The organism is Kaistia dalseonensis, assembly GCF_030814715.1.
Classification (GTDB): domain Bacteria; phylum Pseudomonadota; class Alphaproteobacteria; order Rhizobiales; family Kaistiaceae; genus Kaistia; species Kaistia dalseonensis.
In genome coordinates this window covers 503044-618386 of record NZ_JAUSVO010000003.1, presented here as the reverse complement: position 1 = coordinate 618386, position 115343 = coordinate 503044, and the positions used below count along the sequence as shown (strand labels likewise).

Here is a 115343-nt window from a genome sequence, read left to right as displayed (position 1 = left end):
GGTCACGGGGAGGCGGCGGTGATTCATCTCATGTCCCATTTATGTAATGTTATAACATAACATATTAGTCCTTATGGGACCGGGACGGTGCCGCCGTCAAGCCGGGTTTTGCGCGGTGATTGCGGGGCTGCATTCCGCGCTGGACAATCCATGTTGGTTCCGGCACAAATCGTACACGAAATTGAATGGATCACGTGCGGTACTCTGAAGTTCGGGTATTGCGGCACGGTCAGGTTACGCAGAAGCCCGCGATGAGCATTGCTCCCAGCCTGGATTTCTCTGCTTTTCAGTCGCCTGACCGCGAAGCCTCGGTCTATGAGGCGATCCGCGAGGACATTATTTCGGGTCGCCTGCCGGCCAATGCGCGCCTGATCGTCGCCGATCTCGCCGAGCAGCATGGAACTTCGACCAATCCTGTCCGCGAAGCCTTGCAGCAGCTCCGCGGCGAGGGATTCGTCACGATGGCGCAGAACCGCGGCGCTCGGGTACGCCCGATCGACGAGGATTTCATCCGCGACATCTACGAGATTGAGGTTCTGATCGAGCCGGCCCTGACGCGCTGGTTCGTCGGTATTGCCACCGACGCCGATATCGAGACGCTCGAGGCGCTCCATGCCGAGATGCTGCGGCTCAACTACTCCGACCCGCTGCGCCACACCGTGCTCGACACCCAGTTTCACCACACCATGTATGAGCGCCATTACAATCGCCACGCGGTCGATCTCTGGTGGAAGCACCGCGAGATCCTGCGCGCCATCAGTCGCCGCCACCGCACCTCGCTCGGGCGCCAGGCCGCGGTGATGCGCGAGCATGGCGAGGTGATCGAGGCGATCAAGGCCCATGACGAACAGGCGGCCGCCGCGATCATCGCGCGGCACGTCGAAGGATCGGGCCGTCACATCATCGAGCAGATGCGCGCTGCCCGCCGCACGCTGCCCAAAGACAAGGTGGATTAACCACCATGCACAAAATGACAATCCGGAGGAAACCAAGTGTCCGTTGTTGCCGAGCCGTTGGAGTTGACTGAAAGCGTCGAGAACGCGATCCGCATTGCATCAGAGCCGTCAAAACTCAGAATAACCGATGTCCGCGTCGCGACGATCGTCGGGCATGGCTACTATCCGATCCTCAGGATCGACACCAATCAGGGCATCTATGGCCTGGGAGAGGTGCGCGACGGCGCCCATCCCGACACGGCACTCCGGCTGAAGCACCTGCTGGTCGGCCAGAATCCCTGCAACGTCGATTATCTGTTCAAGTCGATCAAGCGCTATGGCGGCGACAGCCGCGAGGCGGGCGGCGTCTGCGGCATCGAGATCGCGCTGATGGACCTGGTCGGCAAGGTCTATGGCATTCCCTGCTACCAGCTCCTCGGCGGCAAATATCGCGACAAGGTGCGCCTCTATGGCGATACGCCGGCGCCGCGCAACCAGACGCCCGAGGGCTATGTCGAGGTCGTGATGCGGCGTCGCGCGCTCGGCCTCACCTTCATCAAGTTCGACCTGCCGGCGCGGCTCTTCGAGAAGACCCCCGGCGCGCTGGTCGGCAGCGCGACGAAGCACGAATATCATCAGTATAATCAATGGTATGTCCCCGGGCGCGGCGCTGGCCCGCGTATCAGCGAGAAGGGCGTCGAGCTCGCGGCCTCGATCTGTGCCGCGGTGCGCGAGGCGGTCGGCGACGAGGTCTCTCTCTGCACCGATCATTTTGGCGAGGGTTATGTCACGGCCGATGAAGCCATCCGCATCGGCAAGGCGATCGAGCCCTATAATCTCGCCTGGATCGAGGATGTCATGCCCTGGCGCGACATTGCCGGGCACAAGAAGGTCGCCGATGCGCTGCTGACGCCGGTTGCCGCCGGCGAGGACCTCTATCTCTGGGAAGGGTTCCGCGAGGCGATCGAAACGCGCGCCTTCGATATCATCCATCCCGATATGCTCTCCTCCGGTGGGCTGATGGAGACCAAGCGCATCGCCGACCATGCCGAGCGCTTCGGCATTCCGACGGCGCTGCATGCCTGCTGTTCGCCGGTCGGTTTCATGGCGAATGTGCATCTCGGTGCCTCGATCGCGAGCCTCGTCGCGGTCGAGCATCACGGTCTCGACCTGCCATTCTTCCGCGATCTGGTGCGCGGGATGGATGCCGACTACATGGCCGACGGCTATGTCAGCGTGCCGGATGCGCCGGGCCTCGGAATCGATCTCAACGAGGACGTCATCCGCGAGAACCTGCGCAAGAACGCCAGCTATTTCGCCGCTACCAACGAATGGAACGATCTGCGCGTGGGCGCCGATTTCCGCGGGCATGAGGACGACTGAACGTCGCCCTCTCTCGTTTGAAGCGGAAACTCCAGCGCGGATATTGCCAATGAAGATCAAGGATTTGAAGTGCGCGGTGATCGGGCGTCATCCGATTGTGCGCATCACCACCGATGAGGGCCTTTACGGGCTGGGTGAGGTCGAATTCACCAAGACCTATCTGAAGCCCTTCGTGCTGCAGTTCCGCGAGGCGCTGATCGGCGAAGACCCGACCGACGTCGAGCGCTGCATGCTGAAGATCCGCCAGCGGGGCAGTTTCAAGCCCTATGGCGCGGCGATCAGCGCGATCGAGCATGCGCTCTGGGATATTGCCGGCAAGGCGGCGAATGTACCGGTCTATAAGCTCCTCGGCGGCAAGGTGCGTGACAAGGTCCGCGTCTATAACGGCTCGCGCAGGCGGCCGATGACGGGGACGAGGCCTGAAGACTACGCCGCCGAATGCAAGTGGATGATGGATCTGCCCGAGCAGTTCTTCATGGTGAAGCAGGGCATCAGCTTCCACTCGTCGATGAAGCGCGATTTTCCCGATTTCCATTACGGCATTCCGCAGGACAGTCATTTCCACGGTGCGATGGATACCGGGCTGATCAGCGAGCGTGGCTTCAACCACATGCTCGACTGCGTCGCGGCGATGAAGGAGGTGCTCGGCGACAAGGTGAGCCTGGCGCTCGATTGCGGCCCCGGCTGGATGCTGCCGGATGCGATCCGCTTCGCCCGCGCCGTCGAAAAATACAATCTGATGTGGCTCGAGGACATGCTGACCGGCGACTACACGCCCTGGGTCAACCCGCAGGCCTATCGCGAGCTGACGACCTCGACCACCGTGCCGATCCACACTGGCGAGCAGATCTATCTCCGCAACAATTTCAAGGAACTGATCGAGACCCAGGCGATCAACGTCGTCGGCCCGGACCCGGCCGATGTCGGCGGCATCGCCGAGCTGAAATGGATTGCGGAGCATGCGCACATGCACTCGATCCTGATGGCGCCGCACGGCACCGCCAATGGCCTGCTCGGCCTCGGCGCGCTGATCAATGTGTGCGCGACTTTGCCGGCGAACTATATCGCCTTCGAGTATCCGAGCGCCTCCGATCCCTGGTGGTACGACATCGTGGAAGGGCTTCCCCAGCAGATCGTCAAGGACAGCATGGTCGATCTGCTCGAGGCGCCGGGTCTCGGCCTCGACATCAATGCCGAGGCCGCGAAACAATATTTGCGAGAAGACGATGCCGGCTTCTTCGATCGCTAGCGGCAGCGCCTCAGGCCGCGCGTTCGGCCATGCGCAGCAAGCCTTGCATGTAGCCGATCGCATGGGCGCGCCCGCGATGGTTCCAGTCGGTGTCGTCGTCCATGTGCGGAACGTGGTCGTCGAGCAGGAAGCCGGAGAAGCCGTTCGCCTTCAGCAGCGTCATGACCTCCGCCGGGTCGAAATTGCCTTCGCCGATGAAGCATTCGATGAAGTCGGGAACCGTGCCCTGCACGTCGCGGAAATGGATGTAGAAGATCCGGCCCTTCGGCGCGAAGAAGGTGATCAGGTCTCGCACATTGTCGGCGCCGCCCGGCATTTCCGAGCAGCAGCCAAGGCAGAGGTCGAGACCCCAGGACGGGCTGTTCGCATAGCGCGCATAGGCACGCTTGAAATCGGTCGGCTCCTTGAAGATGCGGGCGACGCCGCCCAGCATCGGCACGGGCGGATCATCGGGATGGAGGGCGATCTTCACGCCGGCTTCCTCCGCGACCGGCAGCACGGCGTCCATGAAGTAAGTGTAGTTCGACCACATCATGTCGGCGGTGATGATGTCGTCCTCTTCGTCGAAGACCGGCATGGAATCAGGGCGGCCGAGCGTGGTCGGCATGAAGCGGCGCCAGTCATCCTTCGTCGTGCCCTCGACCTTGGCCATCTCGAAGCGTGTATTGCCGGCGCCGCCGCGGCCAGGCGCGCGGCGCTCGGTGCGCCAGACCGAATTCGGCATGAAATGCAGGCCGAGGATCGGCACGCCCGCCCGTCCAATGTTGCGCACGGTCCGGCAGTAATTCTCGATCTGCTCGTCGCGGCCCGGCAGGCCCAGCATGGCCTTGTTGTAGAAATGGGTGGGGACGTTTTCGATTGCCTCGAAGATGAGGCCGGCCGCCTCGATCTTGTCGACCAGCTTGCGGATATCGGCCTCTTCCCAATGGGTATCGCCGGGCAGGCTCGGATTGTTCATCTGGATCCCCGTGACGCCGATCTGCGCGGCGAAACGGAGCTTCTCGTCCGTCAGGTCGTGAAACTGGCCCACGGCGACCCGCATGGCGGCTTCGGACATGGCTTCTTCCTCCTCTTGATTGCGATTGGTTGGGCCTATGACCCGACACGTGTTGAGCGGTCGGGCGAGGGCCTGGAAACGATGATTCTGTCTGGCTTTCGCCACGCCGGCGCTCGCCGAAACGAACCCGCCGGAAAAGTGATCTGGCACACGAAATTCGGCCCGAAAATGGAGGGTTCGCGGTTGACCAAGTCGTTAAACTGACTTAACGCTAAGGTTATAATATATAATAGCGGGTTGCTTGAGAAATTTGCAATACCGCAACGGGAGGATGCAGATGAAATTCGATCTATTATGGTCGATTCATCGGAAAATCGCTATCATGGTAATTATCAACGTTAGTGTTGATTGATTTGTCGTGTCTGTTGCTTGGGCTTGGAGGTGGCGACGGCATGGGACGCGTTCATCGTCGACCGAGGAATCGGCGATGGCGCGTCGGGTCTGCTTAGGGGGGGCTTGGGCTCTGGTTTGGGCGGTTTCGCGACGCATCGGAAATATAGATAAACAAGGCCGGTGATTTCGTGCGATTAACCGTTATCTGGTTGAGCTTTCGAAGAAGGAGCAGGAAGAGCTAATTCGAAGTCAGAATAAGACTTTGTTCCATTCGACAGTAAAGGGAGGAGATCTGTCATATGGTCAATCTAAAGAGTATTGCAGGCGCGATGCTGGTCGCTGCGACCATGCTGACGCCGGTGGCTTCGTTCGCGCAAAGTGGCGGGGCTGGCCTGCCGGCCGCGCAGGAAATCGCGCCGAAGGGCGCTCTGCCGGTCGTCCCGCGCAACGAGACACTCGTTCTCGGATGGGGCGTTGCCGGTGGCACGTCCATGGGCACGACCAATCCATGGGTTTTGCCGGGTTATACGCACCAGGAGGGCAACAACCTCCTGTTCGAGCCATTGATGTATTTCGCCATCTTCAAGGGCGAGTACATTCCCTGGCTCGCCGACAGCATGGAATATACGAGCCCGGATTTCACCTCGCTCGAGATCAAGCTGAACAAGGACGCGAAGTGGAGCGACGGCAAGCCGGTCACCTCCAAGGACGTCGTCTATACGTTCGAAGGGCAGATGCAGCGCGAGACGCTGCCCTATCACGCCCATTTCCAGCAGTTCGTCGAGAGCGTCACCGCGAAGGACGACCTGACGGTCGAAGTGAAGTTCAAGCAGCCCGCGCCGCGCTTCAAGTTCGAGGTGCTGACGGAGAAGTTCGATACCGGCCTGCCGATCGTGCCGGAGCATTGGGAAGCGGCCCAGGCCGATCCGACCAAGGCCGTCGGCCTCGACCAGATGCCGCATTCCGGCCCCTATGACATCGTCGCCTGGAACGCCAACCAGAAGATCATGGATCTGCGCCCCGACTGGTGGGGCGTGAAGGCTGGACGCTCGCCCGAGCCCGCGGTCAAGCGGGTCGTGGTGGTCAATGTCCTCAACCAGCCGATGGACACGGTTGCCCAGCGGCTCGTGAACAACGAGTTCGACTCGTCGGTCGACATGCGCGCCCAGATCATTGGCAACATCCTTGAGCAGAACAAGGATATCCAGTCCTGGACCGGTACCGAGTCGCCCTATGGCTATCTCGACTGGTGGCCGAACTCGCTCTGGATGAACGATCAGCTCCCGCCCTATAACGACGTGCGCGTGCGCAAGGCGATCAGCCTCGCCATCGACCGGGACAAGATCGACGAAGTCCTCTACGACGGCGCCAAGATCGCCACCATCTATCCTTTCCCGCTCTATCCGAACCTGCAGAAGTTCGCGGATTCGGACGCGGTGAAGGCTGAGGCGGCGAAGTACGAGCCGGGCAAGTTCGACCTCGAAGAGAGCGCCAAGCTCATGACCGAGGCCGGCTTCACCAAGAACAGCGACGGCCTGTGGGAGAAGGACGGCAAGACGTTCGATGCCACGATCCAGGCCTTCGAGAACATCCATGGCGATATCGCCCCGGTGCTCGCTGAAATGCTGCGCCAGGCTGGCTTCGATGCCAATGTGAACTTCGGCACCGATGCCTATCAGAACATGGTGGACGGCAAGGCCGGCCTCTACATGTTCGGCCATGGCGCCAGCCTGTACGACCCGTTCGAGGCGCTGAACCTCTTCCACGGCAAGTACAGCAATTCGATCGGCTCCGCCGCCGGCAACAACCGCTTCTCGCGCTACAAGAACGAGGAGTTCGACAAGATCCTGGACGAGATCTCGCCGCTTGGTTCGGACGATCCCAAGTTCCAGGAAGGGGCCGCCAAGGCCATGGGCATCTACTGGCGCGACGTCATCGACGTTCCGGTGATCCAGTGGCTGCACCGCATCCCCTACAACAACCACTACTGGAAGAACTGGCCGAGCTCCACGAACGTCGCTTCGGGCACGAACGGCGCGTTCTGGGCTCATACCGGCCTGCCGGTGATTGTCTCGCTGCAGCCGACGGGCGCTCAATAGTCCGTCCGCGAAAGCAAGCAATCCGCTTGCGAGAGAGGGTGCGCGCTCCATCGGCGCGCACCATCCCCGACGGCAAGACGCGCCCATGCGGCGGGACTTGCCGAAACAGCAAGAGACGTCAGGAACATCGCCGTGACTTTCAAGCTCGTCATCCGACGCCTTGTCTTCCTTGTCCTCGTCATCTGGGCCGCGTCGACAATCGTCTTCTTCATTCCACGCCTGTCCAGCCGCAACGCACTGCGCGAGCGGTTCGGTGAACTGGCGCGCACGGGCGGTTTCTCGCCCGAAGATCTGGAGAAGATCATTGCCAACATGAACCAGCAGTTCGGCCTCGATCAGCCGCTGTTGACGCAATACTGGCACTATCTCGGCAATATCGTGCGCCTGGACTTCGGCTATTCGCTCTATCGCTATCCGTCGACCGTGTCGGACCTGATCGCGCAATCTTTGCCCTGGACGATCGGCCTGCTGCTCGTCACGACGATCCTGAGCTTCGTCATCGGCAATCTGCTCGGCGCCATTTCCGCCTGGCCGCGCGCGCCGGGATGGCTGCGCGGGTTTGCGACGCCGTTCATCCTGCTGACGGGCGTCCCCCCCGTGATCATGGGCATCCTGCTGCTCTTCTTCATCGGCTTCCGCCTCAAATGGCTGCCGCTTGGTGGCGCCTATTCGGTCGGCGTCGTGCCGACCTGGACCTGGGTCTTCTTCTTCGACCTGATGCGGCATCAGATCCTGCCGGCGCTGGCGCTCATCTTCGGCTCGGTCGGCGGCTGGGTGCTCTCGATGCGCGGCATGGGCATCACGATCCAGGGCGAGGACTATGTGAACTTCGCCGAGCACAAGGGCCTGACCGCTGGCCGTATCTTCCGCGACTATTACGTTCGCAACGCGATGCTGCCGCAGGTCACGGGCTTTGCCCTGGCGCTTGGCACAGTCGTGACCTCGGCGATCATCGTCGAAGGGCTGTTCGGCCTGCCGGGCATCGGCACGATGCTCAATCTCGCGATCCGCTCGAACGACTTCCCGACCATCTACGGGATCGTGCTGTTCATCACCATCGCGGTCGCCGTGCTGATGACCGTCGTCGAATTCATCCTGCCGCTGCTCGACCCTCGAATCCGGCATTCATAGGAGCGCACCATGTCCACTGTCGCGCTGTCACCCCCCGTGGAGAAGTCGATCGAACGGCCGGGCAGCCTGGTCCTCTTTCTCCGCTACCTGCGCCGCAACAAGGGCCTCGCGCTCGGCGTCATCATCCTTCTCGCGCTGGTCGCCTTCACGGTCATCGGCCTGCTCACGGTCAACACCAAGAACGCCTATCCGCTCTCCGTGGCGCTCAAGAAGCCGCCGAGCTGGAAATACCCGTTCGGCACGGATTTCTTCGGCCGCGACCTGTTGGCCGCCATGGTGGTGGGCATGTGGCAGACGGCCTTTATCGGCGTGCTCGCCGGTGGGCTCGGGACACTGATCGGCGTCTTCCTCGGCTTCATCTCGGCCTATTTCGGCCGGTGGATCGACGGTTCCATCCGCACGATCTGCCAGATCCTGACGCCGATCCCGGTCTTGCTGATCCAGGTCGTGATTGCGGGCTCGCTCGACAAGCGCGACGTCACCATCGTCACCATGGCGCTGATCGTCGTGCTGCTGGCCTGGATGGGCCCGACCCTGGTGATCCGCGCGCAGGTCCTGACGATGAAGGAGAGGCAGTTCGTCGCCGTGGCGAAGCTCTCCGGCGTGAGCGACCTCGGCATCATCTTCAAGGAAATCCTGCCCTGCCTGTTGCCGTTCATCGCGGCCGCCTTCGTGGCCCAGGTGTTCGTCGCCGTGTTCGCCTCGTTCTATCTCGCCGTGCTCGGCCTCGGCCCCCTGCGCGAGCCGCTGCTCGGCAACATCATCTGGGCTGCCCAGAGCCAGGGCGCCTTCTTTAATGGCTGGTGGTGGTGGCCGATCATCCCGTCGATCGCGATGATCCTGATCCTCGGCTCGCTCGCCCTCATCAATATGGGGCTCGACGAACTGGCCAATCCCCGCGTGCGCAGGTCGGAGTGACGGCAATGAACGTAACGCTCATGCAAAGCGCGATGGAGTCCAGCACCCCTATGCACGCTCTCAGGGCCGCAACGGCCGATCCGGTTCTTCGCGTCCGCAACCTCGAGGTGACCTACTACACCGACTCGGGGCGCGCCAAGGCGCTCGACAATGTGAGCTTCACGCTGAATTCCGGCGAGAAGCTCGGCATGGTCGGCGAATCCGGCTCGGGCAAGAGCACCATGGCGCTCGCCATGATGCGCATGATCAAGCCGCCGGGCCGGATCGAAGGCGGGCAGGTGATCGTCGGCGATACGGATCTGATGTCGCTCGACCAGGAGGGCATGCGCAAGGCCCGGCTGAGCAAGATCGCCTATATCCCGCAAGGGGCGATGAACTCGCTCAACCCGGTGATGCGGATCGGCGCGCAGATGGTGGACGCGGTGAAATCGCACCTGCCGGGCGAGCCCAAGGCGGCGATCGAGGCGCGGTGCCGGCGGGCGCTCCAGTCCGTCGATCTCGATGCGAGCGTCTTCCGCATGTATGCCCACGAGCTCTCGGGCGGCATGAAACAGCGCGTCTGCATCGCGATCGGCATCCTGCTCGATCCGCATGTGATCATCGCCGACGAGCCGACCAGCGCGCTCGACGTCGTTACCCAGCGCCAGGTGATGGAGACGATCGACAATGTGCAGAAGCAGATCAACGCGGCTGTCATCCTGATCGGCCACGACATGGGGCTGATGGCGCAGTTCGTCGACAAGGTTGCGGTCATGTATGCCGGCCGGCTCGTCGAGATGAGCACGGTGCGCGAGATGTTCACCGATCCGAAGCATCCCTATGCGCGGGCGCTGATCTCGAGCCTTCCCAGCCTCGAAAATAAGGGCGTCTTCCAGGGCATTCCGGGATTGGCACCATCACTGCTGCGGCTGCCGAGCGGCTGCGCCTTCCATCCCCGCTGTTCCAGCGCCATGGCGATGTGCGGCACGACGCGCCCCGAACCGCGCATCCTGCCGGGCGGCCGGAGCGTCACCTGCCACCTCTATGATGGAGAAGCTTCGCATGGCTGATCTCTTGCAGCTGGAGAATGTCTCCAAGGCCTATACGCGCGGCCTCATCAACACCCATGCCACGATCGCGCTTCGGAACATCTCGCTGACGCTCAAGGAGGACGAGCCGACCATCCTGACCGTCGCGGGCGAGAGCGGCAGCGGCAAGACCACGCTCGCCATGCTGCTGCTCGGCTTCATCCTGCCCACGACCGGCCGCATCATCTATCGCGGCCGCAACATCTCGACGCTCTATGGCGAGGACAAGCTCGCCTATCGCCGCGAGGTGCAGGCGGTGTTCCAGGATCCGTTCGCCGTCTTCAACCCGTTCTATACGGTCGACCATCTTCTGACGGTGCCGATCAAGCACTTCAAGCTGGCGAAATCCAGGGCGGATGCCCGCAACAAGATGGAGGAGGCGCTGACCGCCGTCGGTCTGCGGCCGGAGGATATTCTGGGTCGGTTTCCCCATCAGCTCTCCGGCGGGCAGCGCCAGCGCATCAATGTCGCGCGCGCGCTGTTGCTGAAGCCGCGCCTGCTGATCGCCGACGAGCCGGTGTCGATGGTGGATGCCTCGCTTCGGGCGACGATCCTCGAAACGCTGCGCAACCTGCAGCGCGATCATGGCGTCTCGATCATCTACATCACGCACGACCTGACCACGGCCTATCACATCGCGAAATCGATCATCGTGCTCTATCGGGGCGGTGTGATGGAGGCGGGCGATGTCGATGCGGTGATCAAGGATCCGCGCCATCCCTATACGCAGTTGCTCGTGGATTCGATCCCCTGGCCGAACCTCGATCAGCGCTGGGGCGCGCAGCCGATCAAGGCGCGCGAGGCGAGCGGTGGCAGCGGAGAAGGATGTCGCTTCCGCTCCCGTTGTCCGATGGCGATGGACCAGTGCGCCAGCGAGCCGCCGCTCTATGAGATCAGCCGGCGCCACACCGCATCGTGCTTTCTCTACGACCAGCAGCCAGAGGTCGTGAAGGAGCGTCTCTCCGAAATGCTTCCTGCCTGAGGCCTTTCGAAGCTTCGTCCGGATCTTCCCGAATTCTCACGTCGATCAATGCCGGTCCCAAGGCCGGATTGGATACGGAACCTGCCCATCATGCTCGAAATTGCCGAATTCATCAGCCCGACGCCGTCGCCGGTGTGGAAGCTCGCCAGGCAGGCGGGCGTCGACCTCGCGGTCGGCGGCCTGCCGCCGGAGGACCTGCTGCAAGGCGAGGCACCGTGGGACTATGCCCCTCTCAAGCGCATGAAGGATCGCTACGAGGAGAACGGCTTCAAGCTCGTCGTGATCGAGGCGCGGCCGCCGCTCAACAAAGCGAAGCGTGGTCTGCCCGGTCGCGATGAGGAGATCGCGACGGTCTGCACGCTCATTGAGAATATGGGCAAGCTGGGGGTTCCTGTCTGGTGCTACGAGTGGATGACCGATTTCAACTGGGTCCGCACCAATCTCGCGACGCCGTCGCGCGGCGGCTCGGTGGTGACCAGCTTCAAGCTGGAGGACGTCCCGGCCGACATCACCGCCAATCCGCCGATCGATGAAGAGGCGCTCTGGACCAATCTCGAATACTTCCTGAAGAAGGTGCTGCCGGTGGCCGAGAAAGCCAGCGTCAAGATTTCGATGCACCCCGATGATCCGCCCTTGTCGCCGATCCGCGGCGTCGGCCGCATCATGCGCTCGATCGAAAATTACCAGCGCCTCATCGAGACGGTGCCGAGCCCGATGAGCACGATCACGCTCTGCCAGGGCAATTTCACGCTGATGACCGACGATCTGCCGGCCGCGATCCGCAAATTCGGCAAGAAGATCTCCTTCGTTCATTTCCGCGATGTGCGCGGCACGCCGAAAGCCTTCGAGGAGACATGGCACGACGCCGGCAAGACCGACATGCTGGCCTGCATGCGGGCCTATCGCGACATCGGCTTTGAGGGCGTGCTGCGTCCCGACCATGTGCCGACCGTCGAGGGCGACAGCAACGATCAGGCCGGCTATTCGGCCTTCGGGCGGCTCTACGCCATCGGCTACATTCGCGGCCTGCACCAGGCCGTCTACGCCTCATAGGAAGCCGGCCATGAAAATCGCCATTACCGGAGCCACCGGCAGGATCGGCGGCGCCATCACGACCGAAGCGCTGCGCCAGGGCCATAGTGTCATCGCCATCGACCGTGTTGCGCCGGCGGAGCCTGAGACGCGCGAGAACCTCCGTTTCGTGCAGGCCGACATGGGGGACTATGAAGGCCTCGTCGAAGCTTTTCGCGGCGCCGATGCCTTGATCCACATGGCGGCGATCCCGTCGCCCATGCGCGATCCCGACCACATCGTTCACAACAACAATGTGGTCGGCAGCTACAACGCGCTCCGCGCGGCCGTCGAGGTCGGCATCATGCGGATCGTGCAGGCGTCGAGCGTCAACGCGATCGGGCTATCCTTCAGCCGGGCGGCGCATTTCGACTATCTGCCGCTCGACGAGGCGCACCCCAATTACAGCGAGGAGCCCTACGGGCTGTCGAAATGGATCTGCGAGCAGCAGGCGGACATGTTCGCCCGCCGCTATGAGGGCATACGCATATCCAGCATGCGCTTTCATCTGGTGACCGACGAGCGCGCCAAGGCCGTCGAGATCTATGGCCGCGCCAGCGAGGATCTCGCCAAGCATCTCTGGGCCTACACGCTTTATGACGCCGCCTCGCGCGCCTGCCTGCTGGCGCTGGAGGCTCCCTTCACTGGGCATGAGGTGTTCTACATCGTGGCGCCCGACACGGTGATGGACGTTCCGAGCCGCGAGCTCGCAGCCCGCTTCTTTCCCGATGTTCCCATTCGCGGCGATCTCGACGGCAATCGGAGTTTCTTCTCCTCGGCGAAGGCCGAGCGAATGCTCGGCTGGCGTCACGATCCAAGCTGAGGCCAACGCCCGCCGCCGCCATTCGCATCATTCAAGGCAAGATCCATGAAAATCACGGACGTCAAAGTCATCGTCTGCTCGCCCGGACGCAATTTCGTCACCGTCAAGATCATCACCGACGAGGGCCTCTATGGCATCGGCGACGGCACGGTGAATGGACGCGAGCTCGCTGTCGTCAGCTATCTCAAGGACCATGTCGCGCCGCTCTTGATCGGGCGTGACCCGAGCCGGATCGAGGATATCTGGCAATATCTCTATCGCGGTGCCTATTGGCGGCGCGGGCCGATCACCATGGCCGCGATCTCGGCCGTCGACATGGCGCTCTGGGACATCAAGGGCAAGGCGGCCAACATGCCGCTCTACCAGCTTCTCGGCGGCGCTTCGCGCGAGAAGGTGATGGTCTATTCGCACGCGCAGGGCATGAGCATCGAAGAAGCCGTGGACGCGGTCGGCGCCAAGCGCGAGGAGGGCTATGTCGCGATCCGTGCCCAGGTCGGCATTCCCGGCCTGCCGGCGATCTACGGCACGGGCAAGAACTCCGACCAGGGCAAGGGCGGCATGGTCGACGCGCTGCCGAATGAAGAGGTGTGGTCGACCTCGAAATACATGGTCCATATTCCGAAGCTCTTCGCGCGGCTCCGCGACACTTACGGCGATGAGCTGCACCTGCTGCACGACACCCATCATCGCCTGACGCCGATCGAGGCGGCCCGTCTCGGCAAGGATCTGGAGCCGTTCCGCCTGTTCTGGCTCGAGGATCCCGTTCCGGCCGAGTTGCAGGAGGGCTACCGCCTCATCCGCCAACACACGACGCAGCCGATCGCGCTCGGCGAGGTGTTCAACACGATCTGGGACGCGAAGCTGCTGATCGAGGAACAACTGATCGACTATATCCGCGCCACGACGGTCCATGCCGGCGGCGTGACGGGCCTCCGGCGGATCTTCGACTTCGCCTCGATCTATCACGTGCGCACGGCCTGCCACGGCCCGATGGACGTCTCGCCGGTGGCGATGGGGGCCAATGTCCATATCGACCTCTGGGTGCCCAATTTCGGCATCCAGGAATTCTCCGGCTACACGCCGCTGATGCACGAGGTCTTCCCGCATTCATGGCGGCAGGATGGCGGCTATCTCCATCCCGGCGAAGCGCCCGGCCACGGGGTCGATATCGATGAGGCGCTGGCAGCCCAGTACCCCTATGAGCGCGCCTATCTGCCGGTCAACCGGCTCGAGGACGGTACGATCTGGCACTGGTGAGCCAGCGTGTCGGGAGGAGAAGAGACATGATCGAGACCAAGGATATCGTCCGGCCGCCAGCCGATCTGGTGGCGGCACTTCAGGCGCTCGGATGCGCCACGGCCTGCGCCACGCTGCACCATATGGGCGTGCGCGACACCTTCATGGAAGGACCCGTCGCCTGGACCAAGGGCCGCGCCATCGCCGGGCCGGCGCTGACGCTGCAATTCATGCCGAAGCGCGAGGACCTCTATGGCGAGGGCGAATATAACGAGCCGGAAAAGCAGCTCCACCGCCACGTCCTCTACCACACCCAACCCGGCGACATCGTCGTCGTCGATGCGCGCGGCGACATGCGGAGCGGCATCTTCGGCGAGATGATGCTGACCTATTTCAAGGGGCGCGGTGGCGCCGGTGTCGTGATCGATGGCTGCATCCGCGACTACCCGCATGCGCAGCAGATCGATCTTGGATATTGGCTGCGCGGCGTCACGCCGAACTTCCACACCCAGACCTCGCTGATGCCCTTTGCCGTGAACACGCCGATCGCCTGCGGCGGCGTCACGGTGATGCCGGGCGACATCATCGTCGCGGACGATGACGGCGCCTGCGTGGTCCCGGCCGCGCTCGGCTATCAGGTGCTCGAACATGCCGGCACTCATCACGACTGGGAGGATTTCTCGCGCGAGATGCTGCTGAAGGGCGGTTCTCTCCAGCGCTACTACCCGCTCTCCGACGCTGCGCGCCCCGAATATGAAGAATGGCGGAAGACCCATCCGCTCAAGCCTGTCTGAACGCCGCTCTTCTTCGCCCGCCCCGAAATCCGGATATCAGCCCATGAAAATCTCCGCCATCGTCGCCTATCCGGTCTGGGTCGGCACGCGCAACCAGCTGATCGTGAAGGTCGAAACCGACGAGGGCATTTTCGGATGGGGCGAAAGCGGCCTCTCGGGCCGCGAGAAGGCCGTCGTGGGTGCGATCGATCATTACCGCGAATTCCTGATCGGTCGCGACCCGCGGCGGATCGGCGCGCTGTGGCAGGAGATGTATCGCAGCCAGTATTTCGAGGGCGGCCGCGTCCTGCAGGCCGCCATCTCCGCCATCGACATCGCGCTCTACGACATCCTCGGCAAGGCGCTCGGCGTGCCGGTCTACCAGCTTCTCGGCGGCAAGCAGCGTGACCGGATCCCGACTTTTGCCACCACCTCGGCGCCGCCCGGGCCAGAGATGATCGAGCAAGCCAAGGAACTGATCGCGGCAGGCTGGACGGCGATGCGACTATCGCCGTCGGGCCATGGTCATCCGACAAACTATGAGCCGCGCGAGCATATAGCGAGTTCGGCGAAATGGTGTGTGAAGGCGCGAGAGGAACTGGGTGAGGATGTCGTGCTCGGCATCGACTATCATCACCGCCTCTCCGTCGCGGAGGCCGCCAGCTTCTGTCAGAAGATGCCGTCGGGCACGCTCGACTTCATCGAGGAGCCGATCCGCGACGAGACGCCGGAAGCCTATGAGGCGCTCCGCCGGATGGTCGATGTTCCCTTTGCGATCGGCGAGGAATTCGCCTCGAAATGGCAGTTCCTGCCCTATATCGAGCGGGATATTCACCAGTTCAATCGCATCGACGTCTGCAATGTCGGCGGCCTGACCGAGTCCATGAAGGTCGCCGGCTGGAGCGAGGCGCATTATGTCGACATGATGCCGCATAATCCGCTCGGGCCCATTTGCACGGCCGCAACGGTTCATTTTGCGGCTGCCGTCGCGAACTTCTCCTGGCTCGAGACGCGCACGTCGACGGCTGAACAACTCGGCTTCGACAATTCCGAATTCTTCCCCGTCCAGCCCCGGATCGAGAACGCCCATTATCCGGTGCCGGATTCGCCCGGCCTCGGCGTTGAAGTGAACGAGGACCTGATCAAGAAGCAGAGCTTCAAGTTCTGGGAAGCCCCGCATCTGAAGCGCAATGATGGCTCGGTGACGAACTGGTAGGGCGGCAGCGACGAACGGCGGCGATCGCTACTGCCGCCGTTCGAGCGTGAAGAGGCCGACATCGATGGAGCCGGCGCGGAAGCCGCCTTCGCAATAGGCGAGATAGTAATCCCACATCCGGCGGAATCGGGCGTCGAAGCCGAGATGCTCGATCTCGTGCCATGCCGCATGGAAGCGCACGCGCCAATCCGCCAGCGTCCGCGCGTAGCTGGCGCCGAAGCTCTCTGCATGGCCAAGCGACAGGCCCGCCGCCTCGGCCTCGCGCCGCATGATGTCGACGGTCGGCAGCATGCCGCCCGGGAAGATGTGCCGCTGTATGAAGTCGGGATTGCTGCGATAACGCTCGAAGCGCGCTGGCGCGATGGTGATGGCCTGGATCACGGCATGGCCACCCGGAGCGAGGCGCGCGCGCAGCACGTCGAAATATTGCCGCCAGTATTTTTCGCCGACAGCCTCGATCATCTCGATCGAGACGATCCGGTCGAACTGGCCGTCGCAGTCGCGATAGTCCTGCAGGCGGAGATCGGCATTCAGGCCCGCGGCGGCCAGCCGATCATTGGCATATTCGAGCTGTCGTTCGGAGAGCGACAGTCCGGTCACGGCGCAGCCATGGCGCGCGGCCAGCCGTTCGGCGACGGCGCCCCAGCCAAAGCCGATCTCGAGCACGCTCTCGCCGCCCTGGATCGCCATCAGTTCGACGATGCGGTCGAGCTTGCGAAGCTGTGCGCTTTCGAGATCGTCGCCATCGGCATAGATCGCCGAGGAATACTGCATGCTGCGGTCGAGCCAGGCTTCGTAGAAAGCATTGCCGAGATCATAGTGGAAACTGATGTTGCGCCGGCTTCCGCGGCGGCTGTTTTCGTTTGCCCCGTGCCAGAGGCGCGCCATGAAGCGTGACAGCCCGACGCCGGACCGCGCCGGCTGCAGATTGTCGAGGTTCACTGCGAGCAGTTCGATCAACGTCGGCAGGTCGGGACTGGACCATTCGCCGGCCATATGGCCCTCGGCAAACCCCATCGCGCCGCCGGTCACCACACGGCGAACGGCGCGCCAGTCGTGGAGCACGAGAATGGCTTCCGGGCCGGGGAGGGCGGTCCGCCCCTCGATGCGCTGGCCGGCGGGCGTCTCGATGATCAGTCGGCCATGACGCAGCCGGTCCAGCAGCCTGGCGATGAAGCGGCCCGATAGATCAAACAAGGGTCGACTGGTGCTGACGCCCTTGAAAATCGAATTCTGTTCGCGAACTGACATGGGCGATCACACGGCCTTTCTGTCGACAATCGTGACCGGCCAGTCCGGCGCGGCAGGACGCTTCGTGAGCTTCACGCCCTTCAGCCAGAGCTTCAGCGCCTCCCAATGGATGCCGCCGATCACCTTGAGCGTCAGGAGCGGGTGGGTCAGCGTCGCCCGAATGATGGCCCCATCGGTCAGTTCCGAGCGGCGGGCGGTCATTGCGGTCGCAATCAGTATGCCCTCGGCGTCGGAGCCGGTTATGGCGAGCGCGACGCGGTCCGTCGGCGCCGTGACGCGGAAATCATAGGTGATGTCCATGTCGATGAAGGGCGAAACATAGAGCGCCTTGCGACAGCTCTGCCGGATCGATGCACCGGGCGACGCCTGGTCCGGATCGACCGGGATCAGGTAGGAATGGCGCTGTCCGAAGGTGTTGGTCACTTCGTAGAGCATCGCCGACAGGGCGCCGGATCGATGGTGGCAGAAATAGACGCTGATCGGATTGAAGACATAGCCGAGCATGCGCGGCATGCAGAGAATGCGGATGGGACCGCCCTCTATATCGATCCCGGCCCGCTCCAGCTGGCGCTCGACCTGGGCGCGCAGCGGCTCGTCGGTTCCGGCGCCGTGATCGCGATCATGAAAGGAGATCAGGCCGAAGCGGTTATGCGCGAAGAGGCGCAGTGAAGCGTCGAGCGCGGCGATTTCGTCGAGATCCAACACCGTCCAGAAGACGCGATAGCGAAGCTTGTGCGGGCGAGGTCGCATCCGCCGATGAATGACACTGCCACTATAGAGCGCCGACGCCGTGCTCATTGCGTAGCCTCCACCCTGTCCGCATCGAGCGGCTGGACGTGGATGCGGCCGCTCTCATTGGCCACCCGCCAAGGCCGCGTGACGCCGCCGAGCTGTTCGGCGACGGCAAGGCCCGACTGCAGCCCGTCCTCGTGGAACCCCGCGCCGAAATGGGCACCGCAGAACCATGTCCGCCGCACGCCCTGGAGCGACCAGAGCGAACGCTGGGCTTCTACGGCAGCCGTATCGAGCACGGGGTGCTCGTAGAGTTCGCTATAGAGCAGCGTGCCGGCGCGTGGCGCGCGGGGCGGATTGAGCGTCACGAAGAGATTGCGGCCCTGCAGGCCCTGCAGGCGGTTCATCCAGTAGGAGACGCAGAGCGCGCCCTCCGTCTCGATATAGTTCCAGCTCGACCAGACGGATCTGCGCTTCGGCATCAGCGTCTCGTCGGAGTGGAGCACCGCGTGGTTGCGGCTATAGCGGAAGGCGCCGAGCAGGCGTCTCTCCTCCGGGTCGGGCTCGACCAGCATGGCGAGGGCCTGGTCGGCATGGGTCGCGATGACGACATGGTCGAACTGTTCGATGGCGCCGGCCCTGTCCTGAACCAGAACGCGATCAGGTAATCGCAACACTTCGGCAACGCCGTTGCCGATCCGCGCGGTGCCACCCATGAGTGCGGCGAAGCGCTCGACATAGCTCCGGCTGCCACCCTCGACTGTTCGCCAGACAGGACGGTCGCGCACCTGCAGCAGCCCATGATTGGCGCAGAAGCGGATGAAGCTCGCGGCCGGATAGTCGAGCAGATCGCGTGTTGGTGACGACCAGATCGCCGCCGCCATCGGCAGGAGGTGATCGTCCCTCAGTGCCGCGCCATAACCGTTCCGTTCCAGATAACTGCCCAGCGTCAGGCTCGGATCATCCGCCTGCGTTATCGCCGACGGCGCTTCGCGGTAGAAGCGCATCAGATCGCTGAGCATTGACCAGAAGCGCGGGCGAAGCAGGTTGCGCCACTGCGCGAAGAGGCCGGCAAGACCGGTGCCGGAATATTCCGTCGTCCCGCCCCGCAGGGAAACGGCGAACGACATGTCCGAAGCCTTGGTCGCAACACCAAGCGTCGCGAAAAGGGCGGTCAGGTTGGGATATGCGCTCTCATTATAGACGATGAAGCCGGTATCGACGGGCACGGCGCCCTCGTCCGTGCGCGCCGTCACCGTGTTGGAGTGGCCGCCGAGACGGTCATTGCGCTCATAGAGCGTGACGTCATGGCGCTGGCCGAGCAGCCAGGCGCAGGAGAGACCCGAAATACCCGATCCGATGACAGCGATCCGAAGACGCTTGCCGTTATGATTGTCGCCCTCGACCATGCCGTTCGCTTCCTGCCCGGTTCGGCGCGACCATCCTGTGGTGGACGCGGTTGCGCTCATCTAGACTGGATACGTGCCGCAGGCAGATTTGGATGACGTCTCGTGATCCAAATTCGCGACGGTGCCGTAGAAAGTTCCATGAATGGCCGGATCCAATCCTCCTCTCCTGACGCCGATGGTGCCCTGATGCTGGCGCAGCCGAGCGGCCGTCCGGATTTCGGACGCCTGATCGAGGCGGTTGCGCAGCATCGCGACCGCCAGGCCTTTGCCGAACTGTTCGCCTATTTCGCCCCGCGGCTGAAAAGCTACCTGATCCGGACTGGGGCTGCGGCCGGCACGGCGGAGGACTTTGCGCAGGAAGCCATGATGACGGTTTGGCGCAAGGCCGCCTTATTCGATCGCGAGCGGGCCGGAGCATCGACCTGGGTCTTCACCATCGCCCGAAATCTGCGCATCGATGCGGCGCGCCGCGATGGCAAGGCGCTGCGCGAACTCGATCTGAGCGAGTTGCCGAACGATCCGGCCCAGCCTGATCAGATCCTGAGCGGGATCGATGATGAAGCGCGGATCCGCGCTGCGCTCGAGGCCCTTTCGGCCGATCAGGCGCGTGTCGTCCGGCTTTCCTTTTTCCACGACAAAGCCCATGCCGAGATCGCACAAGAGCTCGGCCTGCCGCTTGGTACCGTTAAATCCCGTCTGCGGCTGGCCATGATCAAGCTGCGCGACCTGTTGAGCGAACGCTGATGACCATCCGCCACAAACCCAGCGAAGAGACGCTTCTCGCTTATGCAGCCGGCACCTTGCGGGCGCCGGAAGCGGCTGTCGTCGCGACCCATCTCGCCTTCAGCAGGAGCGGGCGGGACTGGGTGCGGACACTGCAGCGCGTCGGGGGGCAGCTGCTCGACGAATTGCCGACATCGGCGATGAGCCCGGATGCCCTGCAACGCGTCATGGCGCGCATCGACGCCGATGGTGGTGAGGCCGTGATGCCGGCGCCCCTCAATGACATGCTGGAATTGCCCGAGCCGCTGCGGCGCTACCCGCTCGGCCCCTGGCGCTGGCTCGGTCGCGGCACACGCGTGCGCTCGGTCGGCGTGCCGCGGGACGGGGATTGTCGCGTGATCCTGTTCAAGATCGATCCCGGCCGCAAGATGCCGCAGCACAGCCATGCCGGTGTCGAGCTGACCTGCGTTGTCAGCGGGTCCTATTCGGACGAGGCCGGACGCTTCGGTCCCGGCGATTTCGAGGAGGCCGATGAAGAGACCAATCATCGTCCGATCGTCGACTCGGACGTGCCGTGCATCTGTGTCGTGGCGCTCGACGGCCAGATCCGCCTGCAAGGCGTGCTCGGCCGCCTGCTGCAGCCCCTAGCCCGCCTTTGATCCCCGCGCTGCCGCTTGCCATCTTTGGCCTTCTCGGGCTCGGAGCCTTTGTCGGCGGCGCCTATGTCTTCCGGGATTCGCTTCTCCGCGCTGTGACGCCGGATGGCGGGGCGAGCCTCTCGCGGGCGATCGCTTATGGCGATGGGCCGCGCCGCACGCTCGACGTCTATGTCCCCAGGAACGCCGAGGGCGCGCCGGTCGTCGTCTTCTTTTATGGCGGCAGCTGGCAGATGGGGCGCAAGGAGCTCTATGGTTTTGTCGGCAATGCGCTCGCCGCGCGCGGGATCGTCGCCGTCCTGCCGGACTACAGGGTCTATCCTGACGTTGGATTTCCCGAATTCCTGCGCGATGGCGCTGGCGCGACGCGCTGGGCCAAGGACAATATCGCCCGCTTTGGCGGCGACCCGTCGCGAATCGTGCTGATGGGGCATTCGGCCGGAGCCTATATCGCGGCCATGCTCGCCCTCGACGGGACGTGGCTTCGAGCCGAAGGGCTGGACCCGGCCGAGGATATAGCGGCGCTGGTGGGACTGTCCGGCCCCTATGACTTCCTGCCGCTGACCGGGCCAACCTATATCGAAATATTCGGCGGGGCCGAGCGCCCCGAGACGCAGCCGGTTCATTTTGCGAATGCCGGGGCGGCGCCGGCGCTGCTGGCGACGGGCGACGAAGACACCATCGTCTCGCCGCGCAATACGGCTAGCCTCGCAAGGCGCCTGCGCGGTCACGGGCGGCCGGCGACCGAGGTCGTCTATGCGGGACGCGGCCATTTCGGCCTGATCCTGCCCTTCATTGGGCCGCTTCGTTCCCTGGCTCCGGTCGTCGACGACGTCGCCGTCTTCATTCATGCCCAGCCGATGCAGGGAGGCCAGCGATGACTGTGCCGGTGATTGGATTTGTCCTTGCGGCCATCTTTCTCACCCTTGTGATGACGGGCGCCTGGGTCGCGCAGCGCTTCACGGGCAATGCGGGCTGGTCGGACGCGTTCTGGTCATTTGGGGTCGGCGCGGCCGGTGTTGCGCTGGCGCTTCTTCCGATCGCGGATGCCGCCGAGCCGACCACGCGGCAACTCGTAGTCGCGGCGCTGATCGGGCTCTGGGCGATCCGGCTCGGCGTCCACATTGCTGCTCGCGTCGCGGACGGGCCGGAGGATGCCCGCTATGCCCGGTTCCGACAGGACTGGGGTGCGGATTACGAGCGCCGCCTGTTTCTCTTCCTGATGATACAGGCCGCAGCCGGCACGTTCCTGGTGCTCTCGGTCCTGCTCGCCGCACAAAATCCCGTTCCAGCCTTCCGCCTGCAGGACTGGCTGGCAGCGATCGTGCTCGCAATATCCGTTATCGGCGAAGGCGTGGCGGATCGGCAATTGCAGGCCTTCAAGCGCGATCCGGCCAATCATGGTCGCGTCTGCGACGTCGGCCTCTGGGGCTGGTCGCGGCATCCAAACTATTTCTTCGAATGGCTCGGCTGGTGCGCCTATCCGCTGTTCACGATCGATCTGACGGGCGGCCATGGCTTCGGCCTGCTGTCGCTGAGCGGACCGCTCTTCATGTACTGGCTCTTGGTCCACGTCTCCGGCATCCCGCCGCTGGAGGCGCATATGCTGCGCTCGCGGCCGCAAGCCTTCCGTGCCTATCAGGCCCGCGTCAGCGCCTTTTTCCCGCGCCCGTCCCGGGAGCGGGGCCAGCGCTAGGTCGTGAGCCCGATAAGGCGTGCAAGCCATGTCGTCACGAGGAAGGACAGGGCCGCCGCAGTGCCGCTGAGGAAGGTGCCCCAGGCCATGTCGATCATGGTGATCGTCGCACCCCAGTTACGCAGTGTGGCGTAATTGGTGAGATCATAGGTGCCATAGGCAAAGAGGCCGAACAGCGCGCCCCAGAGCAATGCCGTCCCGACGCTGCCACCTTTCAGCGCCGGCAGCACCGCGAAGATCAGCAGGCCCACGGCATAGAAGAGATAGAACACCACCGCCGGGGCGGCGCGAAAGCCGGTAAGCAGGATATCGCCGAGGAGCGGTCGATAGATGCGCGCGGCCATTGTCCCGAGCCAGACCGTATCGATGGCAGCGAACAGGACGAGCGTCACGACATAGGCGAGGGCATTGATCATGGCAGGGCTCCGCAACAGTTATTCGTGAAACGAACGGGCGGTGCCGTTGGATCAGGTCGAGTAACGAAACGGAGAAATGGGAAGGACGATGTCGGATCGGCTTCTCGCCATTCGTCCTTCGGCCGTTGAACAGAGGGAGCTCTCAATGTCCAAGCTGGTTTTCATCAATCTGCCGGTTGCCGATCTGACACGGGCGACGGCCTTCTATGAGGCGGTCGGCGCGCAGAAGAACCCGCAATTCAGCGATGCGACCGCATCCTGCATGGTCCTCTCCGAGACGATCTACGTCATGCTGCTCACGCATGAGAAGTTCAGCCAGTTCACGCCAAAGGCCATCGCCGATGCGAAGGCGACGAGCGAAGTGCTGATCTGCATTTCGGCCGATAGTCGCGCCGATGTCGACCTGACGTTGGACAAGGCCGGCTCGGCAGGCGGTCGCGCGGATCCGGGGCCGAAGCAGGATTTCGGCTTCATGTATGGCCGCAGCTTCGAGGACCTGGATGGCCATATCTGGGAGGTGATGTGGATGGATGTCGCCGCCGCGACGGCATCGCAGCCCGAAAAGGCCGAGGCCTGAACCATCGGCCGGCGCAAGCTTGAAGCACGCCGCGCCATTCTCGTCGATACGGAGGAAACGACATGCCCAGCATCAAGTCCAAGATCTCGCCCTGCCTCTGGTTCGCCACCGAGGCCGAGGAGGCGGCCAGCTTCTATGTTTCGCTGCTTCCCGGTTCCCACATCGATCACGTCCAGAAGAATGTCGGCGATACGCCGGCCGGCAAGGACGGCACGGTCCTCGTGGTCGATTTCACGCTTGGCGGCCAGACCTTCCTGGCGCTGAACGCCGGTACGCGGATCGCGTTCAACCAGGCGATCTCGTTCTCGATCGACTGTGCCGATCAGGCCGAGGTCGATCAGGTCTGGGACAGGATACTGGCCGGCGGCGGTTCCGAGGTTCAATGCGGCTGGATCACCGACCGCTTCGGCGTTTCCTGGCAGGTCGTCCCGTCCGCGCTGCCTCGCTTGCTCGGTGACCCCGACAAGGTCAAGGCCGAGCGCGTCATGAAGGCGATGATGGAAATGATCAAGCTCGACGTGGCGGGCCTGCAGGCGGCCTATGACGGCGAGGTCGTCGCCTGATTGGCCCATCGTGCCGGCGATCCCGAACCGCACTCCGGTGCGGGGTCGAGGCGCTGGCATGCGCCACGGTTGGTTGCCTCATGCGGCCCGCGCGGGGCGGGCCGTTCTATTTCGCCTGATTTCAGCCGATCTTTGTGCTATGAGCCGACCAACATGTCTGGTCGGTTCTGATCGCGCCTTTGCGCGTCGCCGCTCTGTTGGATTTCAAGAATGGCAGCACCCCTTGCCGTGGCTCCGGCCGCGACCAAAGAAAAGCCTTCGCTCGTCGGTCTCTCGCGCGAAGGCATTGGCGAGCAACTCGCCGGCATCGGCATCGATCGCAAGCATATTCGCATGCGCACGGCGCAGATCTGGAACTGGATCTATGCCCGCGGCGTGACCGATTTTTCGGACATGCTCAATGTCTCGAAGGATATGCGCACCACGCTTTCCGATGCGTTCACGCTGAAGCGGCCGGAGATTGTGACCGAACAGGTCTCCGAGGACGGTACGCGCAAATGGCTATTGCGCTTTCCCGCGCGGGGCGCGGGTCGTCCGGTCGAAATCGAGACCGTCTATATTCCGGAAGTCGGCCGCGGCACGCTCTGCGTATCGAGCCAGGTCGGCTGCACGCTGACATGCTCCTTCTGTCATACCGGCACGCAGAAGATGGTGCGCAACCTGACGGCGGAAGAGATCGTCGGCCAGGTCCTGCTCGCGCGCGATCGGCTGGGCGATTTCCCCGACAAGTCGACCCCGGTCGGGGCTGCCGTTCCGTCCGAGGGCCGGCTCGTCTCCAATGTCGTCATGATGGGCATGGGCGAGCCGCTCTATAATTTCGAGAACGTGAAGGATGCGCTGCTCATTGCTTCGGATGGCGAAGGTCTCTCGCTCTCCAAGCGCCGCATCACGCTCTCGACGTCGGGCGTGGTTCCTATGATTCCGCGCGCCGGCGCCGAGATCGGCTCCATGCTGGCGATCTCGCTGCATGCTGTTCGCGATGATCTGCGCGACATGCTGGTGCCGCTCAACAAGAAGCACCCGATCGCCGAACTGCTCGAGGCCTGCCGCAATTATCCGGGGCTCTCGAATGCGCGCCGCATCACCTTCGAATATGTGATGCTGAAAGACGTCAATGACAGCCCCGCCGATGCGCGCGAACTGGTTCGCCTGCTGCGCGGCATTCCGGCCAAGATCAACCTGATCCCGTTCAATCCCTGGCCCGGCACCAACTATCAGTGCTCGGACTGGGAGACGATCGAGACCTTCGCCGACATCGTCAACCGCGCCGGCTATGCCTCGCCGATCCGTACGCCGCGCGGCCGCGATATCCTCGCCGCCTGCGGCCAGCTGAAGAGCGAGAGCGAGCGGATGCGCGTACGCGAGCGCATGGCGCTCACCTCCATGTTCCCGGACACGGCGGACTGAGTCGCATGGCCGCTTTTCTGCGGATCGTGTTCCTGATCCCGATCGGGCTTATCGCCGCGATCGTGACGGCAGTGGTCGTCTATCTTGCCGCCTTCGGGTTCGGTGGTACCGACCTCTGGGGCGGGCCGGAGAATGCCGTGCCGGTCATCATGGGGCCGGTGGTGATCCTGCTCGCCAATATCGCGCGCTACGCGCCGCTGCCGTTTCTGGCCGCGATCTTTCTTTCGGAAGTGTTGGCGATCCGTTCGCTGATCCTCTGGATGCTCTTCGGTGGCGCCCTCGGGCTCGGCCTGCACCTCTTCGGATTTCCCGGCAACTATGCGCTGCTTCCGCCGCTGGCGGCAGGCTTTGCCGCCGGTTTCGCTTATTGGCTGATCGCCGGTCGTGGCGCCGGATCGCTCCGGGGCGCTATTTCCCGTGTGCCAGAATAAGGCGCACGGCGAATGCGCCCATCACGCTGGCGAAGAGCCAGTCGACCGCGCGGGTCGCTCGCGGCGAGCCTTTCAGGAAATGCGCGATCGAGCCCGCGAACCAGATCATGACGAGGCTGATCGGGGTCGCCACGATCACGAAGAAGACGCCGAGGAACATGAGCTTTCCGGCAGCATGCGGATCGGCCGGCGAGACGAATTGCGGCAGGAACGTCAGGAAGAAGATGATCACCTTCGGGTTCAGCAGGTTGATCGCAAGCCCCTTCAGATAGACCTTGCCGATCGGATCGGCCGCCTGCTTGCCGCCGACCGAGAGCGCGGATCCGTGGCGAAGCGCCTGGGCCGCGAGATAGACCAGATAGAAGGCGCCGACGATCTTCAGGATCAGGAATGCGGTGGCCGATGCTGCCAGCAGCGCCGAGAGGCCCACCGCCACCAGCACCGTGTGGATGATCAGCCCGGTCGAGGTGCCACAGAACGCGGCCAGGCCCGCAAGCCGCGATTGCCCGATCGCCTTGCCGACGAACAGCGTCATATCTGGCCCCGGCGTCAAGGTCAGCGCGATGACCGCCGCCATATAGGCCAGCAATATGGACGTCTCGGGCACAAAGGCGAGCATGAGGGTCGGCTCCGGTTCAGCGTCCGGGGCTATAGCATGACGCCCTGACACGGAGACAGCAAAAGCGTTCCAAGGGTTCACCTGCTGGCCGCACGTTGCAAGCGCGCTCGTTTGGCTGCCGTCCTTCCTGCTATCCTGAAGTCGACGTTGTTTCTGGCCTTCTGTCATGCTGCTGCCATCTGGTCCCGCCATGTCGCGGGCACGGCGTCCTTGGCAAGGCCGTGATCCGACATGCCCTTTCTGGACCTCGAGGCGATGCATCTGCCGTCTTTCCGTTCGTTCAATGTCGGGCTGATGTCGCCTGCCGGACAATGGCCGCTGCTGATCGGGCTGTCGCTCGCGCTCGGCGCCATTCTGCTTACGAGCGGCGTGCCGGCTGCCCTGCTGCTCGGCCCGATGATCGCCGCGATCGCACTCGGCGTCAGTGGGGCGACCATCCGCGTTCCACGAGGACTTGCCTTCGGTGCCCAGGCGGTCGTCTCCATGCTGATTGCGCAGTCGATCACGCCGCGTACCGTCGCGGCCTTTCTGTCGGACTGGCCGCTCTTCCTCGGCATCGTGATCGCAACGATCGTTGCCAGCAGCGCGCTGGGCTGGGCGATGAGCCGCCGCCGCCTCCTGCCCGGCACGACGGCTGTCTGGGGCACCTCGCCCGGCGCCGCCTCGGCCATGGTGTTGATGGCGGAGGCGTTCGGCGCGGATGCGCGGCTCGTGGCGCTGATGCAATATATGCGCGTCGTCATGGTTGCGACGGCGGCCTCGCTGATCGCCAGCATCTGGGTCGATACGAGCGGCGTGCCGCGTCCGGTGGTGATCTGGTTTCCCCCGCTCGATTGGCTGCCGCTGATCGAGACGATGGCCGTGGCCGGAATCGGGACGGTCGTCGGCTATTATTCGCGCATTCCCTCCGGCGCGATGCTGGTGCCGATGGTGGCAGGGGCGGTGTTGAATTCAGGCGGCTGGATCACCATCACCCTGCCGGAATGGGTGCTCTCGGCAAGCTATGCGCTGATCGGCTGGCGCATCGGGCTCGGCTTCACGAGCGCCGTCCTGCATCATGCGGCACGTGTCCTGCCGCACATTGTCGCCTCGATCCTGCTTCTGATCGCCTTTTGCGGCTGCATGGCGTTCGTGCTCGTCCGCCTGCTCGGCGTCGATCCGCTGACAGCCTATCTCGCAACGAGCCCCGGCGGCATGGATTCGGTCGCCATCATCGCGGCGGCAACGCCGGTCGATATCGGCTTCGTCATGGCCCTCCAGACGGTCCGATTCTTCGTGATCGTCCTCGTCGGCCCCTCTGTCGCCCACTTCGTCGCCCGGCGGATGCAGGGGATGGTGCGCTGACCAACAGGTCCTGACGGAGTCCATTTTTCCGTCGACAGTTGCGCGCGTGTCCGCATTGTTCTGCCGCATCAATCGCTGCTCGTTGACGCCTTCCGAGCCTGATATCCTTGTGCTCAACAATTCGACTGGTATCGCACAGGCCCGTCACCACAAACTGGCGGCGGATTCGTCTGGTACATCTGCCGCTATCGGGTTGCAGATCCGGCGTGCAGATGATTGACGGCTGCACCCATTTGAGACCTTACTGCTCGGCTTGTTGCGACGCGCCCATCCACATCGTGATGGCCAGAGCCAGCACGATGTGGAACTAAGTCTATGGAACGATAATCGTGTCTATTTCTTTGAATGAGCCGTTTATACTCGGTTCCGAGCGCGATCTGATCGCAGAGGCTTTGGCCGGCGGGACCAGTGGCAATGGCGTTTTTACCAATCGTTGCCAAGATCATCTTCAGAAATCACTCGGCGTTCCGCGCGTTTTGCTGACGACGTCATGCACGTCGGCGCTCGAAATGGCTACGATACTGACGGGCGTGGGTCCGGGTGACGAAGTTATTTTGCCGTCATTCACGTTCTCCAGCACGGCCAACGCAGTCGTTCTTCGCAATGCCGTGCCGGTCTTTGTCGATATCCGACCTGACACGTTGAATATCGACGAGCGGCTCATCGAGGCTGCGATTACGCCGAAGACCAAGGCGATTATTGTTGTTCATTATGCGGGTGTTGCCTGCAATATGGATTCGATCTTGTCGCTTGCCGACAGGTATTCTCTGCCCGTCATCGAGGATGCCGCGCAAGCCTTTGGATCCAGCTACAAGGGCAGGCCACTCGGCACATTTGGTACCCTTGGCTGTCTCAGCTTTCATGAGACAAAGAACGTGATCTCTGGGGAAGGTGGCGCACTCATAGTCAATGACGAGTCATTGATCGATCGAGCGGAGATCATATGGGAAAAGGGTACCGATCGCCTTAAATTCAAGCGCGGTGTAGTCAGCAAATATGAGTGGGTTGACGTTGGATCATCATTCTTGCCCAACGAGATTACAGCCGCTTTTCTCTATGCGCAGCTGGAAGGGGCGCCAGCAATAACGTCACGCCGGCGGGCGATTTGGGATCGCTATCACGCCGGGCTAGCTGCGTTGGAACGCCAGGGCTTGCTGATGCGGCCGAGCGTGCCAATAGACTGCGAAGGGAATGGGCACATATACTTCATTCTGGCGCCCGACAGACAGACCAAGGAACGTTGGCTGAAGGTGTTCAGCGTTGCAGATGTTGGTGCTGTCAGTCACTACGTTCCGCTGCACAGTGCACCTGCAGGCCGTCGCTTTGGTATCACGCGGGGCAGCATGTCGATCACAGACGACACGTTCGATCGGCTTATTCGGCTGCCAATGCACGCGCGTCTGAGCGACGAGGAGGTTGATATCGTGCTCAGGATGATCGAGGAACTGGTTGGTCAGTCGGCGATCGCACTGCCCTAGTTCCCAATCATCACGGTGCTGCATTGGTGGCCACTTCGGCGCCCATAATAGCCGGGTGGTTTACCTCCGGGTCTAGTGTCGCCCTAGCTCCGCGAGCACGACGCCTCCGATGATCAATAGTGCTCCGACTATTTGCTGTATCGACACATGTTCCTTCAGGAAGAGCCACGAGAATAGCGGTATCAACACGTAGATCAGAGCCGTGAACGCAAACGCCCGGGAAAGCTCGACGCGCTCCAGCGCGTAGATCCATGCGATCATGGCCAATGCTGCCGATGCAAGGGAAAGAATGACCCAGGGATCAAGTAGCATGGATACAAGATAGGCGAGGCGCCCATGTTCTGTCGCCGTCGCCGAATGGGAAGTCGCTCGCCACTTCATGGCTAGGGTTCCCAAGAGCGAAAAGAACAGGTTGGCGGCGAGATAGATGTATCCAGTGGTGTTTGTCATCCAGCATCCAGATAAGCGGTAGCGTTATAGAGGTGCGTTCAGCTGAGCGAATGGCGACTATGAGTCCTGTCGGAGCGATAGTCGCCTGCGGCGGATTGGGATATCATAGGCGGGGCATCGTCAAGAACGGGATCTGAATGACGAAAAGAATTTGTATCAACCAATCCAACTACATTCCTTGGCGGGGCTTTTTCGATCTTATAAGTCGTTGCGACGAATATGTAATAGGTGATGGCGTACAATACACCCATAAGGACTGGCGGAACCGTAATCAGATCAAGACACGTGAGGGTCTCGCTTGGCTGATCATCCCCGTCCATAGTTCGGGGCGGTTGGCGGAGGCGCTGCGGATCGACAGGGTTAACGTGGTGGATGGCCGGTGGGCAGGAGCGCATTTGAAGAGTTTCCGCCATGCATATCGAAAGGCTCCGCATTTCGAGTCAATCATGCAATGGCTCGAGCCCCTCTATGAGGAAGTCGGCCGGGAAGAACGGCTGACCGTCATTAACGAACGGCTGCTTCGCGAGTTTTGCTCCTTCCTGCAAATCGGGACGTCATTTTCGCGAACGTCTCGCTATATCGACGACGAAGAGTGGGGCAACTCAGACCGCACCGACCGTATCATCGCTATCTGCAAGGCAGCAGGCGCAACCCACTACCTCTCCGGGCCGGCGGCTCGTGTCTATCTCGATGAGGCCGCCATGGCGAAGGCGGGTATCGCAGTCGAGTGGATGGACTATTCAGGATATAGCGCCTACCCGCAACTCTGGGGCGAATTTTTGCCTAACGTCTCGACGATCGACCTTCTGTTCTCTGTGGGCGCGGAAGCAACTGATTACATCGGGCCAAAGCCCCATCGATGAACAATGCCTGGGTAGATCCCTTCGTCAACAAGATCGCCATGCCGCCGTCGGGAGCTTAGTTTGAGGTGTAGACTCTTCTGACAGATTGATCTGAGTGCCCTTCGCCTCAGCATCAGGACTGAGTCCGCAAGAGGATTTGTTACCTCAAGCCGTCTGGGTTTCCAGCGCGATTGTTGTTGAACCGCGACGGGTTTGTCAGAGGCCCAGATCCAGAGAGGTCGGGGCTGTTACGAGCAAGACGACGAACACGTTCTCGCCGGTGGTGCGGGGGGCGCGGATGGTGCTGGACCAGGAGGCCGAGCATCCGTCGCGCCGGCAGGGATTGTCTCGATTGCGGCGAAGATCGGCTGTTCGACGCGCGCGCCGAACGAGTGGTCAAGAAGGCCGAGGTCAATGTCGGCAAGCGGGCCGGCGTGACGACGGATGTGTCCGACAACGCCCTGGCCGAGACGATCAATGGCCTCTACGAGGCCGAACTCATCCATCGCCGAGGCCCTTGGAGATTCTTCGAGGCTGTAGAGTTCGCGACACTCATTTGGGTCGACTGGTTCAACCATCGCCGGCTGCTGGAGCCTATCGGCAACATCCCACCAGCCGAAGCCGAGGAACACGATTGCCCTCTGCTCGATGAGGCGCGAATGGCGGCGTGACATAAACCAAATGGCCAAACCCAGCGCGGCTCGCTTCCCCGACGATTTGGGAATTCCGAGTCAACCAGACCGCGTCATGCTCTAGTCGGAGAAGAACGGAAGGCCAGGTTGGATCTGATCATCAAGCCGTATGGTAAGGAGGAACTCAAACGGCATATATGTATGATCGAGCTTGACCCTGTTGCTATGCTGCAACCCGATTTGGATCGCTTTGCCTGCGTCCATAAAATACAGATCATCGCGTCGGCGATTTGAGGTGGCGCTCAGGAAATCGACGAAGATCGATTGTCGTACAAGTGACGCGGCATGCCCGATAAGTGCCTCGATGAAGGAGATCGTTCCGGCGCCCCGCTGATGATTGCAGAGGCCTAACGAAATACATACGTCGAACGATTTCGGAGGGAGTTCAATCAGCGTTGCGTCGCCAACCAGAAAATCGGCAGCCGGGTCTTCTTCGAAGCGTTGACGGGCGATATCGACGAATTCAGTCATGAAGTCCACGCCCGTATAATGGCCTTTCCAGCCAACCCCCCGCAAATGCGACAGGAGATCACCGAAGCCACAGCCGAGATCCACTATCGTGTCCGGCCATTGGGAGCCAAGTGCCGCCGTAACCGCTTGGAACCGCACCGGCTGCGACGTCGCCCGCACGCCAAGCGACGCGGGATCGTCGCCGTGTTGGGAATAGAGAGATTGATAGGTTTGCAGTACACCTTCATTCACAGACGTCGCGGACATTCTTCTGGCTTCCCTGGATCCCAACTCTAGCTGACCCTATTGCGGGGTGTCAGCTTCGACTTCAACCGGAATTTGCATGTCCGCATGTCTCGTCACAGGCAATTCCGGTGTGGCGATGTCCGATCCATTCGAATCGACGACGGTGCGCACGATCGAAACAGGCCGCTTCTTCACCTCTTCGAATATGAACGCCAGATAGGCTGCGCACACCCCGATACTTATGAGAAGCAGCCCATTGAAGAAAGTAGTCAGCAGCGCCAGAGATGTCCATCCTGGCGTTTCCGTATCTACGACAATATATCCGATAATAACATATATAGAATATATTAGTGCCAAGCCGGCAGTTGCGAGGCCAGTCAACGTGATGAGAAGGGCCGGCTTTGATCCAAATATTATCAAGTATCTTATGAATATTTTGGCTCTTTGAATTGCGGAGTACCCAGAATAACCCTTATACTTTTTGTGTATTACGATCGGAACCTGCCGAAATCCGGTCAATGAAAATATTCCGGCCAGAGCAATTGTTCGCTCTTCGTACATTAATATAGAGTCAACATACCGCCTAGTCATCAATCTTATAGTCAATATATTGTCAGGTATATTGACGTCAGAGAGGGCGTTATATACCTTGTAGAACAATCCGCCGAAGAAGGTATGCTGCAACGTGCCGTTTCTTTGAAGTTGTACGCCATAGACCACGTCGACGGCTGGCACTTCCCTGCGCATAACCTCTATCATATCGATGAGGGCGGATGGAGGCTCCTCTAGGTCTGAATCGATCAGGAATATGAATTCGCCCTGTGCATATCTTAATCCTGCCAGAATAGCGGGTTCTTGACCAAAATTCCGTGACAGCTCCACAAGCCTCATGTCAGCATCACGTGAGATTGCCCGCTTGCATGCGACAATCGTGTCGTCGGTGCTTCCGTCGTCTACGATAATGATTTCTGATCTATCCGATATAAGATCAAGTGTTTCGCGCATTTCTTTCGCGAATGCCTCGATATAGCGCTCGGAATTATATGCTGTTGCTACGACGGATATTTTCGGTCTCGACATGGATCCCTCACCAGGACGCTCGCTGCTTGCTAGCCTGTCGGCCGCAGGCATCTGTAAATACGCGGAGCGTCTCAAATGTCCAACTGAGGCTGAAGAAGATGCGGCCACCGCAATGATGGTCGAGTTGTCGCCCTAAGAAGCGAATCTGAGGAGGTGGTTCATCCGGGACCAGGATGTGAGGTTGGGGTTGCGAGGCCAGGCAACCCTGACCGAAGTGCCCGAATGGGCGTCCGTAAGAATGCGCGGACCACCTTTCACGGTCGAGCCCTTCTGGTGAAGCGGATCGTTGAAAGCGGCTGGCAGGTTGCAGCCGCTGCCGAGGATGCCGGCGTGTCGGCCCGCACGGCCTGCAAATGGCTGGAGCGGTTCCGGGCGGGCGGCGAGCGGATGCTTCATGACAGGAACTCGGCGCCGTGCCTGACACCGCATGCGACCCCAGCCGTGACGATCGAGGCCGTCGAGGCGCTTCGCCACCGGCGCATGAGCGGCCCGCGCCATCGCTTGGTCCAAACGATACGGCGTCACCGTCGACCGCGTGATGTCCGACAACGGATCGCCTACAAGAGCCATGCCTTCCACAGGCTTCTCGCCGGCCCCAGCATCCGCCACATCCGCACCCGGCCCTACACGCTGCGTACCAACGGCAAGGCCGATCGCTTCATCCAGACCAGCTTGCGCGAATGGGCTTACGCCGCAACCTACCGATCCTCAACCGAACGAACAGAAGCCATGCCCCGCTGGTCGACGCCTGCAACATCCGAAGACGCCGCTCAGCTCTCAAAGGTATCCCGCCATTCCAACTCTGAACACCTTCTTGAAAACGACACCTAGCCGCCCCCCGTGGTCGCCTCCATCCACGAGCAACTCGATCGCTTGTGGCAATTGGCCGGGTGACATGATGGCAGTCCGTCCTTTGACGGTGAAGGGTGGACCGGCTACACCGACGGCCGAAACTACGTATCGGCAGAGCCCGCGGTGCAGCGAAGATGGTGAGCAAGCGGCCCAACTCGGCGCTGGGCTCTATTGGCCGCGGCAGCAGCGGATGAGGGGTTGATGCTCCTTTCGGGATCGAAGTCGACGACGCCTTGGGTGTGACGCTTGGCATTGGCGACAGAGTGGTTGCCAGTGCCGATGACCCCGCTGGGACATCAAGCGAAAGGTGGCTGCGGGTTTGTCGTGCTCACAGGCAGGCGTAGGCGGCCCCGTTAACGTCCCGGGAGTCGTAGCGTGCAATGCCAACTTGAGAAACTAACGTTCGGGACTCGGGTCATTTGACTATGGGCGCCGCATCATCGCCTTCCGCCGGCATACTTGCTGCCGCTCGACGACTGCCTCTATGCCTTGCAGGCGACGATCCCGCAGTTGGCGCGCTGCATTCGAAAGCTCAGGTGTCGTCGATATTCGCGTTTGGCCATCGGTCCTTCGGTCGGAGCTTCAACCGATTGGGAATCTCGGCCGATCCAGAAATGCAGTGAAACGATCGATCCGGGAGAGGGGGCTGGGAGCCGCCTTTGCGGTTCCGCTCAGGGTTTGCCGCGTGGGGCTCTCACTGCGTTGCTCGCCCACCCAGCACACATCGCGGTGCTCGATGGGGGAAGGAATACCTCAATGCAATTTTGCCACACGATCTAGAGGACTTGCTCGTGCGTTGCATTCGGGCTGGCGACCTTCGGCAATCTCGTGATCATTCCATAACATGACGATCGACAACATCTCGCCCAAGTTGGCATTTTCGATAGCGTTGACGTGGCTTTCAGCTGCGGTCCTACTTGTTATCTTCAGATTCGGAATATTTTTTGAGACAAACGATGATGTCGGCATGATGATGCTGGCTCACGGCTATGGGTTAACTTCTGTTCCCACGAGTCTTCTTCTGTATTCGAGTCGTTTACAGGGCGAATTTATACACATAACGTCATGGTTTGTTGGTAATTCTGGATATTCTGTATATCTGTTCATTTGCCTTGTATTAAGTGGCGCCCTAATCATTGTCGATCTAACCCGGTTGAGCGGGAATTTCCTCGGCAACCTTGCGGTGGTCTCTGCGCTTTGGATACGGCCGATATTCGCGCCGCAGTTCACGATCATCGCCTCGATGCTAATTGTTGCTGCACTGCTGACCTTGATGTGCGCTGCTCGTTTCAAATCCGCTGGGGAGTTCGTCTTGGCGGGGATTCTATTGGTTCTCGGGTTCTCGATGCGTCCCGATGCCGCCGCTTTCATCGTAATCATTGCGCTGCCCGTACTTGTGGCGTCGTCATCGATCCGATCATGGAGCTCAGGCGCCGCGATCGCTCTTAGTCTGATAGCTGTAGCTGCTGTCTGGTGGTATAATTGGTTGTCTTATGAGAGCCCGGAGTGGCATGCTTATAACGCCATGAATCTGCTACGGTTCTGGTTCACGGACTTTCGCTTGGATCTCGCCCTGGACAAAAATCCGAGTGCACTTGCGAGTGCAGGTTGGTCTGCCAATGACTTGGCGATGATCAGTCATTGGTGGTTCTTCGATCCTGATGTCTATTCTCCCGATAAGGTCCGCTCTGTTGTTCAGCAATTGGGAGCAACCAGAACGTTCTCTCCGGATCTGAGTTCACTAGGGAGTTGGCTTTCCCAGTTTGTTCTTCGCGATGTCATAACGGCTACAGCGATTGCAGCGCTCACCATTGTCCTCGTTGGCAGGTATCTTGGTGCGCCGATTTGCATGTCGATCATATTGTTTCTGGTTGTGACGATCGTGTTCACTCTATTGGGGCGTCTCAACGTTACCAGGGTGACGTATTCGGGGCTGGTCTGCATTTGTATGTTGCTGTTGACGAGGCGGCCGCTCGGGCGTTGGGCGGGGGGCGCGTTGATCATCACGAGCCTCGTCCTTGGCGCTCTGACAGTTCGCTATTACGTAAGTCGAGCAGATGCGTCGTCTATCTTGAATGAGCAGGCTCTGGAAGACGTCAGCCGATTGCCGCAGGGAGAACTGGTGCTCGAATGGGCCGGTAATCTGCCATACGAACAATTATATCCCGCCTTCCCGATTAAGGGACGGCCTTACCCTGTTCTCAATCTGTTCAGTCTGGGAGATGACCAACTGGCCCCACACTCCTATGTCGGAAGAAATATCGATGGTAGCAAGATACTAGCCAGATTGCGTTCTTCCGCCGGGCTTGGGATCATTGCCAATGATGAACTCCTGTCCATGCTCGGTGTTTATTGCCGCCAGCACTGGAACGGGAGTTTACGACAGATCGCTAATATGCCGATAGGTGCCGCCCGTTACTCCCGCGTCTCCTGCTTGTAGGGCGACCTAATGGGCTCCGCAGGCCGGTTTTTGACCGGTAGCGTTGCTTCCAGGGATGGGCGACCCATGGGCCCGTCGGGCCTAGAGGACTGGACAGAAATTGATGGCGTTTGAATTGGTTCTTGCCCGGCGTCGGTTCGTGGCCGCGCTGACCCGTCGCCTCGTCCTGATCGCCCCGGCGTCAGTTGTCCTCGGCGTGTTCATCATCACAATGCTTGGGCTCGCCGGTCGCGCCACAGACCCTGTTGACCTGCTTGCGGTCATATCGGGTGTCGCCGTGATCATCTGGACGGGCATCGTCACGCTCGTTGTTGCGCCTACTCCTTTTGAGGAGCGTCTATTTGCGGGAATGGTCATTGGCGTTGCGGTGACGGGTCTCGCTCTCGTTTTTGGAGTATTTGTACTGAACCTGTCACCAGGGGCAGCGTTTCTGCTTTGGCTAATATTTGCGATTCCCGCGGGAATGTGGATAGAATTGTCGTCGGACAAGATTGATCATTCGGTCTTGCTCGATTTCAACAATATTGCGGACGTTGCGATAATTGTATCCGTTTGCGTCATTGTCGGATATTTGTGTGTGGATTATGCCAACTCCACGCATATGTTCGCCGAGACGGGGCGGTACCCCTTGTGGGGTGACTATTTCATACACGGAACAACGATCGCTGAATTCAGTAGCCCGATGATGTTGGGGCGCGGCAATCCGATCCTTTCCGATCAGCATATCTCTGTTTACCACTACGCGCCGTTCCTCCTCATCGGTGTCATCGCGCAGGCCTTCGATCTGCCGGGCCTCGTGGCTGCAACGGCGCTTCTTCTGCCGATTGGCCTGGTGCTTGCGCTGGTTGCGGCTTTCGCCCTTGCATCCGAACTGGGGGGGCGCTCGGCGGGCCTGCTGGCAATTGCAGCTTTCTGCCTTATTCCGGATGCGGGAAGCTATGGACTTCGGAACAGCTTCTTTAGTTTCGACTGGCTCACCTTGATCGTGCCCGGGGCAGGCTACGGAATGGCGATAGCGTCAATCTTTGTTCTGCTAGTAACACGACATCTTCGTTATGGCGATTCGACTCTGTGGCTATGTCTAGTTCTTCTCGTGGCGCTGTTTAATTTTAGATTTCATGGATTGCTTATTGTCGTTCCAGCAGCCGCCCTAACTTGGCTGTCGAGATTTCCGTTTGTCCGGCGCAATTGGGGCTGGTTCGCGTCAATTGTCATTGCCGGAATCGGTGCTTTTCTTGTTTTTGGCTTGATTGCGCCGGATCGCGTTCTGGTTTTTGATCATCTATTTTCGGTTGGGCCGTTTCTTCGGGATGCGCACGGAGTTTTTGGCGTGCCGACGGCTTATGACGGTTTCTATGCCAGTGTCGTGTCGAGTCTTGGGCCCATATTGGGCGGATCTGTCGGGATCATCTTATTGCTGCCCGCTATCCTTGGGGCGTTTTGTCTGGTTCTTCCGATTGCGCTTGTGATGAGGATGAAAGGGGCAAAGGAAAGGGGGGGGTGGCCGCCGATTGTTGAATTATTTCCGTTTTACGTAATTGTCTCTTATATTGCTGTTGTTTTAGTTTCGCCGATGGCGGCGAATGGGGATTCATCCGAATACTCTCATCGGTCGTTTCCGTTTGTTTATTATTTTGTTGCGATATTTACATCATCATTTTTGGGAGGGTGGTTATTCAAGGCTAGATTGGAGCGGAGTCGGATTCTGGTACTCGCGCCGCTGGTTATGGCTGCGGTTTTCGTGGCCGCGATGAGAATTAGTCAATTTGATCCATCGAAACCGAAGGTCAGCTGGGCAAAGTTCAACTATGATGTGCCGGTAGACCCGAATACGGTGAGCGTGGCGGCAGTGCTCAAGAAGAATGCGCGCCCCGGAGATACGTTTGCTGTGTCCCCAGTTGACCCGAATGCCCTATTCGTGGATCTCGGCACAGTTATAGCCAGCCTGTCGAATGTCCCAACCTACGTCGGATCGCCTGCCGCGCTCATGGGAGAAGGGGCCGAGCGCCAGCATGTGGTATTCGCGCGCCTTGGACAGTTGAAGGCTATCGAGGGGTTCCGAGATGCACCTTCGGTTGCCGCGGCTCTGCATGCGATTGGGTTGGATTGGTATGTGGTCTTGACGAAAGGTGTCCCGTCCTTTGATCCGGATACGAGGTTCGCGGCCTACAAGACGCCGGGCGCCTATATATATCGCATCAGTCCGTTGGGGGCATTCACAGGAGTTGAACTATAAACCATAGAGTGCCGATTGGCGCCTTGCTAGCAGTCTGAGACTGGGAGCTATGAGTTCAATCGAGCCCAAGGTTACGTGGACGATGTCGCTCATCACGCCCCGGTCATCGATCCTGCGCGCGCCGGGCTGGTTCAACGAGGCCATGACTTTGGCTCGAGCTTCTGGAAGGTCGACTGACAGCTGCCGTTTTCGCGACGGACGCCAGCGGTCGCCGCGCTTGCTTCCTGCTCCTTCAGAATTCTTGCGATCTCTTCCTCTGTTGACCGTGAGGCTCGCATGGTCTCACCGGAATAGGCGGGAGATGTTCTCGGCTGAATTCGCGAGCGATTAGATGCGATGGCTCGAGCGCCCAGCTTGATGCCGGCCGGGGTCTTGACCGGTATTCTGGCATATCCCTTTGCGTCGGCAGTTGCCTGATGTTAGTGAGGGCACGAAAGCCTCCTTAAGCTCATCCTTTTGCGTTGGGGGCGTCTGCTCGGGTTGATTTTCTGCGATCAACTGGGGCGCCTCTCGGGAGCTAAGGTCTTCTCTATGAAGGGTATTATTCTTGCGGGTGGGAGTGGGACCCGGCTTTATCCGGCCACGTTCGCAGTTTCCAAGCAGCTCTTGCCCATCTACGACAAGCCGCTTGTCTATTATCCGATCACCACTTTGATGCTTGCCGGGATCCGCGAGATTTTGATCATCTCGACGCCCGAGGCGTTGCCGATGTTCGAGCGTCTGCTCGGGACGGGCGAGGATTGGGGGGTGCGCTTTTCCTACGCCGAGCAGGACAAGCCGCGCGGTCTGGCCGAGGCCTTCATCATTGGCGAGGAGTTCATTGCAGGCGACCGTGTAGGCCTTGCGCTCGGCGACAACATGTTCCACGGCGCTGGCTTGACGGCTCAATTGCAGGAGGCGTCGACCTTCACCGAGGGTGGAGTTGTCTTCGCCTATGAGGTCGACAAGCCGAGCGACTATGGCGTCGTTGCCTTTGATTCAGAAGGCCGGGCGGTGTCGATCGAAGAAAAGCCGCCGGAGCCGAAGAGCAACTGGGCGGTGACGGGCCTTTATTTCTATGATCAGGAAGTGGTTTCGATCGCCAAATCGGTTCGCCCGTCGGCTCGCGGCGAACTCGAGATCACGTCGATCAACCAGCATTATCTGGCCGCTGGCAAGCTCGACGTCGTGCCGCTTTCCCGAGGCACCGCCTGGCTCGATACCGGAACATTCGACGGCTTGATCGCGGCGAGCCAGTTTGTGCAGGTGATCGAGAAGCGCCAGGGCCACAAGATCGCTTCGCCCGAAGAGATCGCCTGGCGGCTTGGTTTCATTGAAACCGAGGCCTTGGCTGCCCTCGCGCGCCGCTACAAGAATGATTACGGCCGCTATTTGAGCCGATTGGCAGAGGGTGGGGCCAACGAAGCTTTCCCGCTGCGCAAATCGCGGCCCGATCACTGATGGGCCAAGGGTCGGTCAGCGTCGTCACCGTCACGTTCAACAGTGCGCATATTGTGCGCACTGCGCTTTCTGCATTCTCGCCTGATGTGGAAGTCATCTGCGTCGACAATGCGAGTTCGGACGATCTCGATACGGCGCTGGAGGGGCTGAACGTTCGCCGGATCAACAATCCGGTCAATGTCGGCTTTGGCCGTGCCTGCAATCAGGGATTGGCGGCGGCTTCCGGTGAGTTTGTCCTCTTCATCAATCCGGACGTCGTCTTCGAAAAAGACACGCTCTCGGCCCTGCTCGATGCAGCCAAGCGCTATCCCGATTGTGGCGTGTTCCTGCCACTGACCCGGCGTCCCGACGGTACGCTCTGGTTGCGCAACAGCGCAGCCGGGCTTCGTCTTCAGCGCAAGGGTCGCGACGATGCCGACCAGATAGCTGGGGATTTCTGCACCCAGTTCCTGGATGGCAGCGTGTTCATGATCCGACGCTCCCTTTTTCTGGAGATCGGCGGTTTCGACGAAAATATATTCCTCTATTACGAGGATGATGATTTTTCGCGGCGCCTTCAGGCCAAAAAAGCGCCCATTATTGTAGTCGCGAATGCAAATTCGAGTCATGCCATTGGTAAATCGGTTCCCAATAGCGTTAATTACAACTTTAATCGTAATAAGCATAAGAAGATATCTGAGATTTATTACAAGCGTAAGTATAATATACGCTATAGTTCTTCGGTAGATTTTGTGAATCATCTCCTCAAGGTTGTGGTTTATGCCGTGACACTGGACCGAATGCGGCTCGCGGGCGCGCTGGGGCGTCTGGTCGGTGTTTTCAGCCACATCACAAAGCGATAAGCATGGCGGCCGGCCTTTATCGACAGCAGCGGACAGGACGAAATGAAGCTGACGCGTTTGGACATTCCCGACTTGATCCTCGTGGAGCCGAAGCGGCATGGCGACAATCGCGGCTTCTTTTCCGAAGTCTATAAGCGCCCGGCATTCGCTGATTTCGGCATCGACATCGACTTCATGCAGGATAACCAGTCGCTCTCCGTCGAACCGGGCGTTGTGCGCGGGTTGCATTTCCAGGCTCCTCCCCATGCTCAAGCCAAGCTGGTGCGTGTGTTGAAGGGGGCGATCCTCGACGTTGCCGTCGACATCCGTCGCGGCTCGCCGACCTATGGCCGGCATGTGGCAGTCGAGCTTTCGGCCGAGAATTTCCTGCAACTGCTGGTGCCTGTCGGATTCGCGCATGGCTTCTGCACGCTCGCGCCCAATACCGAGGTTCTCTACAAGGTTTCGGACGGTTACAGCCCCGAATGCGAGGGTGGTATCGCGTGGAATGATCCGGCGATCGGTATTGCATGGCCTGTCTCGGCCGAGACCGCCGTGCTCTCGGCGAAGGACAAGCTCTATGGCGGGCTCGACAGCTTCGAGACGCCCTTTGTCTATGACGGCTCGGCCGTGGAGGCATGACGATGAAGATATTGGTCACAGGTGGCGCGGGTTTCATCGGTTCGGCGGTCTGCCGCCAGCTGATCGAGGACACCGACCATGAAGTCGTCAATCTCGACAAGCTGACCTATGCGGCCAATCTGCGCTCGCTCGATCCAATCGCAAGCGACGCGCGCTATTCTTTTGTCCAGGGTGACATTGCGGACCGCGCCTTTGTCGAGGACGTCTTTCGCCGCCACCGGCCCGATGCGGTGATGCACCTCGCCGCCGAGAGCCATGTGGATCGTTCGATCAGCGATCCGAGCGCCTTCGTGCGCACCAATGTGCTCGGGACGGCCGTGCTGCTCGAAGCGGCGACGGCCCATCGCGATCAGTTGCCGTCCAGCGAGCGGGATGCGTTCCGCTTCCTGCATATCTCGACCGACGAGGTCTATGGCTCGCTCGGACCCGAGGGCAAGTTCACCGAGACCACGCCTTATGATCCGAGCTCGCCCTATTCAGCCTCCAAGGCGGGCGCCGATCATCTGGTCTCGGCCTGGTTCAGGACGTTCGGCCTGCCGACACTGATGACCAACTGCTCGAACAATTACGGGCCTTATCACTTCCCGGAAAAACTCATTCCGCTGATGATCCTGAATGCGCTCGAGTACCGGTCGCTGCCGGTCTATGGCGACGGATCGAACATTCGCGACTGGCTCTATGTGGAAGACCATGCGCGAGCCCTGATCGCCGTGCTCGAAGGCGGGCGGCCGGGTGGAAAATACAATGTCGGCGGCAATGCGGAGGCGACCAATCTTTCGGTCGTCGAGACGATCTGCGATCTGGTCGATCGCCATGCCGGCGCGAATGGCGGCTCGTCGCGCCGAGAACTGATCCGCTTCGTCACCGACCGGCCGGGACACGACCATCGCTACGCCATCGACGCCTCGCTGATCGAGTCGGAACTCGGCTGGAGGCCGCGCGAAACCTTCGTGACGGGCCTTGAGCAGACGGTGCGCTGGTACCTCGACCGCCGCGACTGGTGGGAGCCGTTGCGCCAGGGCGTCTATAGCGGCGAGCGCCTCGGCTTGAGGCAGGTCAAGGGCTGATGCCTGCGCCGATCCTCGTCTTTGGCCGGAGCGGGCAGGTAGCCCGGCGACTGATCGCGACAGCCGCCGAGCGGTCAATTCCGCTCGTAGCCTTGGGGCGGCCGGAGATCGATATCGCGGACGGGGCGAGCATTGCCGATGCGATCGAGAGGCTGAAGCCAGCGGTCATCATCAATGCCGCTGCCCATACGGCTGTCGACTTCGCAGAGAGCGAGCCTGATGCCGCGATGGCGATCAACGCCGATGCACCGCGCCATATGGCGGAGGGCGCTGCGCTGAACGGGATACCGTTCCTGCATATTTCGACGGATTACGTTTTCGATGGCGCCAAGGTTGGTGCTTATGTCGAGACGGACGCGACCAACCCGCTCTCTGTCTATGGCCGCTCGAAGCGCAGTGGCGAAGAAGCGGTCATGGCTGCCCATGGCGATGGTTCGGCGATCTTCCGCACCTCATGGGTCTATGATTCTGAAGGCAAGAACTTCCTGCGAACCATGCTGCGCCTCGCGGCCGATCGGCCGTCGCTGAAAGTGGTGGACGATCAGTTCGGGGCGCCGACGCCGGCGCGCCTCATTGCGGAGACCTTGCTTGATATAGCGGACAACGTCGTCCGGAACGGCTTCCAAGATCGAACCGGCCTCTATCATCTCGTCGCATCGGGCGAGACGAGCTGGAACGGCTTTGCCAAGGCGATCTTCGCCGAGGCGGCCGCGCGAGGTCTGCCTTCGGCCGAAGTGCTGCCGATCGCGACCGTCGACTACCCGACGCCGGCGGTACGGCCAAAGAACTCGCGATTGTCGACCGAGCGGCTGCAGCGCGACTACGGCCTCGCCATGCCCGACTGGCGTGTTGGCCTCGCGATCTGCATGGACGAGATCGCCGCTGTGACGCCAAAGGCAGAGAGCGTGAATGGCTGAGGCTTTCGAGGCCCCAGCCGGCTCGGCCTCGCACGAGCCGGGTGCGCCTGAACCGGGGTCGGTGACGCTGCCAAAGCCTGGGCGCTATATTCTATCGGCGCAATTTCCGCCTGCCGACCTGCCGTTTTCGACGCTGCGTTTCGGTCGCTCCGGCGATATGCGGTCGATGGAGGTCCCGGCTTTGCCGGCCGTCCAATATTACCTCAAGGCGGAGTCGGGCGGGCTGTCGCTCGCCATGCCGGGTGCGACGCACTTTGACGTCCGGCCTTTGCGTATGTCCGACTGGCTGGTGTGGCGGAACCTCCGCCGCCGCGACCGTTATCTGCTGCCGATTGGCCATGGCCTGACACTGCACCCGCTCCTGAAGGGAATCGGGCCGGAAGGCCGCGAACTGATGCGCACGGTGCGCAATTTGCGGGGGTGGGGGTTCGGGCTGCAATCGTCGTCGCTGGAATATGCCGTCAGGCGGCGCTTTCAGGCGCCGGCTCGCACGGACAGTCATGTCGTCAGCACCCGTGGCTTGCGGATCGCGATCGTCCTGCACCTCTACTATGTCGACCTGTGGCCCGAATTCGAGACGGCGTTGGCGGCGATCGAGCAGCCGTTCGATCTCATCATCACCATCGTGGCGCCGGACCAGGCGTTTGCCGATCGGGTGGCGGCGAAATTCCCGCGGTCGACGGTGGTGGTCTATCCGAACAAGGGCCGCGATGTCGGGCCGTTCCTGCAATTGCTGCATGAAGGGCGCCTCGAGGGCTTCGACATCATCTGCAAGCTTCATGGCAAGCGCTCGGCCCGGCGCGGCTTGCGGGCCGTGCTGGGCACGGTCTGGCGCTGGACGCTGATCCGGGAGCTTCTGGGCTCGACCGGTGTCGTGCAGGAGATCATCGATCGTTTCGCCGACGATCCGTCGATCGGCATGATCGGCGCACGACGTTTTCGCCTGCCCAACAAGCATTTGGGCAATAAGGGCGCGTGGGGCGAGAACGAGGCGAATGTCTACGAACTTGCCGCGCGGCTCGGACTTGCCCGCGAGGCGGTGAAGCTCGATTTCTTTGCCGGCACGATGTTCTGGATCCGCAGCCCCGTGCTGGATGTCCTGAAGACGCTCGATCTCTCGATGGACGATTTCGCTGCGGAAAGCGGTCTCGTCGATGGCGCATTGGAGCATGCGCTTGAGCGCCTGTTCGGGATTGCCGTCGCGGCCGCCGGCATGCGGATCGACGATGTCAGCGACGATCCGGACGAGAACCAGCCCGAGGGGCGCTGAGCGGCGCGCTGACCGCCTTCATCGTTCGCCGCGACGGAAGGGCTGCATCAGCGCCTGCGGCACGCGCGCCCGCCGTGCCATGACGAGCAGTGCGACGATCGACATCAGATACGGGATCATCAGGAAGAGCTGGTAAGGCACCGCCTTGCCGACAATGTGCTGCAGGCGCAGCTGATAGGCATCGAAAAGCGCGAAGAGCAGGGCGCCGAGCAACGCCCGCTCGGGTCGCCACGAGGCGAACACGACCAGCGCAATGCAGACCCAGCCTCGTCCCTGCACCATCGTCGGGAAAAACGAGTTGAAGGCGGCGAGCGTCAGGAAAGCGCCGCCCATGCCCATCAGCGCGCTGCCGAAGACCACGGCGCCGATGCGGAGCCGGATCGGATCGATGCCCTGCGCCTCGGCGGCGTGCGGATTCTCGCCCACAATGCGGACCGCCAGGCCGAGCGGCGTCCGCGCGAGCCCCCAGGCAATGACAATCGCCAGCGCGACGGCCAGATAGGTCGGTGCGGTCTGGGCGAAGACGGCCTCGCCGAGGAAGGGAAGGTCCGAGAGCACCGGGATATGGATGACCTGGAACGGCACGATGGTCGGCGGCGTCCCGGAGACCGGGACGGAGAGGCGAAAGATGAAATAGGTCAGGCTCGAAGCGAAGAGCGTGATGCCGAGGCCTGTCACATGCTGCGAAAGGCCGAGCGTCACGGTCAGAAGCGCATGCAACAGCCCGAAGGCCGCGCCACCCAATGCCGCGGCGAGCAGTCCGAGCCAGAGGTCCCCGCCCTGGTAGACCGTCATCCAGCCGATCATGGCGCCGAAGGTCATGATGCCTTCAATGCCGAGATTGAGCACGCCGGCCCGTTCGCAGATCAGCGCACCGAGCGTGCCGAAGATCAGCGGCGTGGCAATGCGGAGCACGGCTGCCCAGAGACCGGCCGAGGCGAAGATATCGAGCGCGTCCATCAGCGGCGAATCCGGTAGCTGGTCAGGAACAGACCGACCAGCATGGTCAAGAGCGAGAGCGACACGATGACGTCGGCGATGAAGCTCGGCACACCCAGCGCGCGGCTCATGCCGTCCGCGCCGACGAACATGGTGGCGACGAAGAGCGCGGCGACGACCACGCCGAGCGGATGCAGGCCGGCCAGCATGGCGACGACGATGCCGGTATAGCCAAAGCCGGGCGAAAGATCGGTCGTCACATAGCCTTTCACGCCCATGACCTCGATCGCGCCGGCAAGGCCCGCGAGGCCGCCCGAGAGACAGGCGACCTTGACCAGTACTCCGGTGAGCGAGACGCCGGCGAAGCGCGCCGCGGACGGGTTAAGGCCGGCGGCACGGCTCTCCAGTCCGAAAAGGGTTCGCGACTGGATCAGCCAGATCAACAGTGCAAGGCCGACAGCAATGAGAAGGCCGATATGAAGCCGCGAGCGCGCGATCAATTTCGGCAGGCTCGCATCGCCGACGATCGGCACGGATTGAGGCCAGCCAAATGCCAGCGGATCCTTGAGCACGCCCTCGATCATCATCGAGACGAAGAGGACGGCAACGAAGTTGAGCAGCAGCGTGGTGACGACTTCGTCGACGCCGAAGCGCAGGCGCAGCGCCAGCGGCACCAGCAGCAGGATCGCCCCGGCGACCGCTCCGGCGACCATGAGGGCCGGAATCAGGGCGTAGGAGGGGAGATGCAGCCCATGCTCCGAGCCAAGCGCTGCCGCGGCCAATGCCCCGACATAGAATTGTCCTTCTGCGCCGATGTTCCAGAGCCGGGCACGGAAGGCGACCGCGGCAGCAAGTCCCGTCAGAATCAGCGGCGTCGTCCGAGTCAGCGTTTCCGTGATCGAAAGGCGCGAGCCGAAGGCGCCGATCAGCATGCGCTGATAGGCCTCCAGAACGGGGGCTCCGGCGATCGCGATCAGGATGCCGGCGAGAAGCAGTGCAGCGATGACGGCGCCGATCGGTGCAGCGATGGCGAGGGAGAGCGGAATGTTGGCGCGGCGTTCGAGGCGCATCAGGCGGCCTCATCCCAGACGCCGGCCATCATCAGGCCGAGGCGGCGTGGATCGGCAGCTCCGATCGGGATGGCTGGCGAGAGGCGGCCCCGGACGATTGCCTGCACGCGGTCGGCGAGTTGCAGGATTTCATCCAGATCTTCCGAGATCAGCAGGATGGCTGTGCCCGCCCGGCGCGCCGCCAATATCTCCGCATGCACGGCGGCAACGGCGCCTTCGTCGAGGCCGCGCGTCGGCTGTGCCGCAATCAGGATCCGCGGCGAGGTTGCGAGATTGCGGCCGAGGATCAGCTTCTGCATGTTGCCGCCGGAAAGAAGGCGGATCGGGCTGTCCGGCGTGCCGCCCCGCACATCGAAACGCTCGATCACCGTTTGGGCAAAGGCCCGGCTCGGCGTGCGTCTGACGAAGCCGGCGGCCGAAAACTCCGAACCGCGCACACGTTCGAGCACGGCGTTTTCCCAGATCAGCATGTCGCCGACGACGCCATCGGCGTTGCGGTCCTCGGGGATGCGCCCGACGCCGGCGGCGACGAAGCTGCGCGGGGAGGGCGCCTGGATTTCCTTGCCCAGCATTTCGAGCCGGCCTTCGGTGGGCTTTGCCAGACCGGAGACAAGTTGGCCGAGGGCGGACTGGCCATTGCCCGAGACGCCGATAATGCCCAGCGTCTCGCCGGCGCGCACCTCGAAGCTGACCTCCGAGAGAAGCTTGGTGCCAGACGACATGACATCGACCGAGGTCGCACGCATCAACACGGCGCCGGGAGCCTGAACATCGCGCTGCGGGCGAGCGACCCGGCGCCCTACCATGAGCTCGGCCAGTTCGTCCTTGCTCGTCTCCGCCGCGCGCCGCTCGGCCACGACCTTGCCGCCGCGCAATACGACGACGCGATCGGCCGCCGCCAGCACTTCGTGCAGCTTGTGGGAGATGAAGATCAGCGACAGGCCCTTCTCCGCCATGCCGCGCAGCGTGGCGTAGAGCTTCTCCGCTTCCTGATGGGTCAGGACAGCGGTCGGCTCGTCAAGGATCAGGATCCGAGCGTCGCGATAGAGCGATTTCAGGATCTCGACGCGTTGGCGTTCACCGACCGACAGGTCCCCCACGCGCGCATCGGGATCGACCGCGAGGCCGAACCGGGCCGAGAGCTCCTTGAGTTTGGCGCGGGCGCTCGACTTGTCGAGACCAAAGGAGAATAGCCTCTCCGTTCCCGCAATGACGTTTTCGATCACCGTCAGATTGGCGGCGAGCGCGAAATGCTGGTGCACCATACCGATGCGGGCTTCGATCGCCGCGCGCGGCTTGCCGGGCGGCAGTTCGTGACCGAAGGCGACGACCCGTCCGGCGTCGGGCGTGTAGTGACCGAAGAGAATGTTCATGAGCGTCGTCTTGCCGGCGCCATTCTCGCCGAGCAGCGCCAGCAGTTCGCCCTGGCGCAGCTCCAGCGTGACATCGTCATTGGCCGTCAGCGTGCCGAAGCGCTTGGTGATGCCTTCGAGACGCAGGACGGGTTCGCTCATTCAATTGGTTCCTTCCGGCAGCCCGGCGATCCGCGTGCTGAAGCTCCAGGGTGCGGCGCGTTGCAGGACACGTGCGAGGCGCAGCAAGAGGCCGTCACTCGCCATCGGGCCTATCAACTGGACGGGGAGCGGCAGGCCGCCGGCGTCGACCCCATGCGGAATCGTGAGCGCCGGCGTGCCGGCGACATTGGCGAGCGTCGCATAAGGCGCGAAATCGGTCATGCGCCGCCATTGCAGGTCTATGTCGCCATGGTCGAGCGGAAACGAGCCGATCGGCAGGGGCGGGCCGCTCAGCATGGGGGTGAGCAGCACATCGACCTCGTCGAACAGACGCCACATGGCGTGCGCGACATGAACGCCACCGAGTTCCGCCGCCTGCAGGGCGCGGGCCGTGATGCCGAGACCGCGCTCGGCGCAGGCACGCGTCAATGGTTCCACGCGGCTGAAATCGCTGAGTGAGCGGGCGAGGTTGACGCAGATGACGTGGTCGAACACCAACGCCGCCTGACGAACCAGCGGCGCGAGGCGCTCCGGCTCGATCGGCACGATGGTGTGGCCGGCCGCACGCAATATGTCCGCGGCGTGCTCGATGGCGGCACGGCGCTCGCTGGTGACGGGCGCGCCTTCGGCCACATCGACGCAAAGCCCGATCCGCAGCGGCTCGGTTGCCCGGTCGAGGCTCGCCAGCAGCGGCCCGTCGAGATCGGGATCGGGGAACGGGCCTTCGGCAGCGCCGGCGAAATGATCCAGTGCCGCTGCCGTATCACGCAGCGAGCGGCTGACGATCAACTCCGCCGCGATGCCGCCGATGTGATTGCCGAATGCCGGGCCGCCCGGCATAGCGCCGCGCGTCGGCTTGAGGCCGACCAGCCCGCAGCAGGCGGCGGGGACGCGGGTCGAGCCGCCGGCATCGGTGGCATGCGCTACCGCGACGATCCCGGCGGCAACGGCAGCGGCCGCGCCACCGGAAGAACCGCCCGGCGTACGCGACGGGTCGAGTGGATTGCGGGCAATCGGCCCGATCGCCGGCTCGCTCGAGAGTGCCAGGCCGAATTCGGGAACCGTCGTGAGGCCGAAGGGGAGAAGACCGGCGTGGCGGAAGCGGGTCGTGAGCGCGGCATCGACCGATTCCGCCGGGCGCTCGATGGCCGCCGAGCCGCAGATCATCGGCAGGCCGGCAGCTGTAGCACCGAGATCCTTCATAAGGAACGGAACGCCCAAGAACGGCTTCAAGCCGTAGAATTTCGGCCGTCGCGCGAGACCGGCATCGATCTCGGCAGCCTGTGTCCGGCCGAGATCGGCATTCAAGAACGAGATGGCACCGAGATCAGCGACCGCGTCGGCCCTGGCAATCGACGCCTCCATGGCGCTCGCCGCCGTCGTTGCGCCGGAGCGTATGGCTGCGGCAAGCGCAAGGCCATCATCGGGATCAGCAGGATTGCTCAAGATTGTGACCCCGAAGGAATCGTCATCGCGTGTTCCCCGTCTTCGGCCGATCGGAAAGGCCATACGATGAGCGATGCCGGAACGAATTCAATATCGCTGCTGCCGGAATCGACCGGCAGTAACAGCTTTCACGGGCAGCGGCAGGCCGGGCGCAGTCAGCCGGCCTGGATCGCCGGGCGAGGCCCGGCGATCGCCGTCGTGCCTCAGGTCGGCTCAGCCGGATCGACCGGAACCGTGAACGTGCCGGCCTTGATCGCAGCGCGCTTTGCTTCCATCGGGGCGATCGAGGCGGCGTCGACCATGCTTTCGGTGAAGACGATATCGTTGCCGCCCTCCTTCATGAAGGAGAACGAGCTGTAATCCTTGCCCGTCTTGACGCCGGCCTTCACATCGGCAATGGCGCCGTCGAGGATCGGGCGGAAATACCACATGGCATTGGCAAAGACGGTCTCGGGATAGCGCGGCGTATAGTCGATCAGCGAACCGACAGACTTCACGCCCTTCTCCTTGGCAGCGTCGGCCGTGCCGATGCGCTCGCCGAACAGGATGTCCGCGCCGGCATCAATCTGGGCGAGGCCGGCTTCGCGCGCCTTGGGCGGATCGAAGAAGGTGCCGATGAAGCCGTTCAGGAACTTGGCATCGGGGCGCACTTCCTTCACGCCGGCACGGAAAGCGTTGATCAGGATGTTGACCTCGGGGATCGGGATCGCGCCGACGGCACCGAACGTTCCCGACTTCGAGAGCGGTGCGGCCAGCATGCCGGCGAGATAGGCCGCCTCGTGGTTCCAGGTGCCGAAGGTGCCGAAATTGTCGCCCGAGGGCTTTCCGCTCGAACCCATGAGGAAGGCGGTGCCGGGGTAATCCGCCGCGACCTGCCGCGCCTCGGTCTCGACGGCATAGGATTCGCCGACAATGAGCTTGTTGCCGGCCTCTGCGTATTCGCGCATCGCGCGCGGGTAATCCGTGCCGGAAACGCCTTCGGAGAAGACATATTCGATCACGCCATCCTTGGCGGCGGCGAGCAGCGCCTCGTGAAGGCGAGAATTCCAGGCGTTCTCAACCGGCGAGGCGTGGATGCCGGCCACCTTCAGCTTTTCCTGGGCAAAGGCGCGTGGCGCCGCCAGGATCAGGCTGCCGGCAGCTGCGGTCATCATGAACGTGCGGCGCGAAATCTGATGCGACATGTCGAACTGTTCCCCTCTGGAAGCCACTTTTCAGCGCCCGCCCGACTTTGCCGAGCTTTTGTCTATCCGGTCAAATTCGACAATTTGTCCAAGATTTTGTCAAGCCCGCGAATTGGGCAGGTCTCGGACGCCGCATTGGGCAGCCGCAATCTGTCCCTGCGCCATTTCCCCTGGTCGGTAAGGCAATCAGCCCGTGCCGGCAGGCAATAGCGCCGACCCGCCTCGCGCCCGACCCAAGCCGGAACAGCGTCCGCTACCCGACAATCGGCGGCATATCAGGACCGCCGGTTGCCCTCCGCAGCCAATGGCTGGCCGGATCCGGAAGCGCGGGTGTAGATTTCCTCATACGAGACGACGAGCTTCTCCATCGACAGCAGCGCTCGCCCATCCGCGAGATTGGATGCGATGACCGCATAATAGTCAGCGTCGAGCATCCGCTTCATGGCCTGCCGCACGTTCGCTTCGAATGCGGCATCGTCCTCGATCATCGGGAATGTCAGGCCGAGCGGGCGATCCTGGATCTGGAGGATCTTGGAGATCTCGCCGATATCGGTGGCAATGACGGGTGTGCCCGCCTGAAGCGCTTCGACCAGGGTCAGGGGGTAAGATTCCCCGACATAGCGGGTCGGAAGGATGCAGCAGTCGCAGAGGCCATAGAACGACTGGATGTTGTCCTGATACCCCAGAAAATGGACACCGGGAACCTGGCCATAGTTTCTCTTGAGCGCGACGAGATCATCGCCGTCGCCGCAGAGCAGCAAGTGGACCGGCCGATCGGTCTCCTTGCGAAGCGCGACAAGGGCACGAATGGCGACATCCCATCCCTTCGAATAGACGGCGCGCGATGCGAGACCGAAGACGAACGCGTCCGGCTCGATGCCGAGTTCAGCGCGCGTGAAGGCAAAAGCTCCCGTGCTCGACGGCATTGCGTTGGGAAGCTGCGTGAACCGATCGCGCTCGACGCGGAGACCCTTCGTGTAGTTCAGGTTCTTGTCGGAAATATAGACCCACTGATCGACGTTACGCAGCAGCCAGTTGACCAGGGACGGGTCGAGCGGCACCGCCTCATACGAGCCGTGATGCGTCACGACATAGGGTATGTCGACCGATGCGAGCTTCTGGTGAAGCCACATGTCGGAAACGATGTTGTGCGTGTGGATCAGGTCGACGCCATAGTCGCGGAGGAACCGTTCCAGCCCGATGCTCTCGACGAAATCTTGCGTGAAGATCGGAATGCCCGGCGCCACGAGACGGCGCACACGTGCATTGCTGTTTTCGGTCGTCGCAATGAGCAAGGATACGTCGTGACCGCGCCGCGACAATTCGTTGGCCAGATGGATCGGAAATATCTCGCCGCCACCCGTCTGCAGTCCGTAGAGCGCGATGACGATATGCTGGATCGTGCGCGGCTCCGAGACAATGTCACGGAATGGAAAGCGCTCGATGAACTGGCTTGCGGCGCTCTCGCCGAATGTCGAGCGATAATGATCCTGGACGCGATCGAGCATCTTGCGTGTTGTCTCGATGCTGACGCGGTGGTGCCGGCGCAGGGCCTTCGCCAGAGCCACATGCTCCTCGTAGAACGCATCGCCCCGATAGCTCAGCACGGATGTGTTGGCGCCGTGCCGACGGAAATATGCGAGAGCCTTGGGTTCATAGGCTATGCGTCCGCCATGCGCGAAACGGCTGTAGAGATACCAGTCGCCGCAGACCTTGTAGGAGAGCAGTTCCTGCAGCAGTTGAGGGTCGATCCGCTGCTTGCGGAACAGGCAACCGCCAACATTGGGGATAACATTGGCGATGCCGAATGCGCCGTCAAACCAGGTCTGTGCGCTCTCGATATGGGGCGCGTCCCAGTAACCAGGCCTGATGCCTTCGCGGTAAGCATCGAGATCGGGCGACGGATTGCCGTCCCGATCGATGTAGTTCACCTTGCCGAATGCGAGCAGAACACTGGGATCGTCAAGATGGGGCGACAGCGTCATCAGGAAATCCGGGTCGCAGCTATCGTCGCTCTCACAGATCCAGATCAGGTCACCCTGGGCTAGTTCGATCCCTTTGGCCCATTGGCCGAAGATACTGCCAGAATTCTGCTCATTGACGATAACCCGAACCGGGATTGTCGCACCCTCTATGGCGCGAGCAATCACGGCGCGGCTGTCATCCGTCGAGGCATCATCCAGAATGATGATCTCGGCCACGCTCTGGGTCTGACCCAGTATCGAGTTCAGCCGCTCCTCGAGAAAGGGCGCGTGATTATAGTTCGGGACGATCGCTGATATGCGCTTGCCGGTCGGATCAGGCGTCGAGTTCTCCCTGACCACCTCGGCGCAGGCAGCGAGATAGGCATAGCCATAGCGCTGGTCAGGCTCGAGATAGGCGCCCTCGGCCCACTCGTTCCAGGCGTTGATGAAGACGAAGCGCTCTTCCGGACGGTGGCCGCGGGCGACCTTGAAGCAATGGCGAAGCCAGCGGGCAAACAGCGCCGGCGAAGCGCCATGGAAGATATGGCCGTCGAACGGCCGGCGCGCGGAATTGTCCCAGCTCGGAATGGCGCCGGGATGGATCATCCCGGGAGCCACCGGGGGCCTCGACGTCACGATATCGACGAGTGATTCATAGCTGTAGATCGGGCCGCCCGTCCTGACGGACGCCAGTTCGAGCTTGTCCTGAAGCTGCTCCGCCTGAATTGAATGGGGCGGAAATTCCGAGAGAGCGTCAAAGCCGTACTCGGCGAATTCCTTGAAGTTGAAGGAGCTCGTGGCGATGAGATAGATGCCGGGATAGCCAAGCTCCAGCGCCTGCTGCCGCCATACGGCGATCGTATCCTTCATGTGATCGATAATCGCCGGCCGATATACAGAGAGAACCGGCTTTCCATCGACCTTCATATATCGATCATCTTTGAAATAGCGATCAATATAGCGAATGAAGGCAATATCGTCTTCGCGCGAGTGGTTCTGGGCGATCAGAAGCTCGTTGTTGCCGCCGTCCCAACGCTTGGACCAGTTTTCATTGGCCCAGGAGAGCGCGAACTGCAGATCGAGGTCCTTGTTGTTGAGGAACGACTCGATCGGCAGTTCAAGGAGCCGCTTGCCCGCGAACCAGTAGAAGTGGAAGCAGAACGCCGTGATGCCGTGCTGCTTGGCGAGTTCGACCTGGCGCCTCATCGTGTCGATCACGCGGAGGTCGTAATAGCCGAGTTCACCGGGCACGCGGGGCTGGTAGTGGTCGGCGAAGACCGGGAAAGCGCGCGTCACATTGCGCCATTCGGTGAAGCCCTTGCCCCACCATTTGTCGTTTTCCGGAATCGGATGAAACTGCGGCAGGTAATAGGCGATCAGCTTGACGTCGCAGGCTGCTGCCGGCGTCTCTTCGGCCGACAATTCGACAAAGTCCCGCAACAGGGGATTGCCGACTGCATTACGGACGTAGCGTCGGAAGAGGACAGAATCGATGGTCCCGCCTTCACCCGCATCCCTGGCCGGCCGTGTGGGTGTGTTGCGTGCTGCGATCTGGGCCGCACGAAATCGCTTGCGCTTCGCCGGGTTGGTCGGGTGCCGCCAAGCGGCCCTGATCCGAAGGATTTGTTCCGACTGAGCAAGACGCAGGATCATCCGGCCGATCTCGCGAACTGGTGCCGTAAGCCGCCAGCTCAAAGACGACTTCAACGATGCAATCTTGTCCGTGAGCTGGAGCGATACATCCTCTACGTGGTTCGCTCGCGCAGTCTCGCGCTCCACAAAATTGCGGAGGTGGGCATTCTTCTCGTTGGCCTCGGCAAGAGCCCGCGCAAGCGAACGCGACTGGCTGGCTTCGGTCGTCATCGTGCCCCGCAGATTGGCGACATAGTTGTCATCATACAGCAGGTTGCTGGCGACGGCAGGCAAAGCGCCATCGGACGCGATCGCCACGAAATTGCGGATGGAAGGCGCGTCGCTGCCATCGGACTGAGTCAATCCACTGGCACTCTCGAAGCTCTCGATCTCGATCGAGGTTCCATCGGCAATGATGGCGGAGCCGGATATCGGGCGCTGATCATAAAGACGGACATTCGCGAAAAGCTCGGCCAGAGCCTTGCGGAACTGATCCCGATTCTGAAGGTTCGGCGCCGAGATTATCAAGGTGCCTTCAGGCCGCAGAACGCGGGCTATTTCCTGAAGAAACGCCCCTTGGCCTTCGAGGCGTCCGATCAACCCGAAGCAGATGACGACATCGACGGCATTGTCGTCCAGCAGGATCGGGTCTGTGTCAGAAACTATGAATTGAACGTTGGCTGTGGCGTAGGTCGAGCGGGCGACGGCGATGGCGGCTTCGTCTGGATCGATACCAACGACATTCCCGGCGACCTGTCCGATCAAACTGCTGCCGTAGCCCTCACCGCAGGCAATATCGAGAACGGTCTTGCCGCGACACAGCTCGAGGGCAAAGAGATACATCTGATGCTGTTCGTGCCGAATAGTGCCGGCAATGCCAGAAACGTGACGCTCTCCATCGAACTCGAGTTGCTTCGACGGTTGTGGAAAAGTGTACTGATTCTGCGTCATCGCCGCCTTACGTCGTCTCTGCGCCTAACTCGAGGTTGAATCAAAGGTCGCCCTGTCTGGTGCCGGAAGCCCGGAAAGTCAATTTCCGAGCCGTCCGAGGGGCCAGCGAACTCAATAGGCGACTTTTGATCGGGTCGCGAGTCCGGACCCTCGCGACGAACTTCGAATGATGACGCCGTGCGGCGCGTATTGTCTGCGTCTCAGGTCACACCGGGGCTGACGGGCGAGCCGCTGGGGAGAATTTCCACTGGCTGATTTCCGGCATGTCCTCGCCATGCTCGCGGACATAATGGTGGTGCTCGTCCAGCTTGGCCTCCAGCCGCTTGATGAACGGACCAGCCTTGGCATGAAGGCGCGGCAGGCGTGACACCGCCTCGATGGCGAGGTGGTAGCGGTCAAGCTGGTTCATGACGGTCATGTCGAAGGGAGTCGTGGTCGTGCCCTGCTCGATGAAGCCGCGGACGTGGAAATTCGGGTGGTTCCTGCGCTTATAGACCAGGCGATGGATCAGATACGGATAACCGTGATAGGCGAAGATCACCGGCCGATCGGTGCTGAAGAGGCTGTCGAAAAGCGGGTCCGATATGCCGTGCGGATGCTGACCCGGCGATTGCAGCGCCATCAGGTCGACGACATTGACCACCCGGATGCGAAGCTGCGGGAAGGCTTCGCGCAGGAGTTCGACGGCCGCCAGCGTTTCGAGCGTCGGCACGTCGCCGGCGCAGGCCATCACGAGGTCTGGCTCAAGCCCATCCTCTTCGGTCCCGGCCCAGTCCCATATGCCCAGGCCAGCCTCGCAATGCCGGATGGCCTCGTCCATGCCGAGCCATTGCGGTGCGGGCTGCTTGCCGGCCACGATGACGTTGATGCGGTTCCATGTGGCGAGGCAATGGTCGCCGACCCAGAGCAGCGTATTGGCATCCGGCGGGAAATAGACCCGCACGACATCGGCCGTCTTGTTGGCGACGAGGTCTACGAAACCCGGATCCTGATGGCTGAAGCCATTGTGATCCTGCCGCCAGACATGGGAGGTCAGCAGGTAGTTCAGCGACGAGATAGGCTTGCGCCAAGCCAGGTCACGCGATGATTTCAGCCATTTGGCGTGCTGGTTGAACATGGAATCGACGATGTGGATGAAGGCTTCATAGCACGAGAAGAAGCCATGCCGTCCGGTCAGGAGATAGCCCTCCAGCCAGCCCTGGCAGAGATGCTCGCTCAGCACCTCCATGACGCGGCCATCCGGTGAGAGATGATCATCGCCCGGTATCGTCTCGGCCATCCAGACGCGATCGGTCGCCTCGAAGACGCTGTTGAGGCGGTTGGAGTTGGTCTCGTCCGGCCCGAAGATGCGGAAGCTGCGCGCCGTCGCGTCAAGGCGGATGATATCGCGCAGGTAATCACCAAGGATCTTGGTTGATTGCTCCTCGGCGCCGCCGGGAGTAGCGACCGTCACGGCATAATCGCGAAAGTCCGGCCGCTTCAGTTCATGTCGCAGCAAGCCGCCATTGGCGTGCGGGTTGGCGCCCATGCGCCGCGTGCCTTCCGGAGCAAGCGCCTTCAGTTCCGGCTTCAGGTCGCCGGTTTCATCGAACAGATCGGCCGGGTCATAGCTTCGCATCCAGTCTTCCAGGATCTTGCGGTGCCCTTCGTCCTGGCGGCAATTGGCCACCGGAACCTGATGCGAGCGCCACGACCCCTCGACGATCTTGCCGTCGACGACTTTCGGCCCGGTCCATCCCTTCGGACTGCGCAGGACGATCATCGGCCAGCGCGGCCGTTCGCCGGGCTCGGCCTCGGCCGCAAGCTTGATCGCCGCAATCCGGTCGAAGATGGTGTCCAGCGTCTCCGCCATCTTGTCGTGCATCAGCGTCGGGTCGCTGCCCTCGACGAAGAATGGCTCATAACCATAGCCGGTGAAGAGATGGACCAGTTCTTCGTCACCCAGCCGCGCGAGCACGGTCGGGTTGGCGATCTTGTAGCCGTTCAGATGGAGGATCGGCAGGACCACGCCGTCACGGGCGGGGTTCAGGAATTTGTTGGAATGCCACGAGGTGGCGAGCGGCCCGGTCTCGGCTTCGCCGTCGCCGATGACGCAGGCGACGACGAGCTCCGGATTATCGAAGGCCGCGCCGTAGGCATGGACGAGCGCATAGCCGAGCTCGCCGCCCTCATGGATGGAGCCGGGCGTCTCGGGCGCGGCATGGCTCGGTATGCCGCCGGGGAAGGAAAACTGGTGGAAGAGCTTCTTGATCCCCGCCTCGTCGCGAGCGATCGCCGGGTAGATCTCGCTATAGGTGCCTTCGAGATAGGTGTTGGCCACCATGCCGGGGCCGCCATGGCCAGGGCCGCAGATGTAGATGATGTCGGCGTCGCGCGCCTTGATGATGCGGTTGAGGTGGGCATAGATGAAATTGAGGCCCGGCGTCGTTCCCCAATGGCCCAGCAGGCGCGGCTTGACGTGTTCGGGACGCAGCGGCTCCTTCAGGAGCGGATTATCCAGCAGGTATATCTGGCCAACGGAGAGATAGTTGGCGGCGCGCCAATACCGGTCGATCAGCGTGCGTTCATGGGCGTCCATTCGACTTCTCCGCGATTGTCTGGCGCTGTGTTTGGATGATAGCGACCGCCTCATCGGCGATGACCTGCTCTTCATCCGTCGGAATGACGAAGATCTGGATACGACTGCTTGTATCGGCGATGCGAAGGACGTTGGCTTCGTTCGCTGCCGGGTCCAGCACCGCGCCGAGCCAGCCGAGCCGCGCGCAGACTGCGCTGCGGATTTCGGGCTGGTGCTCCCCTATGCCGGCCGTGAAGACGATCGCGTCGAGCCCTCCGAGGCTCATCGCGATCCTGCCGATCTCTCCCGCAATGCGGAAGGTGAAGAGGTCCAGTGCTTCCTTCGCCTCGGGGCGATCGCTTGCAATCAGGTCGCGGCTGTCGGCGCTGATCCCCGAAACGCCCAGAAGGCCCGAGCGGTGGTAGAGCATGTCCTCGATTTCGGCGGGCGAAAGATGCTTCTGGCCTAAAAGGTGCAGCATCACGCCGGGGTCGAGCGCGCCGCAGCGCGTCGCCATCGGAATGCCGTCCAGCGTCGAAAAACTCATGCTGACGTCCCGACTGGCGCCCTCGTCGAAACCGCAAAGGCTGGCGCCGCTGCCGAGATGAGCCGCGATGACCTTGCGGCTCGCAACCTCGGGAGCGCAGCGCTTCAGCTCTCCGGCTATGAATTTATAGGACAATCCATGGAAGCCGTAGCGCTTGATGCCTTCATCATGCAGCGCACGCGGAATGGCGAAGCGCCGGACGACCGGCGCGTTGGTCCGGTGAAAGGCCGTGTCGAACGAGGCCACCTGCTCGATATCGGGCCGCAATTTGCGGATGGCGCGAATGAGCCGCAGGCTCTGTGGCTGGTGCAGCGGCGCCAGCGGCGTCAGGTCGTCGATCGCCTGGATCGTGCGATCGTCGAGCACCACCGGCGCATCGAAGATATCGCCGCCATGCACGATGCGATGGCCGATCACGGCGATGCGGTCCATGTCGAAATGATGGGTGAGCCAGCCGAGCGTCTCGGCCAGGACCTCGGTGAGGTCGTCCGCCGCCTCGGCCTCAAGATCAACCGCAAAGGTTACAGGCCCTTCGGTGACGCGAAAGCTGAGCGGCTTCGCGCGAAAATCGATCACGCCGCGCGCGACCCGGGTCGCACCGCCCGTCTCCATCTCGAAGAGGCCGACCTTCACCGTCGATGAGCCGGCATTGAATGTCATCATCAGATCGGCGGTCATGACTCCGGCACTCCGGGCATGCGCACATGCGCGACGAGCTTGGCGAGCGCAGCCGAGGCGATGCGCGCGGTGAGCGGGTCGGACCGGCTGGTCAGGACGATCGGCACGCGTGCGCCGAGCACGAGCCCGGCCGCAGTCGCTCCGGCGAAATAGATCAGCTGCTTGGCCAGAATGTTGCCAGCCTCGAGGTCGGGGACAAGCAGAATGTCGGCCTGGCCTGCGACCGGAGAGACGATGCCCTTGGTCTTCGCCGCTTCGGCATTGATGGCGTTGTCGAAGGCGAGGGGACCATCGACCTTGGCACCGGTGATCTGGCCGCGTGCAGCCATGACCGTGAGCGCGGCGGCATCGAGTGTCGACGGCATCTTGGCGTTCACCGTTTCCACCGCGGCCAGGATGGCAACGCGTGGCTCTTCGAGGCCGAGCGCGTGCAGCATGTCGATGGCGTTCTGGCAGATGTCGCGCTTCTGGTCGAGCGTCGGCTGGATGTTAATGGCCGCGTCGGTGACGATGATCGGCTTTGAATAGGCGGGAACGTCCATGGCGTAGACATGGCTGATCCTCCGCTCGGTCCGCAGGCCCGAGCCGGGGGCTACGACCGCGCCCAGCAATTCGTCGGTGTGCAGGCTGCCCTTGACGAGCAGGGCGATCTTGCCCGCCACGGCCATTTCGACAGCACGAGCGGCGGCCGCATGGCTATGCGGGACGGATTCGATCGTCATCCCGTCAAGCGACACGCCGGCTGCTTCGGCGGCAGCTCGTATCTTGGCCTCCGGACCGATCAGCAGCGGGTCGAGCAGGCCCTGATCGCGGACCTCGATGGCGGCCAGGATCGCCTCGGGGGAGCAGGGATGCACGATGCCGGCCCGGAGCACGGGCAAGGCCTGCGCCTCCTTGACGAACGCATCATAGCGATCGTGGCGCCGCAGCGTGACGTCGGGCAGCCGCATGCGGGGCCAGGTGATGCTCTCGGCCGGCGCCATGACGGTCGCGAGACCGCTCAGCACCGCGTCGCCATTCTGGTTTGTGCACGTGGTTTCGAGCAGCACGATGCGCTTTTCCGGCCGCTTTTCCCTAACGGTCACGGTCGCCGTAATCGTGTCGCCCGGGGCCACGGGCTTCAGGAACTTCAAGTCCTGGCCGAGATAGATGGTTCCGGGGCCGGGCAGTTTCGTGCCGAGAAGGGCAGAGATCAGGGCGGCCGTCCACATGCCATGCGCCACGACATGACCGAAGAGGTTCGTCGCGGCGAAAGCGGCGTCGAGATGCGCGGGGTTCAGGTCACCCGAGACGGTCGCGAACAGCTCGATGTCGTCGCGTCCGATCGTGCGGACGATCGAGGCCGTTTCGCCAAGCGAGAGCTCGTCGAAGGTCCGATTGCGCATCAGGGTCTCGGTCATCGGGTCCTCAACGCTGGAAGACATAGGTGCCCGGAGCATCGCCGAGCTGCGGATAGCCGGCACCGGGCGCACCCAAGGCGGGCGGCACGACGCGCTCTGCCGTGCTGCGGCGGTCGAGCCAGTCGACCCATTCGGTCCACCATGAACCTTCCCTCGGTGCGTTGGCCTCGACCCACTCCTTGGGTGACAGGTAGGGGCCGATCGCTTCCTTGGTCGCGACGCGGTAGCGTCGTCCGCGATGACCGGGCTCGCTGACGATGCCGGCATTATGACCACCGCTCGTCAACACGAAGGTGACATCGGTATCGGTGATCTGGTGGATCTTGTAGACTGAGTGCCAGGGCGCGACATGGTCGCGCTCCGTGCCGACCACGAAGATGGGCGCGCGAATGTTGAGCAGGACGGCGGGACGGCCATCGACCATGAACTGACCGGCTGCCAGTTCGTTGTCGAGGTAGAGGCGCTGCAGATATTCGACATGCATGCGGTAGGGCATGCGGGTCGAATCCGCGTTCCACGCCATCAGGTCGGTCATCGGGCTGCGCTCGCCCATCAGGTAATCATGGATCAGGCGCGACCAGATCAGGTCGTTGCTGCGCAGCAGCTGGAACGCGCCGGCCATCTGGTCTGCCGACAGATAGCCACGGTTCCACATCATCCCGTCGAGGAGATGCAGTTGGCTGTCGTCGATGAACAGTGCGAGTTCGCCGGGCTCGGTGAAATCGGTTTGCGCTGCCAGCAGCGTGATCGAGGCGAGGCGGTCATCACCCTTCTGGGCCATCGCAGCCGCGGCGATCGAAAGCAGCGTGCCGCCCAGGCAGTAACCGGTCGCATGGATCTTCACGCCCGGGACAATGGATCCGACGGCATCGAGCGCCGCCATGAGCCCCATTTCGCGATAGTCGTGCATGGAGAGGTCGCGATCGGCCGCCGTCGGGTTGCGCCAGGAGACGCAGAACACCGTATGGCCGGCTGCAACGAGATGGCGGATCAGGGAGTTCTGCGGCGAGAGATCGAGAATATAATACTTCATGATCCAGGCCGGCACGATCAGGACCGGCTCGGCGAAGACCGTTTCGGTGGTGGGGGCGTACTGGATCAGTTCGATCAGGTGATTACGGTAGACGACCTTGCCGGGCGTTACGGCCACCTCCCGGCCGGGGACAAAATCCTCCGTGCCGACGGGCGGTTGGCCCGTCGCGAGACGGCCGGCATCTTCGAGCCAGTTCTGGAAGCCACGCCCGAAATTTGATCCGCCAGTCTCGAGCGCCCTTGCAATGATCTCGGGATTGGCGAGGGGGCTGTTGGAGGGCGAGACAACGTCCAGCATCTGGCGGGCGGAGAAGGCGACCACGTCCTGATGGTGTGGCGTCATGCCCGCGACGTCATGCGTCACCTCCTCCCACCATTGTTGCCCCAGCAGGAAGGCCTGGGACCACAGGCTGAAGGGCGGGTTCTGCCAGCCCTCGGCGCTGAAGCGATAGTCGCCCGGCAGGGGGGAGATGGCGGGCGGGGAACCCGGCGTGACGGCATGGGTCACCAGTTCGGTGGCCTTGCGATAGGCACTCGCGGCAAGCCCGATCTGCTTGCCCGGCGCCGACGCGAGGTGGATCGACCAGTCGAAGAGCGCGAGCGCCAGCGACGCCGGCGAAAGTCCGCTGGTGAGCCGCGCCATGGAGGCCTGGCTCATCCGGTCGAGCGCGTTGAAGGCCTCTTCCCCTGTCTGGGCCGGACCGCTCGAAGGGCGCTGTGGCAAGACCGCTTTGTGCTGATCGGGGAGGGGCGTCGTCTCCGGAACCATGCTCTTGCTCATCACCACCCGTTTCATGTGTCTTCGGATCGGCCGCCGCGACTCAATCAGAACGGGCGGGCTGACGCAGGCGGACCGCCCGCATCGGCCCCTTTCGAGACCATGACCAGTTTCGAATACGGTCAAGCCCCTGACGAATGCCGCCCCTCCACCATCTCGATCTGGATGGTCCGGTGCACCGATTCGCAATGGGCGTTGACCGCAGCCTGCAACCCATGCCCGCAAAAACGGCCCTGCAAGAACGGCTTCCCAACTTGGCTCAATCCTAGTTCGGGTCGTCTCGGAACCGCTTGACGCAGATCAAGCGAGCGCCCTCACGCCGACGCAAGCGCATGGCGTGGGTCTGGTTCTGCCCGAACGATGGCCAGCTCAAATCGCCGTGGCCATCACTTTGCGGATATCAGTTTGTTCGTCCGGCCGAACCCATTGGGCGAGGGCGCGGCACGGGCATGGCGACGCTGGCAACCAAGGTCACCCGCACGTCGAGGCCCGGCCGAGGCCGTGGCAGCGGGACAATTGATGGCGCCTCGGCAGCCACGGCCGTCGGCTGCGGCTTGGGTGTCGGCTCGGGCACGACCGCTGCCGCATCCTGGGTGGGGGCGGGCGCGACTTCGGCGACCAGCGTCGGCGAGCCGGGCTTCGGTCGCGGGATCGGCATGACGATGACGTCTTCGACAGCGGACGTCTCGACGAATGCCGCTTCGATGGCGGTTGGAGACGGGACGATGGACGCAAGAACGACCTGAGGCTGTGCGACAGTCGGCACCTTGATCAGCTGCGCCAGCATCCTCTTGCGCTTGGCTTCGTAATAATAGCCCGTCTTGTAGAGCTTGTGGGCGCGCGACTCGTTGCCGCCCGAAACCATGTAGGCATTGGCGAGATAGGCGACGCCATAGGTCAGGTTGGTCTCTGGGTCGAGCAGGCCGGTCACGGGCCCCGAATAGCCGACGCCCCGCGCGGTATCGAAGCGGATCTGCATCAATCCCCAATAGGGGCCATTGCGGGCCGAAGGATCGAACCGGCTCTCCTGCCGGACAATGCGCATCACCAGGCCCGGCGGTACATCATAGAGCTCCGCATAATGGCGAACACGCGCCTCGAGCTCCTCGCGCGAGGGGGCTGCGCCGGCGATCGATATCACCGATGCGAAGATCAAGCCTGCCATCAGGGGCACGCGGAAACGGTCCACGAGATAGCCTATTGGAAGTCTCCTTCTGTCTCGCGAGGACGATCCACAGCCCCGATTTCGAGGGCAATCGCCATGCGCGATCCTTCAGTTTCAGCTCTGTTCATACCCTGCGTCGGGCTTTCCGGCAATCTTCCGCGCCGAAGACCTGATTTCAAGGCGTTCTTGCCCATCGATTCGGACGCCTTCAAGGCGCCGGGCGGGTTGCTTCGCCCCGCTGCGCCGGCTGCTTTTCCCAACCGGCGAGGATCGCGACGAGCCGCGCCCGATCGGCATCATCCAGCCGCGGCAGGCCCGGAAGGCGCACCGGACCGACCGGGTCGCCGCGAAGCGCCAGCGCCTCTTTGACGACGGTGACATTGGCGCCGTTGTTGAAGCGGGTCCGCATCTGCTCGAAGCCGGCAATGGTGTCGACGAGCGCCCGCGCGGCGCCGAATTCGCCGCTCTCCAACGCGTCCCAGATGGCGAGCGAACGTGTGGGATCGATATTGACGAGGCCGGACGTGAAACCACGCGCACCGAGCGCATAGAAGGAAACGGCCCAGCCTTCCGCGAGCCCGCAGATCCAGACCGCAGGACTGTCCCGCGTCGCGCGGACGCATTCGGCAAACAGCATCAGGTTCGTTGAGGCGAATTTGACGCCGGCAATGTTCGGATGGGTGGCGACGCGCACGAGATCGACGACGCCGATCGCATCCGACCGGAGATAGGCGACCAGCGGCAGCTCCGATTCCTCGGCAATGGCGATGAAATAATCGGCCTGCGCCTGGGGCGCGGCAAAAGGATCGAGCGGATGATGCACCATCACGCCATCGGCGGCCCTCGCGCTTCGCCGAGCGGGCGGTGGCGACCGCCTCGCGGACGGAGCGGCCAGCGGCGGCCGTGACCGCCGAGCGCCCGTCATTGGCCTTCACGGCGATGGACTGGAGCCTAACGACCTCGTCGAACGTCAGGCTGGAGAACTCGCCGGTATTGTCGGCGGTGACGATGTTGTGGATGTGGGCGGCGGCGATGCGATCGACGATCTTGGCCGTCAACACGCCGTCAACCTCACCCGCGCTGTCATAGGCCGTGACATGCACGCCCGATATGCCGGTCAGCACGCGCCGATAGCGTTCGATCTCCATCAGCTCGCCTCCTCGCTCCATGCCGAAAACCACCCGAAATGGGCTCGTATCGACATGGATAGCATGATCCGGAAGCGGTCGAGCGGCGCGAATGGCCGGCGATCCGGCCTCAGGCCTCGGGCGTCTCGGCCAGGATTCCGGTTTGCACGGCGACGCGCCGATAGGCGGCGCCGGCCGTGAACCCGCCGTCGATCACGAAGTCCTCGCCCGTTATGAAGCTCGAAGCATCGGAGGCCAGGAACAGCACCAGTTCGGCGATCTCGTCCGGCTTGGCGCTGCGGCGCATCGGCGTCATCTCGATCATCGGCTTCAGATGCGGGCTGGCCGCATTGAGGCCGGTGACCACGAGACCCGGGCAGACCGCATTGACGCGGATGCCCCTGTCGACCAGTTCCATCGCCGCGCTCCGGGTCAGGCCGCGCAGCCCCCATTTGGAGGCCGTGTAGGCCGGATCATAATGACCGGAGAAGGCGCTGTTCGAGGATATGTTGATGATCGAGCCGCCGCCGGTCTCGGCCATGAGGGCCGTCACCGCCTGGATGCCGAGAAAGGCGCCGGTCAGATTGACCTTCAGCACGCGCTCCCAGCCTTCGAGCGCGGTTGTCGCGACCGTGGTGCGGTTGATGATGCCGGCATTGTTGACGAGGATGTCGAGGCGGCCCAGCCAATCGCGCGCCAGAGCAACGCAGCCGGCCCAGCTTTCCGGGCTGGTGACGTCGTGGCGATAGAAGCGCACGGGTCGGCCCAACTCGGTGAGGACCTTTGCCAGCGCCTCACCTTCCGCATCGAGCACGTCGGCAATGATGACAGCTGCGCCGCGGTCGGAGAGAAGGCGGACCTCCGCTTCTCCTTGGCCCCGCGCGCCGCCGGTTACGATGGCGACGCGCCCCTGGAGGTCGGTCATGATCAAGTCCTCGCTTGGATCGTTATCCATGGTGGCAGCGCGCCGGCCCATGGGCCGACGCAAGGCTGCTTCATCAGGCGCGGCGGAAGCCGACCAGGGTTTCGTCCGCGACGTCGGGCAGATTGACGACGATGTTGTCCGGCGTGCGGGTCGTCAGCCAGACCAGCTCTTCGGTCGTCGACATGTTGACTTCGACATGCGGCCAGAACGGCGGCACGAAGATGAAATCGCCTTCTTCCATGTCGAGATATTCGGAGAAGTTCTCGCCGAAATAGATGCGCGCCTTGCCCTTCAGCACGTAGCCGCCGGTCTCGGCTTCGCCGTGATGATGGGGGTACGAGCGATAGCCCGGCTCGTTGGAAACCTTGCCGAACCAAATCTTCGTCGCCGGGGTGTGCTGCGGACCGACTCCGCTGACGCGCACGCAGCCGCCCGACTGGGTCGTCTGCTTATCCTCGTGGCCTTTGCGCGTGATGACGGGCATAACCTTGGACATATATTCCTCCTGCTGAAATCGGGCCTCTTCGCGATGGGCCCGGATGCTGATGCCTCAGTCCGGCACGACGGCCAGGGCCTGGATTTCCACCTTGGCGCGGTCTTCCATCAGGGCGACGACCTGAACGGCGGCCATGGGCGGGAAATGGCGGCCGATGATCGCGCGATAGACCGAGCCGATTTCCTTCATCCGCGATTTGTAGGCATCGCGATCGGTGAAGTACCAAGTCATCTGGATGATGTGTTCTGGCTTCGCTTCCGCGTGCTCCAGCACCGTGACGATGTTGGTCAGCGTCTGGCGCACCTGGTCGACGAAATCGTCGGACTGGAACTGGCAGTTCTCGTCCCAGCCGACCTGGCCGCCGACCTGCACGATGCGGCCGCGCGCGGAAATGCCGTTGGCATAGCCGACCGGCTTCGCCCAGTGATCGGGCTGAATGATTTCATGCTTCATCGAGAGGCTCCAGGTAGCGGGAAAGACCGGCCCGGACATCGTGCGGCCAGGGATAGGATTTGTGATTGTCGAGCGAGGTGGCGACGATGCGCTGCTTGACGGTCCAGATCACATGGTCGCGCACGCTCACGATCGTCTCCAGATCGAGTGAGGAGCGGCCGATGGCGCGGACATGCACCTCGAAGTCGAGAACGTCGCCATAGGTGGACGGGCGCTTGAACTCGAGGTTCAGCGTCACGGTCGGCAGGCCGATCCGGCGATCCACCAGCAGTTCTTTCCAGCTCAGCCCGACGGAGGCGAACATCGCCTCGTTCACGTCGACCAGCATGGAGAGGTAGGCGGGGTGGTAGGCGATCCCGGTCAGGTCGCAATCGCCGAAGCGCAGGGGTATGGAAATCGTGAAGGGCATTGGGTGTGCTTTCGTTTCTGGCTGCTCTGCGCTCTAGCCTGCCATGACTTCGCCGCCGGCAACGACGATCGACTGGCCGGTGATCGAGCCGGAAGCGGGAAGAACCAGCCAGAGGACGCTGTTCGCGACTTCCTCGGGCTCGATGAGGCGGCCCTGCGGATTGGCCTTGGTCAGCTCCGCCAGCGCCTCGGCTTGCGTCCGTCCGGTCTTCTCGACGATCGTCGCAAGGGCCTGTCGGATGATCGGCGTGTCGGTGAAGCCGGGGCAGACCGCATTGACGGTAACGCCCTTCCGGGCGAGTTCGAGCGCAAGCGCCCGGGTCAGACCGACAACACCATGCTTGGCGGCGCAGTAGGCGGAAACATAGGCGTAGCCGACAAGCCCCGCCGTCGAGGCGATGTTAATGATCCGCGCCCCGGTGCCGAACGCCTTCAGGTCCGGCAGGACGGCCTGCGTGACGTGAAAGACGCCGCCGAGATCGACCGCGATCACATGCGACCACATTTCCTCGGTCGTCTTCTCGAACGGCGCACTAGGAGCTTCGCCGGCATTGTTGACGAGGACCGAGATGGGGCCGAAGCGGTCGCGGGCCACGGCAAGGCCCGCGATAATGGCCGCGGGATCCGTTACATCGAAGCCAGCGGCGACATGGGCGTGGGCAGCGCCGAGTTCGTCGGCGAGCGCCTGCAGCGGCTCGGCGCGTCGTCCAGCCAGGGTCACCCGGAGGCCCGAGGCGACGAGTGCGCGGGCGATCGCGGCACCTATGCCGCTTCCGGCGCCCGTCACCAGAGCATGGCGACCCTGCAGCGAAGGGGAAGGGGACATTGCCACCATCCTCACTTCGACGCGGTCGAGGCCGCGCTGGCGCGTGCGAGATTGGCCTCATACTGATATTTGCCGGCGCGATACTGCTTCGGCCACGGCACAGAGGTGAGCCCGATCTTCGCCGCTTCGTGCAGCGCCCATGCCGGATCGGCCAGATGCGGGCGGGCTACGGCGCAGAGGTCGGCGCGGCCGGCCGCGATGATCGAATTGGCGTGATCGGCTTCCGAAATCGCACCGACCGCAATGGTCGGGATGCGTATCTCGTTCCGGATCTTGTCGGCGAACGGCGTCTGGAACAGACGGCCATAGACCGGCTTTTCTTCCTTCCACACCTGCCCGGACGAGCAATCGATCAGATCGGCGCCAGCCGCCTTGAACATTTCTGCGAAGATCGCGGCGTCGTCAGGCGTGTTGCCGCCCTCGAACCAGTCGTGGCAGGAGAGGCGCACCGAGATGGGCTTGTCCTCCGGCCAGGCGGCCCGGACCGCATGGAAGACTTCCAGGGGGAAGCGCGCGCGATTCTCGTGACTGCCGCCATATTCATCCTCGCGCCGATTGGTGAGCGGCGACAGGAAGCTCGACAGCAGGTAGCCATGCGCGCAATGCAGTTCCAGCCAGTCGACGCCAGCCTCGTCCGCGCGCCTGGTGGCGGCGACGAAATCGGCGAGGACGCGGTCCATGTCGGCGCGATCCATCGCCTTCGGCGTCTGGCTGTTCTTGAGATAGGGCAGGGCGGAGGCTGAGAGAAGCGGCCAGCCCTCGGTTTCCAGCGGCTGGTCGATGCCATCCCAGGCGAGCTTGGTGGCACCCTTGCGCCCGGCATGGCCGAGCTGCATGCCGACCTTGGCCTCGCTGCTCGCATGCACGAAATCGACGAGCCGTTTCCAGCCCTGCACCTGTTCATCGTTCCAGATGCCCAGGCAACCGGGCGTGATGCGCGCATCGGGCGAGACGCAGGTCATCTCGGCAAAGATCAATCCGGCGCCGCCAAGGGCGCGGCTGCCCAGATGGACGACGTGGAAATCGTCGATGAGTCCGTCCGTCGCCGAATACATCGCCATCGGCGAGACGACGACGCGGTTCGGCAGCTTGACGCCCCGCACCTGGTAGGGCGTGAACATGGGTGGCGTGCAACGCTCGTTTTCCCGCGCGTCGAGGCCGGATTTGCGGGCAAACCAGCGCTCATAGCCTTCGAGCCAGGTCTTGTCGCGCAGGCGCAGGTTTTCGTGGCTGATGCGCTGCGAGCGCGTCAGCATCGAATACATGAACTGCTCCGGCTCCAGCGTATCGGCATAGCGTTCGCCGACCACCTCGAACCATTCCATGGCGTTGCGCGCTGCATTCTGGATGCGAGCAACGTCGACGCGGCGGATTTCCTCATAGGTCGCGAGCACCGCCGGAATCGTTTCCTTGCCGTGGCCGGCCTTCTCGAACTGGTTCGCCAGTTCGATCGCGTCGTCGATGGCGAGCTTGGTGCCGGAGCCGATGGCGAAATGGGCGGTATGGGCTGCATCGCCCATCAGCACGACATGCGACTGGCCATTGAAATGGCTCCACTTGCCGCAGATGAGGCGCTGGAAGTTCAGCCAGGCCGAGCCGCGCATATGACGCGCATTGGTCATCAGCGATGCGCCGTCGAGCACGTCCGAGAACAGGTTCTCGCAGAATTCGATCGATTGCTGCTGGTCCATCCGGCCGAGGCCGTGGGCCTCATAGGCCGCTTCGGTCGTCTCGACGATGAAGGTCGAGGTCTTGTCGTCGAATTTGTAGATATGAGCCTGGAACCAGCCGTGATCCGTCTTGCGGAAATCGAAGGTGAAGGCGTCGAAGGACTTGTCGGTGCCGAGCCAGATATAGCGGTTCGGACGGACGACGAGGTCCGGCGCGAACACCTCGGCATAGCGGTTGCGGATCTTCGAACCGAGACCGTCGGAGGCGATGATCAGGTCGGCATCGGGGAAGTCGAGGTCGCTGTCGACCTCGGTCTCGAATTTCAGCTCGACGCCGAGCGCCTCGCAGCGCGCCTGCAGGATGTTGAGCAGCTTCTTGCGGCCGATGCCGACGAAGCCATGGCCCGTCGTGCGCTGGCGCGTGCCCTTGAAGAGCACTTCAATGTCGTCCCAATGGTTGAACGCCGTCTCGATCTCGGCCGCGCTCTCGGGATCCCAGGCGCGCATGGACGTCATGGTCGCGTCGGAAAAGACCACGCCCCAGCCGAACGTGTCATAGGGGCGGTTGCGCTCGACCACGGTGACGGAATGGGCGGGATGAAGTTTCTTCATCAGAAGCCCGAAATAGAGCCCGGCCGGACCGCCGCCAATACAGACTATGCGCATGGTGGTCTCTCCACATGACACTGGCTCAGGCCAGATGCTTTAAGCTTAAAGTAGTTGGAACTGGCGCGACCCGTCAAGCCGTATTGTGTCGCCGCAGACGCGGCCGGGCGTGGATGAACAGACGGGCGGAGTTCCCCGCGCCGGCGCGGCGCGGGGAATGGTGACGCGAGGCTTAAGCGGCGATGGCTTCACGGGCAGGGGCAGGACGGCGAATGCCCCTCGCTTCCAGGATCGGCAGCACGGTGTCGCGGAAATAGGGGAATTCCTCGGCATAATCGACGAAGGAGAGCGTCGTTCCGCTGAAGCCCGCCGCGTGCAGGGCAATCAGGCCTTCGGCCACCTGCTCCGGCGTGCCGACGAGCGGGAAGCCGCCATGGCCAGCGGCCATACGGTCGCGGATGAGGGCGAGAAGGTCGTGCGGGAAGGAATGCGCATGAGCGAACTGGAGGTTGACCAGATTGTCGACCGCGGCCCAATCGGCATTGTCCTGTCCGAAATATTGCAGATAGTCGCGCGCCTCCTTCTCGGTCGGTCGGCAGACGACATGCGAGAAGGTGAGAACGCCGACGGAGCGCCCGGCCGCGCTGCTCTGCGCCTTGATTTCCGCGATTTCTTCGGTCGAGCGGGCGAGGTCGATCGCGGGCGTGAACAGGAAGTCGGCATTGCGCACGGCGAAGGCGCGGCCCTGACCGGAGCCGGCTGCATTGAGAATCGGGACTTTTCGCGACGGCCTCGGGTCGCCCAGCACCTGCTTCAGCGAGAAGAACTGCCCGTCGAAGTCGAAGGCCTCCTCGCGCTGCCAGAGCGCCTTGACGACGTCGAACCATTCCTCCGCATAGGCGTAGCGTGTCTCGTGGTCGACGGGGAGCGTCAGGCCCAGTGCCTCATATTCCGGACGATTCCAGCCGGCGACGATGTTGAGCCCGATGCGGCCCTTGCTGATCTGGTCGACCGTTGCGATCTGCTTGGCGACGACGACGGGGTGGTTGGCGGTCGTGTGGACCGTGGCGAAGACGTTGATATTCTTCGTATGGGCGAGAAGCCCGGTCGCCCAGGTCATCGTTTCGAGAACGCCGCCATGGAAGTTCGTCTCGCCGCCATAGCCGATCCAGCGTGCGATCGGCAGCATGAAGTCGATCCCGGCATCATCGAGGAGGCGGGCGAGCTTCAGATTATTGTCCCAGGAATTGTTCCATCTTTCCGGTACCTTGGTGACAGACATGCCACCCGAGCAATTGGAAGCGAAGGTGCCGAGCAAAAACTGCCCGGCGGCGAACATGGAGTTCTCCGTCATCACAAGATCCCTGCAATTTGTTAGAATTTACGATAGAAATTTTATTTGAAGTTTGAAGCTTGTCAATGGTGATCGGCGCTTGCCGGCAAAAAGGAGGGATGTTGGCGATGAAACCGGGCGGGCGGAGCGAGGATGACGGGCAGGTCGGTTTCGATCGGAGCTGGCACCTGGCGAGGACGCCGGGCGAGGTCGACGTCGCCGAGTTCGAATATGCACTGATGCGCGCCTTCGAGGCCTTCGGGCGCTGGCAGGCCGAATGCCTCGCCTGCGTGAGCGAACTTGCCGCGAGCGGGCCGGAAAACGCCATGCTGCACATCATCCGCATGCACGACCGCCCCAAGACGATCAAGGATCTGGCCCGGCTGTCCAATCGCGAGGACATCCCCAACATGCAGTACAGCCTGCGCAAGCTGGTATCGGCGGGATTGGTCGAGCGGCGCGGCAGCGGGCGTTCCGGCGTGACCTATTTCGTGACCGACAAGGGACGCGCGGTCACTGACCATTACGCCGATGTGCGGGCCGGGCTACTGATCAAGGCCGTTCAATCGGTGCCGGATCTCGGACTTAGGCTGCAGGAGGCGACCAGCACGCTGGAACTGATGACCGGCATCTACGAGCAGGTGGCGCGGGGCGCCGCGACACACCGCGTCTTTCCCAAGCCGTTCCCGACGGAGTGAACCGGGGCCGCAACGCCGCCCCGGTTCACTGGGGGGCTTCAGGCTGCCAGGCGCGCGAGATAGGCGTCCGCCTCTTCCGGCACGGCGAGCCATGGGAAGAAGTCGGTCGGATCGTTGAAGCCGTTGGCGATGCGTTTCGCCAGCGTCGGTATGGCCTGCGCGGCGCCGAACAGGTTGAGCACATGGGGCGGCGGCGGCATCAGCAGCGCATTGGTCCAGCCGACCACAAACTGCGCATAGGCCCAATAGGTCTCGAAGGTTGAGACCATGAAGGCCTCGTCGAAGGGCCGGTCGCCATGGCCGAGGATGGCGTCGAGATAGACCTTCGCCGCCTTGGAGGCGTTGTTGGAACCTTGGCCCGTGATCGGGTCGTTCAGGCAGACCGCGTCGGCGAGGCCGAGCACGATCGCGCCTGAGGGAAGGCGGCCGACCGGCTTGCGGACGGTCGGCGCAAAGGCTCCTGCCAGGCGACCATTGTCGTCGGTGAGCGCGATGTCGGTGCAGCGCTCAGCCTCCCAGGGCAGGAAGGTCTTGAGGATGCTCTTCGAGACCTCGAGATGCTGATCCGGGCTGGTGGCGTCCTTCCAGCAGTCCATCGGGCCGCCGGGCAAGCCCTCGAACACCATGATGTCGCAAGGGCCCGTCGTAGTGAGGGCCGGGAAGTTGAAATATTCGCCGACCCCGGGGATCAGGTTGAAGTTGACGGCCGAATGGCTGGGGCGCGGCGTCATGCCGGTCACATAGGTGAGCGCGAGCGCCCGCTGGGGCTTGTCGAAGGGCGAGCGGGCCGGGTCGCGCTCGAACAGCTTGGCGATCTCGCCCTTGCCGGCCGCGACGATCACGAGATCGCTCGCCCCGGCATAGGCTTCGAGATCGGCGATGCCGGCATCATGAATGATCAGCTCACCGCCGCGGCGCACGAATTCGTCCATCCAGCGCGGGATCTTGACCCGCTGGTCGACGGAGAGCGCCGGCTTGTCGAGGAGACCGTTCCAGCTGATCGCCTTGGCGGGAGAGCCATCGGGCATCGGAACCGAGAAATCGATCGAATCGACCGTGGGGCAGGTCTCGTCCCAGAAGCCGAGGCCGAGGTCGCGCTCGTTCTGGAGCGCATTGTCGAACATGCACTGGCTGGAGAGCACGCGGCCGGCGGCGATTTCCTCGCCTGTCCGGTTCTGTACGACGCGCACGCTGTGGCCGGCATCGAGGAGACCGCAGGCGAGCTGCAGTCCCGACTGGCCGCCGCCGATAATGGTGAAGGTCTTGATCTGGCTCATGGTTTTTCCCTGCTGTTTTTCTTGGAAGGTCAGGCCATCAGGAGCGGAATGGCGGATTCGGCCCGTTCCGGCCCCATGGCGGTGTAGCCGCCGTCGACGCAGATATCGGTTCCGGTGATGAACGAGGCGCTGTCCGACAACAGGAAGGCGATCGCCTCGCCGACTTCGCTCGGGCTGCCGGTCCGTCCGAGGATATGGAACGGCTTGGCGACGCTGTCGGCCTTGGCGCGCGTGTCCTTGGTCAGTTCGACCATGATGTTGGACCATGTCCAGCCTGGCGAGACGGCGTTGACGCGAATGCCGTCCGGAGCGAGGTCCATCGCCTGGTTGCGGGTCAGTTGCAGGATCGCGGCCTTGGAGACCGGGTAGACCCAGCGGCCGGTCTGCGCGACGCGGGCCGAAATCGAGCCGAAATTGACGATTGCGCCCTTGTTGGCCGCCAGATGGGGCCGGGCGGCCTGCATCAGCATGATCGAGGAGACGATGTTGACGTCGAGCGCCTTCAGCCAGTCGGCGCGGGTCGTCTCGGCGCCATTGTCGAGATAGGTGCAGGCGACGTTGACGAGATAGTCGAGCCGGCCGGTCTTCTCGACGGTCCCGGCGACGAGCGCGGCGATGTCGGCGTCGCTGGTGATGTCCGTCCTGATGAAGGTCGCGCCGAGGTGTTCGGCCGCGGCCGTGCCCGCTTCCTCGGCTATGTCGGCGATCACGACGGTGACGCCGTAGTTCTTCAGCACTTCGGCGGTGCCTTGTCCGATCAGCGTGGCGCCGCCGGAGATGATCGCCGTCTTCCCTGCAAGTCCCTGCATCTGTTGCCTCTGGTGTTGCTGTTCGTTGTGGTTCTGTTGCTCTTGCTGCCCGATCATCCGGCGGCGGCGAACTCTGGCGCGAGCGCGGCGAGGAAGCTGCCATTGCCGTAGACGAGCGGCGGCGTGTCCTCCTCGATCGAGCGGGTATGGAGCACGTGTCCGATCAGGATGAGGTGCGTGCCGAAGACCTTGGGCTCGGCGAGTTCGCACTCGAAGCTGCACGCCGCATCGGCGAGGATCGGCAGGCCGCTCTCGCCATCGATCCACGCGCCATGGGCGAAGCGCGCATCGCGGGCGAGGCCATGGCGGCCGGCGAAGGTTTCGGCGACGCGCTGATGCGAGGACGAGAGGATATTGACGGCGAAGTGGTGGGCGCCCTGGAGGGCACGGGCGACCGAGCTCTGCAGGTTGACGCAGGCGAGCAGCGATGGTGGCTCGGTCGAGAGCGAGCAGACCGCCGTCGCGGTGAGCCCGCAGCGCACGCCCTCGGCATCGCGCGCGGTGATGATCGTCACCCCGCCGGCAAGCTTGCGCATGCCGGCGCGAAACTGGTCGCGTTCCATGGCCTGGATCCCTCTGGAGTGAATGGATTTTCCATTCATTTTATGGTTCAATTAATTCGGATGGTCGGACCGAGTGGCTTTGCCGGCAATCCGAATTGCGCGGTCGGTTGTCCGGATTCGGCAAACCTTCGCGAAGTCCCGTATCGCTGTCGTGGATTGCGGGGTGCATCATGGAGAGCCTTCAGCCTGTTCCGCTCGAGCCCTTCCGGCTCGTCGACACGCCCGATGTCGACGAGGCGCGGGAGGCGATCGGCCGCATCTTCTGTCCGCACTTCCTGGTCCCGCGGACCGAGACCGCGCTTTTTCGCGCCCGCCATCACGCCGTGAGCCAGCCCGGCTATTCCGTGAACTTCGTCTCCTATGGCGCCGAGGTGGAGATCGACCCCGGCGAACTCTCGCGCTTCTTCCTGCTGCAGATCCCGCTGAAGGGCGGCGCCGAGGTGCGGAGCGGCGCGCGCGCGACGATGGCCGAGGCCGGGCGGCGCGCCACGATCCTGTCGCCGACGATCGCGAGCCGCATGGTCTGGGGCGAGGGATGCGAAAAGCTGATCGTGCTCATGTGGCGCGAGAGCGTCGAGCAACTCTGCGGCCAGTTGACCAGCACACAATCTGGCGCCATCGAGTTCGAGGCCGGCTTCGACCTGACCTCGCCCGTCGGGCAAGGCGTACTGCATCATGCGCAACTGCTGCTCAACGCGGCCGAGCAGGGTGCGAGCCTGCCGGATGCCTATCGGGTGATGCTGCGCGACGGGCTGGCGACGCTGCTGCTGTCGGGCCTCGCCCACAGCCGGTCAGCGCTCTTTGCCCGCCCGGAGCCCGAATGCGGGCCGCGCGCCGTGCGGCAGGCGCTGCAGTTCATCGAGGCGGAATATGCGCGCCCGATCTCGGTCGCCGACATCGCGGAGGCCTCGGGGGCCTCGCTCCGGGCGTTGCAGGATGCGTTCCGCAAGGCGCGCCACGAAACGCTCTGGCAGGCGGTGCAGGGCGTGCGGCTTGAAAAGCTGCGCGCGAGCCTGATCGCCGCGACCGAAACGACGACCGTGGCCACGGCTGTCTATGCCGTGGGCCTCGGCCATCTCGGACGGGCGGCTGCCGCCTATCAGGCGCGTTTCGGCGAAAGTCCTTCGGAGACGCTGCGCCGCGCACCACGGCGGTGAGGCAGAGCCGGGCCGAGACTGAATGCGATTAGAGCGCCGGCTTGCGCGGGTCCCAGAGCGTCACGGCGGAGTCCTTCTCATAGGCCATGCCGTCGGGATAGCTGATCGCCTCGAGTTGGAGGCCCCAGGGTGCCTGGAAATAGAGGATCGACTGGCCGGCATTGGGACCGGCGGCGATCGGGATCGGTCCAAGCCTCGTCTCGACCCCCTGTGAATCGAGATAGGCTTTCGCGGCATCAATGTCGCGCACATAGAAGGCGATATGGAACGCGCCGATATCGCTGTTCTTCTGGTCGAGCCGGCGCTGGTCGGGGGCGTCATACTCGAACAGTTCGAGATTGGAGCCATGGCCGATGCGGATCAGCGCGCAACGCTTGATCCGGGCGCGCGGATGAACGCCGAGCGCCTCCGTCATGAACGTGCCCTGGTCGTCGGCGATCGGGCCGAACGTATAGCCATGCTGGCAGCCGAGCACGCCGACGAAGAAGTCGAGCGCGGCGTCGAGATCGGGGACGGTGAGGCCGGTATGGTCATTGCCGACGAGGCCGGGGAGCCCTCTCGGTTCGGTCGCATCAGACATGGGCATGGTCCTCAGACATGGGCATGGTCCTCGTTGCGGGCGGCGACGGGTGCGGCGGTCAGCCAGTCCGGGTCGATATCGGGCAGCGGAATGGCGTTGATCAGCAGCCGCGTATAGTCGGAGCGCGGATTGGCGAAGATCGCGTCGCACGGCCCCTCCTCGACGACCTCGCCGAGCCGCATGACATAGACCCGGTCGCAGACGGCGCGGATCACCGAGAGGTCATGGCTGATGAAGGCCATGGAGAGGCCCATCTCGCGCGAGAGCTCCTTGAGGAGGCGCAGCACCTGCGCCTGGGTGGAAACGTCGAGGCCCGAGACGATCTCGTCCGCGAGTACGAAATCGGGCTTGAGGAGTGCTGCCCGCGCGATGCCGATGCGCTGGCGCTGGCCGCCGGAGAGTTCGTGCGGATAGCGGTCGAGCACGATTTCCGGCAGCGAAACGCGGGCGAGTGTCGCCACGGCCCGTTCCTCGGCCGTGCGGCGGTCATGGGCGACGCCATGCAGCAGCAGCGGCGCGGTCAGGATGGTGCGGATCGTATGGCGCGGATTGAGCGAGGCCATCGGGTCCTGGAAGATCATCTGCATGCGGCGGCGAACCGCGCGCATCCGCTCGGGCGAGGCGAGCGTGATGTCCTCGCCGGCAAAGCGGATCGATCCGCCGGAGACCGGTACAAGCCGCAGCAGCGCGCGGCCGAGCGTCGTCTTGCCGGAGCCGGATTCGCCGACGATGCCGACCGTCTCGCCCTTCTTGATCGTCACGTCGACGCCGTGCAGGACGCGCGTGCCGGGCGAGCGGTTCACGAGGCCGGTGCGCCGGCCATAGGTCACCTCAAGTCCGCGGGCTTCGAGCAGGATCTCCGTCATGATGCGGTTGTCCTTTCGGCCGAACCGGCGATCTGGGCTCGCAGGAGCTGGAAGATCGAGTCCGGCACCGGTTCGAGGCCTTGCCCCGGCCGGTCATAGCGCGGGCCGGCGGCGATCAGCGCCTTGGTATAGGGATGCTGCGGCCGCTCGATCAGATCGGCAGTCGTTCCCGCCTCGATCACCTTGCCGGCATAGAGCAGCGTGACATTGTCGCAAATCTTGGCGACGACGCCGAGATCATGCGTCACGAAGATGACCGCCGTGCTGTGGCGCTCCTGCATGCGGCGGATCAGGCGGAGGATTTCCTTCTGCACGGTCACGTCGAGCGCGGTGGTCGGCTCGTCAGCGACCACGAGTTTCGGTCCCGGCGCGAAGGCGGCCGCGATCAGCACGCGCTGGCGCATGCCACCGGAGAGCTGGTGAGGATAGGAGCCGAGCACGCGGGCGGGATCGCGGATCTGCACCTCTTCGAGCAGGTCGAGCGCCCGGTCGCGCAGCGCGGCGCCCCTGAGGCCGAGCTTCATGCGCAGCCCGTCCGTCAGCTGGGCCTCGATGGTGCGGGCCGGGTTCAGCGCCGTCTGCGGGTCCTGCGGGATCAGCGTGATGTCGCGCCCGCGCAGCGCGCGCAATTCGCCATGCGGCAGCGTCAGCAGATCGCGCCCCTCGAAGCGCAGCCAGCCGCCGGTGACGTGGATCGTCGCCGGCAGGATGCCGAGCAGCGCCTTGGCGATGGTCGACTTGCCGGCGCCGGATTCGCCGACCAGCCCATGGACCTCGCCACGTTCGAGCTTGAGGCTCACATCGCGCAGGACGGGCTGGTTGCCGTCGCGGACGGAAGAGGCGGAAAGCGCCTCGATGGCTACCAGGGGAGGGGTCATCGGCGCATCACCGGATCGAGGGCCTTGCGCAGGCCGTTGCCGAGAAGATTGAAGGCAAGGACGGTGGCGAAGAGCGAGCAGAGCGGGAACACCAGCACCCACCAGCTTTCATGCAGCACCTGCCGGCCCTGCGCGACCATGCCGCCCCAGGTGGGCGCGTCGCTCGAAATGGAAAGGCCGACAAAGGAGAGGATCGCCTCGACGATGACCGCTATGCCCATTTCGAGGCTGAGCAGGGCGATGATCACCGGCGCGACATTGGGGAGGATTTCGCGCCAGAGGATGTGCCGGCGCGAGAAGCCGATGGATTCGGCCGCCGTCACATAGTCGAGGCCACCCTGTGCCAGCGTTTCGGCGCGCACGACACGGCTGAAGCGGGTCCAGTCGATGATGGCGATGGCGATGATGACCGAGGAGAGGCCCGAGCCCAGCACGGCGACGAGCAGCACCGAGAGCAGGACCGGCGGGAACGACATCCAGATATCGACGAGCCGCGAGACGATGCGGTCGGTCCAGCCGCGATACCAGCCCGAGGCGAGCCCGAGCAGCGAGCCGACAAGGCCGGCAAGCGTTGCCGCCACCAGCGCGACGGTGAGCGCGATGCGCGCGCCGAAGATGAGGCGCGAGAGCACATCGCGGCCGAGATCGTCGGTGCCGAGATAATAGCCCGGCTCATAGCCCTCGAAGCCGATCGGCGGCAGCGAGGCCATCATCAGATCCTGTTCCAGCGGGCTCTTCGGCGCGATCCAGGGCGCGAAGATCGCGATCAGCGCGAGGATGATCAGGAACCCGCCGGCGAGCACCACGCGCGACTCGTCGAGCAGCGGCTTCAGGCTGCGGAAATGCCCGGCCGAGCGCGGCGCGGGAATGGCGACGTCAGCCATGGGACTGCCTCGGATTGAGCCGGTTGGCGATGAGATCGACGGCGATGTTGATGACGATGAAGAGGGCGCCGAAGACCAGCACGATACCCTGGATCAGCGGCAGGTCGCGGTTGACGACCGCGTCAATCGCCATGTTGCCGATGCCGGGAAAGGCGAAGATCCGCTCGACGATCACCGTGCCGCCGATCATGAAGGTGAATTGTACGCCGGTGAGCGTCAGGGTCGGGCCAACCGCGTTGCGCAGCGCCTCCTGCAGCACGAGCCGCAATTCCGACATGCCCTTGAGGCGGGCGAGCAGCACGTAATCCTGCACCATCGCTTCGCTCAGCGCTTCCTTGAGCGTGCGCGCGATCACGGCGGCGAGCGGCAGGCCCAGCGCCAGCATCGGCATGACCAGATGGGCGAGCACGTCGCCGGTATCGGTCCAGTTCAGCCGCACGATGCTTTCGATCAGATAGAAGGGCGTCATGAAATCCGACGCGTGGACGGGATCGAGCCGGCCGGAGAGCGGAAAGATCGGCCACAGCACGCCGACCAGCAGCACCAGCACGAGCGCCCAGACGAAATCCGGCACGGCGAGAAAGAGGCCGTTGACGAAGTCCATGGCCGCTTCAAGCGGCGTGCGGCGCAGCAGGACGCCTGCGACCGCGACGATACCGCCGGCGAGGACGCCGAAGACGAGGGCCGCGAAGGTCAGCTCCAGTGTCGCCGGCAGGCGCTCGCCAATGAGCTGGAGCACACCCCGGCGCAGCGAGATCGATGTGCCGAAATCGAGGTGGACGACATTGCCGAGCCAGATGAAGAACTGTTCCGGCAGCGGCAGATCGAGCCCGTAATGGGCGCGGAGCGCCGCGATGTCGGCCGGCGTCGCGCTCGGCGAGATCATCATGGCGATCGGATCGCCCGGAACGACCCGCAGCAGCACGAAGACCACGAGCCCGACGCCGAACAGCGTGATCGCGGCCATGCCCAGCCGGTTGATGACAGAGGTCAGCGTCATTGCACGCCCTGCATTGCTTGCGCGCCGAGCGGCCGATCGGGCCGCCCGGAGCCTGCCTCAGGCAGAAAATGGGACGGGCGCAGGCCCGCCCCGTGTGCGGCTCAGACCTTGGAAACCAGGGTCGGCTGCAGCGCGCTGGAGGTGTTCGGGATCACCTTCAGCGAGGATTTGTAGACGATCGGCTGCACATATTGCAGCAGCGGGATCACGTAGCCCTGTTCGGCAATGTACTTGTCGACGGCCTTCCAGCCGGCGATGCGCTTGGCCTCGTCGGGCTCGCCCCAGAGCGGGTTCATCATCGCGTCGAGATCGTCGCTCTTCCAGGCAGAATGCGGCGACTTGGAATACATGGCGAAGCCGGTCGAAGTGGTCGGGTCACCGATCGCGTTGCCCCAATTGTAGAAGGCGGTGGGGGCGAGCTTGTGCGACATGCGCAGCTCGAAATGCTTGGCGATGTCGTAGACCTCGATCTCGGCCTCGATGCCGACCTTGCGCCACATGCCGACGATCGCCTGGATCATCTCATAGTCTTTGGGCTTCAGGCCGCGCGTGGTCTGGATCGTGAACTTGACGGGCTTGTCCTTGCTGTAGCCGGAGGCGGCAAGCAGTTCGGCTGCCTTCTTCGGGTCGTAGCCGACCTTGATCTCGGCGTCATAGGCCTCGTATTCGGGCGCCTCGAGCGTGTCGATCGGCACGCCATAGCCACGCAGCAGCTTCTTGACGATGCCGGCCTTGTCGATCGCGTGGTGCGCGGCGAGGCGGACATTCTTGTCGAGCATGGGCTCGATATTGGTCACGAAGAGCATGCCGATATCGGAGATCGGGGCGGAAACGCCGGCAAGGCCCGCCTTCTCGCGCAGGCGGTCATATTCCTCGAAGGGGACTTCGAGCGTGACGTCGGACGAGCCGGACTCGATTTCCGCGACGCGGCTGGTGGCGTCGGTGACGAACTTGAACACGACCGTATCGAAGGCCGGCTTGCCGCCGAAATAGTTCGGGTTGGCCTTCAGTCGCAGGAAGGAGTTGCCTTCATAGGCGTCGAACATATAGGGGCCGGTGCCGATCGGCTTGGCCTCGAAGCCGGCGGCGCCGACCTTGGTGTAATAGGCCTTGGGCAGAACAAAGCCGGTCAGGAACGCCATCCACTTGAAGATGGTCGGGTCGAAATTCTTGACGTCGCCGGTGATGCGCTGGCCGTCGACGGTAAAATTGCCGATGCTGGCCCAGACATTGGAGACAGGGTTGCCGGTGGCGGGGTCGGCGGCGCGCTCGAGCGACCAGGTTACGTCCTCGGGCGTCAGTGGCGTGCCGTCATGCCAGGTGACGCCGGAACGGACGTCCATCCACACCTTGGTCCGGTCGTCGTTCCAGCCCCAGGCGGTCAGCAGGCCGGGCTGGAAGGAAAGGTCGGGCGCCTGGGCGATATACTGGTCGAAGATCGAGCGATAGATCGCCTGGATCGCCGGATTGACGGCCGAGGGGCCGGTCGTGCCGTCGAAGGACGGCAGGTTGGCGTTGAAGGCGATGGTCAGCGTCGACGTGTCGGCTGCCGCCACTGCGACGCGTCCACTCAGGATCCCGGCAATGAATGCGCTGGCGCCAAGCCCGAGGGCCTGACGGCGATTGAATTCCACCATGACGACTCTCCTAGTTCCCCTGTTCACCGGCATTCCGGCAGGCACTTTTCAAGTGCATTAGTTGAAGCCTAAAATAAGTTTGAAGTGTCGACAAGCGCGAAATGCTGCTCTTGGGAACAATCGCCATTGCTGCCCGGCCGCTAGGCATTTGCCCGTCTGTGAGGCTGCATTTTAATATGCGTGCGCATTTTAATGGCAAAGGTCGGCGCCGCCATTCAGGGGCGACTTCGGCAAAAATCCTTGACAAATGATGGCGATGGGAAAATATGAAAATGCATATAATAACACTTCCAGTTTCGCCAGAAGGGAACCAGCATGGCCGAGCGATCGTTCGCCCGAGAGGTTGAAGACCTGAAGTTGGGTGCAGGCGAGATCTTCAGTGGCGAGGGTATTCTCGCCATTACCAAGGCCTTGCTCCAGTCGGGCGTTTCCTATGTCGGCGGCTATCAGGGCTCGCCGATCTCGCACCTCATGGACGTGCTCGCCGATGCGCGGGACGTGATGGAGGATCTGGGCGTCCATTTCGAGACCTCCGCCTCCGAAGCCGCCGCCGCCGCCATGCTTTCAGCCTCGGTGATGTATCCCGTGCGCGGCGCGGTGACGTGGAAGTCGACGGCCGGAACCAATGTGGCGTCCGACGCGCTCTCCAACCTCGCCTCGGGCGGCGTCACGGGTGGCGCGCTCATCATTATCGGCGAGGATTACGGCGAGGGCTCCTCGATCATGCAGGAGCGCAGCCACGCCTTCGCGATGAAATCGCAGATGTGGCTGCTGACGCCGCGACCGAACCTGACCTCGATCGTCGATGCGGTGGAGAAGGGCTTCGAGCTTTCTGAGGCGTCCAACACGCCCGTCATGCTCCAGGTCGGCATCCGCTCCTGCCACGTGCACGGCCAGTTCGAGGCGAAGGACAACCGCCGGCCGGAGTTCACGCTGCGCGAGGCGCTCGAAAATCCGCGCCGCGATGTCGGGCGTATCGTGCTGCCGCCGGCCTCCTTCAACCATGAGAAGGAAAAGCTGGAGCAGCGCTGGCCCGCCGCGGTCGACTATGTGAAATCCGCGAAGCTCAACGAGTTCTTCGGCCCCGAAAGTGGCGATGTCGGCATCATCCTGCAGGGCGGCATCTATAATGGCGCCATGCGCGCGCTGCAGCAGCTGGGCCTCGCCGATATTTACGGCAATTGCCGCGTGCCGCTCTATGTGATGAACGTCTCCTATCCGATGATCGACGATGAGGTCATCGCCTTTGCCGCCGGCAAGAAGGCGGTGCTCATGGTCGAGGAGGGGGCGCCGGAATATATCGAGCATACGCTCCACACCCTGTTCCGCCGCCGCGATATCCAGACCCGCGTTTCCGGCAAGGATGTGCTGCCGCGCGGCGGCGAATATACCGCGCCGGTGCTCGCCAAGGGCTTCGCGGCCTTCTTCGACGCCCATGCCCCGGCGCTGCTCGGCAACCGCCCGCCGGTGCCCGATCCGTCGGAGGTGCTGGCCGATGCGCGCGTCAAGGCGCTCGCCGAGGTCGTGCCGCCGCGCCCGGCCGGTTTCTGCACCGGCTGTCCCGAGCGCCCGATCTTCGCCGCGATGAAGCTGGTGGAGAAGGAACTCGGCCCCCACCACGTCGCGGCCGATATTGGCTGCCACCTGTTCTCGATCCTGCCGCCCTTCAACATTGGCGGCACGACCATGGGCTACGGCCTCGGTCCGGCCTCGGCCTCGGCCTTCAATGTCGAGGCGGACAAGCGCGCCATCTCGGTCATGGGCGATGGCGGCTTCTGGCATAACGGGCTCGCGACCTCGGTCGGCAATGCCGTGTTCAACAAGCAGGACGGCGTGACGCTGATCGTCGACAATTTCTATTCGGCGGCGACCGGCGGGCAGGACATCATGTCGTCGCGGGCGCAGAATCCGCGCCGCAAGACCAATAATTCCATCGTCCAGGCCGTGAAGGGCATCGGCGCGACCTGGGTGCGCCAGATCGACCGCACCTATGACGTGGCGAAGATGCGCGATACGCTGCGCGAAGCGCTCACCAGCCCCGAAAAGGGTCCGAAGATCATCGTCGCCTCGTCGGAATGCATGCTGAACAAGCAGCGCCGCGTGAAGCCGCTCTTCGCCAAGGCGGTCAAGGAGGGCAAGCGCATGGTGCGCGAGCGTTTCGGCGTCGACGAGGATGTCTGCACCGGCGATCATGCCTGCATCCGCCTGTCGGGCTGCCCGTCGCTCTCGGTCAAGCATACCGACGATCCGCTCAAGGACGATCCGGTGGCGGCGATCGACAATTCCTGCGTCGGCTGTGGCAATTGCGGCGAGGTTTCGGAGGCGGCGGTGCTCTGCCCGTCCTTCTATCGCGCCGACATCATCCATAATCCGACGCGCTGGGACCTTCTTCTCCATCGCGTGCGCGGCGCGGTGATCGGCTGGCTGCAGGCCCGCCGGCAGCGCCAGCGTCTGGTCTTCGCGGATTGAGGGGCGCGTCATGCTGAATGAACTGACCATCACGGCCGGCCCGGCGGAACTCGCCGCCGAGAAGCCCATCACTGTCGCGATCCTCGCCATGGGCGGGCAGGGCGGCGGTGTCCTCGCCGACTGGATCGTCGCGCTCGCCGAGCAGCAGGGCTGGGTGGCGCAGTCCACCTCGGTTCCCGGCGTCGCGCAGCGCACCGGCGCGACGATCTATTATCTGGAGCTGATCAAGGCGCGGCCGGGCATCCGGCCGGTGCTGGCCCTGATGCCGACGCCGGGCGATGTCGATCTCGTCGTCGCGGCCGAGCTGATGGAGGCCGGGCGCTCCGTGCTGCGTGGGCTGGTGACGCCGGACCGCACGCTGCTGATCGCCTCGACCCACCGCTCCTATGCGGTCGGCGAGAAGGAGAAGCCGGGCAATGGCATCGGCAATCCGCTCGTCGTGGTCGATGCCACCGAATTCGCCGCCAAGAAGACGATCGCCTTCGACATGGAGACGCTCGCGACCCGGAATGGCAGCGTCGTCTCCGCCTCGCTGTTCGGGGCGGTTGCGGCTTCTGGCCGGTTGCCGTTCGACAAGGCCGCCTTCGAGGCGACGATCAAGGCCGGCGGCAAGGGCATCGAGCCGAGCCTGAAGGCCTTCAACGCCGCCTATGACCGCACGCTGAAGGGCGCGAACGACACGCTCTCCGACAAGCCGGTCAAGCGTCTCGATCCGCTGCCCGCTTCAGCCGGTCATCCCAGGCTCGACGCGCTGCTCCAGCGCATCCGCACGGAGTTTCCGCCCGAAGCGCAGGCCATGCTCTATGCTGGCGTCAAGAAGCTGACCGATTTCCAGGATGTCGCCTATGCGGGCGCCTATCTCGATCGGCTGGGCGCGCTGCTCCGCGCCGACGTCGCTGCCGGCGGCGGAGCCCATGGCCATGCCTTCACCGTCGAGGCGGCCAAATATCTCGCCATCGCTATGGCCTATGACGATGTGATTCGCGTGGCAGACCTGAAGATCCGCGGTTCCCGCTTCGAGCGGGTGCGGCGCGAGGTCGGCGCCAAGGCCGACCAGCTCGTCTATACGACCGAGTTCATGCATCCGCGCATGGAGGAAGTCTGCGGCACGCTGCCAAAGGGGCTCGGCCAGTGGATCGAGGACCGGCCGGCTCTGTTCCAGTGGTTCGACCGCAGGGTCAACAAGGGACGCCGCGTGCGCACCGGCACGCTCGGCTGGTTCATGAGCCTCTATGCGCTCTCCTCGCTCAAGGGGTTGCGGCCGCGCAGCCTCCGCCATGCCCGCGAGGTCGCCCATTGGGAAGCCTGGCTCGCCATCGCACTCGATACGCTGCCGCGCAATTATGATCTCGCGGTCGAGGTGATCGCGTGCAGGCGTCTGGTGAAGGGCTATTCGGACACGCATGCGCGCGGCCTGTCCAAATTCGATCGCGTCCTCTCCAGCCTGCCGCTGCTCGTCACGCGCGAGGATGGCGCGGCCTGGCTCCGCCGCCTGCGCCAGGCGGCGTTGCTCGACGAGAATGGCGATGCGCTCAATGGCGCGCTCGCGACCGTGGCGACGCTCTGAACGGGCGCCTTCCATGCCGTCATGGCCGTCCCCGCCACGCAAGGCGGGGGCGCATGGCGGTGTCGACCTGAAACGAGGCTCAGGGCTCTTCGGAGCGGATGTTGCGCAGGACCTTCTGCAGGATCGCGACGAAGAAGCGCTGTTCCTCGTCCGTGACATCGGCGAACATTTCGCCGAGATGGCCATACATGGTCGGCCAGATGCGATCGAAGACGGCGCGGCCCTCGGGCGTGATGGTGATATCACGGATGCGCATGTCGTCAGGCCGCGACTGGCGCTGGATATAGCCCTGTTCCTCGAGCGCATCGATGGTGCGGCTCATCGTGGACTGCTCGGTGACGCCATAGACCGCCAGCTCGTTCACGGTCAGCGACGAGAACATGCTGAGCACGGCGAGCGCGCGCATCTTGGGCGTGGTCACGCCCATGGCCCGCATGTCGGCGGCGAGGCCGGCGTTCCAGTGCGCCATGACGCGGTTCATGAGATAGGGCGCGAAATTGTTGAGCCCGATTTCGCCGAGGCTCTGCAGGCGCGGTGTGGCCGCCGGCGGCTCGGTTGCCGGCGGTGGGGGTGTGGATTTCGAACGCGCGCGCGCCTTCAATAGAACGAACTCCTCAAAGATCCTGAACTCGCCGCCGATCCGCCCGCGCCTGGAACATTCCAGCGAACATCCATTCGCTCAAATGCCCCATCGTCTCGTCTTGTCGCATTCAGTTCACGCGGACTGCGATCCAGTTCGCCCGAACATGCACTAGATGGAAGACGCCAGAAGGAAGCCGGAACCGCCGCCGAGACCGGGGCCAGGGTGGGTCGAGGCGCCGATATGATAGAGCCCCGCAATATGGGTTCTGTGGTTAGACGGCCTTTTCATCGGGCGCCATAGAAAAAATTGGTCCAGCCCGCAGAAGCCGCCATAGGGATCGCCGCCGACGAGATTGATGTTCATGGCCTGAAGATCCGCCGGCGAATAGGCGCGGCGGCTCAGGATCGTGTCGCGGAAACCATCAATATGGCTGGCCAGAATCGCCTCGATCCGGTCGGCGAAGGCTTCGCGCAGCTTCTCCGTCCATTGGCCATCGGCCGGTATGGCCAGTTCTCCGGCCGCGTCGCCCTTGATTGCGCGCGGCGTATCGGGGATTTGCAGCCAGAGCAGGCCGCTGCCTTCCGGAGCCCGGCTCGGGTCGAAGCTCGCGGGCTGGCCGACGCAGATCGTCGGCTCGGCCGGCAGCAGGCCGCGTTCGGCTTCGTTGGCCGAGCGCGACACGCCGTCCAGCCCCGGCGTCAGATGCAGCAGCGCCACCCGGCCCAGATCCGCGCCCGCCTTCCATGCCGGCGGGGCGCTCAGCGCATAGTGGATCTGCATGTTGCCCTTGCCATAGCGATAGGCCTTGACCCCGTCCGCCACCTCGGTGGGGAGGGCCGAGGGCCAGTCGCGCAGCAGCCGCTCATAGAGCTGGTTCGGCGTCACCGAGGCGATGACGCCCTTGCTCGCCGTCAGGCTGCGGCCATCGGCGAGCTTCACGCCAGCGGCGCGGCCGGCGCTGTCCGGCACGATCGCCTCGACATCGGCATTCGTCAGGATGGTGCCGCCCTGGTCGCGGATCAATTGCTCGAAGGCGGCGAGCAGGTTCTTCGCGCCGCCCTTGACGATCGGGCAGCCGGCCATCTCGATCGCGAAGCCGATGACCTTGGTCATCTCGGCCGAATAGGCGCTCTCCGGACCGAGGCCGCAATGCAGTGCCCATGGCGCGAACAGCGCCCGCATCTCCTCGGAGCGGTAGGTCGTCTCCAGATAACCGCGCGCCGGCGCCAGCGCCTCGCCGAAGAAGGCGGCGAGCCCCTTGAGCCCGCGCTTCCAGGCTTCCTTCGCGACCAGCTTCGCGGTCGCGGCCGACCAGAGATTGCCGCCGAGCAGGCCGAAGACGAAGCCGGCATTGCCGCCGAAGCGGCCCATTTCGCGATCGAAGGCGGCGCCGTCGCCGCTGGCGAGGGCGTCGAAATGATCGATGTTGCGCTTCCGGTCCATGCTCAGTATCGCGTGGCTGCCATCGGGGCGCAGCACGCCGGTTGGCGTCGGCGAATGGGCGAATTCGAGCCCGCGCGTGGCGAGGTCCTTGCCGAGCGCGGCATAGGCCGGCGAGGTGACGAACAGCACCATGGTAGTGGCCATGACGTCATGGACGAAGCCGGGCTGCGTGATCTCTTCCGTGCGGAGGCAGCCGCCGATCACGGCGTTTCGCTCGAGCAGCAGGACCTTGCGGCCCTTCTTGCCGAGCATGGCGGCCGCCACCAGCGCGTTGATGCCGCTGCCGATCACGATGTGGTCATAGGCTGTCGTAGGAGCGCTCATGCGCGGGCCTCCGCTTGGGGCATCAGCGAACGGGAACTGGCAGCGAGAGCCGGCGCGGTGACGCTGTCCGCCGGCTCTCGCATGGTATCAGGCGGATCATGGAAGGCGTCGCGCGCATGCCGACGGCATGGCGCGACGTTCCCGTGGTCGCGATCAGGCGAGGAGGGCGAGCGCCCGCACCGGCGAGCCCGTGCCCTGGACGAACTTCAGCGGGGCGGCGATCAGGATCGCACCCTTGGGCGGCAGCTTGTCGAGATGGCTCAGGCTGGCAAGGCCGTAGCGATTGGCCTTGTGCATCAAATTATGGGCCGGGAAGGGCGGGTTCATGCCGCCAGCCGAGCCGGCGTCCGTGCCGATCGTTTCCTGGCCCCAGCCGATAATGCCCTTGCCGATCAGATATTCGATCGCCTCGGCGGTCGGTCCCGGCGAATGGGGGCCGTTCTCGTCGGCGTTCAGGAAGGTCTCGGTCGAGCCGTTGCGCTTGTACCAGTCGGTGCGCAGCAGGACCCAGGTGCCCGCCTCGATCGCGCCGTGCTCGGCTTCCCATTCCTGGATGCTCTCGACGGTGAGCAGGTAATCGGGATTCTCGGCGGCTTCCCTGGAGCGGTCGATGACGTTGACCGGCGCCACGAAGTTCTGCGGCGGGATGGTGTCCGTGGTGTTCTCCGGCAGATCCTTGCCGGTGATCCAATGGCAGGGCGCGTCGAAATGCGTGCCGGTATGTTCGCCGAGCTCAAGCCAGTTCCAGGCCCAGAAGGGACCATCCTGATCATAGGCGGAGATCTTGTGCACCTTCACGTTCGGCGTGTTGTTGCCGAACTGCGGCGGCAGATAGAGCACCGGGGTCTCCGGCCCCAGCGGCGCCGTGAGATCCACGACCTTGATGGACCCGGCGAGAAGGCCGGCGGCAAGCGTGGCGAGAGCGGTGGTATCGGACATGCGAGGTTCCCTTCGGCTTGTTCTTGGCGGCCGGCCGGCGCCCTCCGCGCATGCCGGAAGCCGATACTTATGAGGCGAGCCTAGATCATAAAATATGAATCTGCAACTATATGCGGTGTGTGATTATGAGTGGTCTCGCCTGCTCAACATACGGCCAGATGCGCCATAAAATGGCTTTGAAATGCGGAAAAATCCGGCATCCTGAGCGATGATGCCGGCGCGGTGCCAATCCGCGCTTGTGCGCCATCGGCCCGGAATATATGCATTCAAAGATATAATAAGATCATCCGCTTCCAGAGGTGGACATGGACAGCTTCGACGCCGTCATCATAGGGGCCGGGCATAACGGGCTGGCCGCCGCGATCGATTTAACCTTTAAGGGATGGCGCGTCGCGGTGGTGGAACGCGCCGACGTCGCCGGCGGCGCGGTCAAGACGCGCGAGGTCACTGAGCCCGGCTTCCGGCACGACCTCTGCGCCATGAACCTCTCCATGTTCGCCGGCTCCGCCTTCCATGCGCGCTACAAGGAGGCGCTGGCCGAGCATGGCCTCGCCTTCGTGCCCGCGCCGCATTGTTTCGCCAGCGTCTTTCCCGACGGCACCCATCTGGGCGTAGGCACCGATGTCGCCGGGACGGTGGCCGGCATCGCGGCTCTTTCGGCGGAGGATGCGCGCGCCTGGCAGGCGATGCTGGACGATTTCGGCCACAAGGCGCCGCACATTTTCGGCCTGATGGGTGCGCCCATGCCCTCGCTCGCGAGCCTCAAGGTCGTGTGGCGGGCCTGGCGGGCCGGCGGCCTGCCGCTGCTCTATGATATCGCAAAGCTCCTCCTCGCCTCGCCGCGCGACTTCCTCGACAGCCATTTTGCGAACGACAAGCTCAAGGCGATGATGGCGGCCTGGGGGCTGCATCTCGATTTCGCGCCCGATGTCGCGGGCGGGGCGCTGTTCCCCTATCTCGAATCCATGACCAACCAGCTCTTCGGCATGGTGATCGGCAAGGGCGGCGCCGATACGATCATCAGTGCCATGACGTCTCTGTTCGCGGCAAAGGGCGGCACGCTGCTGCTCGGCGCGCCGGTCGCGGCGATCGAGATGGCCGGCGGCAAGGCGAGCGGCGTCCGACTCGCCGATGGCCGTGTTCTCACGGCCCGGCGCGCCGTCATCTCCAACGTCAATCCGCGCGTCACCTTCGAGCATCTGGTTCCCGCCGAGGCGCCCGTTGGCGACTATCGCCAGGCGGTGGCGAGGTTCCGTCCCGGGCCGGCTGCGATGATGATCCACCTCGCCATGGACGATCTGCCCGACTGGAGCGCCGGCGCAGCACTCCGCGATTTCGCCTATGTCCATATCGCGCCCGACATGGCGATGATGAACCGCGTCTATTCCGAGGCGATGGCGGGCCTGCTGCCGGTCGAGCCGGCTTTGGTCGTCGGCCAGCCCACGACGCTCGACCCGAGCCGCGCGCCGGCCGGCAAGCATGTCCTCTGGGTGCAGGTGCGCGTGCTGCCGGCAACGATCCGCGGCGATGCGGCCGGAGCGATCACGGCCACCGATTGGGACACGGCGAAGGAGGCCTATGCCGACCGCGCCATGGCGATCATCGAGCGCTATGCGCCGGGCATGCTCGCCAAGGTACGCAGCCGGCTCGTGCTTTCGCCGGCCGATCTCGAGGCGGAGAATCCGAGCCTGATCGGCGGCGACAGCCTGTCGGGCTCGCATCATCTGGCGCAGAACTTCCTGTTCCGCCCGGTCGCGGGCTATTCGCGCTACAAGACGCCCGTGCCGCAGCTCTATCTCTGTGGCGCCGGCACATGGCCGGGTGCGGGAACGGGCGCGGGCTCGGGATATATGCTCGCCAGGATGCTCGCCCGCTGAGGGCGCGGGCATTCGGGCGGTGGGGGAAAGGCCTTGCCGCTCCGTTGAGCTTGCCTATCCGTTGAAACATAAAGTATGTCCCGACCGTCGAAGCCGATCGGCACTCGGCCCGATTTGCAGGATCCATGAATGTCGGTCGATCTGGAAGTCATTGTCAGCGATACGCAGGACGGCAAGAAGCAGGAGCTGCGGCTCTGGCTGCGCGTCCTCTCGACCTCCAAACTGATCTCGCAGGAAATACGCCGTCGCCTGCGGCGCGAATTCGAGGCGACGCTGCCGCAATTCGATCTGCTGTCGCAGCTCTACCGCGAGAAGGACGGCCTGCGCCTCGGCGAATTGTCCCGCCGCACCATGGTGACGAACGGCAACATCACCGGGCTGGTCGAGCGGCTGGAGCAGGATGGCTATGTGCTGCGCGAGCGCCTCGAGGACGATCGCCGCGTGACCGTGGCGCGGCTCACCGACAAGGGACGGACTACGTTTACGGCCATGGCGGCGGCGCATGAGCAATGGCTGCGCGACATGATGGCCGATGTCGACCCGATCGTCGTCGCCGGCCTGCTCACCCATATGGGCCAGGTCAAGCAGTCGGTGCAGAACCATCTGAGCGGCGACGACGAGGACTAGAGCGTTTCCGAGCGAAGTGGGCACCGTTTCGCGTGAAGGAAGCGTGACAAATCAAATCGATGGACCATTTCGTCGTTTCCATGAAACGATGAAATGGTCTAGGCGCGGACGGGCTCGCAACTTCGGCCTTGCCGAGGTTCCAGGCCCGCTCCGATGGCCTCGGTCAGCGGATCGTTGCGCTATCGCCGCCGCCTACACCAGCAGCGACTTCGCGATCGAGGCGCCGAGTGTGTATTTGGGATCGACCATGTTGCCGACGCGGATGCGGCCGGCCTGGGTGAGCAGCATATAGGCGTCCATTTCCTCGAAGCCGTAATCAGCCGCCATCCAGCGGATTAGCTCGCGATAGGCGATGCGGGCCGCGTCTTCCATCGGCCGGCCGGAGCCGATCGTCATGATCACGCGCTCGTTCTCCAGCCGCGGCCAGCGGAACGTCCACCCCTTGATCAGGTCGACCTGAACGGTGGTGACGGTCGGATGCTCGATGGCGAAGCCGCAGAGCTCGCCGTCGCCCTGGGTGGCGTGGCAGTCGCCGAGATAGAGCAGAGCGCCCGGCGCATTGACCGGCAGATAGATGATGGAGCCCGGCGCAATGTCGGGCAGGTCCATGTTGCCGCCGTAATAGTCGGGATGCAGCGAGGAAATGGCCTCGATCTCGGGCGATGTGCCGATCGTTCCGATGAAGGGCTCATAGGGCAGGGTGATCTTGTCGTTCCACTTGATGCCCGTGACGGGATCGACCTCGACCTTCTTGACGATCTCGGGCAGCGGCGCGTTCAGCATGGCGGTCTCGCCGGTTCCCACCAATCCGCCGAACTCGCGCATCACGCAGGTCGTGCCGACCGGCTGGGGCCCGCGCGGCACGATCTCCTTGATGTGGACGGCCAGGCAATCGCCCTTCTCGGCGCCATTGACGAAGATCGGCCCGTTTTGCGGATTGAGGAACGGGAAGTTCAGTATGTCGCTCGGCATGTCGCTTTCGGAGCGGATCTGCCCTTCCATCGCATCATGCGTCTCGGCCGAGATGACGGCGCCGGGGTCAACCCGCAGTACCGGCGCGGCATAGGGCCCATAGACATAATGATACTTGCCCTGCGAGGCTTCGGTGATCGAATGGGACGTGCCCGTACGGCCCTTGGCGACGCCTCTTTGCACCATGATCGAATTATCGAACCAAGACATGTCGTAGTCTCCGTGATCGTCGAAGCGGCATCGACGAGAGAAGCTGGCGTCATTGGCAGCGGGGATTGCGCCGAGGCCATGCGTCCGCGACGCCGTCAAGGGCGCGCGCTCGGGCTTCGGCTGGCGGTGGAGTTTAGGACTTATCTCCGGTCGGCCAGGAGTCGCGGCTCGGCGGAGGGGACATCCACGGTCGTCGTTGACCGGCAGTTCAGATAGTCTTCGCAATAGTCCTCGAGACTGCAGCGCACGCGCATGCTGTCCCGGCGCAACTGGGCATAGGCCTCCTCGTCATCGAGGCCGTCGCGCTGCATCATCAGCACGATCGCCTTGACGACAACGCGCCGCCGGCGGCGGCGCTTCTGGTGATCGTCGAGCTGGAGTTCCAGGTCCCGGCGCTGGAGGAACTGGTTGATGCCGAGAAACAGCGTAGTGTAGACGGCGCCGACATGCACCGGCTTGCGCAGGAACGCGGTCGCGCCCTGGTTGAGCAGCGCCTTCAGCCGGCCGGGCGCCTCGACGCCGACGAGGCCGATGACCGGGACGGGCGGCAGGCGATCGGCCTGGCTCTCGCAGGCGAGCGTCACGCCGAGATCGCCGTCGATGAACAGGATGTCGGCTTCGGCGCGCAGCGTGCGCATGTCGAGTTCCACGAGGCCGTCGGCGATCGCGGGGTGCTCGACGGTGAGGCCGAGCTTGATCAGAGTCGCGTCCAATGTGTCGATCGAGCCGCCATCCGAGGCGATGACCAGCGCACGGCTACCGCGAAAGTTCTGGACGACCCGCGGCGCCATCAGCGCGCCAATCGCAGGAGAGGGGCCGTCAGCGACCAGGGCGTGGGCGGCGAGGAGCGGACGAGATAGGGGTCCGGCGCGACCGGACATTCTTCCTCGATGATCACGTCGAAGGTCCCCCCGGATCGCGACTTGCCGATGCGTGGCGTAAGATAGCAATGCAATGTCTCTGTATCGACCCAGACTTCGCCCTGCGGCGCGGCGAGCCGCTGATGCCCGACAGCCGCCTTGACCGCGCGGCTTTCGTCGGTGCCGGCCTCCTGGAGGGCCAGCGCCAGCAGCTTGACGGCGATGTAGGAGGCCTCGGCATCGGCCGAGGTGAGCGGCTTGTCGGGAAAGGCGCGGGCATAGTTGGTCACGAAGCGCTCATTGGAGGCGTTCTTGACCGTCGAGAAATAAACGCTCGAGCTCAGGTGACCGTCGATTGCGCCTTCGCCGATCTCGACCAGTTCCGGCTCCGACAGATTGCAGCTCGCGACCGGGATCGATCGGGGCTGGTCGATGCCGCGGGCGAGACAGGCAGCGCGGAACAGGCGGAAGAAGGCATAGCCGCTATTGCCGATCAACGAGCTGAACACGAAGCTCGGCTTTGCGTCGAGCACGGCGTCCACCAATTGCTGGAGCTCGGTTTCGCCGACCGGCAGGTAGCGCTCGGCCACCACGCTGCCGCCGCGCGCTGTCACGACCTCGCGCAGGATACGGTTGTTTTCCCACGCCCAGATATAGTTGGACCCGATGCAGAAGGCGCGATTCCCGAATTCCGCCATGAGATGATCAATCAGCGGCAGGATGTGCTGGTTAGGCGCCGCGCCGGTATAGATCACGTTGTCCGAGCTCTCGAAACCCTCATAGTGCGACGGATACCAGAGCAGACCGTCATACTTCTCGAAGCAGGGGATCACTTCCTTGCGGCTCGACGAGGTGTAGCAGCCGATGACCTGGCGAATGCCGGAGCCGAGCAGTTTCGCGCTCAGCGGCGCATAACGGCCGAGATCGCCGCCGGGATTGACCACGACGGGCTCGAGCTGGACCGGCCCGCCGCTCTCGCGCAGTTCCTGCACAGCCAGCAGCGCGCCGTTGAGCATGGCGCCCGCCACGATGCTGTAAGGCCCCGTCGAGGAGAACATCAACCCGATGCGATAGTTCGACGACGCCATGCCGCTTCCTCAGAACGAAAAAAGCCCTCGAACCGAAACGGCTGAGGGCTGCATTGCCAAAGGCCGCTGGTCTGGCGGCGCCTATGTACAGGGTAGAATGGCGCGAAACTGAGCATCCTTGCTCTGCGCCTCCGATTTAGGCTCTACGGAACGTGGCCGCTTGTCAAGCCTGAATATTCTTGCCCGTTTTCGCCGGTGGCGGAGGGCGCAAGGCGCGTCGCCGATTGCATGGCCGACAATTTCGCCGGCATCAAAAACCTGCTTGACACATCGCAGCCGGCGTAGCAGTCTAATTTATAGACGCCGGGCAGAGCTGCCCAAAAAGGCGCCAACTCTCCTTTATCCTGGAATTGGCAATGTAGCCCGCAGCACGACGCTGTCGGGTCTTTTCGCGTTGGATGGTCGCTATGACTTTCATCGACATCAGACCCCGATCGGCCTCCTGCAGCAGCCCGCATGCGACTGGATCCACCGCTGTTCCTGCCCCGGTATCGACCGGGCGTGATCGGCCTCATCCAGAGCTTCATTCTGCGGTTCGCCGGCTCCGCTCAGCCGGAGCGGCGCGCCCAAACCGGCGCAATGGGAGATAAGACAATGAAAGTCCAACACTATTTGGGCGGCATCGAGGGGCTCGGCCCCGTCAAGGTCGAGAAGCGCGTCTTCGTCGAGCCCTGGGAAGCCCAGCTCTTCGCGGTGCATTCGACGATGATGGGGACGGGAATCTGGGCCTGGCCCGATCTGCGCGTCCTGGCGGAAGGAATGAATCCGCTCGATTACTTCAAGTATCGCTATTACATCAAATGGCTCGGGGGCATCTGCAAGTTCCTGGTCGATCGCGGCTATCTCTCGCAGAGCGAAATCGAGGAAAAGACCAAATATTTCCTCAATAATCCGACCGCAGCACTGCCCAATGCCGGCAATGCCGAGATCACCCAGCGCGTCGTCGACTATTTCTACCGCGGCGCCAATCCCTACCGGGACGTCGTCACCAATCCCGTCTTCAAGGCGGGCGACATGGTGCGCGTCAAGGACATGCCGCCGGCCGTGCATACGCGGTTGCCCGGATATCTGCGCAACAAGGTCGGCACGGTCGATGTCGTCTATAAGGGCGCGTATCTCTACGCGGACAACGTGCCCACCGACGGCATCGGAACGGCGCAGCCGGTCTATCTCGTCAAGTTCAAGACGCGCGATATCTGGTCGGATATCCCGGATACGCAGGACGTTTTGTACAACGACTTCTTCGAGGCCTACCTCGAGGCCGCCTGATATTTCGCGGTTGCCGAGCGCCACGCCGGAACCGCCCCTTCAATTCTTGAGATGGATTTGACATGAGCGACGATCATCATCACGACGAAGACGGCCACCATCACCACCTGCGCGAAAGCGAGACCTATTACGCCGCGCGGACCAAGGCACTCGAATCCCTCTTCCGGGAGAAAGGCCTGATTGGCACCGATACGGTGGACCGCGTCATCAACTTCTTCGAACATGACATGGGCCCGTTCAACGGCGCCAAGGTCGTGGCCAAGGCCTGGACCGATCCCGCCTTCAAGGAGCGGCTGCTGGCCGACGCCAACAAGGGCATCGCCGAACTCGGCCTGAAAGACGGCATCGAAGGTGAGAACCTCCGCGTCGTCGAGAATTCGGAAGACGTTCACAACATCGTCTGCTGCACGCTCTGCTCGTGCTGGCCGTGGCCTCTGCTCGGCCTCCCGCCCTATTGGTTCAAGGACCCGGTCTTCCGCGCCCGCGTCGTCCGGGAACCCCGCGCTGTCCTCTCCGATTTCGGCGTCACGCTGCCCGAGGACAAGAGCATCGCTGTCTGGGACAGCAGCGCGCAGGTCCGCTACTTCGTCATTCCCCAGCGTCCCGCCGATACGGATGGCTGGTCCGAGGAGAAGCTCGCGGCCCTTGTTTCGACCGAGGCCATGCAGGGCCTCGCCCTCGTCTCCGCCTGACCGGAAAGGCAAAAGACCATGAACGCTTCGACGGAAACCTATGTCGATGAGTTGCGCGAGGGGGTCGGTGCGCTGCCTCGCAACTGCGAAAGCCTGCAGTTCGACGAGCCCTGGCAAGGCCGTGCTTTCGGCATGGCGCTCGCGCTCGCAGAGGCGAAGACCTATCCCTGGGAATCCTTCCGCCAGAGCCTGATCTCGACGATCGGTGCGTGGGACAAGTCTCACACGCCGGACGACGAGACCTGGAACTATTACGAGCAGTGGCTCGCAGCCTTCGAGAAGCTCGTTCTCAGCCAGGGGCTGATCTCGGCCGAAGAGCTCGACCGCCGGACGGAGGAATTCCAGACGCGAAGCCGCGTCGAACTGATCTAGGTCTCCGGCATGCGCCGGATCCGACGGTCCGCAATACCGATCCGGCGCGCACGGCCATCCCGCCGCGCCGGATGCGGGTGACTATTGCCATCCCTCAGGTTCGAAAGGCTTTCGCAATGATCATTCCCCTTGCCATCAGCGTCGCCCTTCTGGGCGGCGTCGCGACATGGCTGTTCATGGCCACGAACGCATTCCTCATCTGGGCCGCCTTCGTCGCATGGGCCTGCTTCTACCACTCCGGCGGTGATGCGACCGCGTTTCGCACGACGATCATTTCCAATGTGTTTGGCGTGGTCGTCGCCTGGGCGGCGGGGCTGGCCCTCGTGTCGTTTCCTGGCGGCCCGGTCTGGGGCGCCACGATCGTCGCCCTTTCGATCTTCATCTACATATTGGCGGCTCATATCAGGCTGTTCGCCTCGATACCGGCCGTCACCTATGGCTACGCCTGCACCTTTGCCTTCCTGACACAGAATGCCGATGCCTTCACACCGGAGGTCATGCTGTCGGCGACTGGCCGGAATGCACTGATCCTGATCCCGTTCTCGATGATCATCGGCGCCTGCTTCGCCTATGCGTCTGCCCTGTTCGCAGCGCAGATCGACAAGCTGGTCCCCTCGCACGCCGCCAAGGCGACGTGAACGACCGCCGGGCGGCTGCCACCCCCGCGCAATCCATAGACCGACCCTGTATCCTGACCCACGATCAGGCCGCCCGTGAGCGGCAAACGGAGACTGACATGCATATCGAACCTGGACTCGTCGACAGCACCAAGATGTGGCTGAGCTATGCGACGGCCGCCGGAGCCGGCGGCTACACCCTCAAGCTCGCGGCCGACACGATCCGCGAACGCGGCGTGGTCTCGCTGGTGGCGCGCAGCGCCGTGAGCGCGGCGCTCGTCTTCTGCTTCTTCGAGGTGTTGCCGCACTTCCCGGTCGGCGTTTCCGAGGTGCATCTGATCCTCGGCTCGACACTGTTCCTGATCTTCGGCGCCGCGCCGGCGGCGCTCGGCCTGGCGCTCGGCCTGCTGATGCAGGGGCTGACCTTCGCCCCGTTCGACCTGCCGCAATATGGCATGAACGTCACCACGCTGCTGGTGCCGCTGTTCGGCCTTTCCATGCTGGCGCGCCAGATCATCGCGCCCGGTACGCCCTATGTGGAGCTGAAATACCGTCAGGCGCTGGCACTCTCGACCGCCTATCAGGCCGGCATCGTCGCCTGGGTCGCGTTCTGGGCCTTCTACGGTCACGGCTTCACGGTCGAGAATGCGGCCTCCATCGCCACGTTCGGTGGTGCCTACATGCTGGTCATCATCATCGAGCCGCTGGTCGACCTCGCGGTTCTCGGCGCCGCCAAGTCGCTGCGCGGCATGAAGGAGAGCGGCCTGTTCGAGCGTCGGCTCTACGAAGTGGCCTGACCTCACCGTCTCGGTCTTCCAGACTGCGGAGCCGGCCCGCTTGCGGGTCGGCTCTGGCGTTTTCGGCCAGCTGTCCGCAAAAGCGGGCAGGCCCCTCCGTCCATGCCGTTCGTGGGAGTGACGATCCGTGATCCAGGCGATCGGAATTCTGCTTGTCTGCCAACTCGCCGGCGAGATCATCGCGCGCGGGCTCGGCCTGTCGGTGCCCGGGCCGGTGATCGGTCTGGTGCTCCTCTTTGCCGGGCTGGTCGTTCTTGGCGCACGGTCTCGGTCCGGCGAGGCGAGGATCGAGGGCAGTGCTCTCGACAGCGTCTCGACCGGCTTGCTGCGCGAATTCGGGCTCTTCTTCATTCCGGCCGGCGCGGGCGTCATCCAGTATCTCGGGCTGGTGACGCGGTATGGCCTCGGCCTTGGACTGGCGCTCGTCGTCTCAACCGTGCTGACGCTCGTCGTGACCGTCTGGGTCTTCATCGGCGTCGCGAAATGGACGCGGTCAGGCCGGCCGCCGGAGGCATGATGGATACGCCATTCTCGCTCTGGGTCTATCTCGCAACCACGCCGCTCACCTGGCTGACGCTGACGATCGCCGCCTGGCTGCTCGCGGTCCGGATCGCGACGCTCGCCAAGGGACATCCGGTCGTCAATCCGGTGTTGATCGCGATCCTGCTCGTCGGCGGCCTGCTGATCGCGACCGGCACGTCCTACGAGACCTATTTCAAGGGCGCGCAGTTCGTCCACTTCCTGCTCGGGCCGACCACCGTCGCGATCGCCGTGCCGCTCTACCGCAACCGCGCGATCGTCCGACGCAACCTCCTGCCCATGCTGGTCGCGCTCGTGGCCGGCGCGCTCGTCGCGGTCACCTCTGCGCTCGCGATCGGCGCCGTGGTTGGCCTGCCGAAGGACATACTCGTCGCGCTGGCGCCGAAATCGGTCACCGCCGGCGTCGCCATGGCGATCACCGAGCGCCTCGGCGGAGCGCCGTCGGTCACGGCGATCCTCGTCATCGCGACGGGTATTCTGGGCGCGATCATCGTCACCCCGCTGATGAACGCCATGCGGATCACCGACTATGCGGCGAGGGGATTTTCAGTCGGCCTGGCCTCGCACGGCATCGGCACGGCGCGCGCCTTCCACGTCGATCCGATCGCGGGCCTGTTCGCCGGCATCGCCATGGGCCTGAACGCCATCGTCACCTCGATCCTGGTGCCGATCATCGTTCATTACTGCCTCTGACGGGCCGGCGCCGGGCGCTCCCGCTCAGGAACGAGCCCCCTGGACGGTCTCGGCGATCCGCTTTGCCGGCCGTTGGGCCGCGCCATGATGCTGCTGTACGGCGAGGCGGCGACATTGCATCCGCCGGAGGCCGTTTTCGGTCGAAGTCGGCAAGCGCCTCGACACTATTGGTGTTGATCTGCCTCGAGCGTGGATCCTGCGAGGAGTTCGGAGAACTTCGCGACGGCGGTGTGATCCTGTCCTGGTCCGAGCAGTTTCTGGCTGCCGGCCCAGATGTCGCGGCACAGCGAGGCGAAGGGGGCCGTGGTTCCCGTCTCGGCGGCCACGGCCAACGCAATGCCGAGGTCCTTCACCATGAGATCGAGGCCGAAGCCCGCATCGAAGCGGCGCGAAAGAACATACTGCTTGAACTTCTTCTGCGTCGAATTGTTCATGCCGGTCGAGGCGTTGAGGACGTCGACCATGCGCTCGGCCGAGAGGCCATAGCGGCTGCCGATCAGCAGCGCCTCGATGCCGATCAGGAAGCCGCCGGCGCTGACCAGATTGTTGAGCGCCTTCATCGCATGGGCGCTGCCCACCGGTCCCGTGGGCATGATCGAACTGCCCATGGCCGAGAGAAGCGGGGTGATCGCGGCTATATCGGCATCGTTCCCGCCCACCATGATGGCCAACTCGCCGGTCTTCGCCCGCGGCACGCCACCCGAGACGGGCGCATCGCACAGTCGAACGCCTTGCGCGGCGAGCCGTTCGGCGAACTCGCATGTCCTGGCCGGCACGCCGCTGGACATCTCGACCAGAATGGAGCCGGGCCGCAACGTCGAGAGCAGGCCTGTCTCGCCGGCAAGGACGGCATTCACAATGTCGCTGCTCGGCAGCATGGTCACGACGGTGTCACAGCCTGCGCCGACCTCCGCCGGAGTTTCGGCGGCGACGGCGCCAAGCTCGGCTGCGAGCTCGACCGCCCGGGTCCGGTTCATATCGAGCAGCATCAGGCCGTGGCCCGCTGACGCCAGGCGAGCTGCCATCGGCGCTCCCATCGCTCCAAGGCCGATGAACCCGACCAGAGGTGAACGCGCCTGATCCGCCTGTACCATATTGGAATCACCCGGCCTCGCGCTGACGATCTGAATCGTCGCGACGAGGCCCGAACGACGATTCCCAAAAACGGGTCTAGCCCGCATCTCAGTTCTGTCCTACAGACCTACAGGACTACGATATGGTGTCGCAAGGTCCTTTCGAGCCTCGATGGAACATGATGTGATCGATCCGCATTACGAAGTGCTCGCACTGCGCTATGCCAGCACGGCGCCCGACCGTGGGCGGCGCGAGAATTTCCTGCCGGGAATGGACCTGCACGACGGCCCGATGCCGCTCGACTATTACGTCTGGGCGATCCGCGGCGCAGGGCGGACCATCGTCGTGGATACGGGCTTCGGCCGCGAGGCGGCAGAGCGGCGGAAGCGCTGGCTTCTGCACGATCCGGTCGATCTCCTGGCTGCGGTGGGTATCGTGGCGGCGGACGTGACCGACGTCGTCCTGACGCATCTGCATTATGACCACGCGGGAGGAATATCGAGCTTTCCCAACGCCTTGTTCCATCTTCAAGAGAGCGAGATGAGCTACGCGACGGGGAGGAACATGTGTCATGCCTGCCTGAGCGCGCCGTTCGACGCCGAAGATGTGATGCGCACGGTCGGCCTTCTCTTCGCGGGCCGGCTGCGCTTCCACAATGGCGACGCTGCGCTCTATCCGGGGATTTCGCTCCATTGGGTCGGCGGTCATAGCGGGGGGCTGCAGGCCGTTCGCGTCGCCACGCGTCGTGGCCCGCTGGTGCTGGCCTCGGATGCGTTTCACTTCACCGAGAATCGCCTGCGCCGGGCGCCATTTCCGATCGTTTTCAATGTCGGCGACATGCTCCAGGGCTTTCTGCGCTGCGAAAGCCTGGCCGAGGGTCGGGAGGACCTGCTGATTCCGGGGCACGACCCGGATGTCTTGCGGCGTTGGCCCCGCGCATTGGCGGATCACCCCGATATTGTAAGGCTGGATCTCGCGCCTGATGCATAATTGTCATATTGACATATTGTCAGACCAAGTGTTGGATCGCGTCGGATCCGGGAGGAATTCATGGAAGTAGATACCGTCATCGACGCCGCCGGGCGGCAGCGCCGCATCCGTGGCAGCTATGATGCAGCCTTCGAGCCCGTGCTTGACGCTTTCATCGAGAATTATCGCGTCGAGGAGGAGATCGGTTCGGCAACCGCGGTCGTCGTGGACGGTCGCACGGTCGTCGATCTGTGGGGCGGCAGCCGCGACGGGGCCTTCACGAAGGACTGGGAGCGCGACACGATCGTCTGCATGATGTCCGTCGCCAAGGGCATCTCCGGCGTCGCCTTCAATGTCCTGATTGATCGCGGTCTGGTCGATCCCGACGCGCCGGTCGCCCGGTACTGGCCCGAATTCGCCCAGAATGGCAAGGAGGGCGTGCTGGTCCGTCATGTGCTCGATCACACGGCGGGTCTGCCCGTCGTGCTCGAGCCGCTGTGGCGCGGCGCGATCTTCGATTGCGATGCCATCGTTGCGGCACTGGAGCGGCAGGCGCCGCTCTGGCCGCCCGGAGAGGTCGCGGCCTATCACATCCACACCCAGGGTAATCTGCTCGGCGAGATCGTTCGCCGCGTCACGGGTCAGCGCTACCGCGATTTCATCGCCGAGGCCGTCATACAGCCACTCGGGCTCGACTATCGCATCGGCGGCCTGACCGAGGCCGATTTCGAGCGTTGCGCCGAACTGGTGCCGACAGTGGCCGGCACGCTCTTCGCCCGCAAGGATAGCGAGCCCGATTCACTGCTGGCCAAGGGGTTCACCCAGCATCCCGACGAGCCGATCGGCGTCACGCTGAATTCGCATGGTTGGCGGCAGGCCGAGATCGCCAGCGCCAATGGCCACGGCACCGCCCGGTCGGTGGCGACGATCTACGGCGCGGTCGCCAATGGCGGCAGTCTCGGTGGCGTACGGCTGATGGGGCCGGATACCGTCACCGCCATGTTGACCGAACAGCATAATCAGACCGAACAGATGCAGCAGCGCCCCTATCATCAGGCGCGTGGCGTTCTGCTCAACACGCCGAGTTCCGTCTGGATGGGCCCCAATCCCCACTCCTTCGGCCATCATGGCTTCGGCGGGTCCATTGGTATGGGCGACCCCGATGCACGGCTCGGCTTCAGCTATGCCTGCAACAAGATGCATGCGCGTCCCGACAATGGCCCCCGCGCGCGTCGTCTGATCGAGGCCGTCTACGGGGTGCTCGGATGAGCGATAACGATGCCATGCCGCGCATTGCCGCGGTGACCGGAGGCGGCGGCGGGATCGGCGAGGCGACGGTTCGTCGCCTGCGTGAGGATGGCTGGCAGGTGGCCGTCCTGGATCTCGACGTCGGCGCCGCGCAGCGCGTGGCTGATCGCCATGGCGCGCTTGCCTGCGCCATCGACATTGGTGATGCTGCCAGCATAGAGGCGGCCGCGGACTTCGTGGCGCGCGAACTCGGGCCGATCTCGGCGCTCGCCGCCGTCGCCGCCCATCTCGAAAATCCACATGCCCCGCAGGATCAGGACCCGGGGGAATGGGACGATATCGTCCGGGTGAACCTCACCGGGACATTCCGCACGCTGACCGCGTTTGGCGCGCCCATGCTGGCGCGGCGCCGCGGTTCCATCGTTACCGTCGGCTCGATTACGGCGTTCAATTCGTCCCCGCTACAGGCTTACGGGCCGACCAAAGCCGCCATTCTCAACATGACGCGCAATTTCGCCGTCGCCTGGGGCAGAAGTGGCATTCGGGTCAATTGCGTCTGTCCGGGCCCGACGCGGACGCCCGCCGTCGAGGCGAGCTATGCGCGTGGCGAGCGGAACCCGGACGTGATGATCCGGCAGACCGCGCTTGGTCGGCTGGTCAAGCCGGAGGAAGTCGCCGACGCCATCGGCTTCCTGCTTTCCGATGCCGCCAATGCCATTACCGGGATCGAACTGCCCGTCGATAGCGGAACGCTCGCGACACAGCTCTGGTCCCTCTATGGCGGCGTGCCCGAGGCTGGCTGAGTCCGGCGCCGGCAGGCGCCGATCACCGTGGCAGTATTCCGTTCGTTTATTTTGTCATACAAGAAGACAATAAGAGGGATAGGGAAAATGGGACAGGAGCCGGCGGCGCGTCAGGTTATCGCGCGCGAGGTCATCTTGGTCACCGGGGCAGGGCGGGGCATCGGCAGGGCCGCCGCCGAGCGGCTGGCGCGCGGCGGTGCCGCGGTCGGCGTTCTCGATATCGTTCCCGAACTGGCTGAGGAGACTGCCGCGACCGTCAAGGCGGCTGGCGGGCTCGCGCTCGCTCTGCCCTGCGACGTGGCCGATCGCGGCGGTGTCATGGATGCTGCGGGGACGCTCAGCGCCGCGTTCGGCCCCCTGACCGGAGTGGTGAATGACGCGATGTGGATCCGCTATGGACCGGTCGACCAACTGGCCGAGCCCGATCTCGACCGCATGCTGGCCGTCGGCCTCAAAGGGCCGATCTGGGGCGTCCAGGCGCTTCTCGCCCATCGTAGCGACGGCCCCGTGAGCGTCGTCAACATTGCCTCGCCGGTGGCAGATCTCGGAATGGCGAATACGGTCGCCTACACCGCCGTCAAAGGCGCCATCGCCGCCATCACGCGGCAATTGGCGGTCGAGCTTGGTCCCCAGGGCGTGCGCGTCAATGCGGTGACGCCGGGCGCCGTCCCCACACCGGGCGCTCGCAGCATTGTCGACGAGGCCGGTTACGCCAAGCGCCGCGCCCAGACGCCTCTCGGACGGCTCGGCGAGGAAAGCGAGATCGCCGCGGCCATCGCCTTCCTGTGCGGGCCCGATGCCGGCTTCATTACCGGCGAGGTGCTGCACGTCGATGGCGGCATCACCGTGAAATCGATGTGAGCCGCCCATGCACCCCGCTCACACCGCTTCGCTTCCATCAGGGCGGCGTTTCCTTCAGCGCCGCAAGGGCGGCCTTCGCGGCATTCTCGACATGCGCCACGCACAGCGTCCACGCCAGCTCCTGATCGCGCGCGACCAGCGCGGCATAGAATTCGCGCAGTTCGCGGATGGACTTGCGCGCCCGCTCCGGATTGGAGAGCGACATGACCCGAAGCAGGGACACGCGCGTATGGACCCGGCGCAGCATGTCAGCGGCGAGCATATTGCCCGATCCTTCGAGCAGGATGTCGTAGAAGGACGATTTGGCGGCTATGAACGCTTCGCTCGAGAAGTTGTCGTAGACGTCGGCGAGGCGGTCGAGGCTGCGCCCGAGATCGGCCATCTGTCTGTCGGTCGCATTGAGGACGAACAGGCGCGCCGAAAGTCCCTCGAGCATGGCGCGGACCTGATAGATCGACACGGCCATTTCGTAGCTGATCACCGAGACGCTGAGGCCTTTGTTGGGCTGGAGCGTGATCAGTCCATCGGCCTGCAATTCACGCATCGCCTCGCGCAGCGACGAGCGCGACACGCCCAGCATGTCGCAGAGTTCACGCTCGATCAGGCGCGTTCCCGGCGGGAACCGGCCGGATGCGATCGCGAGCCGCATGCGCTCGGTCACCAGTTCGCGCATGCCGGGCAGGCTCTGAATCTTGAGGGACGGCTCGTCGTCCGAGCTGATCTTCATGACACGGTCTCTGTGGCTTGTGTGGCGACAAGCGGGACGCTGTCGTCCCGCACTGCTCGTCCGGCAGGCGGCACCGCCGCCCTTTCCTAATGCCTTTTGCCTTATTGTAGGTTTGTATGTCAATCAACACGATGGAACCCAGCATGTCAGCAACGAGCCCGACGATCGAATCACTGTTTGAAGACGGATTGGCGTTGCGGCGTCAGGTGCTCGGTGCCGAGTATGTCGATCGGTCGCTGAGCAACGCCAACGATTTCATGATGGCGTTCCAGCGTATCACCACCGAATGGTGCTGGGGCTATGCTTGGTCGCGCGACACGCTCGACCTCAAGACGCGCAGCATGCTGAACCTGGCCATGCTGACAGCCCTTAATCGAGCTGCCGAGATTCGCCTGCATGTGCGCGGGGCGATCAATAACGGCGTGACGGCCGAAGAGATTCGCGAGGTCCTGCTTCACGCCACCATCTATTGCGGCATTCCGGCCGGCCTCGACGCCTTCAAGGCGGCCAATGAGGTGCTGGTGGAGATGGCTGTCATCCCCGCAACAGCCAAGGCCGTCGAAAAATCTGACTGACAGATTGACTGATATGAAGATTGTCCTACAAAATGCGCGGGGCGATCGGGAGGTCGATCGGCTCAAGGGAGGAATACCATGACGTCCATCAAATCCGGCGGGCTCGTCGCCAATCGCCGGCAGATCATCAGGGGCCTGGCGGCGGCGGGCGCCGCTTCTGCGGTCGGCATGCCCTATATCGCCAGGGCGCAGGGCAAGGATACGATCCGGATCGGCTATATCGACCAGTTCACCGGCATCCGCTCGAACTTCGCCGAGACGGCCCCCTGGGTTCTCGATCAGATCGAGGCCAAGCTTGCCAACGGTATCGAGATCGGCGGGCGCAGCTATGGCGTCGAGATCCTGCGCCGTGACAGCCAATCCGATCCAAACCGCATGGGCAGCCTCGGCAACGAGCTGGTTCTGCGCGAGAACGTGGATCTGCTTCTGATCGCGGACGGCCTCGCGGCCCCGGCACTGGAGATCTGCGACCAGAACGGCACGCCCGCCATCTCGACGATCCTGCAATGGGAGCCCTTCTACGCTTCGCGCGGCTCCAGCCCCGACAAGGGCTATCCGTGGAGCTTCCTGTTCTTCTGGAGCGGCGCCGACATCATCAAGAACTATGTCGGCATGTGGGAAGCATCCGGCATCGACAAGGTGGTCGGCACCTTGTACGAGGACAATGACTTCGGGCGTGGCTTCTCGGGCGGCATGACCGAGGCCCTCAAGACAGCCAATTTCAAGGAAGTGCAGGGCGGCCTCTTCAAGGAGCAGGTCGACGACTTCTCCAATCAGGTCGCCGCCTTCCGCGATGGCGGGGCGAAGATCGTTACCGGACTGGTGTTCCCGCAGCATTTCGCGACCTTCTACGGTCAGGCGCTGCAGTCAGGCCTCGAACTCGAGGCGGCCACCATCGCCGCAGCCTTCGTGTTTCCCTCCGGGGTCGAGGTGCTGGGTGATCGGGGCGCGGGCATGTCGACCGAAGTCTGGTTCAACCGCCAGCTTCCGTTCAAGTCGAGCATCACCGGCGATACGGCCGACGCCTTCTGCAGCGCCTATGAGCAGTCCACCGGCAAGCAGTGGGCACAGCCCATGGGCTACGAGCACGCCATCTGGGAAGTCGCGCTGGCCGCGCTCAAGGCCTCCGGTGATCCGAAGAACCGCGAGGCGGTCCGTGACTCGATCGCGGGGCTGGAACTCGAAACCATCATCGGCAAGGTCGATTTCAAGAACTCGCCGATGAAGTCGGTCGCCAACACCTGGGTCACGATGGGTCAGTGGCATCGCAATCCGGCGGGCAGCAAGTTCCCCTACGAGCTCTATGTGACGAACAACGTCACGGCTCCCCAGGTCCCGATCCAGAAGGCGTTTCTTCCCCTGTCCAGCTTCCGCTGAAGTCTGGACCCGGCGTAACCGGGCGGGGGCCTCAGCCCCCGCCTCGACGGCTAAACTGGATGGACCGCCTTGGCCCCTGTACTGCAAGTTCAAAACCTATCCCGACGTTTCGGGCAGATCGTTGTCGCCCATGATCTCAGCTTTGCCGTCGCTCACGGCGAGTGCCTCGGCATCATCGGACCCAACGGCGCCGGCAAGACGTCGGTCTTCAATCTCCTGGCTGGCGTCATCCAGCCACAGGCGGGGCGAATTCTGCTGAACGGCGAAGACATCACGTCACTGTCGCAGGACAAGCGGACGAGTCGCGGCGTCGGCCGCACCTATCAGGTGCCGCAGCCCTTCGGACAGTTGACGGCCTTCGAGAACGTGCTGACCGCGGCGAGCTATGGCGGGCGGCTGCGTGGCGCCAAGGCGTCCGAGAGGGCGGCCGAAGTGCTTGCGCTCACGGGCCTGTCGCGCAAGGCGGATCTTCCGGCCGGAGGACTGCCGCTGCTCGATCGCAAGCGGCTGGAGCTGGCGCGCGCCATGGCGCTGTCGCCTTGCCTGCTGCTGCTCGACGAGATCGCGGGCGGGCTGACGGAAGCCGAGGTGCATGAGCTCATCGTGCTGATCCTCGCGATCAAGCCGAGTCTCGCCATCGTCTGGATCGAACACATCACCCACGCGCTCTCCGCCGTGGCAGACCGCATCCTCGCAATCAATGCCGGCACCAGGATCGCCGAAGGCGTCCCTGCCGCCGTCATGGCCGACGCAGCCGTCCAGGAAATCTACATGGGAGCCGTGCTGAATGTCGCTGCTGTCGGTTGAGAATCTGGACGTCTTCTACGGGGACTTCCGTGCGGTCCGGGGCGCCCATCTGGAGCTCGCGGCGGGCCAGACCATTGCCATCATCGGCGCCAACGGCGCCGGCAAGTCGACCTTGCTCAACGCCATCGTCGGCCTCAGCGGCCGCAAGAGCGGCAGCATCCGCTTCGACGGACGCGACATAGGGCGCGAGCCGACCGACCGTATCGCGCGCGCCGGCATCACGATGGTTCCGGAAGGGCGGCGGCTGTTCGGCTCGTTGACCGTGGAAGATAATCTCCTGGTCGGGCTCGCTGCCGAGCGACCGGGACCATGGACGCTCGAGGCCGTCTACGCGCTTTTCCCGCGGCTCGGCGAGCTGAGCAAGATGACGGCGGGAAGCCTTTCGGGTGGCCAGCAGCAGATGGTCTCCATCGGCCGAGCGCTGATGACCAATCCGCGCGTCCTGCTTTGTGACGAAATCTCGCTTGGCCTCGCACCCAAGATCATCGGCGACATCTATCGCTGCTTCGAGACGATCACGGCCAGCGGAGTCTCGGTGGTTCTGATCGAACAGAACGTCGTGCAGGCCTGCGCGGCCGCCGACTATGTCTACTGCATGCTCGAGGGGCACATGAGCCTCGAGGGCCGGCCCGAGGATCTGAGTCAGGCCCAGATCACCGCAGCCTATTTCGGTACGGGGGAGGCACTGCCATGATCTGGCTCGAGACAATCGCCAACGGCATTTTCCTGGGCGGCCTCTATGCGCTCATCGGCCTCGGGCTCGGCTTTGCCTTCGGCGTCATGCGTGTCGTCAATGTCGCCCAGGGCGATTTCATCGTCGCCGCAGCCTTTATCGGTCTCTACCTTGCTCCCTGGGTGCCGATCAATCCGATCCTGGTGATCGTGCCGGTGGCCGTCATCGCTTTCCTGATCGGCATCGCCCTGCAGCGGCTGCTGATCAATCGTGTTCTCGGGCACGACCAGATCCCGCAGATCCTGCTCACCTTTGGCGTCGCCATCGTGCTGCGCAATGCCATGGTGGCGGGCTTTGGCGCCAACAGCCAGTCGATCGATGTCGGCGCGATGCGCTTCCTGGGATTCAATCTGCTGGGCATCCGGCTCGGCGTACTGCCGGCCGTGATCCTCGTCATCGCGCTGCTCCTGTTCGCGGCGCTGCATCTGTGGCTGCACCGCTCGCGGCTCGGCCGCCTGATCCGTGCAACTGCCGACGACTATCAGGTCGTGCAGCTGCAGGGCGTCAGCTATCGCCGGGTGTTCGCCATCGCCATGGGCATTGCCATGGCGCTTTCGGCCGTGGCCGGCGTGCTGCTGGCCATGCGCGGCTCGTTCACGCCCTATTCGGGCGCCGACAGGCTGCTCATCGCGTTCGAAGTGGTGGTGATCGGCGGGCTCGGTTCGTTCTGGGGCATGTTCTTCGGCGGCATGCTGCTCGGTATCACCCAACTGGTGGCGCTCAAGCTCGATCCAGCCTCGGGGCTGATGTACGGGCACATCGTCTTCTTCATCATCCTCATCCTCTCGCCCAACGGCCTCGCCGGGGCCTTCCGTCGGGTGGTGCTCCGCAAATGACCCCGTTCACGACGTCTCACCCCCGGCTGGTGGCGGCACTCGCCGTGCTCACGACCGCCGCCCTGGTTCTTGCGCCCTTCTTCGTGCGTGAAGCCAATCTGCGCCTGATGATCGAGATCTTCACGGTCTTCACCTTCGCGCAGAGCTGGAATTTCCTCGCGGGCTATGTCGGCCTGATGTCCTTCGGACAGCAGCTCTTCATTGGCCTCGGCGCCTATTTCGTGTTCTTCGTCTCGAACACGCTCGGGCTGAGCCCGTTCCTGTTGCTGCCGTTCTCCTTCGTGTTCTGCGCCGGCTTCGCGGCACTCGCCGCTCCCTTCGTCTTTCGCCTGCGCGACGCCTATTTCGCGATCAGCATCTGGGTGATCGCCGAGGTGGTGCGCCTGTTCATCTCGCAGCGCGATTGGCTCGGCTCCGTCAGCGGGCTGCCGTTGGTCGCCACCCGTGGCATGGACCGTAGCTTCGTCGCCACGACCAATTTCTACTTCGCCGCCGCGCTGGTGCTCATCTCGGTATTTGGGCTCTACGCATTGTCGATGAGCCGTCTGGGCCTTGCGCTGTCGGCGGTCCGCGACAATGAAGGCACGGCTGCCGCCGTCGGGATCAATGTGTGGTGGACGCGCTTCTTCGGCTTTGTGCTGGGGTGCGGCATCGCGGGGATGGCCGGGGCGACCTATTACATGTCGGTCTTCCATGTCGAGCCGGGTGGGGCGTTCGATCCCAACTGGATGGTCGTGATGATGTTCATCGTCATCATCGGCGGCGTCGGCACGATCGAGGGGCCGATCATCGGGACGGCCATCTATTTCCTCTTGCGCGGTTGGCTCGCCGGAACCGGCAATCTCTACCTGATGCTGCTCGGTGCAGCCGCGGTGGTCGTCATGCTGGTCGCTCCCAAAGGAATATGGGGCGTCGTGCGGACGAGGTTCGGCATCGACCTATTCGGCACCAGGCGGCGCAGTCCCGTCGCCCAGAAGTTTCATCAGGGAGTTCGATAATGGCACGTCTGGCAAATAAGCGCGTTCTGGTCATCGGTGCGGCGAGCGGCATTGGGCGGGCCGTCGCCGAAGCCGCGGTTGCCGAGGGCGCGCGGGTCGTCATTGCCGATCTCGCCGAGGAGGCGGGACGGGCGACGGCGCAGGCCATCGGTCCGGCGTGCGACTTCCTGCGGTGTGACGTCGGCGATGAGGAGAGCATCGTCGCGACGGTCGCGGAAGCCGCCGCTCGTCTCGGCGGCCTTGATGGGCTAGTCAACAATGCTGGGCTCATGCGGGCAGGCCCGCTCGAGTCGATGACCGCAAACGACTGGGATCGCATGATGGCGGTCAACGGGCGTGGCGTCTTCATCGCGACGCGCGAGGCTATTCGTCATCTCAAGGCGTCGGGAGGCGGATCGGTGGTGAATACCGCCTCGCTGGCCGCCAAGCGTGGCGGCCCGGGAATTTCGGGCTATGCGGCCACCAAGGGCGCCGTAATGGCATTCACGACGGCTGCGGCGCTGGAGCTCGCGCCCCACAAGATCCGCGTCAATTCGGTCTGTCCCGGCTTCATCGATACGCCGTTCAACAATCCGGCGATCGACTTCATGGGCGGGCGCGCCGAACAGGAGAAGATCGTCAAGATCATGGTGCCGCTGGGCCGGCAGGCGATCCCCGAGGAGGTGGCGCCGCTCTATGTCTACCTGCTCTCCGACGAGTCGGGCTATGTGACCGCGCAGGCATTGTCGATCGACGGAGGTGTCTACAATTGACCGTCGACGGTGGTGAGTTCGATGTAATTGTTGTCGGCGCAGGCTCGGCCGGCGCCGTTGCGGCGAGCCGGCTCGCCGAACGCGGTGATCTGAAAGTCCTGGTTCTCGAGGCCGGCGGCATGGATCGCCATCCCGGCTTTCGCCTGCCGCTCCTCATGGGCGCGTTCATCAAGTCGGGCATATATAACTGGAACTTCGACACCGAGCCCGAGCCGCAGCTGGCGGGACGCCGCATTCCCTGGCCGCGTGGCCGGGTTGCCGGCGGCACCTCGACACTGAACGGCATGGTCTACATACGCGGCCTCCGATCGGACTTCGACGGCTGGGCGCAGATGGGGCTGACTGGCTGGTCGTGGGACGACGTCCTTCCCTATTTCCGCAAGTCCGAGGGGCACTTGCAGCGCCGTGACGGGCTGCATGGCACGGAGGGACCTCTCACCGTAACGCGGGCGCGCGGTAACAATCCTCTGACGGCCGCCTTCATTGCAGCAGGCGGCGAGGCCGGCTATCCGATCAACGACGATTTCAACGGCCCGTCCCAGGAGGGCTTCGGCCGCTACGATTTCACCATCCGCGACGGCAAGCGGTGCGGCACGGCGCGCGCCTTCCTGCGTCCCGCGATGCGCCTTCAGAATTTGACACTGCGCCTGAATGTTGTCGTCACCCGTATCGTGGTCGAGAACGGGCGGGCCGTCGGCGTCGCGTATCGCGCCGGTGGGCGTGAGCTGGTGGCGCGCGCGCGGGGGGAAATCGTCGTTTCGGCCGGAGCGATCGGCTCGCCGCAGATCCTGATGCTGTCGGGGATTGGGCCCGCCGCGCATCTTCGTGAACATGGGATCGATGTCGTCGCCGATCGTCCGGGAGTTGGACAGAGCCTGCAGGATCATTTCGACTGCAGCCTCGTTTATGCCGCGACGAAGCGGGTGTCGCTCTATCGCGATCTGAGGCTGGACCGTCTCGCCATATCGCTGCTGCGCGGCATGGCCTTCGGGACCGGCCCGGCGACCGTCTTTCCCTATGAAGGCGGCGCCTTTATCCGGACCGAGCCGGGAGAAGGCGATCCGGACGTGCAGATTCACTTCATGCACGGGCGCGAAGACACGGCATCGCCGCATCTCCTGGACAGCGGACCGGCGGAGGAGCGTCACGGCTTCACCATCCGGGTATCGCCGCTCAGGCCAGAGAGCCGGGGCGACATTCGCCTGCGCTCCGCCGACCCGCTGGCCAAGCCGCTGATCCGCGCCAATTATCTCGCGAGCGACTACGATATTCGCCTCACGCTCGCGGGATTGAGGCAGATGCGTCGCGTCGCGGAGCAGCCGGCGCTCACGCCCTATCGCGGCCGTGAACTCTCGCCCGGCGCCGATACGCGGAGTGACGCGGATTTCCGCGCCTGGCTCGGCCGCATTGGGGGCACGACCTTCCACCCCTCGGGCACCTGCGCCATGGGGATCGACGAACGTGCGGTGGTCGATGCTCGGCTGAAAGTGCACGGCGTCGCCGGGCTGCGCGTCGCGGATGCGTCGATCATGCCGCGTGTGACCAGCGGCAACACCAATGCGCCTTCGATCATGATCGGCGAGCGCGTCGCCGATTTCGTGAAGGAGGATCTGCGCTCATGACCGTCACGACCGGCGCTGTCTTTGACTACATCGTCATCGGGGCGGGATCAGCTGGTTCGGTTGTAGCCAGCCGTCTCGCGGAGGATGGCGCGACGTCTGTGCTCGTGCTCGAGGCCGGTCCCAACGAACGCGTGCTGCACAGCCGCGCACCCGGGGCCTTTGTCGGACTGTTCGGCACCGATCGGGTCTGGAACTACGTGTCCGATCCCGAGCCGGCCGCGGCCGGGCGCCGGATCCACGTTCCGCAGGGCCGGATGCCTGGCGGTGGCAGCTCGATCAACGGCATGATCTACATTCGCGGCGACGCGCGCGACTATGACGACTGGAGCGCCGGAGGCTGCAAGGGGTGGAGCTTCGCCGAGGTGCTGCCCTATTTCCGGCGCGCCGAGAACAATGACCGTCTTGCCGGGCCGTATCACGGCACGGAAGGCCCGCTATCGGTTACCGATGTCCCCCATCATCATCAGGTGAGCGCGGCCTTTCTGCGGGCGGCGCAGCAGGTCGGCCTGCCATACAATCACGATTTCAATGGCGGCGAGCAGCTCGGCGCCGGCTATTTCCAGGTCACCCAGCGCGGCGGCGAGCGCGAAAGCACCGCAGCCGCCTACCTGCGTCCCGCCTTGGCCCGCTTCCCGAAACTGGCGCTCGAAGTGGGCGCCGAGGTTCAGCGCATTACCTTCGCCGACGGCCGCGCCAATGGCGTGATATGGCATCGCGGCGGCTCACCGATCACGGCGACGGCGCGGCGAGGCGTCGTCCTGTCCGCCGGGACGATGGGCAGCCCGCGCATGCTCATGCTGTCGGGAATCGGCCCGGCTGACCAGTTGCGCGAATGGGGCATCGACGTCCTGCGCGACCTGCCGGGCGTCGGGGCCAACTATCAGGATCACCTGCAGATCCCCAATTACTATGCGACGAGGGGGCCGATCAGCCTGCTCGGACAGGATCGCGGCCTGCGCGCCGTACGGCATTTCCTGCAGTGGTTCTTTTTCCGGCAGGGCCTTCTGACCTCGAATGTCGGCGAGGCCGCTGCTTTCGCCGATACCGATGGCGACGGCCGCGCCGATATCCAGATTCATGCCTTTCCGATCATGGTGCCCGATCATGTGCGGCCGCCGCCGGAGGGACATGGGATCACCATCAGCCCCTGCGACCTGCGCCCTCGTTCACGGGGGCGCGTGTTGCTGCGGGGGCGCGATCCAAGCCTGCCGGTTCGCATCATCGCGAATGCGCTCGCGGACGAGCGCGATGTCGCCAGCCTGGTGCGCGGCCTTCGCCTGACCCGCCTGATTGGCCGCGCGGCGGCGCTCGCTCCCTTGATCGAGCGCGAGTTGATCCTTCCCGAGCAGGATCCCGGCGACGAGGTCCTGGCCGACTATGTGCGCTCCTACTGCAAGACCGTCTACCATCCGGTCGGCACGTGCAGCATGGGCTTCGGGCCGGCGGCCGTGGTCGATGATCATCTGGCCGTTCACGGCGTCGCAGGGCTGCATGTGGTGGATGCGTCCATCATGCCGTCCATGCCGAGCGGCAACACCAATGCTCCGACGATCATGATCGCCGAGAAGGCGGCAGACCTGTTGCGTGGCCGTCCCGCGCTCGCACCCGCCGAGATTCGGCCATTGGAGGGCCACCCAGCATGAACCCCTTGATCCACTCCCGGGCCAGCCTGTCGAGCGGCGCAGCAAGGATGGCAGCCGATGCCGCGCTTGCTCATGCAGATGGGCTGGGAATCGCCATTGCGGTCGCCGTGGTCGATGATACGGGAGCGCCCTTGGTGCTGATCCGCGTCAGCCGCGCGCAGCCATCGGTCGCCGAACTGGCGCTCGACAAGGCTTATACGGCTGCCGTCACGGGTGCCCCGTCCGAAGGGTTCGGCCGGCACATGCTCTCGCAGCCCAATCTGGCGCTGGGACTCGCCAATCGGCCGCGCCTGCTGCCCTGGGGTGGCG

General features: G+C 63.5%; 104 protein-coding genes and 4 pseudogenes (2 of these 108 only partly in view). 61 read left to right on the top strand and 47 right to left on the bottom strand.

Going from position 1 to position 115343, the window contains the following annotated elements; genetic code table 11:
• Window positions 1-27, bottom strand: partial view of a GTP-binding protein gene (locus QO014_RS13400; RefSeq protein ID WP_266349199.1) — the 5' end (the start) only. Its footprint begins 1182 nt before the window's first position; only the first 27 of its 1209 coding nucleotides appear in the window; its start codon is at window positions 25-27; its stop codon lies off the left edge, out of view.
• Between the two features lie 230 nt (window positions 28-257).
• Here QO014_RS13400 and QO014_RS13395 point away from each other — a divergent pair, with 230 nt between their 5' ends.
• From QO014_RS13395 to QO014_RS13385, 3 genes are read left to right on the top strand one after another with little or no spacing between them, the layout of a single operon-like run.
• Entirely contained in the window at window positions 258-956 is a 699-nt protein-coding gene (locus QO014_RS13395) for a GntR family transcriptional regulator (RefSeq protein WP_370877140.1), read from the top strand.
• A 36-nt stretch (window positions 957-992) separates the two neighbouring features.
• Window positions 993-2318, top strand: coding sequence for a mandelate racemase/muconate lactonizing enzyme family protein (locus tag QO014_RS13390; protein ID WP_266349197.1), 1326 nt, complete (start codon window positions 993-995; stop codon window positions 2316-2318).
• 49 nt (window positions 2319-2367) lie between these two features.
• Window positions 2368-3567 (top strand): mandelate racemase/muconate lactonizing enzyme family protein, encoded by a 1200-nt coding sequence (locus tag QO014_RS13385; RefSeq protein WP_266349196.1) that lies wholly within the window; start codon window positions 2368-2370, stop codon window positions 3565-3567.
• 10 nt (window positions 3568-3577) lie between these two features.
• Here the strand turns inward: QO014_RS13385 and QO014_RS13380 are convergent, their stop codons facing one another.
• Window positions 3578-4624 carry a mannonate dehydratase gene (locus tag QO014_RS13380; RefSeq protein WP_266349195.1) on the bottom strand — a complete coding sequence of 349 codons (1047 nt, stop codon included), beginning with the start codon at window positions 4622-4624 and terminating at the stop codon, window positions 3578-3580.
• A gap of 632 nt (window positions 4625-5256) precedes the next feature.
• Here QO014_RS13380 and QO014_RS13375 point away from each other — a divergent pair.
• The 10 genes from QO014_RS13375 (at window position 5257) to QO014_RS13330 (ending at window position 16273) form a co-directional block, all read left to right on the top strand.
• Window positions 5257-7056: an ABC transporter substrate-binding protein gene (locus QO014_RS13375; protein ID WP_266349194.1), complete on the top strand. Its 1800-nt coding sequence runs from the start codon at window positions 5257-5259 to the stop codon at window positions 7054-7056.
• Window positions 7057-7188: 132 nt separating this feature from the next.
• Window positions 7189-8187 carry an ABC transporter permease gene (locus QO014_RS13370; RefSeq protein WP_266349193.1) on the top strand — a complete coding sequence of 333 codons (999 nt, stop codon included), beginning with the start codon at window positions 7189-7191 and terminating at the stop codon, window positions 8185-8187.
• Between the two features lie 9 nt (window positions 8188-8196).
• On the top strand, window positions 8197-9105 hold the full coding sequence (locus QO014_RS13365; protein WP_266349192.1) for an ABC transporter permease: 909 nt from the start codon (window positions 8197-8199) through the stop codon (window positions 9103-9105).
• Between the two features lie 50 nt (window positions 9106-9155).
• Window positions 9156-10154: an ABC transporter ATP-binding protein gene (locus tag QO014_RS13360; protein WP_266349191.1), complete on the top strand. Its 999-nt coding sequence runs from the start codon at window positions 9156-9158 to the stop codon at window positions 10152-10154.
• Window positions 10147-11154, top strand: a complete 1008-nt coding sequence (locus QO014_RS13355) for an ABC transporter ATP-binding protein (RefSeq protein ID WP_266349190.1) — start codon at window positions 10147-10149, stop codon at window positions 11152-11154. Before QO014_RS13360 ends, QO014_RS13355 begins: the two co-directional genes overlap by 8 nt.
• Before the next feature lie 90 nt (window positions 11155-11244).
• Complete coding sequence (locus QO014_RS13350) at window positions 11245-12207, top strand: mannonate dehydratase (protein ID WP_266349189.1); 963 nt, start codon at window positions 11245-11247, stop codon at window positions 12205-12207.
• Between the two features lie 10 nt (window positions 12208-12217).
• Window positions 12218-13048, top strand: coding sequence for an NAD-dependent epimerase/dehydratase family protein (locus tag QO014_RS13345; protein WP_266349188.1), 831 nt, complete (start codon window positions 12218-12220; stop codon window positions 13046-13048).
• Between the two features lie 45 nt (window positions 13049-13093).
• Window positions 13094-14305 (top strand): D-mannonate dehydratase ManD, encoded by a 1212-nt coding sequence (gene manD / locus QO014_RS13340; RefSeq protein WP_266349187.1) that lies wholly within the window; start codon window positions 13094-13096, stop codon window positions 14303-14305.
• Between the two features lie 26 nt (window positions 14306-14331).
• Window positions 14332-15078 carry a ribonuclease activity regulator RraA gene (locus QO014_RS13335; RefSeq protein ID WP_266349186.1) on the top strand — a complete coding sequence of 249 codons (747 nt, stop codon included), beginning with the start codon at window positions 14332-14334 and terminating at the stop codon, window positions 15076-15078.
• 43 nt (window positions 15079-15121) lie between these two features.
• Window positions 15122-16273 carry a mandelate racemase/muconate lactonizing enzyme family protein gene (locus tag QO014_RS13330; protein ID WP_266349185.1) on the top strand — a complete coding sequence of 384 codons (1152 nt, stop codon included), beginning with the start codon at window positions 15122-15124 and terminating at the stop codon, window positions 16271-16273.
• A 27-nt stretch (window positions 16274-16300) separates the two neighbouring features.
• Here the strand turns inward: QO014_RS13330 and QO014_RS13325 are convergent, their stop codons facing one another.
• Genes QO014_RS13325 through QO014_RS13315 form a run of 3 tightly spaced genes read right to left on the bottom strand, consistent with a single transcriptional unit; the run spans window position 16301 to window position 19665 of the window.
• Entirely contained in the window at window positions 16301-17524 is a 1224-nt protein-coding gene (locus QO014_RS13325; RefSeq protein WP_266349184.1) for an SAM-dependent methyltransferase, read from the bottom strand.
• Window positions 17525-17530: 6 nt separating this feature from the next.
• Entirely contained in the window at window positions 17531-18322 is a 792-nt protein-coding gene (locus QO014_RS13320) for a DUF1365 domain-containing protein (protein WP_266349183.1), read from the bottom strand.
• Window positions 18319-19665: an NAD(P)/FAD-dependent oxidoreductase gene (locus QO014_RS13315; RefSeq protein ID WP_266349328.1), complete on the bottom strand. Its 1347-nt coding sequence runs from the start codon at window positions 19663-19665 to the stop codon at window positions 18319-18321. The genes QO014_RS13320 and QO014_RS13315 overlap by 4 nt, the downstream gene beginning before the upstream one ends.
• 186 nt (window positions 19666-19851) lie before the next feature.
• On the opposite strand from QO014_RS13315, the gene QO014_RS13310 reads away from it, so the two are divergent.
• From QO014_RS13310 to QO014_RS13295, 4 genes are read left to right on the top strand one after another with little or no spacing between them, the layout of a single operon-like run.
• Entirely contained in the window at window positions 19852-20409 is a 558-nt protein-coding gene (locus QO014_RS13310) for a sigma-70 family RNA polymerase sigma factor (protein WP_370877139.1), read from the top strand.
• The gene (gene chrR, locus QO014_RS13305) at window positions 20409-21047 is read left to right on the top strand and encodes a cadmium/peroxide/UV radiation responsive anti-sigma factor ChrR (RefSeq protein WP_266349181.1); all 639 of its coding nucleotides are present in this window, start codon (window positions 20409-20411) and stop codon (window positions 21045-21047) included. The genes QO014_RS13310 and chrR overlap by 1 nt, the downstream gene beginning before the upstream one ends.
• Window positions 21044-21925: an alpha/beta hydrolase gene (locus QO014_RS13300; RefSeq protein ID WP_266349180.1), complete on the top strand. Its 882-nt coding sequence runs from the start codon at window positions 21044-21046 to the stop codon at window positions 21923-21925. Before chrR ends, QO014_RS13300 begins: the two co-directional genes overlap by 4 nt.
• The gene (locus tag QO014_RS13295; protein ID WP_266349179.1) at window positions 21922-22740 is read left to right on the top strand and encodes a DUF1295 domain-containing protein; all 819 of its coding nucleotides are present in this window, start codon (window positions 21922-21924) and stop codon (window positions 22738-22740) included. Before QO014_RS13300 ends, QO014_RS13295 begins: the two co-directional genes overlap by 4 nt.
• Here QO014_RS13295 and QO014_RS13290 read toward each other — a convergent pair.
• Window positions 22737-23156, bottom strand: coding sequence for a DUF2177 family protein (locus QO014_RS13290; RefSeq protein ID WP_266349178.1), 420 nt, complete (start codon window positions 23154-23156; stop codon window positions 22737-22739). The genes QO014_RS13295 and QO014_RS13290 overlap by 4 nt on opposite strands.
• Before the next feature lie 145 nt (window positions 23157-23301).
• On the opposite strand from QO014_RS13290, the gene QO014_RS13285 reads away from it, so the two are divergent.
• The 4 genes from QO014_RS13285 (at window position 23302) to QO014_RS13270 (ending at window position 26134) form a co-directional block, all read left to right on the top strand.
• A complete protein-coding gene (locus tag QO014_RS13285; RefSeq protein ID WP_266349177.1) occupies window positions 23302-23733 on the top strand; it encodes a VOC family protein in 432 nt (143 codons plus the stop codon).
• A 62-nt stretch (window positions 23734-23795) separates the two neighbouring features.
• Window positions 23796-24296, top strand: a complete 501-nt coding sequence (locus QO014_RS13280; protein ID WP_266349176.1) for a VOC family protein — start codon at window positions 23796-23798, stop codon at window positions 24294-24296.
• 210 nt (window positions 24297-24506) lie between these two features.
• A complete protein-coding gene (gene rlmN / locus QO014_RS13275) occupies window positions 24507-25703 on the top strand; it encodes a dual-specificity RNA methyltransferase RlmN (protein WP_266349175.1) in 1197 nt (398 codons plus the stop codon).
• Window positions 25704-25708: 5 nt separating this feature from the next.
• Entirely contained in the window at window positions 25709-26134 is a 426-nt protein-coding gene (locus QO014_RS13270) for a hypothetical protein (RefSeq protein WP_266349174.1), read from the top strand.
• Here QO014_RS13270 and QO014_RS13265 read toward each other — a convergent pair.
• Complete coding sequence (locus QO014_RS13265) at window positions 26112-26753, bottom strand: LysE family translocator (RefSeq protein WP_266349173.1); 642 nt, start codon at window positions 26751-26753, stop codon at window positions 26112-26114. The genes QO014_RS13270 and QO014_RS13265 overlap by 23 nt on opposite strands.
• A gap of 231 nt (window positions 26754-26984) precedes the next feature.
• On the opposite strand from QO014_RS13265, the gene QO014_RS13260 reads away from it, so the two are divergent.
• Window positions 26985-28097: an AbrB family transcriptional regulator gene (locus QO014_RS13260; RefSeq protein ID WP_266349172.1), complete on the top strand. Its 1113-nt coding sequence runs from the start codon at window positions 26985-26987 to the stop codon at window positions 28095-28097.
• Between the two features lie 329 nt (window positions 28098-28426).
• The gene (gene rffA / locus QO014_RS13255; protein ID WP_307258188.1) at window positions 28427-29575 is read left to right on the top strand and encodes a dTDP-4-amino-4,6-dideoxygalactose transaminase; all 1149 of its coding nucleotides are present in this window, start codon (window positions 28427-28429) and stop codon (window positions 29573-29575) included.
• A gap of 72 nt (window positions 29576-29647) precedes the next feature.
• Here the strand turns inward: rffA and QO014_RS13250 are convergent, their stop codons facing one another.
• Entirely contained in the window at window positions 29648-30025 is a 378-nt protein-coding gene (locus QO014_RS13250) for a DMT family transporter (RefSeq protein WP_266349171.1), read from the bottom strand.
• Window positions 30026-30162: 137 nt separating this feature from the next.
• Between QO014_RS13250 and QO014_RS13245 the strand changes: the two genes are divergently transcribed.
• Window positions 30163-30888, top strand: a complete 726-nt coding sequence (locus QO014_RS13245; RefSeq protein WP_266349170.1) for a WbqC family protein — start codon at window positions 30163-30165, stop codon at window positions 30886-30888.
• Window positions 30889-31310: 422 nt separating this feature from the next.
• Window positions 31311-31538, top strand: a pseudogene (locus QO014_RS13240) (IS3 family transposase); the annotation flags it as partial.
• Window positions 31539-31619: 81 nt separating this feature from the next.
• On the opposite strand, the gene QO014_RS13235 reads toward QO014_RS13240, so the two are convergent.
• Together QO014_RS13235 and QO014_RS13230 are read right to left on the bottom strand one after the other, a co-directional pair.
• The gene (locus QO014_RS13235) at window positions 31620-32276 is read right to left on the bottom strand and encodes a class I SAM-dependent methyltransferase (protein ID WP_266349169.1); all 657 of its coding nucleotides are present in this window, start codon (window positions 32274-32276) and stop codon (window positions 31620-31622) included.
• Between the two features lie 36 nt (window positions 32277-32312).
• The gene (locus QO014_RS13230; protein ID WP_266349168.1) at window positions 32313-33335 is read right to left on the bottom strand and encodes a glycosyltransferase family 2 protein; all 1023 of its coding nucleotides are present in this window, start codon (window positions 33333-33335) and stop codon (window positions 32313-32315) included.
• Between the two features lie 222 nt (window positions 33336-33557).
• On the opposite strand from QO014_RS13230, the pseudogene QO014_RS13225 reads away from it, so the two are divergent.
• From QO014_RS13225 to QO014_RS13185, 9 genes and pseudogenes are all read left to right on the top strand, one after another.
• Window positions 33558-34141 (top strand): annotated as a pseudogene (locus tag QO014_RS13225) (leucine zipper domain-containing protein).
• An 890-nt stretch (window positions 34142-35031) separates the two neighbouring features.
• Window positions 35032-36627 (top strand): hypothetical protein, encoded by a 1596-nt coding sequence (locus QO014_RS13220; RefSeq protein WP_266349166.1) that lies wholly within the window; start codon window positions 35032-35034, stop codon window positions 36625-36627.
• A 103-nt stretch (window positions 36628-36730) separates the two neighbouring features.
• Window positions 36731-38863 (top strand): hypothetical protein, encoded by a 2133-nt coding sequence (locus QO014_RS13215; RefSeq protein WP_266349165.1) that lies wholly within the window; start codon window positions 36731-36733, stop codon window positions 38861-38863.
• Window positions 38864-39394: 531 nt separating this feature from the next.
• Entirely contained in the window at window positions 39395-40303 is a 909-nt protein-coding gene (gene rfbA, locus QO014_RS13210; protein ID WP_266349326.1) for a glucose-1-phosphate thymidylyltransferase RfbA, read from the top strand.
• A complete protein-coding gene (locus QO014_RS13205) occupies window positions 40303-41145 on the top strand; it encodes a glycosyltransferase family 2 protein (protein ID WP_266349164.1) in 843 nt (280 codons plus the stop codon). The genes rfbA and QO014_RS13205 overlap by 1 nt, the downstream gene beginning before the upstream one ends.
• Window positions 41146-41187: 42 nt before the next feature.
• Complete coding sequence (rfbC, locus tag QO014_RS13200; protein ID WP_266349163.1) at window positions 41188-41766, top strand: dTDP-4-dehydrorhamnose 3,5-epimerase; 579 nt, start codon at window positions 41188-41190, stop codon at window positions 41764-41766.
• A 2-nt stretch (window positions 41767-41768) separates the two neighbouring features.
• Window positions 41769-42833, top strand: coding sequence for a dTDP-glucose 4,6-dehydratase (rfbB, locus tag QO014_RS13195; RefSeq protein WP_266349162.1), 1065 nt, complete (start codon window positions 41769-41771; stop codon window positions 42831-42833).
• Window positions 42833-43750 carry a dTDP-4-dehydrorhamnose reductase gene (gene rfbD, locus QO014_RS13190; RefSeq protein WP_266349161.1) on the top strand — a complete coding sequence of 306 codons (918 nt, stop codon included), beginning with the start codon at window positions 42833-42835 and terminating at the stop codon, window positions 43748-43750. The genes rfbB and rfbD overlap by 1 nt, the downstream gene beginning before the upstream one ends.
• A complete protein-coding gene (locus QO014_RS13185; RefSeq protein WP_266349160.1) occupies window positions 43743-45020 on the top strand; it encodes a rhamnan synthesis F family protein in 1278 nt (425 codons plus the stop codon). The genes rfbD and QO014_RS13185 overlap by 8 nt, the downstream gene beginning before the upstream one ends.
• Before the next feature lie 18 nt (window positions 45021-45038).
• Here the strand turns inward: QO014_RS13185 and QO014_RS13180 are convergent, their stop codons facing one another.
• The 20 genes and pseudogenes from QO014_RS13180 to QO014_RS13085 all read right to left on the bottom strand — a co-directional run bounded on the left by QO014_RS13180 (window position 45039) and on the right by QO014_RS13085 (window position 71742).
• Complete coding sequence (locus QO014_RS13180; protein ID WP_266349159.1) at window positions 45039-45980, bottom strand: ABC transporter permease; 942 nt, start codon at window positions 45978-45980, stop codon at window positions 45039-45041.
• Window positions 45980-47029 carry an ABC transporter permease gene (locus tag QO014_RS13175; RefSeq protein WP_266349158.1) on the bottom strand — a complete coding sequence of 350 codons (1050 nt, stop codon included), beginning with the start codon at window positions 47027-47029 and terminating at the stop codon, window positions 45980-45982. Before QO014_RS13175 ends, QO014_RS13180 begins: the two co-directional genes overlap by 1 nt.
• Window positions 47029-48543 carry an ABC transporter ATP-binding protein gene (locus tag QO014_RS13170; protein ID WP_266349157.1) on the bottom strand — a complete coding sequence of 505 codons (1515 nt, stop codon included), beginning with the start codon at window positions 48541-48543 and terminating at the stop codon, window positions 47029-47031. The genes QO014_RS13175 and QO014_RS13170 overlap by 1 nt, the downstream gene beginning before the upstream one ends.
• Window positions 48544-49908 (bottom strand): amidase, encoded by a 1365-nt coding sequence (locus QO014_RS13165; protein WP_266349325.1) that lies wholly within the window; start codon window positions 49906-49908, stop codon window positions 48544-48546.
• Between the two features lie 284 nt (window positions 49909-50192).
• A complete protein-coding gene (locus QO014_RS13160) occupies window positions 50193-51173 on the bottom strand; it encodes a BMP family protein (RefSeq protein WP_370877132.1) in 981 nt (326 codons plus the stop codon).
• A 275-nt stretch (window positions 51174-51448) separates the two neighbouring features.
• Window positions 51449-54577: a glycoside hydrolase family 99-like domain-containing protein gene (locus QO014_RS13155; RefSeq protein ID WP_266349156.1), complete on the bottom strand. Its 3129-nt coding sequence runs from the start codon at window positions 54575-54577 to the stop codon at window positions 51449-51451.
• 693 nt (window positions 54578-55270) lie between these two features.
• A pseudogene (locus tag QO014_RS24565) lies at window positions 55271-55612 on the bottom strand (class I SAM-dependent methyltransferase); the annotation flags it as partial.
• 313 nt (window positions 55613-55925) lie between these two features.
• Window positions 55926-58298: a phosphoketolase family protein gene (locus tag QO014_RS13145; protein ID WP_266349154.1), complete on the bottom strand. Its 2373-nt coding sequence runs from the start codon at window positions 58296-58298 to the stop codon at window positions 55926-55928.
• Window positions 58285-59502, bottom strand: a complete 1218-nt coding sequence (locus QO014_RS13140) for an acetate/propionate family kinase (protein ID WP_266349153.1) — start codon at window positions 59500-59502, stop codon at window positions 58285-58287. Before QO014_RS13140 ends, QO014_RS13145 begins: the two co-directional genes overlap by 14 nt.
• Entirely contained in the window at window positions 59499-60902 is a 1404-nt protein-coding gene (locus QO014_RS13135; protein WP_266349152.1) for a bifunctional enoyl-CoA hydratase/phosphate acetyltransferase, read from the bottom strand. Before QO014_RS13135 ends, QO014_RS13140 begins: the two co-directional genes overlap by 4 nt.
• Window positions 60903-60909: 7 nt before the next feature.
• A complete protein-coding gene (locus tag QO014_RS13130; protein WP_266349151.1) occupies window positions 60910-62715 on the bottom strand; it encodes a PHA/PHB synthase family protein in 1806 nt (601 codons plus the stop codon).
• 397 nt (window positions 62716-63112) lie between these two features.
• Window positions 63113-63877: a transglycosylase SLT domain-containing protein gene (locus QO014_RS13125; protein ID WP_266349150.1), complete on the bottom strand. Its 765-nt coding sequence runs from the start codon at window positions 63875-63877 to the stop codon at window positions 63113-63115.
• A 208-nt stretch (window positions 63878-64085) separates the two neighbouring features.
• Window positions 64086-65025, bottom strand: a pseudogene (locus QO014_RS13120) (dihydrodipicolinate synthase family protein).
• A 109-nt stretch (window positions 65026-65134) separates the two neighbouring features.
• Entirely contained in the window at window positions 65135-65929 is a 795-nt protein-coding gene (locus tag QO014_RS13115) for an SDR family NAD(P)-dependent oxidoreductase (protein ID WP_266349149.1), read from the bottom strand.
• A 73-nt stretch (window positions 65930-66002) separates the two neighbouring features.
• Window positions 66003-66425 carry a cupin domain-containing protein gene (locus QO014_RS13110; protein ID WP_266349148.1) on the bottom strand — a complete coding sequence of 141 codons (423 nt, stop codon included), beginning with the start codon at window positions 66423-66425 and terminating at the stop codon, window positions 66003-66005.
• 54 nt (window positions 66426-66479) lie between these two features.
• The gene (locus QO014_RS13105; RefSeq protein ID WP_266349147.1) at window positions 66480-66878 is read right to left on the bottom strand and encodes a RidA family protein; all 399 of its coding nucleotides are present in this window, start codon (window positions 66876-66878) and stop codon (window positions 66480-66482) included.
• On the bottom strand, window positions 66868-67287 hold the full coding sequence (locus QO014_RS13100) for an acyl-CoA thioesterase (protein WP_266349146.1): 420 nt from the start codon (window positions 67285-67287) through the stop codon (window positions 66868-66870). Before QO014_RS13100 ends, QO014_RS13105 begins: the two co-directional genes overlap by 11 nt.
• Before the next feature lie 33 nt (window positions 67288-67320).
• The gene (locus tag QO014_RS13095; protein ID WP_266349145.1) at window positions 67321-68112 is read right to left on the bottom strand and encodes an SDR family NAD(P)-dependent oxidoreductase; all 792 of its coding nucleotides are present in this window, start codon (window positions 68110-68112) and stop codon (window positions 67321-67323) included.
• 11 nt (window positions 68113-68123) lie between these two features.
• Entirely contained in the window at window positions 68124-70448 is a 2325-nt protein-coding gene (locus QO014_RS13090) for a bifunctional salicylyl-CoA 5-hydroxylase/oxidoreductase (RefSeq protein WP_266349144.1), read from the bottom strand.
• A gap of 172 nt (window positions 70449-70620) precedes the next feature.
• Window positions 70621-71742, bottom strand: coding sequence for an LLM class flavin-dependent oxidoreductase (locus QO014_RS13085; protein WP_266349143.1), 1122 nt, complete (start codon window positions 71740-71742; stop codon window positions 70621-70623).
• Between the two features lie 98 nt (window positions 71743-71840).
• Here QO014_RS13085 and QO014_RS13080 point away from each other — a divergent pair, with 98 nt between their 5' ends.
• Entirely contained in the window at window positions 71841-72419 is a 579-nt protein-coding gene (locus tag QO014_RS13080; protein WP_266349142.1) for a winged helix DNA-binding protein, read from the top strand.
• Between the two features lie 38 nt (window positions 72420-72457).
• Here QO014_RS13080 and QO014_RS13075 read toward each other — a convergent pair whose 3' ends face one another.
• The 3 genes from QO014_RS13075 to QO014_RS13065 are packed head-to-tail and all read right to left on the bottom strand — an operon-like array spanning window position 72458 to window position 75068.
• Window positions 72458-73696: a styrene monooxygenase/indole monooxygenase family protein gene (locus QO014_RS13075; RefSeq protein ID WP_266349141.1), complete on the bottom strand. Its 1239-nt coding sequence runs from the start codon at window positions 73694-73696 to the stop codon at window positions 72458-72460.
• 29 nt (window positions 73697-73725) lie between these two features.
• A complete protein-coding gene (locus QO014_RS13070) occupies window positions 73726-74505 on the bottom strand; it encodes an SDR family oxidoreductase (protein WP_266349140.1) in 780 nt (259 codons plus the stop codon).
• Window positions 74506-74558: 53 nt separating this feature from the next.
• Window positions 74559-75068: a flavin reductase family protein gene (locus QO014_RS13065; protein WP_266349139.1), complete on the bottom strand. Its 510-nt coding sequence runs from the start codon at window positions 75066-75068 to the stop codon at window positions 74559-74561.
• Window positions 75069-75238: 170 nt separating this feature from the next.
• Here QO014_RS13065 and QO014_RS13060 point away from each other — a divergent pair, with 170 nt between their 5' ends.
• Window positions 75239-76225, top strand: a complete 987-nt coding sequence (locus QO014_RS13060; RefSeq protein ID WP_266349138.1) for an AraC-like ligand-binding domain-containing protein — start codon at window positions 75239-75241, stop codon at window positions 76223-76225.
• A gap of 28 nt (window positions 76226-76253) precedes the next feature.
• Here QO014_RS13060 and QO014_RS13055 read toward each other — a convergent pair whose 3' ends face one another.
• The 6 genes from QO014_RS13055 to QO014_RS13030 all read right to left on the bottom strand — a co-directional run bounded on the left by QO014_RS13055 (window position 76254) and on the right by QO014_RS13030 (window position 82070).
• Window positions 76254-76805, bottom strand: coding sequence for a VOC family protein (locus tag QO014_RS13055; protein ID WP_370877131.1), 552 nt, complete (start codon window positions 76803-76805; stop codon window positions 76254-76256).
• Between the two features lie 11 nt (window positions 76806-76816).
• Window positions 76817-77671, bottom strand: a complete 855-nt coding sequence (locus QO014_RS13050) for an ATP-binding cassette domain-containing protein (RefSeq protein ID WP_266349136.1) — start codon at window positions 77669-77671, stop codon at window positions 76817-76819.
• The gene (locus QO014_RS13045; RefSeq protein WP_266349135.1) at window positions 77668-78549 is read right to left on the bottom strand and encodes an ABC transporter ATP-binding protein; all 882 of its coding nucleotides are present in this window, start codon (window positions 78547-78549) and stop codon (window positions 77668-77670) included. The genes QO014_RS13050 and QO014_RS13045 overlap by 4 nt, the downstream gene beginning before the upstream one ends.
• Complete coding sequence (locus QO014_RS13040) at window positions 78546-79433, bottom strand: ABC transporter permease (RefSeq protein ID WP_266349134.1); 888 nt, start codon at window positions 79431-79433, stop codon at window positions 78546-78548. The genes QO014_RS13045 and QO014_RS13040 overlap by 4 nt, the downstream gene beginning before the upstream one ends.
• A complete protein-coding gene (locus QO014_RS13035) occupies window positions 79426-80433 on the bottom strand; it encodes an ABC transporter permease (RefSeq protein ID WP_266349133.1) in 1008 nt (335 codons plus the stop codon). The genes QO014_RS13040 and QO014_RS13035 overlap by 8 nt, the downstream gene beginning before the upstream one ends.
• A 101-nt stretch (window positions 80434-80534) precedes the next feature.
• Window positions 80535-82070, bottom strand: a complete 1536-nt coding sequence (locus QO014_RS13030) for an ABC transporter substrate-binding protein (RefSeq protein WP_266349132.1) — start codon at window positions 82068-82070, stop codon at window positions 80535-80537.
• Between the two features lie 315 nt (window positions 82071-82385).
• On the opposite strand from QO014_RS13030, the gene QO014_RS13025 reads away from it, so the two are divergent.
• Window positions 82386-84539, top strand: coding sequence for a ferredoxin family protein (locus tag QO014_RS13025; RefSeq protein ID WP_266349131.1), 2154 nt, complete (start codon window positions 82386-82388; stop codon window positions 84537-84539).
• A gap of 10 nt (window positions 84540-84549) precedes the next feature.
• Window positions 84550-86106 carry an indolepyruvate oxidoreductase subunit beta family protein gene (locus QO014_RS13020; RefSeq protein ID WP_266349130.1) on the top strand — a complete coding sequence of 519 codons (1557 nt, stop codon included), beginning with the start codon at window positions 84550-84552 and terminating at the stop codon, window positions 86104-86106.
• 79 nt (window positions 86107-86185) lie between these two features.
• Here QO014_RS13020 and QO014_RS13015 read toward each other — a convergent pair whose 3' ends face one another.
• The 3 genes from QO014_RS13015 to QO014_RS13005 form a co-directional block, all read right to left on the bottom strand.
• Window positions 86186-86635, bottom strand: a complete 450-nt coding sequence (locus QO014_RS13015; RefSeq protein WP_266349323.1) for a MarR family winged helix-turn-helix transcriptional regulator — start codon at window positions 86633-86635, stop codon at window positions 86186-86188.
• 222 nt (window positions 86636-86857) lie between these two features.
• Window positions 86858-88456, bottom strand: a complete 1599-nt coding sequence (locus tag QO014_RS13010; protein ID WP_266349129.1) for a phytoene desaturase family protein — start codon at window positions 88454-88456, stop codon at window positions 86858-86860.
• Between the two features lie 153 nt (window positions 88457-88609).
• The gene (locus tag QO014_RS13005) at window positions 88610-89395 is read right to left on the bottom strand and encodes a cyclase family protein (RefSeq protein WP_266349128.1); all 786 of its coding nucleotides are present in this window, start codon (window positions 89393-89395) and stop codon (window positions 88610-88612) included.
• 305 nt (window positions 89396-89700) lie between these two features.
• Here QO014_RS13005 and QO014_RS13000 point away from each other — a divergent pair, with 305 nt between their 5' ends.
• Window positions 89701-91272, top strand: coding sequence for a phytoene desaturase family protein (locus QO014_RS13000; protein WP_266349127.1), 1572 nt, complete (start codon window positions 89701-89703; stop codon window positions 91270-91272).
• 129 nt (window positions 91273-91401) lie between these two features.
• Entirely contained in the window at window positions 91402-91899 is a 498-nt protein-coding gene (locus tag QO014_RS12995) for a MarR family winged helix-turn-helix transcriptional regulator (protein ID WP_266349126.1), read from the top strand.
• Window positions 91900-92091: 192 nt separating this feature from the next.
• On the opposite strand, the gene QO014_RS12990 is transcribed toward QO014_RS12995, so the two are convergent.
• From QO014_RS12990 to QO014_RS12980, 3 genes are all read right to left on the bottom strand, one after another.
• Window positions 92092-93081 (bottom strand): acetamidase/formamidase family protein, encoded by a 990-nt coding sequence (locus tag QO014_RS12990; RefSeq protein WP_266349125.1) that lies wholly within the window; start codon window positions 93079-93081, stop codon window positions 92092-92094.
• Between the two features lie 140 nt (window positions 93082-93221).
• Entirely contained in the window at window positions 93222-93872 is a 651-nt protein-coding gene (locus tag QO014_RS12985) for an ANTAR domain-containing response regulator (protein WP_266349124.1), read from the bottom strand.
• Window positions 93872-95029, bottom strand: a complete 1158-nt coding sequence (locus tag QO014_RS12980) for a transporter substrate-binding domain-containing protein (protein WP_266349123.1) — start codon at window positions 95027-95029, stop codon at window positions 93872-93874. Before QO014_RS12980 ends, QO014_RS12985 begins: the two co-directional genes overlap by 1 nt.
• A gap of 594 nt (window positions 95030-95623) precedes the next feature.
• Between QO014_RS12980 and nthB the strand changes: the two genes are divergently transcribed.
• From nthB to QO014_RS12945, 7 genes are all read left to right on the top strand, one after another.
• Window positions 95624-96298, top strand: a complete 675-nt coding sequence (gene nthB, locus QO014_RS12975; RefSeq protein ID WP_266349122.1) for a nitrile hydratase subunit beta — start codon at window positions 95624-95626, stop codon at window positions 96296-96298.
• Between the two features lie 62 nt (window positions 96299-96360).
• Window positions 96361-96990 carry a nitrile hydratase subunit alpha gene (nthA, locus tag QO014_RS12970; protein ID WP_266349121.1) on the top strand — a complete coding sequence of 210 codons (630 nt, stop codon included), beginning with the start codon at window positions 96361-96363 and terminating at the stop codon, window positions 96988-96990.
• An 18-nt stretch (window positions 96991-97008) separates the two neighbouring features.
• On the top strand, window positions 97009-97362 hold the full coding sequence (locus QO014_RS12965) for a nitrile hydratase accessory protein (RefSeq protein WP_266349120.1): 354 nt from the start codon (window positions 97009-97011) through the stop codon (window positions 97360-97362).
• Window positions 97363-97478: 116 nt separating this feature from the next.
• A complete protein-coding gene (locus QO014_RS12960; RefSeq protein ID WP_266349119.1) occupies window positions 97479-98000 on the top strand; it encodes a DUF1097 domain-containing protein in 522 nt (173 codons plus the stop codon).
• A 98-nt stretch (window positions 98001-98098) separates the two neighbouring features.
• Complete coding sequence (locus tag QO014_RS12955; protein ID WP_266349118.1) at window positions 98099-98776, top strand: energy-coupling factor ABC transporter permease; 678 nt, start codon at window positions 98099-98101, stop codon at window positions 98774-98776.
• Window positions 98777-98903: 127 nt separating this feature from the next.
• Window positions 98904-99293 (top strand): CidA/LrgA family protein, encoded by a 390-nt coding sequence (locus QO014_RS12950; RefSeq protein WP_266349117.1) that lies wholly within the window; start codon window positions 98904-98906, stop codon window positions 99291-99293.
• On the top strand, window positions 99290-100009 hold the full coding sequence (locus tag QO014_RS12945) for an LrgB family protein (protein ID WP_266349116.1): 720 nt from the start codon (window positions 99290-99292) through the stop codon (window positions 100007-100009). Before QO014_RS12950 ends, QO014_RS12945 begins: the two co-directional genes overlap by 4 nt.
• A 164-nt stretch (window positions 100010-100173) precedes the next feature.
• Here the strand turns inward: QO014_RS12945 and QO014_RS12940 are convergent, their stop codons facing one another.
• Window positions 100174-101103, bottom strand: coding sequence for an NAD(P)-dependent oxidoreductase (locus QO014_RS12940; protein WP_266349115.1), 930 nt, complete (start codon window positions 101101-101103; stop codon window positions 100174-100176).
• A 151-nt stretch (window positions 101104-101254) separates the two neighbouring features.
• Between QO014_RS12940 and QO014_RS12935 the strand changes: the two genes are divergently transcribed.
• From QO014_RS12935 to QO014_RS12920, 4 genes are all read left to right on the top strand, one after another.
• Window positions 101255-102073 carry an N-acyl homoserine lactonase family protein gene (locus tag QO014_RS12935; protein WP_266349114.1) on the top strand — a complete coding sequence of 273 codons (819 nt, stop codon included), beginning with the start codon at window positions 101255-101257 and terminating at the stop codon, window positions 102071-102073.
• Window positions 102074-102133: 60 nt separating this feature from the next.
• Window positions 102134-103321 (top strand): serine hydrolase domain-containing protein, encoded by a 1188-nt coding sequence (locus QO014_RS12930; protein WP_266349113.1) that lies wholly within the window; start codon window positions 102134-102136, stop codon window positions 103319-103321.
• Window positions 103318-104103 carry an SDR family NAD(P)-dependent oxidoreductase gene (locus QO014_RS12925; RefSeq protein ID WP_266349112.1) on the top strand — a complete coding sequence of 262 codons (786 nt, stop codon included), beginning with the start codon at window positions 103318-103320 and terminating at the stop codon, window positions 104101-104103. Before QO014_RS12930 ends, QO014_RS12925 begins: the two co-directional genes overlap by 4 nt.
• Before the next feature lie 87 nt (window positions 104104-104190).
• Entirely contained in the window at window positions 104191-104964 is a 774-nt protein-coding gene (locus QO014_RS12920; RefSeq protein WP_266349111.1) for an SDR family NAD(P)-dependent oxidoreductase, read from the top strand.
• Window positions 104965-105001: 37 nt separating this feature from the next.
• Here QO014_RS12920 and QO014_RS12915 read toward each other — a convergent pair whose 3' ends face one another.
• The gene (locus QO014_RS12915) at window positions 105002-105691 is read right to left on the bottom strand and encodes a GntR family transcriptional regulator (protein WP_266349110.1); all 690 of its coding nucleotides are present in this window, start codon (window positions 105689-105691) and stop codon (window positions 105002-105004) included.
• 143 nt (window positions 105692-105834) lie between these two features.
• Here QO014_RS12915 and QO014_RS12910 point away from each other — a divergent pair, with 143 nt between their 5' ends.
• The 10 genes from QO014_RS12910 to QO014_RS12865 form a co-directional block, all read left to right on the top strand.
• The gene (locus tag QO014_RS12910; protein ID WP_266349109.1) at window positions 105835-106266 is read left to right on the top strand and encodes a carboxymuconolactone decarboxylase family protein; all 432 of its coding nucleotides are present in this window, start codon (window positions 105835-105837) and stop codon (window positions 106264-106266) included.
• A 78-nt stretch (window positions 106267-106344) separates the two neighbouring features.
• Window positions 106345-107643 (top strand): ABC transporter substrate-binding protein, encoded by a 1299-nt coding sequence (locus QO014_RS12905; RefSeq protein WP_266349108.1) that lies wholly within the window; start codon window positions 106345-106347, stop codon window positions 107641-107643.
• 69 nt (window positions 107644-107712) lie between these two features.
• On the top strand, window positions 107713-108450 hold the full coding sequence (locus tag QO014_RS12900; protein ID WP_266349107.1) for an ABC transporter ATP-binding protein: 738 nt from the start codon (window positions 107713-107715) through the stop codon (window positions 108448-108450).
• Window positions 108431-109144, top strand: a complete 714-nt coding sequence (locus tag QO014_RS12895; RefSeq protein WP_266349106.1) for an ABC transporter ATP-binding protein — start codon at window positions 108431-108433, stop codon at window positions 109142-109144. The genes QO014_RS12900 and QO014_RS12895 overlap by 20 nt, the downstream gene beginning before the upstream one ends.
• Window positions 109141-110019 carry a branched-chain amino acid ABC transporter permease gene (locus QO014_RS12890; protein ID WP_266349105.1) on the top strand — a complete coding sequence of 293 codons (879 nt, stop codon included), beginning with the start codon at window positions 109141-109143 and terminating at the stop codon, window positions 110017-110019. Before QO014_RS12895 ends, QO014_RS12890 begins: the two co-directional genes overlap by 4 nt.
• Window positions 110016-111017, top strand: a complete 1002-nt coding sequence (locus QO014_RS12885; RefSeq protein WP_266349104.1) for a branched-chain amino acid ABC transporter permease — start codon at window positions 110016-110018, stop codon at window positions 111015-111017. Before QO014_RS12890 ends, QO014_RS12885 begins: the two co-directional genes overlap by 4 nt.
• Window positions 111017-111769: an SDR family NAD(P)-dependent oxidoreductase gene (locus QO014_RS12880; RefSeq protein WP_266349103.1), complete on the top strand. Its 753-nt coding sequence runs from the start codon at window positions 111017-111019 to the stop codon at window positions 111767-111769. Before QO014_RS12885 ends, QO014_RS12880 begins: the two co-directional genes overlap by 1 nt.
• Entirely contained in the window at window positions 111766-113391 is a 1626-nt protein-coding gene (locus QO014_RS12875) for a GMC family oxidoreductase (protein ID WP_266349102.1), read from the top strand. The genes QO014_RS12880 and QO014_RS12875 overlap by 4 nt, the downstream gene beginning before the upstream one ends.
• Window positions 113388-115034, top strand: coding sequence for a GMC family oxidoreductase (locus QO014_RS12870; protein WP_266349101.1), 1647 nt, complete (start codon window positions 113388-113390; stop codon window positions 115032-115034). Before QO014_RS12875 ends, QO014_RS12870 begins: the two co-directional genes overlap by 4 nt.
• A gap of 47 nt (window positions 115035-115081) precedes the next feature.
• Window positions 115082-115343, top strand: partial view of a GlcG/HbpS family heme-binding protein gene (locus QO014_RS12865; RefSeq protein WP_370877130.1) — the 5' portion only. Its footprint extends 110 nt past the window's final position; only the first 262 of its 372 coding nucleotides appear in the window; the start codon lies at window positions 115082-115084; the stop codon falls past the right edge of the window.

Coding starts and splice junctions, on each gene's coding strand:
- rfbC (WP_266349163.1), top strand. CDS start 41,188: ATGAAGCTGACGCGTTTGGACATTCCCGACTTGATCCTCGTGGAGCCG.
- QO014_RS13145 (WP_266349154.1), bottom strand. CDS start 58,298: ATGGACGCCCATGAACGCACGCTGATCGACCGGTATTGGCGCGCCGCC.
- QO014_RS13315 (WP_266349328.1), bottom strand. CDS start 19,665: ATGGTCGAGGGCGACAATCATAACGGCAAGCGTCTTCGGATCGCTGTC.
- QO014_RS12910 (WP_266349109.1), top strand. CDS start 105,835: ATGTCAGCAACGAGCCCGACGATCGAATCACTGTTTGAAGACGGATTG.
- rfbD (WP_266349161.1), top strand. CDS start 42,833: ATGCCTGCGCCGATCCTCGTCTTTGGCCGGAGCGGGCAGGTAGCCCGG.
- QO014_RS13205 (WP_266349164.1), top strand. CDS start 40,303: ATGGGCCAAGGGTCGGTCAGCGTCGTCACCGTCACGTTCAACAGTGCG.
- QO014_RS13165 (WP_266349325.1), bottom strand. CDS start 49,908: ATGGAGGCGTCGATTGCCAGGGCCGACGCGGTCGCTGATCTCGGTGCC.
- manD (WP_266349187.1), top strand. CDS start 13,094: ATGAAAATCACGGACGTCAAAGTCATCGTCTGCTCGCCCGGACGCAAT.
- QO014_RS13160 (WP_370877132.1), bottom strand. CDS start 51,173: ATGTCGCATCAGATTTCGCGCCGCACGTTCATGATGACCGCAGCTGCC.
- QO014_RS13130 (WP_266349151.1), bottom strand. CDS start 62,715: ATGAGCAAGAGCATGGTTCCGGAGACGACGCCCCTCCCCGATCAGCAC.
- QO014_RS13185 (WP_266349160.1), top strand. CDS start 43,743: ATGGCTGAGGCTTTCGAGGCCCCAGCCGGCTCGGCCTCGCACGAGCCG.
- QO014_RS13095 (WP_266349145.1), bottom strand. CDS start 68,112: ATGTCCCCTTCCCCTTCGCTGCAGGGTCGCCATGCTCTGGTGACGGGC.
- QO014_RS13105 (WP_266349147.1), bottom strand. CDS start 66,878: ATGAAGCATGAAATCATTCAGCCCGATCACTGGGCGAAGCCGGTCGGC.
- QO014_RS13075 (WP_266349141.1), bottom strand. CDS start 73,696: ATGAGCCAGATCAAGACCTTCACCATTATCGGCGGCGGCCAGTCGGGA.
- QO014_RS13045 (WP_266349135.1), bottom strand. CDS start 78,549: ATGACCCCTCCCCTGGTAGCCATCGAGGCGCTTTCCGCCTCTTCCGTC.
- QO014_RS12885 (WP_266349104.1), top strand. CDS start 110,016: ATGACCCCGTTCACGACGTCTCACCCCCGGCTGGTGGCGGCACTCGCC.
- QO014_RS12955 (WP_266349118.1), top strand. CDS start 98,099: ATGCATATCGAACCTGGACTCGTCGACAGCACCAAGATGTGGCTGAGC.
- QO014_RS13235 (WP_266349169.1), bottom strand. CDS start 32,276: ATGTCCGCGACGTCTGTGAATGAAGGTGTACTGCAAACCTATCAATCT.
- QO014_RS13140 (WP_266349153.1), bottom strand. CDS start 59,502: ATGACCGCCGATCTGATGATGACATTCAATGCCGGCTCATCGACGGTG.
- QO014_RS12925 (WP_266349112.1), top strand. CDS start 103,318: ATGAGCGATAACGATGCCATGCCGCGCATTGCCGCGGTGACCGGAGGC.
- nthB (WP_266349122.1), top strand. CDS start 95,624: ATGAAAGTCCAACACTATTTGGGCGGCATCGAGGGGCTCGGCCCCGTC.
- QO014_RS13170 (WP_266349157.1), bottom strand. CDS start 48,543: ATGAGCGAACCCGTCCTGCGTCTCGAAGGCATCACCAAGCGCTTCGGC.
- QO014_RS13115 (WP_266349149.1), bottom strand. CDS start 65,929: ATGACCGACCTCCAGGGGCGCGTCGCCATCGTAACCGGCGGCGCGCGG.
- QO014_RS12935 (WP_266349114.1), top strand. CDS start 101,255: ATGGAACATGATGTGATCGATCCGCATTACGAAGTGCTCGCACTGCGC.
- QO014_RS12890 (WP_266349105.1), top strand. CDS start 109,141: ATGATCTGGCTCGAGACAATCGCCAACGGCATTTTCCTGGGCGGCCTC.
- QO014_RS13050 (WP_266349136.1), bottom strand. CDS start 77,671: ATGACGGAGATCCTGCTCGAAGCCCGCGGACTTGAGGTGACCTATGGC.
- QO014_RS13180 (WP_266349159.1), bottom strand. CDS start 45,980: ATGGACGCGCTCGATATCTTCGCCTCGGCCGGTCTCTGGGCAGCCGTG.
- rfbA (WP_266349326.1), top strand. CDS start 39,395: ATGAAGGGTATTATTCTTGCGGGTGGGAGTGGGACCCGGCTTTATCCG.
- QO014_RS12920 (WP_266349111.1), top strand. CDS start 104,191: ATGGGACAGGAGCCGGCGGCGCGTCAGGTTATCGCGCGCGAGGTCATC.
- QO014_RS13385 (WP_266349196.1), top strand. CDS start 2,368: ATGAAGATCAAGGATTTGAAGTGCGCGGTGATCGGGCGTCATCCGATT.
- QO014_RS13085 (WP_266349143.1), bottom strand. CDS start 71,742: ATGACGGAGAACTCCATGTTCGCCGCCGGGCAGTTTTTGCTCGGCACC.
- QO014_RS13000 (WP_266349127.1), top strand. CDS start 89,701: ATGGACAGCTTCGACGCCGTCATCATAGGGGCCGGGCATAACGGGCTG.
- QO014_RS13030 (WP_266349132.1), bottom strand. CDS start 82,070: ATGGTGGAATTCAATCGCCGTCAGGCCCTCGGGCTTGGCGCCAGCGCA.
- QO014_RS13295 (WP_266349179.1), top strand. CDS start 21,922: ATGACTGTGCCGGTGATTGGATTTGTCCTTGCGGCCATCTTTCTCACC.
- QO014_RS13290 (WP_266349178.1), bottom strand. CDS start 23,156: ATGATCAATGCCCTCGCCTATGTCGTGACGCTCGTCCTGTTCGCTGCC.
- QO014_RS12960 (WP_266349119.1), top strand. CDS start 97,479: ATGATCATTCCCCTTGCCATCAGCGTCGCCCTTCTGGGCGGCGTCGCG.
- QO014_RS13215 (WP_266349165.1), top strand. CDS start 36,731: ATGGCGTTTGAATTGGTTCTTGCCCGGCGTCGGTTCGTGGCCGCGCTG.
- chrR (WP_266349181.1), top strand. CDS start 20,409: ATGACCATCCGCCACAAACCCAGCGAAGAGACGCTTCTCGCTTATGCA.
- QO014_RS13230 (WP_266349168.1), bottom strand. CDS start 33,335: ATGTCGAGACCGAAAATATCCGTCGTAGCAACAGCATATAATTCCGAG.
- QO014_RS13335 (WP_266349186.1), top strand. CDS start 14,332: ATGATCGAGACCAAGGATATCGTCCGGCCGCCAGCCGATCTGGTGGCG.
- QO014_RS13175 (WP_266349158.1), bottom strand. CDS start 47,029: ATGCGCCTCGAACGCCGCGCCAACATTCCGCTCTCCCTCGCCATCGCT.
- QO014_RS12880 (WP_266349103.1), top strand. CDS start 111,017: ATGGCACGTCTGGCAAATAAGCGCGTTCTGGTCATCGGTGCGGCGAGC.
- QO014_RS13125 (WP_266349150.1), bottom strand. CDS start 63,877: ATGGCAGGCTTGATCTTCGCATCGGTGATATCGATCGCCGGCGCAGCC.
- QO014_RS13100 (WP_266349146.1), bottom strand. CDS start 67,287: ATGCCCTTCACGATTTCCATACCCCTGCGCTTCGGCGATTGCGACCTG.
- QO014_RS13325 (WP_266349184.1), bottom strand. CDS start 17,524: ATGTCAGTTCGCGAACAGAATTCGATTTTCAAGGGCGTCAGCACCAGT.
- nthA (WP_266349121.1), top strand. CDS start 96,361: ATGAGCGACGATCATCATCACGACGAAGACGGCCACCATCACCACCTG.
- QO014_RS12985 (WP_266349124.1), bottom strand. CDS start 93,872: ATGGCGCCGCGGGTCGTCCAGAACTTTCGCGGTAGCCGTGCGCTGGTC.
- QO014_RS13330 (WP_266349185.1), top strand. CDS start 15,122: ATGAAAATCTCCGCCATCGTCGCCTATCCGGTCTGGGTCGGCACGCGC.
- QO014_RS12980 (WP_266349123.1), bottom strand. CDS start 95,029: ATGGCGTCGTCGAACTATCGCATCGGGTTGATGTTCTCCTCGACGGGG.
- QO014_RS13220 (WP_266349166.1), top strand. CDS start 35,032: ATGACGATCGACAACATCTCGCCCAAGTTGGCATTTTCGATAGCGTTG.
- QO014_RS13375 (WP_266349194.1), top strand. CDS start 5,257: ATGGTCAATCTAAAGAGTATTGCAGGCGCGATGCTGGTCGCTGCGACC.
- rfbB (WP_266349162.1), top strand. CDS start 41,769: ATGAAGATATTGGTCACAGGTGGCGCGGGTTTCATCGGTTCGGCGGTC.
- QO014_RS13005 (WP_266349128.1), bottom strand. CDS start 89,395: ATGTCCGATACCACCGCTCTCGCCACGCTTGCCGCCGGCCTTCTCGCC.
- QO014_RS12965 (WP_266349120.1), top strand. CDS start 97,009: ATGAACGCTTCGACGGAAACCTATGTCGATGAGTTGCGCGAGGGGGTC.
- QO014_RS13280 (WP_266349176.1), top strand. CDS start 23,796: ATGCCCAGCATCAAGTCCAAGATCTCGCCCTGCCTCTGGTTCGCCACC.
- QO014_RS12895 (WP_266349106.1), top strand. CDS start 108,431: ATGTCGCTGCTGTCGGTTGAGAATCTGGACGTCTTCTACGGGGACTTC.
- QO014_RS13360 (WP_266349191.1), top strand. CDS start 9,156: ATGCACGCTCTCAGGGCCGCAACGGCCGATCCGGTTCTTCGCGTCCGC.
- QO014_RS13070 (WP_266349140.1), bottom strand. CDS start 74,505: ATGCAGGGACTTGCAGGGAAGACGGCGATCATCTCCGGCGGCGCCACG.
- QO014_RS13025 (WP_266349131.1), top strand. CDS start 82,386: ATGGCCGAGCGATCGTTCGCCCGAGAGGTTGAAGACCTGAAGTTGGGT.
- QO014_RS13090 (WP_266349144.1), bottom strand. CDS start 70,448: ATGCGCATAGTCTGTATTGGCGGCGGTCCGGCCGGGCTCTATTTCGGG.
- QO014_RS12940 (WP_266349115.1), bottom strand. CDS start 101,103: ATGGTACAGGCGGATCAGGCGCGTTCACCTCTGGTCGGGTTCATCGGC.
- QO014_RS13310 (WP_370877139.1), top strand. CDS start 19,852: ATGCTGGCGCAGCCGAGCGGCCGTCCGGATTTCGGACGCCTGATCGAG.
- QO014_RS13135 (WP_266349152.1), bottom strand. CDS start 60,902: ATGACCGAGACCCTGATGCGCAATCGGACCTTCGACGAGCTCTCGCTT.
- QO014_RS13245 (WP_266349170.1), top strand. CDS start 30,163: ATGACGAAAAGAATTTGTATCAACCAATCCAACTACATTCCTTGGCGG.
- QO014_RS13060 (WP_266349138.1), top strand. CDS start 75,239: ATGGAGAGCCTTCAGCCTGTTCCGCTCGAGCCCTTCCGGCTCGTCGAC.
- QO014_RS13285 (WP_266349177.1), top strand. CDS start 23,302: ATGTCCAAGCTGGTTTTCATCAATCTGCCGGTTGCCGATCTGACACGG.
- QO014_RS13355 (WP_266349190.1), top strand. CDS start 10,147: ATGGCTGATCTCTTGCAGCTGGAGAATGTCTCCAAGGCCTATACGCGC.
- QO014_RS13055 (WP_370877131.1), bottom strand. CDS start 76,805: ATGTCTGATGCGACCGAACCGAGAGGGCTCCCCGGCCTCGTCGGCAAT.
- QO014_RS12930 (WP_266349113.1), top strand. CDS start 102,134: ATGGAAGTAGATACCGTCATCGACGCCGCCGGGCGGCAGCGCCGCATC.
- QO014_RS13380 (WP_266349195.1), bottom strand. CDS start 4,624: ATGTCCGAAGCCGCCATGCGGGTCGCCGTGGGCCAGTTTCACGACCTG.
- QO014_RS13035 (WP_266349133.1), bottom strand. CDS start 80,433: ATGACGCTGACCTCTGTCATCAACCGGCTGGGCATGGCCGCGATCACG.
- QO014_RS13365 (WP_266349192.1), top strand. CDS start 8,197: ATGTCCACTGTCGCGCTGTCACCCCCCGTGGAGAAGTCGATCGAACGG.
- QO014_RS12945 (WP_266349116.1), top strand. CDS start 99,290: ATGATGGATACGCCATTCTCGCTCTGGGTCTATCTCGCAACCACGCCG.
- QO014_RS13065 (WP_266349139.1), bottom strand. CDS start 75,068: ATGGAACGCGACCAGTTTCGCGCCGGCATGCGCAAGCTTGCCGGCGGG.
- QO014_RS13110 (WP_266349148.1), bottom strand. CDS start 66,425: ATGTCCAAGGTTATGCCCGTCATCACGCGCAAAGGCCACGAGGATAAG.
- QO014_RS13270 (WP_266349174.1), top strand. CDS start 25,709: ATGGCCGCTTTTCTGCGGATCGTGTTCCTGATCCCGATCGGGCTTATC.
- QO014_RS12990 (WP_266349125.1), bottom strand. CDS start 93,081: ATGTCTTGGTTCGATAATTCGATCATGGTGCAAAGAGGCGTCGCCAAG.
- QO014_RS13080 (WP_266349142.1), top strand. CDS start 71,841: ATGTTGGCGATGAAACCGGGCGGGCGGAGCGAGGATGACGGGCAGGTC.
- QO014_RS13320 (WP_266349183.1), bottom strand. CDS start 18,322: ATGAGCACGGCGTCGGCGCTCTATAGTGGCAGTGTCATTCATCGGCGG.
- QO014_RS13040 (WP_266349134.1), bottom strand. CDS start 79,433: ATGGCTGACGTCGCCATTCCCGCGCCGCGCTCGGCCGGGCATTTCCGC.
- rlmN (WP_266349175.1), top strand. CDS start 24,507: ATGGCAGCACCCCTTGCCGTGGCTCCGGCCGCGACCAAAGAAAAGCCT.
- QO014_RS13260 (WP_266349172.1), top strand. CDS start 26,985: ATGCCCTTTCTGGACCTCGAGGCGATGCATCTGCCGTCTTTCCGTTCG.
- QO014_RS13250 (WP_266349171.1), bottom strand. CDS start 30,025: ATGACAAACACCACTGGATACATCTATCTCGCCGCCAACCTGTTCTTT.
- QO014_RS12915 (WP_266349110.1), bottom strand. CDS start 105,691: ATGAAGATCAGCTCGGACGACGAGCCGTCCCTCAAGATTCAGAGCCTG.
- QO014_RS12995 (WP_266349126.1), top strand. CDS start 91,402: ATGTCGGTCGATCTGGAAGTCATTGTCAGCGATACGCAGGACGGCAAG.
- QO014_RS13350 (WP_266349189.1), top strand. CDS start 11,245: ATGCTCGAAATTGCCGAATTCATCAGCCCGACGCCGTCGCCGGTGTGG.
- QO014_RS12870 (WP_266349101.1), top strand. CDS start 113,388: ATGACCGTCACGACCGGCGCTGTCTTTGACTACATCGTCATCGGGGCG.
- QO014_RS13010 (WP_266349129.1), bottom strand. CDS start 88,456: ATGAGCGCTCCTACGACAGCCTATGACCACATCGTGATCGGCAGCGGC.
- QO014_RS13345 (WP_266349188.1), top strand. CDS start 12,218: ATGAAAATCGCCATTACCGGAGCCACCGGCAGGATCGGCGGCGCCATC.
- QO014_RS12905 (WP_266349108.1), top strand. CDS start 106,345: ATGACGTCCATCAAATCCGGCGGGCTCGTCGCCAATCGCCGGCAGATC.
- QO014_RS13265 (WP_266349173.1), bottom strand. CDS start 26,753: ATGCTCGCCTTTGTGCCCGAGACGTCCATATTGCTGGCCTATATGGCG.
- QO014_RS13020 (WP_266349130.1), top strand. CDS start 84,550: ATGCTGAATGAACTGACCATCACGGCCGGCCCGGCGGAACTCGCCGCC.